Raw genomic sequence first — 112,339 nt, forward strand, 5'->3', positions numbered from 1 at the left:
CGCGTTGAAGACGCGCGCAACGTTCTGAAAGAAGGCCAGGAAGTAGAAGCCAAGATCATCAGCGTTGACCGCAAGAGCCGCGTGATCCAGCTCTCCATCAAGTCGAAAGACGATGCTGAAGAGAAAGAAGCTATCCAAAGCCTGAAGGCTGAAGAAGCTCCTACTGGCGACACCACCATGGCGGCACTGCTGCGCCAGGCAATGGCCAAACAGAACTAAGTTCTGCTTGATCATGAAAAAGGGCGACTTCGGTCGCCCTTTTTTGTGCCTGCGATTTAGGGTTCGCGGCTTGCATGAGGGTTTGGTGAAACCAATCTGGCTTCCGGGCGGTCCGATTCTTTAATCGGATCAATCGCCTATTCACGACTAAGCTTGGTCTTAAGCGTGTAGTCGTCGGGCAGTTGCCTGGCATAAGGAAGTGGATGAACAAGTTTATTGTCCTCATGGCTGTACTGGTTCTGACTGGCTGTACGACCAGTGCCAAGACTCATGCCGTGCGCGGTGTCAGTGGTATAGAGGTCGACTGCTCCGGGTTGGGCTCCGGCTGGGAGAAGTGCCAAAAGCGCGCAGCGAAGGAGTGCAAGGGGGCGGGGTACAAGGTGATCACCCGATCGGATGATGCCAAGGATGAAGATGAGTTTCCTTTTGGCTTCAACCCGGCAGGCTACGTGACGCGCACCATGCTGGTGATATGCCGTTAAGTATGCGGTGCCCTGTATGTTGCTGCGATGCCCTGAAAACGGGCGTTTCGACGCGATGGAAGATATGTCAATCCCTGGGCTGTTCAAAATCTTCCGGGCGTGCTAAAACCTTTCAAGCGCTGATCTAGCTGCTTGAAAAAGAAGGGAAAAATATGACGAAGTCGGAGTTGATCGAACGAATTGTCACCCATCAAGGGCTGCTCTCATCCAAGGATGTGGAGCTGGCCATCAAGACCATGCTTGAGCAAATGTCCCAATGCCTTGCCACCGGTGATCGCATCGAGATCCGTGGGTTTGGCAGCTTCTCCCTGCACTACCGTGCGCCGCGCGTCGGTCGTAATCCGAAGACCGGCCAATCCGTCAGTCTTGACGGTAAATTCGTTCCGCATTTCAAGCCGGGCAAAGAGCTGCGTGATCGGGTAAATGAGGAAGAGGAGGAGGGGGTTTGATCTTCGCTACTTATTATCAGGGAGGCGCAAATGCATAACCTCAAGCGCGTGCTTCTTGGCGTATTTCTTCTGCTGATGGTCCTGATTATTCTGGCGTTTGTGCTTGAGAATCAGCAGTCGGTTTCGCTTTTGTTTCTAGGTTTTTCCGGCCCGCAGTTGCCAGTGTCGCTAGTTGCAGTGTTAGCACTGTTGATCGGCATGTTGATCGGCCCTGTATTGGGCTGGTTTCTGGGGCGTTCGTCCAGAGCCGCACGCAAGCGACTGGTCTGAAAACGACAGGCGCAGGGCATCTGTCGAAATTGCGCCTCAGTCTGTCTTTATCCATTAGTAAAACCATCATTAAGCTGTAAAATGCTCCCCTTGTTCGATCGTGCCTTAATGCATGTCGATTCAGACTGACTCTGACGGATGCCAATTGCGACTGGCCTCTGCATTCATGGATTAGATGGCGCTCAGTGGCAGCGCTATCCGCAGCTCAAGGGTATCGTTTCGCGTGAAAATTCTAGTTACCGGCGGCGCCGGCTTTATTGGCTCGGCAGTCATCCGTCACATCATCTCCAATACGTCCGATGCTGTCGTTAACGTCGATAAGCTGACTTACGCCGGTAATCTGGAGTCACTGGCAGAAGTCAGCCAGAATTCGCGCTATGCATTTGAACGCGTCGATATCTGTGATCGTGATCAGATCGACCGTGTCCTGCGTGAACACCAACCAGATGCAATCATGCACCTGGCCGCAGAATCCCACGTTGATCGCTCGATCTCCGGTCCGTCCGAGTTCATCCAGACCAATATCATCGGCACGTACACGCTGCTTGAAGCTGCCCGCCACTACTGGGCCGCGCTGGATGATGCGCGTAAAGCCAGTTTCCGCTTTCACCATATTTCGACTGACGAAGTTTACGGAGACCTCGAAGGTCCGGAAGACCTCTTCACCGAAACCACGCCTTACCAGCCAAGTTCGCCTTACTCGGCCAGTAAGGCCAGCTCCGATCACCTGGTTCGTGCCTGGGCCCGTACTTACGGCCTGCCTACCTTAGTGACTAACTGCTCGAACAACTACGGCCCATGCCATTTCCCTGAGAAACTGATCCCGCTGATCATTCTCAATGCGCTGGAAGGCAAGCCTTTGCCGGTTTATGGCAAAGGCAACCAGGTTCGTGACTGGCTGTATGTCGAAGATCACGCGCGCGCGTTGTACAAAGTCGTCACCGAAGGCGTGATCGGTGAGACTTACAACATCGGCGGTCATAACGAAAAACAAAATATCGAAGTGGTGCACACCCTCTGTGCGTTGCTCGATGAATTGCGTCCTGATTCAGCTCACCGTCCGTATGCCAGCCTGATTACTTATGTACAGGATCGTCCTGGCCACGACGTTCGTTATGCAATCGACGCTAGCAAGATTCAGCGAGAACTGGGCTGGACACCGGAAGAGACTTTCGAGACTGGTATTCGCAAGACTGTTGAGTGGTATCTGAATAACACTGAGTGGGTTGAGCACGTGAAGAGCGGTAGCTACCAGCAGTGGATTGATCAGAACTACGCGGATCGTTCGAGCAAAGCATGAAGATCCTTCTTTTAGGAAAGAACGGTCAGGTGGGCTGGGAGCTGCAACGCTCACTGGCGCCGCTTGGAGAACTGGTCGCTCTTGATCGGCATTCCGTTGATGGTCTGAGCGGTGATCTATCTAATCTTGAAACCTTGGGCGCAACGATTCGTCAGGTAAAGCCCGACGTGATCGTTAATGCTGCTGCCTATACGGCGGTTGACAAAGCTGAGTCGGATACTGAGTTGGCAGATCGCGTAAACGGCCTTGCGAGTGGCATTATGGCCAAAGAAGCCGCAGCGTTGGGCGCCTGGCTGGTTCATTACTCAACGGATTACGTCTTCAGTGGCCAAGGCGTGACGCCATGGCAGGAGACGGATGCTGTTGCGCCGGTGAATCATTATGGCTTCAGCAAGTTAGCCGGCGAACAGGCAATTATCGCGTCGGGTTGCAAGTACCTGATCTTCCGCACTAGCTGGGTTTACGGTACGCGCGGCAACAACTTCGCAAAGACAATGCTACGGCTGGCGAAGGACCGCGAAACGTTGAGCGTGATTGCGGATCAGATCGGTGCTCCTACAGGTGCGGATCTGATCGCTGACGTTACGGCGTTGGCTATTCAGCAAATCATCAAGCGTCCAGAACTGGCTGGTCTCTATCATTTGGCCTCAGCTGGTGAAGTGTCCTGGCATGGATATGCCAGTCACGTAATTGACTTCGCAAAAGTCCAAGGCGAGGAGTTGGCTGTGACGACGGTCAACGCCATCGAAACAACTGCTTATCCGACACCTGCGCGCCGCCCTCTGAATTCCCGATTGAATACTCAGAAGCTGCGCGACAATTTTTCTCTGCACTTGCCGGATTGGCAAAGTGGTGTAACCCGAATGCTTATGGAAGTTCTGAACAGATGAACACGACAAATCGTAAAGGCATTATTCTCGCTGGTGGTTCGGGCACCCGTCTACACCCGCTGACGCTGGGTGTTTCCAAGCAAATGCTGCCGATCTATGACAAGCCGATGATTTTCTATCCCCTGTCGGTTTTGATGCTGGCGGGGATGCGCGAAATACTGATCATTTCCACCCCTGAAGACTTGCCGTTGTTTCGCAAGTTGCTGGGCGACGGCAGTCTGTATGGCATCCAATTGACCTATGCAGAGCAACCTACTCCGGATGGACTGGCTCAGGCTTTCATTATCGGTGAAGAGTTCATTGGTCAGGATCCTTGCTGCCTGATCCTCGGCGACAATATTTTCTATGGCCAACATTTCTCGGACAATTTGCGTTCGGCTACAGAACAGAAGAACGGTGCGACCGTCTTTGGCTATCATGTTTCTGATCCCGAGCGTTTCGGTGTTGTAGAGTTCGACGCCTCAGGCCGAGCGCTCAGCATTGAAGAGAAACCGCTGAAACCCAAATCCAACTACGCAGTAACAGGTCTTTATTTCTACGACAACGAAGTTGTGGAAATAGCCAAGAACATCAAGCCTTCCGAACGTGGTGAGCTGGAAATTACTGACGTGAACCGTGTTTATCTTGAGCGCAAGTCTCTCAGTGTCGAGATGCTTGGCCGTGGTTTCGCTTGGCTCGACACGGGCACTCACGATTCTTTGCTCGAGGCCAGTCACTTTGTACACACTATCGAACAGCGCCAAGGTCTGAAGGTTGCGTGCCTGGAAGAGATCGCTTTCCACAACGGTTGGATTTCCGCCGAGCAGTTGGGTGAACAAGCCGACGCGCTGAAGAAAACTGGCTACGGTCAGTATCTTCAGAAACTGCTGGACTCACCTTCCCACTGATTCGAACGCCAGATCCCGTCGAACATCAGCGTTTTTCAGTGCAAGCAGGAATGGCATGCCAGTAAAACATCCCAAGGTTGCAGTTTTGCTGGCTGCTTATAATGGCATGCAGTGGATCGAGGAGCAGTTGGCCTCGATTCTCCACCAGTCAGCTGTTGATGTAACCGTTTATATAAGTATCGACCCCTCCACCGACGGTACAGAAGCGTGGTGTGCGGTTTACGCTTCTAAGCACCCTCAAGTTCGGGTCTTGCCGCCAGCGGGCAGTTTTGGTGGGGCATCTCGTAATTTTTTCCGACTCATCCGCGATGTCGAGTTTGAAACCTTCGATTTCGTTGCCTTTGCCGATCAGGATGATATTTGGCACGTAGACAAGCTTCAGCGTGCGACTCATGCCATCCACAGTCGTCAAGTCGACGCCTATTCCAGTAATGTCACGGCTTTTTGGCCAGATGGAAAAACCCATTTGCTGAATAAAGCGCAGCTTCAGGTTGAGTGGGACTTTCTGTTTGAGGCGGCGGGGCCTGGTTGTACTTACGTAATGAGCAAAAAACTCGTGGATTCATTGAAGGTGTCAATGATCGATAATTGGCGTCTATTACAAGATGTCAGTCTGCACGATTGGTATTGCTATTCCTTCGCCCGTAGCCATGGTTTTCTCTGGTACATAGACCCTGAGCCTACCATGGACTATCGCCAGCATGAACGTAATCAGGTAGGCGCGAATAAGGGTTTGGCACCATTGCTTGCCCGTTACAAAACTATTCATGACGGCTGGTGGTTCAATCAGGTGCAATTGATTGTGCAACTGGTTGAGCAGGATAAAGACCCGTTTGTAATGACGTGGCTCAAACTGCGGCGCAGGCAGTTAATTAAACTTTCATTCAGTGCCTGGCGGTGTCGGCGTCGGGTAAGGGACAAGTTTTTTTTCTTTTGTATTTGCTGGGTTACTGCGTTGATTGGGAATAAGGTGCAATGAGTGCCCTGAAGGTATTGGTGACAGGGGCCAGCGGTTTTGTCGGAGAAGCTGTGGTTTTCAGACTGCTGGCGGACAAGAAATTTTGTCCGATCGCAGCATCGCGTGGAGCCACACGGTTAAATGGATTGTGCTCAGTCCAGCCCTTCGATATGAATATGGATGTTTTGCCTGCACTGGATGATGTTCACGTGGTCATTCATGCTGCGGCTCGAGTGCATGTCATGAATGAAACCGCAGAAGATGCTTTGACGGAATTCCGTAAGGTTAACGTTGACGGAACCTTGAGGCTCGCGCGGCGGGCTGCGGAATCGGGAGTCAAACGCTTTATTTTTGTCAGTTCAATCAAAGTCAACGGTGAAGGCTCATTTGCTCCCAGCGTCTATGAAGCAGACGACCAGCCGCATCCCGTGGATCCTTACGGTATCTCCAAGTACGAAGCCGAACAAGCGTTGAAGAAACTACACTCCGAAACCGGGATGGAAGTTGTCATTATTCGGCCTCCCCTGGTTTATGGCCCTGGCGTGAAGGCCAACTTTCAGAACATGATGATGTGGCTTGATAAGGGCATTCCTCTGCCACTTGGATTGATCCGAAATCAGCGAAGTTTTGTAGCAATTGGCAATCTCGTGAATTTGATCGACGTATGCATTGATCACCCCGCAGCGGCCAATCAGACATTTTTAGTAAGTGATGGCGAAGACTTGTCCACGACGCAATTGCTACGACGCCTTTCCCGCGCAATGGGTAGACCCGCGCGACTTGTGCCCGTGCCAGCGTGGCTATTGAAGCTGGCGGCAACGACATTAGGTAAGCAAGCTTTCGCCCAACGACTTTGCGGATCGCTGCAAATTGACATTGGTAAAAATCGAGAATTGCTGGGGTGGACGCCGCCCGTCAGTGTTGACGACGCAATGCGTCAGACCGCTGACCATTATCGGGAAAACGTAAAGAGATGAATGTTTGGTGGCTGTTACTTGCCGTATTCGTATTGTCCTGGGTTTTGACATTGGTGCTGCGCCGATATGCTTTGGCGAAAAGCTTGATGGACATACCCAATGAGCGCAGTTCCCATTCTGTGCCAACACCAAGAGGCGGGGGCGTTGCGATTGTTGCTGCCTTTCTACTTGCCGTACCAATCCTCGCCCATCTGAATTTGCTCAGCCCCACCGCACTCTGGGGTCTATCGGGTTCAGGCTTGCTGATCGCCATTCTCGGGTTCGTTGATGACCACGGGCACATTGCTGCCAGATGGCGATTGATTGGCCATTTTGTCGCTGCCGCCTGGGCCTTGTATTGGCTGAATGGACTGCCTGCGATTTTATTTTGGGGTATAAGCATTGAACCGGGATTGGGCGGGTGCTTTCTCGCGCTGTTTTATATGGTCTGGATGCTCAACCTCTATAATTTCATGGACGGCATAGATGGTTTGGCAAGTGCCGAAGCGATCAGCGCTTGCTTGGGGATGTGTCTGATTTATTACGTCCTTGGAAGCGTTGAGCTGATTTGGGGGCCTCTGATGCTGGCGGCAGCGGTTGCAGGTTTTTTATGGTGGAATTTCCCTCCGGCGAAGATTTTCATGGGCGATGCGGGGAGTGGCTTTCTCGGTATCGTTCTCGCCGTTTTATCTCTTCAAGCAGCCTGGAGCAAGCCTGAGCTGTTATTCAGCTGGATCATCCTGTTGGGCGTTTTCATTGTGGATGCAACATGGACACTGGTGCGGCGTCTGCTCAAAGGTGACAAGGTTTATCAGGCACACAGTTCGCACGCATACCAACATGCCGCCCGACGTGTAGGCCACAAGAACGTTACGCTCACAATTCTGATGATAAATGTGCTGTTTCTGCTGCCGGTATCGATGCTCGTTGCGTTGGGCACATTGAGCGTAATAAAGGCTCTGCTCATTGCATTTGCTCCGCTCATCTATCTCGCGTACCGCTTGGGTGCCGGCAAGGCCTGAATCGCAAGGTATCTGCATCAGGCCGGGGCGTTTTACAATCTCGAAGCAGGCTATCCTCTGGCCGGTCGGTACTGCATTCGAAAATGGTCAGACATCAAAATGACGAGAAATTATGCAGAATAATCTCACTTGCCAACCTATTTCGACGACCAGTCGGGTGCGTGGCGAGCAAAAAAATCAGCGTCCCGTAGTGATCTGGCTGACCGGTCTTAGTGGCTCGGGCAAGTCTTCGCTGGCGGATGCGCTTGAACAAAAACTCATAGCGAATGGCTTTCATACTTATTTGCTTGACGGCGATAACGTACGAATGGGGTTGTGCAAGGACCTTGGATTCGGAGATCAGGATAGAACGGAAAACATCAGGCGGGTGGCGGAAGTAGCCAACCTTTTCCTGGATGCCGGGCTTATTGTGATTACGTCCTTCATATCCCCGTTCCATCGAGATCGTGCACTTGCCCGCAGTGTGATTGGTGACGAGTCTTTTATCGAAGTCTATCTTGATACGCCGCTGAGCGAATGCGAGCGACGCGATCCAAAAGGCCTCTACAGTAGAGCTCGGCAGGGGCTGATCAAGAACTTCACTGGCATCGATTCGCCTTATGAAGTGCCGGATTCTCCTCAAGTTAAAATCGATACCCTGACTCATTCAATAGATGAGGGGGTGGATACCATCATGGCTTACTTGAAACAATGGAATGCCAAGTGAAGCGATTAGTCATCATCGGTGCGGGCTTTAGCGGGGCAGTAACAGCTATTGAGTTTCTCAAGCATGCGCCCAAGGGATCCCAACTCACCATTATCAATCGTTCAGGCAAAATGGCGCGTGGGTTAGCCTATGGAACCAGCAGCCCTGATCACTTGCTGAATGTTCCCGCAGGCAATATGTCTGCACTGGTTGATGATCCCGATTCGTTCCTCGAGTTTTTTCGAAAGTTTGATCCAGAGGCGCATTCCGGAAGTTTTGTTTCGCGAAAAATGTACGGGGCATATCTGAGTGATTTACTCGCTCAAGCCGAAAAAGAGTCTGACGTCCAGTGTTCGCGTTTGACAGGTGAGGTGCTATCGATTGAACCCTCGGGCACCGGAGCCGTTTTAGAACTTCAGACGGGGGAGCGGATTCCTGCGGATCATGTCGTCTTGTCCTTTGGGAATTTTTCACCCGCCAAGCCTCAGGGTTTGCAAAAACTTGATGGCTGCGCAGCCTATGTCGGAGATCCCTGGTCTGCAGTCGCTGCTGATGTTAACCACGAGGCGCCCCGGGTTCTGCTGATCGGAAGTGGTTTGACCGCAGTCGATACGTTGATTTCTTTACGCAGGACGCATCCGGCAGCCAAAATCACTATGGTTTCGCGTCGTGGGTTACTGCCGACCGCACATAGAGAGCGGTTACCTGCGCAAGGATTCGCGACAACGATTTGTGATGATTTGCTTGGCGCTGCTCCCGCTGTTTCTGAATACACTCGGCTGATTCGGCGGGAAGTTGCCCGCTCCCCCGAACACTGGCGCGAAGTTGTCGCCGCGCTGAGGCCGATCACTTCCACTTTGTGGGAACGCCTGCCGACTAACGAGCGAAAACGCTTTTTACGCCACTTGCAACCGCATTGGGATGTCTATCGCCACCGAGTCGCCCCGCAGACTTTCGGCATCTTTCAGGAAGCGCTTGCGGCGTCCACTGCAAGCTCGATCGCCGGACGAATTGTCGCGATTGACTTCGAGGGAGAGAGCGTCTTGGTACATATCAAGCTAAGAGGCACTAATCAGATTGTCGAGCGTCGGTTCGATCAGGTCATTAACTGTACAGGGCCGTGCACGGACATCGGTAAAATTACCGATCCTTTCATTTCTTACTTGTTGAATGAGTCCGTGATCTGCGCTGACGATTTGCACCTCGGCATTAAGGTCGCTAGCAACTACGCGGTGATTGATCGGTCCGGGGAAAGTCTGGAGTGGTTAAGTTATGTCGGTCCTATGCTAAAGGCTCGTTTGTGGGAAGCTACGGCAGTTCCAGAGCTTCGTCAGCATGCCCGGGCTCTGGCGAGTAAAATCGTCAAAAGCTTTTTGATCAATGGAACCGAGGCTTCTTAATAGACTTCCTCCTTACACGTCTAAAGCCCCAACCGTTACACGGTTGGGGCTTTTGCATTGTGTAGGCTCGTTTTCGAGTTTCCCAGATTAAAAAAAAGCCAACAGCATTGTAGGCCATTGGCTTTTTTCAACATTGGCGGAGGCAGCTGTGAGCGTGCGCCATCAACTCAATGATTCAAGCAGGGGAGGGCCGGCAACCGTTTCACCGTGGTGCCGTGCACCTCCTCTGTTCTCAGAAGGTCATTCCTGCACACCGAAACTTGGATTGCCGAGCGTAAAGCGAGTGCACTTATTAAGCGCCTCAACATCCACGCGAACACGTTTAATGTCATCGCCTACCGGCCATTTCGGAACGGTTTTAAGATTGATCAGCGACTGCCCGGTTCGCAACAGCAAACGAGTGCTATGCGCTTCATCATAGTAGGATTGTCCATTTTCCATCCAGAACAACTGTAGTGGAACGGTTGGAGATCCGTCACTACATGTCAGATCGATGTTGAGGTAATCTGCGCCGATCCGTGCATCCTTACTTGAAAATGAGAAGTCGACGTAGGCGTCGTCGCCATTGATTTCGTACTCGTTAACTGACGGGCCGGATTTCAATTGATTGGCTTTGGCCGTCGAAGCAAAACTCCCAACCTGGAAGTTTGCATTTTTAGGTATCACACTGATCACAGGCAAGCTGCTTGACCAAAGTGACGAAAAATCGCGCTCGACTACGGTGAAAAATACGTAGTCCGGCTTCCATTTTTCAACCAGTTCAGTGAAATTGCCATCAGGTCCCGTGGCCACATTCCAGTGAAGTTGGAGCACTTCGCTAAATGTCGCAGCCATCAAGGGAGACATGCTGCTGCCGAATGAATCCCTCAGCCAAAGTACTTTTTTGTTATTGAGTGCACCTTCAGACTTTACAATAAATGCTTTATTGGTAGATCCGATTTCCGTGTTACCACCTTCAAACAGTACTTTTTGGGTGGCGAAGTCAATTCGCTTCGTCTTGATCGGCAGGTTGCCAACGTTGAGGAGTGGCTCGCTATCGGAGAGGCTTGGTGCAAGCCTGAGGAAATTCGCCAAATCACCACCGTGTATCTTCTTGACCTGGGTAACCCCGTACGCCTCTGCTGAAGGCCATTTGATTTCGGGAGAAGCTTTACCAACTACATTGGCAAAAGCCTGAAATGCCAGCCCGGCGCCCAGCGCATTCCAGTGAGTATCTGTCCTGAAGTAAAGATCTTCAGAGTGTGTTTTCTTCGCCGCCAACAGGGTCGGTCGAAGATCAATAAAGCGTCCCGGTTCGGCTTCAGCCAAAAGAGCATCAGTCGGATTGAACGGGGCTGGAATGGCCCATGCTGGCAAATGTTCAGGGTAGATGCTGCTCTTGTCTGGTCCGATCATGATGCGGAAGGCTTTTACGCCTCTATCTGCCAGGTAAGAGTTCCAGCTCTTGGTGGCCGCCACAATTCTCTTCGCTATGACTATGTCCGAATCTGTTGGCGCACGTCGATTATTCGAGAGAGTTTCGTGGTACTTGTCGCCCAGATAAAGCCAGTCATCCTTACCGATAACGACCTGTTTGGAATCTATGCTGATACCGAATGGATAAAGTACTTTTGAAGTCCACTGGGCAACAAAGTCCATGTTGTAAAGAAAGGATTTCTGAGTAAGTTTTATCGCGCTTTTGTTCGGTGCGGTCAGAATGTTGATTGCCGGGATGCACAACAGCACGAGCAAAATTGATGATAGAAAAATAAGTACGCTACGTTTCATGTTGGCGCCATCAAAAGTTGAAGTAGAGGAATACTGAGCTGGTAGCCGCGAGCATGAAACACATCGCTACCGAGAATAGGACTGCACCGTAGGCCAGTCTCCACTTACCGATCACTCCCTTCGCCATTTCAAGCGAGTTCTTTTGGGCAACGATTATGAATGCAGCAATAATCGCGAGGAAAATTGGCAATTGGCCAACTAGCGTTGCGGGCATGATGCTCAATGCAACATCGGACAGCCGGCCTCCCCAGGCCAGATCGGATACCGGTACTGTTGCTGCGGTATGTCCAAATGCTGAACTCACATCAACCATGCCGCTCAGCACGCGCATTGCGTCGTCCATTGTCTTGGCGCGGAAAAATACCCATGTGACGTTCACGAACATAAAGGTCAGAAACCAGCCCAGGATCGGAGACATAGGGCGGCGCAATTGTGACCACAAACGATGAATAACCAACGCTGCGCCGTGCAGAGCTCCCCAGATCACAAACATCCACGTCGCACCGTGCCAGAGGCCGCCAAGCAAGAATGTCGCAAATAGATTGATGTAGGTACGAAACTCGCCAGAGCGATTACCGCCAAAGGGGATATAAAGATAATCTCGCAGAAAATGACTGAGTGTAATGTGCCAGCGCCGCCAGAAATCCTGAATGCTCAGGGCTTTATAAGGCGAGTTGAAGTTGATTGGCAGCCAGATGTTAAAGAGCAGCGATGCCCCGATGGCCATATCGCAATAGCCACTGAAGTCAAAATATAGCTGGAATGTATAAGCCAGGCTGGTTGCCCATGCTTCGAAAAATCCGAGGCTATGGCTGCCATCAAATCCAGCAGTGGCCCAGACGGCGAAACTGTCTGCAATGACTACCTTTTTGAATAGGCCGATTGCAAAGATAAACAAACCCTTGAGTATGTTCGGGTATCTGCGCACCAGGGTCCAGCGTGAAGCAAACTGCGGCATGATCTGGCGGTGGTGTACGATCGGACCGGCAATCAGGTGCGGAAAGAATGTTACGAATAGCGAGTAATTGAGCAGGTCGTACTCTGCTGTTTCACCTCGATAGCTATCCACCAGGTAAACGATCTGGGTAAAGGTAAAGAAGCTGATCGCCAAGGGCAGGAGGATATGCCGAATAGCGTAGTGAGTGCCCAATACGGCGTTAACGTTGTCAATTAGAAAGTCGGTGTACTTGAAGTATCCCAAGAGCACCAGGTTAGCCACGATTCCTGTTGTCAGAACAACCTTTCTGTTAACTGCGTGATGTGTCCTCTTGATGTCATCAAGGGAAGCCTTGTGTGCTTGGGCGAGGCCAGTACCTATCGCGAAGTTGAGGAAGATCGAACCCAAAATGAGAGGGAGGTAATGAACATCCCAGTAGGCATAGAAAAGCAGGCTGACGGCAACCAGCCAGACCTTTCCTGCCACGATTAAACGTCGGTCGTTTAACCAGAAATAGACAAAGAATGAAATGGGCAGAAAAAGCAGAATGAACTGCCACGAGCTGAAAATCATGTCGGTGTATGCCTAATGGAATGATAGGAAAGGCCTGGAAAAAGCTTTTTAGCCCCCGGACCTTTAAAAACAAGCCAATCGCGGTACCCGGATCTCTTTCATCGTAGTGAATAATGCCTCCACTGACGTCAGATGAAAGTCTGAACCAGGTACCGTGGTGCTTAAGCCCGCAAGATCTTGGAGATCTTCTCGATGACTTGCGGATTAAAAGAGTCTTCCCAGTCCCGAACCCAGTCGAACGATGCGCCTTTGATACGAGCTTCGCTATCATCAACACGCGCCACTGCGGTTTCCAAGGCCTCAGCAACGGAGAATGGATCCGCTTCACACGGTTCTATGTTGGAGGATATCGCTCGCAACACTTCCGCCGTACGAGATTCATAGGTGTTGGTCACAACCACCTGGGCAGCAGAGGCCATTTCGAACGGCAGAATACTTGGATGCGGTGCCAGCATCAGACTCAAGCCGATATCAAACTCACCCAACGCTTTACCATAATCGCTTTGTGGCAGCGTGCCGCTCAGCTTCATGACGCGGCCGTGACCCAAATCAACTTCGTAGTCCGGACCCAGCGTACCAACACCGTGAAACTCCCAATCGCTATCAAACGCGCCATTAGCAATGGCAGCCTTGAGACCGAGGATGCCAATCTCGAAGATGTTGCGACGAGCGTGCCCTTCTGGGCGTCCGTAGAATAACAGGCGCTTGGTTTCGCGATTGGCCAGTTGCTCGATCGATGGTGGCGTGGTCGGTGTCAGCGCGTGCTGGAAAGCGACATAACGATTTTCCAGTTCTTCACCTTGGTGGCGAGAGAATACCCCGAGTTGTTTGCTTCGGAAGTAGTCGGCCAGCAGATCAGTGTTGAAGATGACCTTGTGCGGCAAGCGGTACACATAGCTGCCAATCGCATACAAAGAGTCATGCGAGTGAAAAATCGGTTCAAACTCCTGCAGAAAGAAAATGAACTCCTTGTCGATGGCTTTTGCCAGGTGGTGCGCTTTGATACAGGTCCAGAACGAATAGCCCACGAAAGCGTCATTGGGCGAGATTACTGTCGGGTGTATCCCCTGAGTGATGTCTTCAACCTCTGCGTCAGCAACGGCCCGCTGCAATGCCGGGTTCGAGGCGAGCTTTGCGTTTACCCCTTCACGGTCGAAGCGATCGGATTCCGTAAGCAGAATTCTGACTTTGAAACCTTCAGCCTGGATTTTGCAGATGAACTGTAAGCAGGCAATGTAGCCGCCGAACATGATCAACGGATCCAGTTGAGGCAGCAACACGTTCACTCGGGCGGGGGCCAAGGGATCGATTTGATAAGGGGGCGCGGAAATCTTCTCTTCCAGCAGCGGGATGTTCCCCAGGCCAACAGGTGCCGTGATTCCCGGGTAGCATTTTTCCAGTGCTTGCGCTTTGAGCAGGCCGGGATGAGAGGTTTCATCTGCTTGCTGAACGCGCGCGAGCACTTTATCTTGCTCGATCTTTTCTTTCGCTACGTTGATGACGGTTTCCACGTTATGTCGTGGTACCGCCGCCAGCAGTCGACGGACGTTTGCCAAACTAAGGTTTTTGATTACAAATACCGGATTTGTAATGCTTAGTTTGATCAGTCTGTATAGCAGACTAAGTTTGGCATTTTGATTCATTTCTTCAGTCTTCCCGCTTTCGTGCTTTTTTCGTCTTATCAAAAGAGCGCTGAGTCCCCGTAACGGCTTGGTAACGGACCAGCTCGTCGAGGCATAGACAGCAGCTATCTGTGCGTCGCGATAGTTAATGATAGCGTCGCGATCGGCTATTTGTGTGTCACGTTCGGTGATCTGCGCATCACGTTCTGCGAGCTGTATGTTTTGCTCTACGACTTTCTCGTCACGCTCGACGATCTGCATGTCACGCTCAGCTATTTTTGCGTAGAGTTCGTTTGCTTGTGCGTAAAGCTTTGTTGTCTGAACATCGTAGTCGTGGATTTTTAGATCACGTTCATTTAACTGTGTGTCACGCTCGGCCAATTGTGCGTTGCGCTCTAACAGTTGTGTGTTGGTTTCCGCTGCCGCTTGATTTAGTTTATCGAAATAAACAACTTTCAATGGGTCAAGTTCGCTGGTCAGCTTTGCAAATTGGTTGGCGTCGAATTTTATGTGGTTTTTCTTGATCGGATCGTTGAGTATCTCGAATATCAGATTCAGTGCGAAGGGCACCACAAAGTCGAACTTTCTGGTCTCCAGCATTGCCCGCGCCAATGCATAATGTGCTGAATCGTCGCGCTCACTATAAAACGCCTGCGCCTCGGGGAATACCTTGATGAGGTCATCTTTGTCGTTGAGCTCAAGATAATTAGGCAGGAGCATGCTGAATTCAAATAGAACGCGCGCCCGTGTTTCTGGGCGACTTCCGCTGGAGTTAGCTTCGTTATCTCTAACGCGAAACCTTACGAGCTTCTCCGGCAAGACGTGAATTTCATGTTTGAGGCACAATCTGATCCACATATCGAAATCGGCAATTTGCGCCAAACCGAAACGGTACAGTCCGCAGTCACTGTAGCATTGACGACGAATGAGTACGCTCGGATGGCAAAGTACATTGCCAATCTCAAAAAACAAGCGAAGCCATTGATGGCGAGAGCGATTGTGTTGATCAAATATAGAGTAATAGTAATGTGACGTGTCCGGGTGAGGTGCGCCGCCCTCATCAACCGCCTGCGCATTGGTAAAAACTGCGCCGATGCTCTGGTGGGAGTCTAGAAAGTCCACTTGCTTTTGAAGCTTGTCCGAAGTCCATAGATCATCGGAGTGATGAATCGCAATATATCCACCCTGGGCGACTTCCGTAATGGCCTTGTTAATGCCATAGACGCCACGCCTGGATTCACTGTTTTGAAACGCTCTGATGCGCTCGTCAGTATAGCTGTTGATGATCTCCCACGAGTCATCCTGCGAGGCGTCGTCCCAAATGATGAGCTCGAAGTCTCTGAATGTTTGATTCAGCACGCTATCAATCGCTTCGCGTAAATATTTTGCGTGATTGAAGGAGGTTAATATGACTGAGACTTTCGGCGCTTGTAACATAAATTATTACCATCGTTGTCGGTGCGTTTGAGCGGCCCTTGATATGGTTTTGCCGGCTCTTAAAACACAACAGAGTTTTTATTGTGAATCTCTAACTCACCGTTTTCTTGTTACTTCGAATTTTGTATCGCCCGTGTATTGCGCGCCCGTGATTTTCAGTTTCGAAGTTAGCTCTTCAAAGTACTTTTCAGGATCATTGCAGAAGTCTTCGTACGGGACAACCATCTTCCTGGCATCTGCAACATTCGACAACCCGGCCTCAACCGCTTGATTGATTGCACGAACCTGGCCTATAGCTTGCTCGAATGGACTTAGGTGCATCAGCTGTTCTTTTTCTGGAATATCGAACGAGTACCACTCGTTTTCATCACCCAGTTGCCGCTTGCGTGCTTCCAGTACCGATTCGGCGTTGGATACCTCATTTCTGACGATATGAACAAACAGTACGTTCTTTAGTACTGAATCGAGGAAAGGGATGTTGTAGTTGAAAAGCATTCCCTTTGCTGCAAAGGGTTTCTGGAATACTTGCATCATCCCCGACAACTCTCCCTGCATGGTCTGCACATCCATGCTCTGCTGCAGTTCTTCATCACTCCAGACGTCGCGACCCGGATCTGCAAGAAAGCGCCGCCAGAAATACCAGAATTCGTTGGGGGCAAGCACGCCCTTGGTCTTGCCGTTTTCAGAGCGATATTCAGCTTGCTGAGCGAACTCGGACAGCTCACCGCGGAAATCAAAACGCGGGTCGGTCAGTAAAAGCTGAACTTTGGCACCGATAATAGGCGCTTGATAAAAACGCGACAGTATATTGGTTGGATAGGCAACCAGACCGGTATTCGCGAGCCATTGAGTGAAGAGCGTAGTCCCGCTACGCAGAGGGCCCATCACCAGTATCAAAGGGTAAGGATTGCGATCAGGCCTTTGTTGCTTTACCAGTTCCTTCTCGGATGGCTGCAGATCTGTATTCAATTCGCTGAGCAGTTTTTCCAATAACTCGTTACGGCGGAACTTGCTCGTTCTATTGTCAACCAAGGTCATACTCCTGGAGCAATTTTGCGCATTGCTCTTTGTCATTGAACATCATCACGTCAATGATGGACAAATTGGGCAAAAAGCCGTCGCCGAACTGCTGGTACCTGACCGCTCGCGGCTCGATGAAGGAAAGCTTCAAGCCTTGTGACGCGAAGGCTTGGGGGCCATAGAGTACCTTGCCTCCGGGCAGGTTGATATATTCTGTAGCTCCAAGCTCCTCGCAAATGGCGAGAACCTTGTCTTGCCCTCGTAGCTCACAGTTTTTCACGAGTGCCGAAGAGGTGTACCACGTCGGGCGCAGATCCAGTTGCGTACAGAGGCTCCGCAACTGGAAATCCAGAAAGTCGGCGAGATTGCGCGATTCGTACCTGAGGATGCTCTCCAACAAGGGGTAAATGCTCTCGAAGTAGGGCGCCTTGCGGTAGTTTTGTCGGATGCTCTGCAAAATCTTGTGCTGGCTGCTGATTTCAATCTGGTTGATCAGCTTGTTCGGGCTGGCCGCGAGCAATGGCAATGTAATGAGTTGCCTGTTGCCATTGCAAAAGACGTAGTTCCGGTTGATCCAGCCACCCTTGATGAAGTTGACGTCGTCGTAAACTACAAACGCATCTACCGCGCGCATGAGCTGGAAGTAGCCTAGATACGGGAATAGATAAGGCTGCATGATCGCCAGTTTCAAACGGTCCACCTCAAGGCTCGAGCGTATTCTTGATACAGGCGCAGATCCTGTCTATTTCCTGCTCGGTAAGCGTTGCATACAAGGGCAGGGACAGTACGCGTTGTGCTAGCGATTCGGACACAGGGCACGGCCGCTGCATGGACTCTTGCAGGAAGGGCAGTGTGTTGAGTGACGGATGGAAGTAGCGGCGCGGGAAGATTTCCTGGTTCTGCAGGGCATCTCGCACTGCCATTGCTTTTTCATGGGTATCGAACACTACCGGATAGTAGGCGTAGTTGTATTCAAGTTCCTCGACTACTTTAGGCCGTTTAAGGCTGACGCCTGCGAGGCGTTCGTCATACCAGGCCGAGCATTGCCGACGAGCCTCGATAATGCCATCGACGTGCCCAAGCATACTCAGGCCCATGGCGGCATGCAGTTCGGACATTTTTGTGTTGATGCCAAGACCGATGTAGTTATCTTCGCCCAGATGACCAAACTTGCTCATCAAAAACGCGCGCTGCTCCACGTCTGAATCACGAAACACGACAGCCCCACCTTCTCCCGTATGGAAAAGCTTGGTGGCGTGGAAGCTCAGGGTGCTGCAGTCACCGTGGTTCAACAGGGAGTCATTGTGCAGACGGACACCGTAGGCGTGCGCAGCGTCATAGATCACTTTCAGGTTGTGACGGTCTGCAATTTGTTGAATACGCACGACGTCGCAAGGGTAACCATAAACGTGGGTTGCCAGTATCGCTGTCGTGTTTTCCGTGATTGCCGCTTCGATCAAGTCGGGATCAATGCAAAACGAATCGGCGTCGACATCCACAAATACAGGCGTGCAGCCTTCCCAGAGGATCGCATTCGTTGTGGCTACATAGCTGTAAGGCGTGGTTATGACTTCGCCTTCCAGTCCGAGAGCCTTGATGGCAAGTTGCAACGCAAGCGTGCCGTTGGTGACAAGCTGGAGATGGGGGGTGCCCAATGTCTCGCAAAGTTTCTCGCGCAGTTGCTTGACCAATGGGCCATTGTTAGTAAGTTGTCCGGATTCCCAAATGCCTTGAAGGTATCCGGTATAGACATCCAGATCTGGAAGAAAAGTTCGGGTAACCGGGATCATGATTTTGATAAACCATATAAATTGCTGGAAGGTTTTAAGCCAAGCTTGGCAACGTAGCTGCAAGTGAAAAAATCGCACCTGGCTTTTGATAACTGAGTTGTGGAATCCGAGGCGTTGGAATTCCACAGCGAGCGATATCTGTTGGCGTTGAAATAGCTCAGGGCGCTGGTCGCAGTGAGGCTCATAGCTGTTGCACCTCAATAGTGTTGTCCACGTAGGCCTTCGCCCATATACGCCCTGCAGCCCGTCGCTGAACGTTGAAAACGACAGCATCATCGATTACGTCCAAAAACTCAGCACTTTGATCCAGGATCAAAGGTCTGGAGATTTGTATTTGGATGCTGTAATTGCCTTCCTGCAGCGGCAGGAGGGTGCCATAGGACACTGCGTATCTTTTGCCGGGTTCACAGTGCAGTAGAGGCTGGCCCACCGTCCTGAGTCCAGCGCCCAGGATCAGTATTTTCTTGTCATCCTGGATGTAGTAATTGACCGAGCAGTCTGTTTGCTCGTGCGCTTCAATGTAAATTTTCAGCCTGACTTTCTGATTGAATTCAGCTGTAACTACTGGCTGATCCTCTTCATCTACCAATTCAGCGAATGCGATTTTTACGCCACCCACGCCATAACGGAACTCAGCGGCGCGGCGATCGAATTCAAGCGATTCTTTAAAGCCCAGTGCTGCTGGTGAAGAAGATGAGTTTTCTGGTGCATCGAGCGCGGGAGGCTTGATCTCCGGCAGGTACTTGAGTACCTCGCTGTTGAGCTCTTCGCGGGTAACCCGGATGTACTCTTCTGTAAGTGTGCTGGCTTTACCAAATCCTTTCAGGATGCCTTTTTCAAGATACGCGGCTTGAGAGCAAAGACTCCTGATGCTGCCAATGTCATGACTGACAAAAAGGACTGTCGCCCCGTTGTCCTGGATACGGCGCAATGCAGTCATGCACTTTGCCTGAAAACTCATGTCACCAACGGCCAGTGCTTCATCTACGATCATGATGTCTGGCTGGGACACGATGTTCACGGCGAAAGCGAGTCGCACGAACATACCGCTCGAGTACGTTTTGACGGGCTGCTCAATAAAGCTGCCGATATCCGCGAAACTGGCGACATCGTCAAACCGTGCGTCGGTTTCCTCTTTGGTAAGTCCAAGGAGGGCGCAGCTCAAGTATACGTTTTCACGGCCAGTGAACTCGGGGTTGAAGCCAGAACCAAGTTCAAGTAGTGCGGCGATCCGCCCATTGGTCTGGATCGTTCCGCTGGTGGGGTTGAGCGTGCCGCAGATGAGTTGCAGCAGTGTTGACTTGCCGCCACCATTGCGACCGATAACGCCGACGGTTTCGCCTTTTTTGACTTCGAAGGAAATATCCCTCAAAGCCCAAAACTCACGGAAATACTGTTGAGTCTGCATGCCAACAGCTCGCTGGAAACCGGGCAGGATAAACTGCTTGAGGCGATCTCGTGGAGTGTTATAAATCTGATAACACTTGCTCAGATTCTCGATTTTAATTGCGATATCAGAGGACATCGGCAAACCCCTTTCTTGTCTTCTGAAACCAGGCAAATCCTACCCAGGCTATCGTTGCGGCTCCAAGCCAATAAAGTGCCAGAGAGGCCAGGTCGGGAGTCTTGCCCCAATAGAGTACATCCCGAATCATTTCGATGATTGGCACCAAAGGATTGAAGTATAGAACGTGCTGATATTCCTCTGGCAGTGCACTGGCTGGATAAAAAATCGGGCTCAAAAACATCAGGACCGATGTCAATACGGAGATAAGCTGGGAAACGTCACGCAGAAAAACACCCAGCGATGCCAGTGTCCAGCACAGTCCCATGATAAACAGGGAAAAAGGTATTAGGATCAACGGTACATAGAGGGTGGTGATCTGAGGCGTGCCAATCAAAAGGGTATAGGCAACCAGCCACACAATAAGACTTATAGCCGCGTGGTAGAACGCGGCCAGCAATCCTACGAAAGGTAATATCTCCAATGGAAAGATTACTTTTTTGACATAGTTGGCATTCGAAAGGATCAGCCCTGGCGCTCGGTTCACACACTCTGCAAACAAGTTGAAGACAATCAAGCCAGCAAATAAAACGAGGGCAAATTCTATTTTAGAGTCTCCACCTCCGGTGCCCCATCGAGCTTTAAACACCACACTAAATACGAATGTGTACACAACAAGCATAAACAGTGGGTTGAAGAATGACCAAAGCAAGCCCAGCATCGAGCCACGATAACGGCCCAATACTTCACGTTTGGCTGATGCGTGAATAAGTGCGCGATGGCGCCAGAGACTCGCGATCATTTCTAACGGCGTTGCGGGAAAAATACGCATTAAGCGGAGACCTCGACATCAGAACATGCTTCGCCCAAGGCATGTTTGCCAGAGTGGGCGTAAAGTTTCTTTTCTATACTGGTGTTGTACGTTAACGAAAGAAACATGGTCGCGAATTTAGAACCGGGATCAAGGCGAGCATCGAATATGGTTGATCCACCGGTGCCAGAAACGCGATTTTTGAATGGGTTCATCTATATACCTAATGCTTGAAAGCCCTACGCTGATGAGTAGTAGCCGACCGCCACCTACGGATTCCGGCTGGAGCTGATTTTATTGGGAAATATCCCTAGGGCATAGCTCTTCAAGGGTAACAGGACATGACGTTTCAGGGCTATCAATCATTGCGCTCGTTGGGGCCTTTACGACTTCTGGTCTTGAGAAACTCTTGAGTCCGGCGATGGGGGGCATCCGATGCGCTACCTCTCTACCTGCGTTCCGCTGCTGGCTAAAGCTGTCGTAGATACTTCGACTCAGACAATCCCCGGTGTCAGGCTGTGCACAAGCTGTCGCGCTATCCGCAGGTTTTATCTGAATCCAGACATGGACGAGCAGGGCTGCCGGGAAAATGAATCTGAAAACGCTACGCTGGTTCATCTCGAGAAATGAGATTCTGATGTGCTCAAAGTTATTGAGTTGTCAGTGAAGATCGTCTCGGCAGGCCGTTTTAGATTCTTTTAATGAGAACGGCCAGCGCCAGACCCAGATTGCCCATTATGGTTTGTCGGTAAAAACGGCCCGTGATCATCAACTTGATCCGCTTGGCAAGACGGGCTTCACGAGACTGTTCGAAGCGCTCAAGTTTTACCTGATTGCGCGGGGTCAAATATGTTGCGAGGAGTGTCAGTGCGGCGATATTCGTGGCGTTCCACTCTTGCAAAGATCCTTGAAACATACGTTTTAGACGATAAAGACGGCTTTTCGCTGAAGTGTTGGCGCCTATTACGTTGTGTGCGTGTTGTCTGTAGTCCAGAGTGGGTGTCGGATCGCAATATACGTTTCCGCCGCACCCGGTGATCAACAGATATGCCCACCAGTCATGACACACCAATGGCGTATTGGCAGGGGTCAGATCAAGTAAGGAGCAGGCACTCTGGTTTATCATCATGGTGTTGCCACCTGCCAGACTCTGCATCAGCGCATTTTCGAAACTTGGGCGTTTATTGAATAAAGGAGAAAGACCGGCAACATTGCCGGTTTCATCAACCAGTCGAGTGCGTGCGCAATACAGGGAGGGCGTTGTGGTAGGCTGAAGCTCCATCCAGTCAAGTGCTCTTTGCAGCTTTGTCGGATGCCAGTAGTCGTCTTGATCGCAGAAAGCGTAGTATCCGTGGTGGCTGCACGCTTGACCCAAAACGGACAGGAAATTATTCGAAAACCCGCGCCGCGGTCCTTGGCTGATCAGCAGGCGCTCATGGCCCCAGGATTCGCGATAATGTTGCAGGATTTCAAGCGTCTCATCCGTTGAGCCATCATCCGATGCGTAAACAACCCATTGCGCGTGGCTTTGAGCTGCAATCGAATCCAGTTGCTCTTTAAGAAAGCTCCCGCCGTTGTAAGTGCAAAGCAGAATGGCCACACACTTGGAACCTGGCGCTGGTTGGCCCAGGGGCACGGCGTGAAGAGGGGGGCAATTGGGCACAGGTTTTTTACGCTCTTCCATGGTGGCAAACGAAGCTTTGATATCACGTCTAAGCTGGGTAGTTTACCGGGTTTATCGGTGTTTTACACGGCGTAATAAGGCGGCGCATATTCCCGGCGCTGGGCAATGCGCTTGATTGAGGGCGCTGCTCGCTAGCAGTGTGATGATCCTTTTTTCAACGCACGCCCTGGATGCAGCGCTTGTCGCTGACGGTCGCTCGCGAGCGGCGCAGCTCGAACATTTCAGCGGGATATTCCACCCGTTTTATCGGTCTACCCGATGAGGCCACCTCGAATGGAAGAGGGTTATCTCCCGATGCCTGAGAAATCATGGCTGGATCTTTCAGGTTTTTCAGATCAATGCGTTATGCTTTTGGAGTTCACTACGGTGATGTGGCGGTCTGAGGGAGAAGCATGAGGTGAGTGAGGTATTTATGGATAAAGTCAGGACCTATCTGGTGGGGTTGCCGAGACGGCGAAAGCGCTTGATTCAGGTCGCCACGGATATTTTTCTGGTATGGGTCGCCTTGTGGCTTGCGTTCATCGTTCGTCTGGGCATAGACGACATGTATAACCCACTGAAGATTCATTTCTGGCTTTTTGCTTGCGCACCACTTATCGCCATTCCCCTGTTCATTCGCTTCGGCATGTATCGTGCCGTCATGCGCTATTTCGGTAATGACGCGCTTATTGCGATCATCAAAGCCGTCAGTCTTTCATCGCTGATTCTTGCCGTGGTTGTTTACTGGTACAGCAACCACGAAGCCGTTGTTCCGCGGTCCATTATCTTCAATTACTGGTGGCTTAGTCTTGTCATCATCGGTGGTCTGCGTCTTTGCATGCGTCAGTATTTCATGGGCGACTGGTTCACCGCCGCCCAGCATGTGCCCTTCACCAGTCGCGATGATGGTCTGACCAAGGTCGCCATTTATGGTGCAGGGGTCGCCGGTAACCAACTGGTTGCTGCGTTGCGGATGGGACGGGTCATGCGGCCTGTGGCGTTTATCGACGACGATGCGAGTATTGCTGATCGGTCTATTTCAGGATTGCAGGTTTATAAACCCAAACACATTCAACAGATGATCGATGCTACAGGCGCTCAGGAGATCCTCCTCGCACTGCCATCGTCGACCCGGGCGCGGCGCCGGGAAATCCTTAATTTTCTTGAGGGCTACCCGCTTCATATACGCAGTGTTCCCAACTTTACCGACTTGGCAAGCGGCAGGGTAAAGGTCGAAGACATTCAGGAAGTTGATATCGCCGATTTGCTGGGGCGCGATTCTGTTCCAGCTCAGCCGGATCTGCTTGAGCGCTGCATCAAGGGCAAGACAGTAATGGTTACTGGTGCCGGTGGTTCAATTGGCGCGGAATTATGTCGGCAGATTTTTTCGCTGGCGCCCAGTGCGCTTTTGTTGTTCGAGCACAGCGAGTTCAATCTATACAGCATTCTTTCTGAGCTGGAGCAGCGAGGTACACGGGAGTCGGTCCCTGTTCAGCTTCTTCCGATTCTCGGTTCAATCCGCCATCAGGAAAAACTGCTGGATGTCATGAAAACCTGGAAGGTTGACACTGTTTACCATGCAGCTGCTTATAAGCATGTACCCATGGTCGAACATAATATCGCCGAGGGTGTTTTAAATAACGCGATTGGAACGCTTAATACTGCCCAAGCTGCTTTGCAGTCTGGAGTTTCGAACTTTGTCTTGATTTCCACTGACAAGGCGGTTCGGCCAACCAATATCATGGGCAGTACCAAGCGTCTGGCCGAATTGATTCTCCAAGCTCTGAGTCGCGAAGTCGCCCCGGTGCTGTTTGGTGACAAGGCCAATGTTTCTCGGGTTAACAAGACCCGCTTCACCATGGTGCGCTTCGGTAACGTACTGGGCTCGTCGGGTTCGGTTATTCCGCTGTTCCACAGCCAGATCAAAACCGGCGGACCGTTAACGGTTACTCACCCGAAAATCACCCGCTACTTCATGACAATCCCTGAAGCGGCACAGTTGGTGATTCAAGCCGGCTCCATGGGTCAGGGCGGAGATGTCTTTGTGCTGGACATGGGAGAACCGGTCAGGATCGTCGAACTCGCAGAGAAAATGATTCACCTGTCGGGTTTGAGCATTCGCTCCGAGCGCAATCCTCAGGGTGACATCTCGATCGAATTCACCGGTTTGCGTCCTGGCGAGAAGCTTTACGAAGAATTGCTGATCGGCGATAACGTAGCGGCCACGTCGCATCCGATGATCATGACGGCAAATGAAGATCACCTGCCTTGGGATGTCCTGAAGGTGAGGTTGAATGACTTGCTCATAGCTGTTGAGAAAGACGACTATTCCCGTGTCCGCCAACTCCTGCGCAAAACCGTCTCCGGCTACACCCCCGACGGCGAAATCGTCGACTGGATCTATCAGCAGCGCCGCCTCGAACCCTGATTGTTTCACATTCTGTAACGCACGCATTTTTGACATAGCTCCACCATGACCTACGTTTGGAGAGCAGCTTCGGAAAAGCTGCTTTCTCAAATGATGATGGAGCGTCACTAATGCGTACCGGTTATTTTTACTCTCTGATTTTCGCTTTCCTCACCAGCGCCTCGATCGCCGCTATCGCCGCACCTATTGCGCCGGCGGAGTCGCCTAAAGCGCCTTTGGTCATGGATACAGCGACACCTTCCCAAAGTGCAAAAGTCGATCTCAACGATGCCGACGCAGCGACGCTGCAAAAGGAACTCGCTGGAGTCGGTGAGGCTAAGGCCAAAGCAATTGTTACGTATCGTGAAACAAACGGGCCTTTTGCATCGGTGGAAGAGTTGCTGGAAGTGAAGGGGATTGGCAAGGCGATTCTGGATCGCAACCGCGACAAGCTGGAAGTCAACTAAGCTGAATGTTCTATGCCAAGAGGCCGGTCATTGACCGGCCTTTTTGTTTTGCCCAGTGCATGGCAGCGGATAGCAGTGGAAAGGGCGCTCGTCGAACAATCTAAAATTACGTCTATCATATTGTGTTTGGATTATGGCTATAATAATTTGCCGGTGTGTTGGGCCAGCGCGCTTCAGCGGCGATTTCCTCCATCTGTATTCCAGGAGCACTCTCATGAATTCTGCACAATCCCAAGGTACTGCTCTGGTTACCGGCGCATCGTCCGGTATCGGCGCAATTTACGCTGACCGTTTGGCGGCACGTGGTTTTGATCTGCTACTGGTGGCCCGTGACAAGGATCGTCTGGAAAGTGCTGCGAGCCAGTTGCGTGATGCCCATGGCGTTCAGGTTGAAGTACTCAAGGCCGACCTGACGCAGAAGGATGACGTGCTCAAACTCGAACAACGCCTGCGCAGCGATTCCAGTATCAGCTTGCTGGTCAATAACGCCGGTGTGGCGGCGGACGGACTGCTGGCCAACGCCGATATGGACCAGTTGGAGCAACTGATTCAGTTGAACATCACCGCCGTCACCCGCCTGGCATCGGCCGCAGCCGCCAGTTTCGCCAAGGCCGGTCGTGGCACGATCATCAATATCGCCTCGGTGGTGGCGTTGTTTCCGGAGCGCTTCAACGCGACCTACAGCGCCAGCAAAGCTTATGTACTGAGCCTGACGCAGTCGCTGAACACTGAACTCGAAGGCACCGGCGTGCAGATCCAGGCCGTGCTGCCGGGTGTGACCCGCACCGAAATCTGGGAGCGCTCCGGCATCGATGCCAGTGGCATTCCGGCAGAAATGGTCATGGACGCAGGCGAGATGGTCGATGCGGCGCTGGCCGGGCTGGATCAGGGCGAGTTGATCACCATTCCTTCGCTGCCTGATGCAAGCGAATGGCACGCCTTTGTTGCGGCTCGCCATGTCATGGCACCGAACCTATCCCGCAGCTCGGCAGCCCAACGTTATAAGTCCGGCAATTGAATTGATCAGAGGTCATCACGGTATGGATTCGCGTCGAATAGTCGTCACGGGCATGGGCCTGGTTTCACCCTTGGGCAGCGATCTCGAAGTCGTATGGCAACGTTTGCTGGCCGGGCGTTCTGGTTTGCGTAACTTGCCTGAGGCAACGGTTGCTGATTTACCCACGCGAGTCGGCGGCGCGGTGCCGACGCTGGAGGAGGATGCTGAAGCAGGATTTGATCCGGATCGCGCCACTCCACCCAAGGAACAGAAGAAGATGGACCGCTTTATTCTGTTCGCCATGGAGGCTGCCCGGCAGGCGCTTGAGCAGGCTGATTGGCATCCGTCGGAGAGCAAAAGCCAGGAGCGTACCGCGACGATCATCGGTTCCGGTGTCGGTGGTTTCGGCGCGATTGCCGACGCTGTACGCACGACAGACAGTCGCGGCCCACGGCGCTTGTCACCGTTTACCATCCCGTCGTTTCTGGTCAACCTCGCAGCAGGGCACGTGTCCATTCAACACGGCCTCAAGGGGCCGCTGGGCGCACCGGTGACCGCGTGCGCTGCGGGTGTTCAAGCGATTGGCGATGCGGCGCGCTTGATCCGCGCCGGTGAAGCGGATATTGCCGTGTGTGGCGGCGCGGAAGCGTGTATCGACCGCGTCAGTTTGGCCGGTTTCGCGGCAGCGCGGGCACTCTCGAGCGGTTACAACGATACCCCGGAGCGCGCATCACGGCCGTTCGACAGCGGTCGCGACGGCTTCGTGATGGGCGAGGGCGCGGGGCTGTTGGTGATTGAATCCCTGGAACATGCGTTGGCTCGTGGCGCGAAACCGTTGGCGGAACTGGTCGGTTATGGCACCAGCGCCGACGCCTATCATCTGACGGCCGGGCCTGAAGATGGCAGCGGTGCCCGGCGGGCGATGACGCTGGCACTGGCCCAAGCGGGAATCGAGCCGGATCAGGTGCAGCACCTCAATGCTCACGCGACCTCGACGCCAGTGGGCGATCTCGGCGAGTTGGCGGCGATCAAAGCGTTGTTCGGCACGCAAAATAAAATCGCCGTGACCTCGACAAAATCCGCCACTGGGCATTTGCTCGGCGCTGCCGGCGGGCTTGAAGCGATCTTCACGCTGCTGGCAATTCGTGATCAGGTGGTACCGCCGACGCTGAACTTCGACAACCCCGATCCGGCGAGTGCAGGGGTGGACATCGTGCATGGCAAGGCGCGGCCGATGTCGATCGAATATGCACTGTCCAACGGTTTCGGGTTCGGCGGGGTCAATGCCAGCGTATTGTTCAAGCGCTGGCAGGTTTAGTCGCGATTCTTGAGGTGGTCGCGGGTGACATCGAGGATGCGTTGCGCAAACTCGGCATCCGCGACGCTGCGTGACAGCAGCAGCGCGCCGACCAGTGTCGACATGATGACGATGGCGCGGTCAGCGTTGCTCTCACCTTCGAGACTGTTCTCGATCTGCTCAAGCCGTGCCTTGAGTACCACGTCACTGGTGGGACTCGGTTGGCCGCGCAGGCCCAGCTCCGAAGAGATTGTCAGCAATGGGCAGCCTTCATGGGGCGAGGTTTGATGCCATTCGGACAGGTACGTCTCGATGAAGACATCGAGCGGATTATCCTGTGAAAAAATCTTGGCACATAACCCATCGACCTGGTTGCCGGCTTCCTGCAAAGCCTTCTCGACCAACTCGTCCTTGGACTTGAAATGTGAATAGAAACCGCCATGGGTCAAACCCAGCGCCTTCATCAGCGGTTGCAGGCCTGTAGCGCCGATTCCGTCCTTGCGAAAGCGTGCCGAAGCCTCCTTGATGATGCGCTGATGGGTCTGGGCTTTATGGTCCTGCGAGTAACGCATCTGGAACTCTCCGCAACAATGTCCCCATCTTAACCAAGGAAAATTAGATGGTGACTGTACTTCTACTTCTTAAAAGCGTGCAGATAGGTCCAATGGCTATAAAAAGCACAAACCCCGCCGATCAGGCGGGGTTGTGTTCAACGGTCTTGGGCATCTTTGGCATCTGCTTCGGCGTTGCGCTGGGCAACGCGTCGGCGTTCTTCATCGGTCAGATCGACCTTGTTGGCGGTGTCGCGCAACATCATTAATCCGCCGACGATCGAGCCGATTGCAACCACCAGAATCAACCAGGCATACCAGGGCATAACGGCTCTCCTTAATGGCAGGTCGACGGACGAGGATTTCGCCGTACAACACTGCATACCACTTTTGAGCGAAGTGAACTCGCAGTGGTTCCATTCTAGGCCGCTTGCACCGGGTTCACCCGAAATCCCTCAATTGCCCGTCAGCATCGCATCGGCCGGTGCGTTGGCACGCAGTTGCCCGGTGAGCAGAAAGTAGCCGAAACCGACCGCCATGAAGCCGAGGAAGATCAGCCCGATCAACGCGTTGAACCACGCCATCGCCACCAGACAAACCACCGCCAGCACCAATGCAATCATTGGAATCAACGGATAGCACGGCGCGCGGAAGGTACGCTCCAGATTCGGTTCAGATTTACGCAGTTTGAACAGGCTGAGCATGCTCATGATGTACATCACGATCGCGCCGAACACCGCCATGGTGATCATCGCGGCGGTGAGTGTCATGCCGCCGAGGTTGATCAGACCGTCGCTGTAAATCGCGGCAATGCCAATGATGCCGCCGACGATGATGGCGCGGTGTGGTGTCTGGAAGCGTGAGAGTTTCGCCAGCGAGGCTGGAAGATAGCCGGCGCGGGCCAGGGCGAAGAACTGCCGCGAGTAGCCGAGGATGATGCCGTGGAAACTGGCAACCAGGCCGAACAGGCCGATCCACACCAGCATGTGCAACCAGCCAGAGTTGTCGCCCACCACGGTTTTCATCGCCTGCGGCAACGGGTCGTTGATGTTGGCCAAGGTGCGCCAGTCGCCGACACCGCCAGCGAAGAACATCACACCCATCGCCAGTAACACCAGGGTCAGGATGCCGCTGATGTACGCCTTGGGAATCGTGCGTTTCGGATCCTTGGCTTCTTCGGCAGCCATCGCCGCGCCCTCGATGGCGAGGAAGAACCAGATTGCAAATGGAATGGCGGCAAACATCCCGGCTATCGCCGGCGCGCCAAACACGTCGGAGCCGGCCCAGCCATTCAAGGCAAAGTTGCTGAAGCTGAACGCTGGGGTGACCACGCCCATGAACACCAGCAATTCAGCCACTGCCAGCACGCAAACAATCAACTCAAAGGTCGCCGCCAGCTTCACGCCAAGAATATTCAGCCCCATGAACACGATGTACGCACCGACCGCCGCGTGTTTCGGATCGAGTGCCGGAAACTGCACATTGAGGTATGCGCCAATCGCCAGAGCAATGGCCGGTGGTGCGAAAACGAACTCGATCAGCGTGGCCAGGCCTGCAATCAATCCACCTTTTTCACCGAAGGCGCGTCGGCTGTAGGCAAACGGCCCACCCGCATGAGGAATCGCGGTGGTGAGTTCGGTGAAACTGAAAATAAAGCAGGTGTACATGGTCGCGACCATGAACGAGGTCACGAGGAAACCCAGTGTTCCGGCCACGCCCCAGCCGTAACTCCAGCCGAAGTATTCCCCGGAAATCACCAGCCCGACGGCGATACCCCACAGATGCAAGGTGCCCAGCGTGAGTTTGAGTTGTGTGTTCATGCGTTTGCTCCCTGAACGGTTTGGAAAGCTCGGGGACGGCGTTTGCAGTGGGCGTGCCATTGCTGTGAAACAAGTCGTAATGAGTTGAAAGCTGTCGTATCGGGGATGTTCGCGGTGGGATAGCTGCTTTTTGTGCGCCAGTTGGGTGCGATGTTGGCGGTTATGCCGTCTTCGCGAGCAGGCTCGCTCCCACAGGGGGGGAGCGAGCCTGCTCGCGAAGAGCCCCGGCCTGACGGCGAAAAAACCTGCTGTAACGCCGGCATAAACCCACTATTTACGCTTTCTTTATGCCCCGCAGCACCCCTCGCTCTCGTTCCTTTACAGCCTCTTTTCCGACAATGCCCCCACACGCGGCAATACGCCGTAATACGGAGATCTTCCATGAGCGTTCTGGACGGGGTGTCACTGCTGTTGGCAGTGGGGCTGTTCATTTATCTGTTGGTTGCGCTGTTGCGCGCGGATCGGAACTAGGAGCGGCTATGCACAGTTATGACTATTGGCTGATCCTCGCGTTCTTTGCGGTGGTCTTGCTGCCGGCGCCGCTGCTCGGGCGCTTCTACTACAAAGTGATGGAAGGTCAGCGTACCTGGCTGACGCCGGTTCTCGGCCCGGTCGAGCGCGGTTGCTACCGTATCGCCGGGGTCGATCCGCAGATTGAACAGAGCTGGCAGAAGTACACGCTGGCATTGCTCGCGTTCAACCTTGCCGGTTTCCTGCTGTTGTTCGCGATTCTGTTGTTTCAGGATCACTTGCCACTGAACCCGCAGAACCTGCCGGGTCAGGAATGGACGCAGGCGTTCAACACCGCGGTCAGTTTCATGACCAACACCAACTGGCAGTCCTACAGCGGCGAGGCGACCCTCAGCTATCTGAGCCAGATGGTCGGTCTCACCGTACAGAACTTCGTCAGCGCCGCCACCGGCCTCGCTGTGCTGGTCGCGCTGTGCCGTGGCATCGGGCGCAAGTCGACGAAAACCCTCGGCAACTTCTGGGTCGACATGACTCGCGCCACCCTCTACGGCCTGTTGCCGTTGTGCCTGCTGCTGGCGCTGTATCTGGTCTGGCAGGGCGTGCCGCAAACCTTCGCGCAGTACGTTAATGCCGTAACAATGCAGGGCGTTGATCAAGTGATTCCGCTCGGCCCGGCCGCCAGCCAGATTGCGGTCAAGCAACTGGGCACTAACGGTGGCGGCTTCTTCGGCGTCAACTCGGCGCATCCGTTCGAGAACCCGACCGCGTGGAGCAACCTGTTCGAAGTCGCTTCGATCATCCTGATCCCGGTGGCGCTGGTGTTCACCTTCGGCCACTACGTCAAGGACCTGCGCCAGAGCCGCGCGATCATCGCCTGCATGCTCGCGCTGTTCCTGATCGGCGGCGCGACGTCGCTGTGGGCTGAATACCAACCGAACCCGACCCTGAACAACGCTGCCGTCGAACAGACTGCGCCGCTGGAAGGCAAGGAATCGCGCTTCGGCACCACCGCTACGGTGCTGTGGTCGGTGACGACGACGGCGGCCTCGAACGGCTCGGTCAACGGCATGCACGACAGCCTCAATCCGCTCAGCGGCATGGTGGCGCTGGTCAACATGATGGTCGGTGAAGTGATCTTCGGCGGCGTCGGTGCCGGGCTCTACGGCATGTTGCTCAACGTGCTGATCGCGGTGTTTCTCGCCGGTCTGATGATCGGGCGAACCCCGGAATACCTCGGCAAGAAACTCCAGGCGCGTGAGGTGCAATTGCTGGTGGTGACCTTGCTGGTCATGCCGGTGGGCGTACTGGTCCTCGGTGCGATTGCCGCAACGGTTCCCAGTGCTGCGGCGACCATCAGCAACCCCGGCCCGCACGGTTTCAGCCAGTTGCTTTATGCCTACACCTCGGCGAGCGCCAATAACGGCTCGGCGTTCGGTGGTCTGAGCGCCAACACGCCTTTCCATAACCTGATGCTGGGCCTGGGCATGTTGATCGGTCGCTTCGGTTACATCCTTCCCGTGCTGGCGCTGGCTGGCAGTCTGGCGATGAAGAAAACCGCACCGATCGGCCAGAACAGTTTCCCGACTCATGGCCCGCTGTTCGTGACCCTGCTGACCGTGACCATTTTGCTGGTGGGCGGGCTGACCTTTCTGCCGACTCTGGCGCTCGGTCCAATCGCCGAACATTTAAGTATGGGCTTCTAAGGAATCCATCATGAATATGCACGTTCCTGCAAAACCTGCAGAGCCGATCAAGTCGGCAGAAGCACCGAAAACCGCGATCTCGGCCCTGTGGCGTCCGGCGCTGGTGCAAGCTTTCGTCAAGCTCGACCCTCGGCAATTGAAGCGTTCGCCGGTGATGCTGGTGGTCGAACTGACCGCGATTTTCACCACCGTGCTGTGCTTCATTCCCGACGCCGATGTGCCAACTTTTGTTGCTGCACAAATTGCCCTGTGGCTGTGGTTCACCGTGCTGTTCGCCAACTTCGCCGAAGCCTTGGCCGAAGGTCGCGGCAAGGCGCGCGCCGACAGCCTCAAGGCCGGCAGTGAAGGCCTCAGCGCGCGACGCAAACTGGCCAACGGCAGCTTTCAAGTGGTGCCGGCAGCGAGCCTGCGCAAGGGTGATGTGGTGCGCGTCGAAGCAGGGGAAATGATCCCTGGTGACGGTGAAGTCATCGAAGGCATCGCGGCGGTCAACGAAGCGGCGATCACTGGTGAATCGGCGCCGGTGATTCGTGAGTCCGGTGGCGACCGTTCGGCCGTTACCGGCAATACACGACTGGTGTCCGACTGGCTGCTGGTGCAGATCACCGCCAACCCCGGTGAGTCCACTCTCGATCGCATGATCGCGCTGGTCGAAGGTGCAAAACGCCAGAAGACGCCCAACGAAGTGGCGCTGGACATCCTGCTGATCGGCCTGACCCTGATCTTCCTGTTGGTAGTCGTGACCCTGCAACCGTTCGCCCATTTCGCCAACGGCAGCCTGCCGCTGGTGTTTCTGGTGGCGCTACTGGTCACGCTGATCCCGACCACCATTGGCGGTTTGCTGTCCGCCATCGGTATCGCCGGGATGGATCGTCTGGTGCGCCTCAACGTGATTGCCAAGTCTGGTCGCGCGGTGGAAGCGGCGGGTGACGTGCATGTGCTGTTGCTCGACAAGACCGGCACTATCACTTTCGGCAACCGTCGCTGCAGCGCGGTATATGCCGCACCGGGTGTGAATGGTCGCGAGCTGGCAGAAGGTGCGCTGTTCGCCTCGCTGGCCGACGAAACCGCTGAAGGCAAATCCATTGTTGAATACCTGCGCGGTCTGCATCCGCAACCTGAGCCGGCGCTGGAAACCCTGACCGCTGTGCCGTTCAGCGCTGAAACCCGTTTGTCCGGCGTCGACTATCAAGGTCGCATCTACCGCAAAGGTGCGGTGGACTCGCTGCTGAGTTTCCTCGGTCAAAAACGTTCGGACCTGGCCCCGGCCCTGTCGCGGGAAATCGACAAGATCGCGCAGAGCGGCGGTACGCCATTGTTGGTCTGCGCCGACGGTAAATTGCTCGGCGCGATCCATCTCAAAGACGTGGTCAAACCGGGCATCCGCGAGCGTTTCGCCGAACTGCGCAAACTCGGCATTCGTACCGTGATGGTCACCGGCGACAACCCGCTGACCGCCGCCGCCATCGCCGCTGAAGCGGGTGTCGATGACGTTCTCGCCGAGGCCACGCCGGAGAAAAAACTCGCGCGCATTCGTCATGAGCAAAACGACGGTCGTCTGGTTGCGATGTGCGGCGACGGCGCCAACGACGCGCCGGCGCTGGCCCAGGCTGACGTCGGCATGGCGATGAACGACGGCACCCAAGCAGCGCGCGAAGCGGCGAACATGGTCGACCTCGACAGCGACCCGACCAAGCTGCTCGACGTGGTGCAGATCGGCAAGGAATTGCTGGTCACTCGTGGTGCGCTGACGACCTTTTCCATCGCCAACGATGTGGCCAAATACTTCGCGATTCTCCCAGCGCTGTTTGCCTCGATCTACCCGCAACTGGGCGTGCTCAACATCATGCAGTTGACCAGTCCGCAAAGCGCGATTCTTTCGGCCATCGTCTTCAACGCCTTGATCATCGTCGTGCTGATTCCACTGGCGCTGCGCGGTGTGCGCGTGCAGGCGGCGAGTGCGGCGGCGTTGTTGCGGCGCAATCTGTTGATCTATGGGTTGGGCGGGATTGCGGTGCCGTTTGTGGGGATCAAGGCGATCGATATGTTGCTCACGGCTTTGCATCTGGTGTGAGACGGGAAAGAGCCCCTCACCCTAACCCTCTCCCGGAGGGAGAGGGGACTGACCGAGGTGGTTACGAGAGTTGCACCGACCTGAAATATCCAGCCGAACTCAGGTTTTGAAAAGCGCGCATATCGGCTCCCTTTCCCCTCGCCCCCTTGGGGGAGAGGGCTGGGGTGAGGGGGAAAAGATCTCCCTGACACCCCACCAAAGTTTGCCCAACGAATTCGAGGATTATGAAATGTCCACAATGATACGTCCCGCCCTGAGCCTGCTGGTGCTGATGACCCTGGTCACCGGTGTCGCCTATCCGCTGGTGGTAACCGGCGTTGCGCAAGTCGCGTTCCCCGCTCAAGCCAACGGCAGCCTGGTGCATGACGCCAGCGGCAAAGTCCGCGGTTCATCCTTGATCGCCCAGGATTTTGTCGGCGATGCATGGTTCCATCCACGGCCATCGGCCGGTGCGTTTGCGACGGTTTCCAGCAGCGCGAGCAACCTGGCGCCGAGTAATCCGGCACTCGCCACGCGGGTGATCGACGACGCCAACAAGCTGCAGGTTCCCGGCCAGGGTCCGGTGCCATTGGCCCTGCTGACTACCTCGGGCAGCGGCCTCGATCCACACTTGCCACCGGCAGCAATTGCCTATCAACTGACGCGTGTTGCGGCAGCGCGAAATCTGCCGGTATCGACGGTGCAGCAACTGGTCGAAGCGCACATCGAACAGCCGCTGGTGGGGCCGCCGGTGGTGAATGTGCTTGAGCTGAACATGGCGCTGGAAAAACTGTAGAAGATGATCGTTCCCACGCTCTGCGTGGGAATCCATCAATGGACGCTCTGCGTCTGCTTTGGTGGGACGCAGAGCGTCCCGGGCTGCATTCCCACGCAGAGCGTGGGAACGATCAATCAGCAAGAGAGAACATCAAGCATGAGCGACTCCGGCCGCGCCGACGCGCTGTTAGCAGACCTGCACCGTGACGGCCGTGGCCGCCTGAAGGTTTTTCTCGGCGCCGCCCCCGGTGTCGGCAAGACGTACGCCATGCTTCAGGCTGCGCACACGCAGCTGCGTCAGGGCGTGAAAGTTCTTGCCGGTGTGGTCGAAACCCACGGCCGCGCCGAAACCGAAGCGCTGCTCGGCGGCTTGCCGCAGCAACCGCTGGTGCGCTCGGAATACCGTGGCGTGATGCTCGAAGAAATGGACCTCGATGGCATCCTCGCGACCACGCCGAAGCTTGTGCTGGTGGATGAACTGGCCCACAGCAACGCCCCCGGCAGCCGCCACGCGAAGCGCTGGCAGGACATTCAGGAACTGCTCGCCGCCGGTATCGATGTGTTCACCACGGTCAACGTCCAGCACCTGGAAAGCCTCAACGATCAGGTACGCGGCATCACCGGTGTGCAAGTGCGCGAAACCCTGCCGGACTGGGTGCTGCAAGAAGCCTACGAACTGCTGCTGATCGACCTGCCGCCGCGCGAATTGCTTGAGCGCCTGCGCGAAGGCAAGGTCTACGTACCGGAGCAGGCGCGCGCGGCGATCGATGCGTTTTTCACCCAGACCAACCTCACCGCATTGCGCGAACTGGCGATGCAAACGGCCGCCGCGCAGGTCGACAACGATCTCGCCCAAGGCTATCGCCAGCTCGGTCAGGCCGCCCCGGCAGTGCGCGGGCGATTGCTGGTCGGCGTCGATGGCGACCAACAGGCCGAACGCCTTGTGCGCCACGCCAGTCGCGTCGCCCAGCGCCGGCATCTGCCGTGGAGTCTGGTGCACGTCGACAACGGCGCGGTGCGCGACGAGCAATCACGTCTGCGTCTGCAAAGTGCTCAGCAACTGGCTGAGCGCCTCGGGGGGGAAGTGGTTTTACTGCGCGCTGGTGAAGTCGCTAAAACCTTGGTCCAGCACGCCGCCGAGCGCCGTGCGAGTCTGGTGCTGGTCGGCCAGTCTCGGCCGAGTTGGCGGCGTCGACTGTTCGGCGGTGGCTTGGCCGCGCGTCTGTTGCGTCAGGCCCATGGCCTGGAAATCAACGTCCTCGACAATGATCATGAACGCCCGCAATCGCGGCCGCGAAACCCGCTGACACTGGTGTGGTTCGACTATGCGCTAGCGTTGGTCGCCACGGTCTTGGCCAGTGCCCTGGCGTGGGCGGTGTCGAGTGTGTTGCCGCTGCCGAACATCTCGCTGGTGTTCCTCGCGGCGGTGTTGCTGGTGGCGGTACGCAGCAGCCTCGGCCCGGCGCTGGCCTGTGCGGCGTTGTCGTTTCTGACTTACGACTTTTTGTTCATTCCGCCGAATTTTTCCTTCAGCATTCAGCGCGAAGAAGACGTGCTGACCTTGTTGTTTTTCCTGTTGATGGCGGCACTGACCGGCAATCTTGCGGCGCGTCAGCGTCGGCAGTTGCAGGCCTTGCGCGACACCCAGGAAGAGACTACCGAGTTGCTCGACCTGTCGCGCAAACTCACCGCCGCGACTGATCGCCAAGCGGTGGTCAGCGCCGCCGCGCAACATCTCAATGGCTGGAGCGATCTGCAGCTGTGTCTGCTCAACCGCGACGGCCAGGGCGGCTGGAAAGTCGAGACCGGCGGGCCGCTGCAATTCACCGAGGCCGAACGCGCGGCGGCCGATTGGGCCTGGCAACACGATCAACCGGCGGGCATGGGCACCGGCACGTTGCCCTTCGGACGTTGGTGGTGGTGGCCGCTGTCGGTCGAGGAGGGACCGCTGGCGTTGCTCGGCGTGTGTGCCAAGGAAGGCCAAACCTTGAGCGGCCAGCGTCGACGCTTGCTCACCGCGTTGAGTCAACCGCTCGCTCAAGCGCTGGCGCGCGCGCAGTTGGCCGATGACCTGGAAGCCGCGCGCTTGCACGGCGAAACTGAACAACTGCGCAGTGCGTTGCTGGCGTCGGTGTCCCACGACTTGCGCACGCCGCTGACCGCCATGCGCGGCAGCATCGACAGCCTGTTGGCCCTCGGCGAAGCGATCCCGCTGGAGGATCGTCGTGAACTGCTCGAAGGCACCCGTGATGAAGCCGAACGCCTCGACCGCTACATTCAGAATCTGCTCGACATGACGCGCCTCGGCCACGGCGCGCTGAAGCTGGCGCGGGACTGGGTGTCGCCCGCCGATATCGTCGGCAGCTCGCTCAATCGCTTGCGCGCGGTGCTGGCACCGTTGCAGGTCAGCACCGATGTGCCGGGTGAGTTGCCGTTGCTGTTCGTCCATGCCGCGCTGATTGAACAGGCATTGGTCAACGTGATGGAAAACGCAGCGCGGTTCTCACCCGTTCACGGTCGTTTGCAACTCAGCGCGGGAGCGAATGACGACGAGATTTTCTTCTCGGTCAGCGACGAGGGGCCGGGGATTCCCGAGGATGAACGGGCGAAGATTTTCGACATGTTCTACACCGCAGCCCGAGGTGATCGCGGCGGTCAGGGCACCGGCCTCGGGCTGGCGATCTGTCAGGGGATGGTCGGCGCGCACGGCGGTCGCATCAGTGTCACCGACGGCATCGACGGACGCGGCACCTGCATCACCTTGCACTTGCCGTTGCAAGCGCAACCGGGGATGGACAATGAAGCCTGATGCGGACTGCGCTACTCTCTTGCCACTCTTTTGTGTTGATGTGAATTCATGAGCCAGACCGCGACCATTTTGGTCATCGACGACGAACCGCAGATCCGCAAATTCCTGCGCATCAGCCTCGCTTCCCAGGGCTACAAAGTGCTTGAGGCCGGCACCGGTGCCGAAGGCCTGGCGCAGGCGGCGCTGAACAAACCGGACTTGCTCGTGCTCGACCTCGGTTTGCCGGACATGGATGGCCAGCAAGTGCTTCGCGAGTTTCGCGAGTGGGCCACGGCACCGGTGCTGGTGTTGTCGGTCCGCGCCAGCGAAGGACAGAAAGTCCAGGCGCTGGATGGCGGCGCCAATGACTACGTGACCAAGCCGTTCGGCATTCAGGAGTTCCTCGCTCGGGTCCGCGCCTTGTTGCGTCAGGCGCCGGCGGGAGAGGCGCAGCAGGCGGCGTTGAACTTCGGCCCGTTGACGGTGGATCTGGCTTATCGGCGAGTGCTGCTCGACGGTGTTGAAGTGGCGCTGACCCGCAAGGAATACGCGGTGCTGGCGCAACTGGCGCGGCATCCTGGGCGGGTGATCACCCAGCAGCAATTGCTCAAGGATATCTGGGGGCCGACGCACACCGAGGACAGCCATTATCTGCGGATTGTGGTGGGGCATTTGCGGCAGAAACTGGCGGATGATCCGACGCGACCGCGGTTTATTGTCACTGAAGCCGGGGTTGGCTATCGGCTGATTAGTGACAACACTCTTTAGCCATTTGTTGTCCCGGCAGACGCCATCGCTGGCAAGCCAGCTCCCACAGGTTTTTCAGTTGTGATGGAAATCTGTGTATCACACCGACCACTGTGGGAGCTGGCTTGCCAGCGATGAGGCCCTTACAGCCAGCGGAGAGCTTCATGGCTCTCTGCTCTGCTCACTGTCATACCGATCCAGCGTATCCCGCGCAATCTCGCGCCCCAATGCGATCAACTCCGGCGCCTTGTAGAACTCGAAAAACCGGCACACCCGCTTCGGTACGTTGATCAGGATATCCGGCGGATACCCGGCGATCTTGTACTGCGCCAGCGAGGTCTGCATTACCTCGAAACTCTGGTTGATCAAATCCAGCAACGATGCCGGCCCGACGTTATCGATGATGAACGAGCCGGTCGCCGATTTCGGCGCGCCTTCACGCTCGGGTGCGGCGGCGGGTTGCTGGCTCTCCGGCTCGGCGCCTTCAAGCCATGGATTGATGTCCGCCGCTTCGGCGCGCAGCGCTTCCCGCTCGAGCCGCAACAGTTGCTCGGCCTGTGTTCGGCGGAACGGCATCTTCGACCCCAGCGAACTGATCAGGCTGTCGAAGCGTGAGCGGAACGCGGCGGGGCGCTGGATCACCGGCAGTTTGTAGTGACGCTGGTTGGTCGAGTTCAGATTGACTGCGATGATCAGATCACAGTGGCTCGACACCACCGGCACGATCGGCAACGGGTTGAGAATGCCACCGTCGACCAGCATGCGATTGCCTTGCATCACCGGAGTGAACAGGCTGGGAATCGCCGCCGAGGCGCGCATGGCCTGATGCAGGCAGCCTTCCTGAAACCAGATTTCCTGTTGATTGGTGAGGTCGGCGGCGACGGCGGTGTAGGGGATGCGCAAGTCTTCGATGTTGACCTCGCCGACGATCTTGCGGATCTGGCCGAAGACCTTTTCCCCGCGAATCGCACCGAGGCGAAAACTCACGTCGACCAGGCGCAGCACATCCAGATAGTCGAGACTTTCGATCCAGTTCTTGTAAACGTCGAGTTTGCCGGCGGCATAGATCCCGCCAACTACCGCGCCCATCGAACACCCGGCAATGCAGGCGATTTCGTAACCGCGTTTCTCGATCTCTTCAATGACCCCGATATGGGCATAGCCCCGGGCTCCACCGGAGCCCAGTACCAGCGCGACACGTTTTTTCATCCAGCGTCCTCCCGACAAGGTTCCACAATGCACCCATCGCCGAGCCGGCTCAATCGCCGTGGTCGTTGAGTGCGCCGGTGACGTCGTTTTTTTGATACTGCATGACCCTTCGGCGCTATCCTTCTCAGTTGCGCGGTTTCACCCGTCGGCAAGGCACTTTTTCGCAGCCTTACCGTCTTACCTGCACGACTGTTGCCCTATTTTGAGGTGTGAGTGATGAAAGCCTGGATCTGTGTGCCGTTGATGGCTCTGGCATTGGCCGGTTGCGCCGGTAAAACCGCTTACCGCGACAGCTGCGGCAGCCAGCTCGACGCGGCGTGGCACGAGCTCGATCTGGCCAAGGCCGAAGGCTTTGCCGGCACCGTCAGCTACTCGAAAGCGTTGTCGCTGCTGACTGCAGCCAAGACCCAGCAGCAATTCGAAGGGTTTGAAGGCTGCAGCAAGAAGGCCGAGAAGGCGCGTTTCTACATTCGCGAATCCCGCGCCGGCCGCTAAGCTGCTGACGTGAAGCACGGAAGCTGCGTTCACTGGACGGCAGAATGTTCGTCAAAGCCATTTGAATCAGGAGCAAGTGATGTCTGCGTTGGTTGACCGGTTGGTGGCTCATGTCCTGAGTCTGGAAGTGCGGCTGCTGGCCTGTCAGGCACGACTGACGGCACGTACCGACCCCGAGGCGCTGCACGATCTGCGCACCACGGTGCGGCGCTTGCGCAGCCTGTTGCGTCCATTGCGCGGTTTGCCGGGTGTCGAGCAACTGGAAGATGCCGCCTCGGCGGTCGGCCAATTGACCACACCGTGGCGTGATCGCGAGGTGCTTGCTGCGTACCTGCTCAAGCATGATCAGCCTGAAGCCGCGCAACGCCGCATGGCGCAGATGGCCGAGGCTTATCCGGCGCTGGCGGCGAGTGCCGAGGTGGCTTCGCTGTTGATGATTCTCGACGCTTTCCCGCGTTTCCTGCGTGCCTCACAGCGTCAGGGTTTGCTCAAGGGCTTGGACAAACGCATCGAAAAACGCTTGGGCAAGCAATGGCAGAAACTTGATGAGGCGTTGCATGATCCCGCTCACGACCGTCATCGCTTGCGTTTGCTGATCAAACGCGTGCGCTATGGCATCGAAGCCTATCCTGAACTGGATCGTCTGCCCGAGGCGGCGCTGGCGCGATTGAAGTCGGCCCAAGGCGCGTTGGGCGACTGGCACGATTGCTGGCAGTGGCTGGCGAAAGCCGAGCTGGAGGCAGATCTGCAACCCTGCGTCGCCACTTGGCAGGCGACCATGATCAAGGCCGAAAGCAAGGCTGATCGCGTGCTGGAAAAACTCAGCGCTGCCTGCTTCAAATAACCTTAGCCCCGCGATATCCCCTGTAGGAGCTGCCGAAGGCTGCGATCTTTTGATCTTGTTGTTAAAAATCAAAAGATCGCAGCCTTCGGCAGCTCCTATTGGGATTTGTGTCTGTATTTGAAATGCGCTAAGGCCTTTCTGTCAGCCCATTTGACCGGAATAGACGCTGCGGCGCTGTGCAGGTCTGGTTAAGATCCCTGCATTCCTTTCTCGCTTTCTGAGGTTGCCATGCGCTTTAGCGATCTGCTCGATGCGGTCCGCCGCCAACCGGAACTGACGATTCCTGCCGAATGGGGTCAGGGCCGTGCCAGTTTTGGTGGTCTGGTGGCCGCGCTGCAATACGAAGCCATGCGTGCGAAAGTCCCGGCGGATCGTCCGGTGCGTTCGCTGGCGATCACCTTTGTCGGCCCGGTCGAGCCTGAAGTCCCGGTGAGCTTCGAAGTGGAGGTGCTGCGCGAAGGCAAAGCCGTCAGTCAGGTCATGGGCCGGGCGATGCAGAATGGCCAGGTGGTGACGATCGTTCAGGGCAGTTTTGGTGCCTCGCGGCCCTCGGAGGTCGCCGTAGAAGCGTATCCGGCGCCGGTAATGAAGCGCTGGGACGAATGCCAGGAGTTGCCCTACATCAAAGGCGTGACCCCGGAATTCATGCGCCATCTGGCGATGCGCTGGAGCGTCGGCGGCATGCCGTTCACCGGCAATCAATCGCGGCTGATGGGCGGCTGGGTGCGGTTGCGTGGGGATGTCAAAGAAGAACCGGTCAAAGAGGCGCACCTGCTGGCTCTGGTGGATGCATGGCCGCCCGCGCTGTTGCCGTATCTGAAGAAGCCGGCACCGGGCAGCACGTTGACCTGGACCATCGAATTCGTACAGCCGTTACGCGACTTGAGTACGCTGGACTGGTGCCAATACCTGGCCGATATCGAGTACGCCGCCGACGGCTACGGCCATGTCGCCGCCAAGTTGTGGAACGCTGAAGGTGAGTTGATTGCGATGAGTCGCCAGACGGTCACGATCTTCGCCTGACTCAATGCCGACGGTGGCGCTCACGCCAGGCGCGCCACCAGCCGCCACTGAGAAAAAACCGCGGAAAGGTCAGAAACTGCTCGACCAGTAAGCGCGACACCGCATCTTTACGATCACTGAACGGCTCGGAGGCTTGCGCCTCCAGGCTGTGGCCATGGCGCTGCAAACCCAGCGCCGCGACGATACCGATCACGCCGATGGCGACGCTGGCCAGACTCAGGCTGAACACCCCGGAGACGATCAGCAGAAATGCGACGATGAACAACGGCACGGCAATCAGGTGCAGCACCAGATTGGTCGGATGCTGATGATTTCCCGGGTAAGCGCGCCATTGCCACGCAGGAAGGTTGGGGTGACGTTTGCCCATGTTGGCTACTCCTCGATCCATGTTGAACTCATGGTTGAAGAATAGGCCCGGGCGTGGAGGGCGGCGAATCAAGGTTGGCTATTGGCATCATAGGGATGATGGACAAAAAAGATCGCAGCCTTCGGCAGCTCCTACATTTAAATGCGTACACCTGTAGGAGCTGCCGAAGGCTGCGATCTTTTGATCTTCAGAGCTTCAACTGACCTATTGCCTTGCTCAACTCCCCAGCCAACGTCGCCAGTTCATTACTGGTCGTCGCCGAATCCACCGTTTGCTGCACGGTGTTCTCGGTCACATCACGGATACTCACCACCGCCCGGTTCATCTCCTCGGCAACCTGGCTTTGCTGCTCCGCCGCCACGGCAATCTGCGTATTGCTTTCACGCATCTGCGCCACCGCCCCGGTGATTTCCGCGAGCGCTTCGCCAGCCTCTTGCGCCTGCTGCACGCAGTCGTCGGCCTTGTACGAACTCTCCTGCATGAAATCCACTGCGTCGCGAGTGCCGGCCTGCAACGCCGAGACCATCGTGGTGATCTCGTCGGTCGAGGTCTGCACGCGTTTGGCCAGATTACGTACTTCGTCGGCAACCACGGCAAATCCCCGGCCCATTTCACCGGCGCGGGCCGCTTCGATGGCGGCATTCAGCGCCAGCAGATTGGTCTGCTCGGCAATGCTGTGAATCACGCTGACCACGCCGTTGATCTTCTGACTGTCCTCGGCCAGCCGTTGAATCATCTCGGCCGTCTGCTGCACACCGCTGGAGAGCCCGGCAATCGAGTGCTGCACCCGGGCAACCACCTGCTGCCCGCTGCCGGCGAGGCCATCGGCGGTCTGCGACAAGTCGCGGGTGGCGCCGGCGTGCTGGGCGATGTGATAAACCGTGGCGGTCATTTCGTTGATCGCGGTGGCGGCCTGATCGGTTTCACTCTGCTGACCGAGCATGCCGTGGCGCACTTCGTTCATGCTCGATGCCAGTCGCGCCGCGCCGACATCCAGTTGCCGTGCGGTGTTGGCGACGGTCGTCACAACGCGCTGGTAACCGGCCTGCATCGCGTTAAACGCATTGGCCATCTGCCCGACTTCGTCTTTGCCGGCCAGCGGCACTCGGGCCGAGAGATCGCCGCTTTTCTCAACGTGAAGCATCACGTCTTTCAACGTGTTGAGCTGGCTGAGCAGGAAGCGGATCAGCAACTGCGAGGCGCATAGCATGGCGAACATCAGAATGAACACAGCCACCGCATAGTTGGCAAACCGTTCGCTGAACACCTGAGTCAGGCTCGGGCCAAAGGCAATCACTGCGACTTGCTGGCCATCGGTGCGGCTGAACACTTCGGCGCCCATCAACGGGTTGTCGCCGAACAGCGGCAGGTGATTGATTTCGTTCCAGCCGCTGCTGTCGGTGATTTCCAGCAGTGGTTGATCATTCAGGCGTGGTGCTTCGCCGCGTTTGAAGGTCAGCACCTGATCGGCTTTGGGCAGTGGCTGCCCGACCGGCCAGGCCTTGAGCAATTGCGCCTGGGCTTGCGCCGAGACCTGAGACGCGTGACTGCGTGCCTGTTGTTCGAGCTGCACGGCGTATAGCACCAGCAACAGGGTGGTGACGAAGGCGACCGCATTGACCGCCCAGAATTTGTATTTCAGCGAGATATTGCTAAGCCAGGCACCCATGGAGGTCTTCTCTGATAGCGGAAACAGTTTTGGCAAGGTGCCAGCATTGTGCCGCTATGCAGAAGGCTCGATTTGATGTGGGTCAAGAGATCAAAAGATCGCAGCCTTCGGCAGCTCCTACATTGGGATGGCGTACATCCTGTAGGAGCTGCCGAAGGCTGCGATCTTTTGCGGCTTATGCGAATGCCGGGAGGTTGTAGAACGCGCGGGCACACGCGGTGGTGTGCGCCGCCAGATCTTCCTCGGTTTCGCCGCGATGCGACGCCACTTCACGCAGCACTTCAGTCAGATACGCCGGCTCATTGCGCCCGTTCTTCGGTTTCGGCCGCAATGTGCGCGGTAACAAATAGGGCGCGTCACTTTCCAGCATCAAGCGTCCGCGCTTGATCTCTTTCACCAGCGGATGCAAATGCGTGCCGCGGCGCTCGTCGCAGATCCAGCCAGTGATACCGATGTGCAGATCCAGATCGAGGTAGCTGAACAACGCCTTTTGCTCGCCGGTGAAGCAGTGCACCACAGCGGCGGGCAGTTGATCGCGGAAGACTTTGAGGATTTCCAAGAGGCGCTGGCTGGCATCGCGCTCGTGCAGGAACACCGGTAATTGCAGTTCAACGGCCAACGCCAAATGCTCTTCGAGGACTTTTTCCTGCTGCGGGCGCGGCGAGAAATCACGGTTGAAATCCAGCCCGCATTCACCCACGGCGACTACGTTTTTTTCTTGCAACAGACTGCGCAAACGATGGGCGCTGTCAGCGTTCCAGTCACTGGCCGAATGCGGGTGAATACCAGCGGTGGCGAACAGCCGTTGAGCGCTCTCATCCAGCTGTTGGCACAACTCCAGAGCCTGTTCGCTGCCCTCGACGCTGGTGCCGGTCAGCACCAGTTGGCAGACCCCGGCCGCATAGGCACGGTCGAGCACGGCCTGGTGTTTGTCGGCGAAACTGGGGTTGGTCAGGTTGACGCCGATATCGATGAGTTGCATGGTTGCTACCTCGGGCCGAAGGCCGGAAAGCATACCAGAGCTGTAGATTCATAAGAAAAGCCAAGAACTACAACGAGTTATAGCTGTCTGTTGATGCCGCGACGCAGACCGGTTTGGTAGAAGTGCCATTACTGTGCCAGTCTCTCGCACGTTGCCAGCGCTCATGGCGCTCTGTTTTCGTCGGTGATTTCGACCTTTTAACGATGAAATCGCCCCGTATTCTTTCCGGAGAGTGGATGGTTCGTCCCTCGGTTTTGCTCCTGTTGTGTGGATCGCTGCTACTGCCGATGACGGCGGTCGCGCGCCTGCCCGGGCCTTTGCAAGCCGTGCCGGCCGCCAAGGTGCGGGACTTGTCCGAGATTCGCAGCAGCCGCGTGTTGCGTGTGCTGGTCAATCAGAGCCGCAACAGTTCCGGCGAAGTCCAGGGTCAGGCCATCGGCGTCGAATACCATCGTCTGCGCGCCTTCGAGCAATACCTCAACGGCCATGCCCGCGATGGTCAGGAGATCACTCTCAAAATCATTCCCAAAGCCAAGGATCAATTGCTCGGCGCCTTGCAGCGTGGCGAAGGTGATCTGGTCGCACCGGGTGAATTGCTCGATCTGCAATCTGGCTATGCCGTCGCCAGTAGCGAACCGATCGCCAGCAATGTGCCGCTGGTGTTGGTCGGGATCAAGGGCGAGCGACGCTACACCAAGGTCGAACAGCTCTCCGGCAAAACCCTGGCGTTGCCCACCGGCAGTGCGGCGGGGGAGGCGGTCAGTCAGCTCAATCAGAAACTGGCGTTGCACAAACTGGCGCCGATCAAGATCGAATGGGTCGATCCGACCCTGGCGGTTGAAGACGTGTTGGAGATGGTTCAGGGCGGGATTTTCCACCTGACCATCGTCGAGCAACCTATCGCCGAGCGATGGGGCAAGATCCTGCCGAAGCTGCGTTTTGACCGGCAACTGATGATCAGCGAGCCGGGCGAGGAATACTGGTTCGTGCGCCGTGATGCTTCGATGCTGCGCGCGAGCATTGACCGCTTCCTCGGCGGTTACAAGAAGCCGTCGAACGAAGATGCCGCGTTTCTGCGCATTTATCGCCGTCTCTATCAAGTCCACTATCCATTGGCCAAGGCCGACCGCCAGCGTCTGGAAAAACTGCGCCCGACCCTGCAGAAACATGCGCAGGCGCAGAACATGGATTGGTTGAACCTCGCCGCACTGGCGTTCAAGGAATCACGCCTGCAACCCAATGCCCGCAGCGGCAGCGGCCCGACCGGGCTGATGCAGATCACCCCGTCCGCCGCGCAGCGAGTCGGTGTGAACAACATTCAAAATCTCGATGCGAATGTGCAGGCCGGGGCCAAGTACCTGGCGATGATTCGCCGCAAGTTCTTCAACAGCCCCAAGCTCAACGAGCGCGAGCGCATGGCCTTCACGCTGGCGGCCTACAACATCGGCCCCGAGCGCGTGCAGGGCATGCGCGCTGAAGCTCGGCGGCGCGGGCTGAACCCCAATCAGTGGTTCTTCCAGGTCGAGCGCGTTGCCATGGAGCAGGTAGGAATGGGGCCGGTCAGCTATGTTAATAGCGTGAACAAGTATTACTTGGCGTTCGACCGGGAGCGGGAGTCGTTGGAGCCCGGGGCGCAAAAAGTCGTCTCACGGAAATGATCTAATAAACTGATTGTTATGGCGGAATATTTGCGCTTTTAACATGAAATTTACTGATTAATATAGCGGCCAACCAACACACACAACTTCTCGCAAAAACAAGGAATGCCCCATGAGCTCTCTGATCAATAAAGTACTGTTCACCCGCGCCGGTTACGGTCTGACCATTCTGCGCATTGCTGTCGGCGTGATCTTCGCCGCTCACGGCTCGCAAAAACTCTTCGGTCTGTTCGGTGGGTATGGTCTGGCAGGCACCGCGCAGTACATGGACAGCATCGGTCTGCACCCGGGCTACCTGATGGCGACGCTGGCGGGCGGTACTGAGTTCTTCGCTGGCCTGGCCTTGATCATCGGCCTGCTGGTGCGTCCGGCAGCATTGGGTCTGACCTTCCTGTCGCTGGTGGCGATCTTCACTGTACACATCAGCAACGGTCTGTTTATGGCCAACAACGGTTACGAGTTCGCCCTGGCCCTGCTCGGTGGCAGCCTCGCCGTCCTGGTCGAAGGCGCCGGCAAGCTCTCGGTGGACCGCGCCATCGCCGGTTAAACGCTCTGGCTCAAGGAAAAGGCCCGCATTGTGCGGGCCTTTTTTGTTGCGGCTGATTCTTGACACTGATCGGTCACGTTCTCTAGGATGTTGCCCATGCGCCGATTTAAACAGCTACTTGCGGGGCGCCAGGTGACTTCAACAGTTGCCGTCAGAAGCCGGAACAGGGCTTCGAAATACCGCTAAAGCGCTGGTTCGGTGTTGCCTCTCACCTGCCATGCAGACTTTTGAGGCAGAGACACGACACGATGAATGCACTACGCCCTCCAGCACGTCCCGCGCCGATCACCGCGCATATCACTCAACGCAACCCGAAAATTCTCCTTGGCGGCAAACATCAGCCGACGCTGTTGCGTTATCTCGATGGCTGGCCACGTCGCAGCGGCGGTCCTGCTGCGTTCCTGATCCAGTTTGTCGAAGACGGCGAGTCGCTGGCGCGTTTTGCCAGTGACAGTTTCGATCTCGCGGTGATTCAGGCACCGACTGCCGAAGATACGCCGGAGATGATCAAGCAACTGGTCCGCGTTGCGCGGCAGGGTTTGATCACTCGTCGCTGATGCGCTTTACGGATAGTCGATGGCGACGATGTAAACGAACTGCTCACCGGTGGGTGTCTGCACCCTGACTTCTGCATCCAGCGCCTTGCCGATCAAGGCGCGGGCCAGTGGTGAGTCGATGCTGATCAGGCCCAGTTTCAGATCCAGTTCATCCGGGCCGACGATGCGGTAGCGCGATTGCTTGCCGTCTTCGTCCTCGATGGTCACCCACGCGCCGAAGTAGACCTTGTTCGGATCGCTGGGTTTTTCACTGACGACTTTCAACGCTTCCAGGCGTTTGGTAAGAAAGCGCACGCGACTGTCGATCTCGCGCAGCATCTTCTTGCCGTAGGTGTACTCGGCGTTTTCCGAGCGATCGCCCTGAGCTGCCGCTTCGCTGACCGATTGCGTCACCTGCGGGCGGCGCACATGCCACAACTCATGGAATTCGGCGCGCATCCGCGCTTCACCCTCGGGGGTGATCAGCGCGGTGCCGGCGGGGCGTGGAGGGCGATAACGGCTCATGGCAACTTCTTGTGATTAAGACCGCCTGAGTCTATCAACCCTCGCGCAACACTGTCAGTGGACTTGCGTTGAGCGCCCGACGCGTACCGAACACGCCGGCCCCCCCAATCAGTGCCGCGCCGATCAATGGCAGTACCAACAGCCACGGATGAGGGTGCCACGGCAGATCGAACGCGTAGCGATACAACACCAGGCTCACCACTTCCGAACCGATGGCTGCGAGCAAACCGCTGACCGCACCCAGCAGGCCGAACTCGATGCGTCGTGCCTTGACCAGCAACTTGCGCTCGGCCCCCAAGGCACGCAGCAGCGCACCTTGGCGAATGCGTTCATCCAGTGTTGCCTGCAACCCGGAAAACAGCACGGCCATTCCCGCCGCCAAGACAAACAACAACACATACTCTACGGCCAAAGTGACTTGGGCGAGGATGCTGCGCAGTTGTTCCAGCAGCGCTTCGACCTGAAGAATGGTCACCGCCGGGAAGGTCCGTGACAGTTCGACGATCTGCTGATCATGACCGGGCGCCAGATAGAAGCTGGTCAGGTAAGTCGCGGGCAGATCCTTCAAGGTGCCGGGCTGGAAGATCATGAAGAAGTTCGGCTGGAAGTTGTCCCAGTTGATCTCGCGCAGGCTGGTGACTTTCGCTTCGCGGTTGACTCCGCCGACGCTGAACACCATGTGATCGCCGAGTTTGAGCTTGAGGCTTTCGGCGACTTTGCCTTCTACCGATACCCCGGGAACATCGTCGGTCGGCTGATCTTTCCACCATTCACCCGCCGTGAGCTTGTTGCCCGCAGGCAAGTCCGCTGCCCAGGTCAGGCTCAAGTCACGCTGCACAGCGCGGTCACCGGCCGAATCCTTGCTGACGATTTGCTGCACGGCTTCGCCGTTGATGCTGATAAGGCGTCCCGGCACTACCGGATACAGTGGCGCGGCTTGCGCGGACACTTTGACCAAGTGATCGGTGAAGGCCTGTTTGTCCGCCGGCAGAATATTCAGGGCAAAGTAGTTCGGCGCGTTTTTCGGTAGCTGGTTTTGCCACGTGTCGAGCAGTTCTCCACGCAGCAGCGCGATCAAGGCCATCGACAGCAGGATCAGGCCGAATGCCAACGACTGACCGGCCGCTGCCAAGGGATGGCGCAGCAACTGGCCCAGGCCCAACCGCCACGGCAACGAAGCACGGGCTAGCATCCGCCGCAGGCTTTGCAGCAGCAACAACAGCAGACCGCCCAACACCAGCGCGGCGACTACGCCGCCGCCGAGCAAAGCGAACGTCAGCAGTAGATCCAGACTCAAGCGCCACATGATCAGGCCGAGCGCGCCCAGGGCTGCGCCGTAAACCATCCAGGTGCTCGACGGAATCGGCAGCATGTCCCGGCGCAGCACACGCAGCGGCGGCACGCGACCCAATGCGGCCAGTGGCGGCAGGGCGAAACCGGCCAACGCCACCAGCCCGGTGCCGACCCCAGCGATGGCTGGAAACAGCCCGCCCGGTGGCACATCGCTTGGCAACAAATCATGCAGCAGCGCGAACAAACCCAGTTGTGCCAGCCAGCCGAGCAGGGCACCGCTAAGAGCGGCGAGTAAACCAAGCACGGTCAACTGCAAACTGAACAGCAGCATGGTTTCCCGGCGTGATAGACCAAGGCAGCGCAGCAAGGCACTGGCATCGAAACGGCGACTGGCAAAACGGTTAGCCGATAACGCCACCGCCACCCCGGCCAGCAGCACGGCCACCAGGCTGGCCATGTTCAGATAACGCTCGGCCTTGCCCAGCGCACCGCCAATCTGCCGGTTGCCATCGCGGGCATCCTGAATCCGCTGATTGGCGGCGAGACCGGGTTTGATCAATTGCCGATAGGTTTCCAGCGCCTGCGGTTCACCGCGCCACAGTTCGCGGTAACTCACGCGGCTGCCGGGTTGTACGACACCGGTGGCGGCGAGGTCGTCGAGGTTGATCATCACCCGCGGCGTCAGGCTATAGAAATTGCCGGCGCGATCCGGTTCGTAGGTCAGCACGCGGGTCAGTTTCAAGGTCTTCATGCCGACATCGATGCTGTCGCCGATCTTCAGATCCAATGCGGTCAGCAGGCGTGCCTCGACCCAGGCTTCGCCGGGTTGCGGTTCGCCACCGGTTTGTTCGGCGGCGAAAGGCGCTGGCGCACTCTTCAGTTCGCCGCGCAGCGGATAGGCGCGGTCGACGGCTTTGATGCTTGACAGCTGAATGCCGTTATCGGTGGCGATGACGCTGGAGAACTCCACCACTTGCGCATGATTCAGGCGCAGCTCGGTACCGCTTCGGATCTGCTCCTCGCGAGCCGGCGAACTGCCTTCCAGCACCAGATCGGCACCGAGAAATTCGGTCGCGCGCAGCATCATCGCGCCGTTCAGGCGGGCGCCGAAATAGCCGATGGCGGTGCTCGCCGCCACCGCCACGACCAACGCGAAGAACAACACCCGCAACTCCCCGGCGCGGGCATCGCGCATCAGTTGGCGAATGGCGAGACTGAACAGACGCAACAGCGGCAGACGTGCCATCAAGGCTCCAGAGGGGCGACCAACAGCCCGGCTTCAAGTCGGATCAGACGCCGGCAGCGGTGGGCCAGGCGTTCGTCGTGGGTCACCAGCACCAGGGTGGTGCCGCGTTCCTTGTTCAATTCGAAGAGCAAGTCGCTGATGCGCTCACCGGTGTGGCTGTCGAGGTTGCCGGTCGGTTCGTCGGCAAACAGCACATCGGGCTCGGCGGCAAAGGCTCGGGCAATCGCTACACGTTGTTGCTCGCCACCGGAGAGCTGGCGCGGCGAGTGCGTCAGGCGCTGGCCGAGGCCGACGCGCTGGAGCAATTCGGTCGCACGCTCACGCGCATCTTTGCGGCCATCGAGTTCCAGCGGCAGCATGACGTTTTCCAGCGCATTGAGGCTGTCGAGCAACTGGAACGACTGAAAGACGAACCCGACATGCTCGGCACGAATGCGTGCGCGCTGGTCTTCGTCGAGATTGCTCAAGCCTTGGCCGGCGAGGGTGACCTCGCCACTGCTCGGCAGGTCGAGGCCGGCGAGCAGGCCGAGGAGGGTGGATTTGCCGGAACCGGACGCGCCGACGATGGCAAGGCTGTCGCCCTTGTTCAGTTCCAGGCTGAGTTCGTGCAGGATAGTCAGTTCACCTTCCGCGCTGGGAACCACTTTGCTGAGGTTCTTCGCGGTGAGAATGCTTGCGCCCATGGAGAATCCGATGCGTGTGTGGTTTTTGAGTGCTGGCCTGGCCTTGATGTGCATGGCCCAGAACGCAGCGGCGGGTACTGTCCTGATCGTTGGCGATAGTATCAGCGCCGGTTTCGGACTGGATACCCGCTTGGGGTGGGTGTCGTTGCTCGAGCAACGGCTCAAACAGGAGGGTTTCGACGACAAAGTGGTCAATGCCTCGATCAGCGGCGACACCAGTGCCGGAGGCCAGGCGCGGCTGCCGGCGCTGCTTGCAGAGCATAAGCCGGAACTGGTAATCCTCGAACTGGGCGGCAACGATGGCTTGCGCGGAATGCCGCCAAATCAATTGCAACAAAATCTTGCCTCGATGATCGACAGCTCGCGTCAGAGCGGGGCCAAGGTGCTGTTGCTCGGCATGCAACTGCCGCCCAATTACGGCAAGCGCTACACCGATGCTTTTGCCGAGGTCTACGGCAAACTCGCCGACGATAAAAAGATCCCGCTGGTGCCGTTTTTCCTCGACGGCGTGGGCGGCCATCCGGACTTGATGCAAGCCGATGGTCTGCACCCGGCGGCCGGGGCTCAGGGCAAGTTGCTGGAAAATGTCTGGCCAACGCTAAAACCGCTGTTATGAGGCTTTTCTAAGGGCAGGCTTTCGGCTAATGTGGCGCCCCCTTATTTGGAGCCCCCGATGTCGCGTTCTGCCTGGTCCCTGTTTGCCTACCAACTGATCGAGCCTGACGAGCAGCTGGATCTGTTCGCCTGCCAGGAAGTGCGGGTGCATCTGGTGACGCGGCAACTCGAACTCGGTGGCTCGGCTGATCGCACCCTCTGCGGCAGCCTGCTGCCGGCGCAGCCACGCTGGTCGAGTGTGGATCGCCGGGTGTTTCAGGATCAGCGTCTGTGTTCGCTGTGCCGGGCGATTCTGGAGTCGCAGAAGCGGGGCACCTCGCCGATCTGGCCGGAGCTGCGTTTCGAGCTTTAAAAGCAAAGATCGCAGCCTGCGACAGCGCTTACATGAAGACTTCTGTCTGCCTATCGGGCCATCTCCCCGAATTCCCAAGGTGCGGTGTACAATCGCGCTCCTATACCCTTGTTGATCATGCGAAGGATTTTCCGGATGTTGCCGCGCTTTCCTGCCGTCACCCGCTGCCTGTCACTTGCCGCCCTGTGTGTGGCCGGTCCCGTTGCTGCATTGGAGTTTCCCCTGCCACCACCCGGTGAAGACATCATCGGTCAGGTGCAGGTGATCAAAGCCAAGTACGAAGACACCTTCGCCGATCTGGGCACGAAGTACGATCTGGGTTACTCGGAAATGGTCGCGGCCAACCCGGGCGTCGATGCCTGGTTGCCAGGCGCCGGCACCGAGATCGTCTTGCCGACCCGTTTCATTCTGCCGCCGGGTCCGCGTGAAGGCATCGTCATCAACCTTGCCGAATACCGCCTCTACTATTTCCCGAAAGGCCGCAACGTGGTGTACACGTTCCCGCTGGGTATCGGTCGTGAGGGCTGGGGTTCGCCGATCGCGCACACCTCGATCACCGCCAAGACGCCAAACCCGACCTGGACGCCTCCCGCGTCGATCAAGGCTGAACACGCCGCTGATGGTGATCCGCTGCCCAACGTAGTGCCGGCCGGCCCTGACAATCCGCTGGGCCCGTTCAAGTTCACCCTGGGCACGCCGGGCTACCTGATCCACGGTTCAAACAAGAAATTCGGTATCGGCATGCGCACCAGCCACGGCTGCTTCCGCATGTTCAACAACAACGTGCTGGAAATGGCCGGCATGGTCCCGGTCGGTACGTCGGTGCGCATCCTCAACGATGCCTACAAGTTCGGCAGCAGTGGCGGCAAAGTCTATCTGGAAGCGCACACACCGATCGACGACAAGGGCAACCCGTCGGTGGTCGACAAGCACACTGCCGTGATCAATGCGATGCTCAAGCGTGAAGACGTCACCAGCAACCTGCGCGTGAACTGGGATGTGGTGCGTGATGTGGTCGCAGCCGAAGATGGCCTGCCAACTGAAATCGGCACGCCGAACACTTCGGCGCCGATGGTCTCGAACACACCGATCGACTTGCAGCAGTAAGTCGAGGTTAAAAACCCGCCGATGCGCGTAGCGTCGGCGGGTTTTTATTGCCCGGAGAAAAGCACCGGGCACAAAAAAGCCGACCCGAAAAATCGGGTCGGCTTGATAACAATCCCGAGGGATTATTACTTGCGGCTAGCTTTGTCCAGCATGCGCAGAGCACGCTCGTTAGCTTCGTCAGCAGTCTGTTGTGCTTTTTGAGCAGCAGCCAGAGCTTCATCAGCTTTACGGTAAGCTTCGTCTGCACGAGCCTGGGAGCGAGCAGCTGCGTCTTCAGTAGCGGTCAGACGTGCTTCGGTTTCTTTCGATGCGCTGCTGCAACCGGTAGCCAGAACTGCGGCCAGAGCCAGAGCAGAGAATTTCAGAACGTTGTTCATCGTGTTCCCCTTCAAGGACTTTCAAATTAAGTGGCTGTCTCCTCACGATTGAGGAAATAGCCGGCGTACATACTACCCATTACTTGTAGTAAGTAAACTGACGTAAGGCAAGAAGCAAAAAAAATTGTAGGCGTTGATTCTTTTTCGAGCAACTTTTAACTGCGCTGTTTAAAAAATACCCAGCTGCAAGCCCCGAGCTGAGCGAGTTAATGAGAAAAAGTTCCCGTTGCTACGTGTTGTTTTTGCAGTCTTGGATAAAGTCTGTCTAGATGAATTCGTCCACACTTTTGTTCCGATTTTGCGCGCTGCTTCGCTTATCTTTGTCCATGTTGAGGTGACTTTAAAAAAGGCTGCACGTCTTAAATCTCAACATCCGGCAATGTTCAGGTGAGTGACCCGGGAAGATCTTCTCCCCAATCACCTCTACGTCCCTTGGAGCAACCCCCGTCAACCCGCTTGATGACGAGCGCACCTTGAGCATTTTTGCCAATGGTGCCTACTATTTATCAGGTGCCAGGTTGCGCGAGATCGGTGTGGCTCTTCTCGGTGTCCATCAGGCACGGGGTGGCGTAGATGTTCCTTCGCCGGAAAAACATCGGTAAGGTAGGGGTCAGAATTCAAGACCCGCGAGGAGTAGTGATGAGCGAGGCGTTGTCCATCCACCATGACCAGGCTGGTCATCAGTTCGAGACCAATGTGGACGGTCATCGTGCCTACCTGACCTATATGGATCTGGGGAAACAGACCCTGGATATCTATCGCACGTTCGTGCCCAATGCCTTGCGCGGCCGAGGCATAGCGGCCGCGCTGACAGAAAGCGCTTTGCAGTACGCCGAAGAAATGGGCTACACGGTGATCCCGTCATGCTCCTACGTCGAGCGCTACATGGAACGTCACCAGCGCCGCGCCGCGAAAATCTGAACCGCACACACAAAAACGCCGGGCACTGCCCGGCGTTTTTTTATGCCTGCAAAACGCCGATCAACTGCGCTGGCGTTTCGGCAACACGTCCTTGAGCTTGGCGTGCATGCTGCGCAGGGTGTTCTCGGTGGCAGACCAGTCGATGCAGGCATCGGTGATCGACACGCCGTATTGCAGGTCGGCGAGGTCTTTGGGAATCGCCTGGCAACCCCAGTTCAGGTGACTTTCGACCATCAGGCCGATGATCGACTGGTTGCCTTCGAGGATCTGGTTGGCGACGTTCTCCATCACCAGCGGTTGCAGGGCCGGATCCTTGTTGGAGTTGGCGTGGCTGCAATCGACCATGATGTTCGGCTTGATCTTCGCCTTGTCCAGCGCCTGCTCGCACAGCGCCACGCTGACCGAATCGTAGTTCGGCTTGCCGTTACCACCGCGCAGCACCACGTGACCGTAGGCGTTGCCTTTGGTGGTGACGATCGACACGCCACCTTCCTGGTTGATACCAAGGAAACGGTGCGGGCTGGACACTGACTGCAGGGCGTTGATCGCCACGGTCAGGCCGCCGTCGGTACCGTTCTTGAAGCCGACAGCCGAGGACAGACCGGAAGCCATTTCCCGGTGGGTCTGCGATTCGGTGGTACGCGCGCCGATGGCCGACCAGCTGATCAGGTCCTGCAAGTACTGCGGGGAGATCGGATCGAGGGCTTCGGTCGCGGTCGGCAGGCCTTTTTCGGCCAGATCCAGCAGCAACTGACGACCGATGTGCAGACCGTCCTGAATCTTGAACGAGTCGTCCAGATACGGATCATTGATCAGGCCTTTCCAGCCAACGGTGGTGCGTGGCTTCTCGAAATACACGCGCATGACCAGATACAGGGTGTCGGAGACTTCCTCCGCCAGCACCTTCAGGCGATCGGCGTATTCGTGGGCAGCCTTGATGTCGTGGATCGAGCACGGACCGATCACTACGAACAGACGGTGGTCGGTGCCATCAAGAATGTTGCGAATGACTTCGCGGCCCTTGGTGACGGTGCGCAGGGCAGCGTCGCTCAGAGGAATATCACGCTTGAGCTGATCGGGAGTGATCAGGGTCTCGTTAGAGGCGACGTTTAGGTCGTTGATCGGTAAATCAGCCATCGTTTACTCGTCAGGTCACGGGTGCCGGCCGCCAGCGATCCCCGCGCGGCGGAGCACAGCAGATTTAAGCGCGTCGGGGAGCGGAACCTTAGCGCGTAAAGCGCCTGCTCGACAATGGGCAAAAGGTGCTTTAGTCCAGCGCTGGCTGCGCAAAAGCCTTGCGCACGCTGTCGTGGGAGAACTCGTCGGCGTGTTGCTCGACCCATTGCAGGGCCACCGCCTGAATTTCTTGCAGGTCATCGTGGGTGTCGTGCATGCGGCAGTAGCGCTCGATCTGACACACCTGCTCACCCATTCGCGCGCTGAACAGCGTCTGCTCATCGGTGAACGCGATGCCCACCAGATAGCCTTTTTTGCGACGCAGACACCACGCCACGTAACCCGGATAACAGATGTCGGCGTTGAGTGTCGGCATGCGCACTTGCAGGGCGGTGCCATGACGCCAGGCACGATGGTAATTGCAAGCGATGCCGCCGAGGCTGATAGTGTGCAGCTGTCGCCTGGAAATGCACTCAGGCTTGAGCAAGGTTAATTCAACCGGCACCTCGTCCGGATGAGGAATGAAGCGTCCCATGAGCACAGACTCCCTGTGTCGGCCATTTGACATTGTTTCCCCCAGTATAGTGGTCGAATCCGAACTGACCGATTTCGACGCCGACCAACGGCTATTGGCGATGGGCGGCGTTTCGCTGGTGATTTTCACCAGCGTCGGCTGCGCCAGTTGCCGTTATGCCCGCGAAGTGCTGCCGGATCTGGCGCTGGGGATTGATCGCCTGTGCTGGATCGATGCCGGCGACAACGGCGGGTTGGTGGAGCGCTATCAGGTCTTTCATTTGCCGGCGCTGTTCGTGGTGCGCGACGGCGAATTCTTTGGGGCATTGCACACGCGTCTGACGGCCGATGCGCTGAACGCAGCGCTGGCGCAGGCACTGGGTCAAATTGCAGAGGAGTTGCCATGATGGGGGCAGTGAATAGACCGGTCGTAGGGATTATCGGCACCGGCGCAATTGGGGGTTTTTACGGTGTGATGCTGGCGCGCGCCGGTTTCGATGTGCACTTTCTGTTGCGCAGCGAGTTTTCGGCGGTCGCCGAGCGGGGTCTGCAGGTGAACAGCGCGGTGCATGGCCCACTGACACTGAATCCGGTGCAGGCCTATTCGGCCGCCGAAGACATGCCCAAATGCGACTGGCTGTTGGTCGGGGCGAAAACCACCAGCAATGCCGGCCTCGCGCCTTCTGTCATTCAAGCGGCCAAACCCGATGCGAAAGTGCTGGTCCTGCAAAACGGTCTCGACGTTGAAGACAACTTGCGTGAATTGCTCCCCGACTCTCTGCACCTGCTGGGCGGCTTGTGCCTGATCTGTGTGCACCGCGAAGGTCCCGGACAAGTCACCCATCAGGCACTCGGCGCGGTCAATGTTGGCTATCACAGCGGTCCGGCCATCGATGACGTTGCGCGTATGGCAATTGTCGAAGAGGGCTGCGGGTTGTTCCGCACCGCCGGAATCGATTCTCAGGCAATGCCCAATCTGCAGCAGGCGCGCTGGCAGAAACTGGTGTGGAATATTCCCTATAACGGACTCTCGGTGTTGCTCGGCGCCAGCACCACGCCGCTGATGGCCGATGCCGACAGCCGTGTGTTGATCCAGGCGTTGATGGCCGAAGTGGTGCAGGGGGCCAAAGCCTGCGGCCACGACGTGCCGCCGGGTTACGCCGACTATCTGTTTATGATGACCGAGAAAATGCCCGACTACTGGCCGAGCATGCACCATGACTTTTTACATAAGCGACCGCTGGAGCTGGAGGCGATCTACGCTCGGCCACTGGCAGCGGCGAAAGCGGCGGGCTGTGAATTGCCGCGCATCGAAGCGCTGTATCGCAATTTACGTTTTATCGACCGGCGCAACGTTTAAGCCGGTCGCTCTGGGGGAAGGCATGGCGAAGAACATCGATGACAAACTGGTGCTGGCGATTTCGTCACGCGCCCTGTTCGACCTGAGCGAAAGCCACAAGGTCTATCTGTCGAGCGGCGTCGAAGCCTATCGGCAATACCAGATCGAGCACGAAGACGAAATTCTTGCGCCCGGCGATGCCTTCCCGCTGGTGGAAAAACTCCTGAGCCTTAACAGTCGCCTCGGCCGTGCACGGGTCGAGGTGATTCTGGTCTCGCGCAACAGCGCCGACACCGGGCTGCGTGTGTTCAACTCTATTCATCATTATGGTCTGGCGATTTCCCGCGCGGCGTTTGTCGGCGGGCGCAGTCCGTATCCTTATCTGAAAGCGTTTGGTTGCGATCTGTTTCTGTCGACCCATGCCGAAGACGTGCGCGCGGCGCTGGATGCCGGATTTGCTGCCGCGACAATTCTGTCCGGCGGCGCCAGTCGCGCAGCCAGCGACGAATTGCGCATCGCCTTCGATGGCGACGCGGTGATCTTTTCCGACGAGTCGGAGCGCGTCTATCAGTCTGGCGGGCTGGAAGCGTTTCAGGCCAAGGAGCGCGAGTCGGCCCGCGAACCCTTGCGCGGTGGGCCGTTCAAGGGGTTTCTGGCGGCGCTCAATTTGCTCCAGCGGGAATTCCCCGACGATGATTGCCCGATCCGTACGGCGCTGGTCACAGCGCGTTCGGCGCCAGCCCATGAACGGGTGATCCGAACCTTGCGCGAATGGGACATTCGCCTCGACGAATCACTGTTCCTTGGCGGCCTGACCAAATCGGCATTTCTCGAAGCATTCGCCGCCGACGTGTTTTTCGACGATCAGGCCGGCCACTGCGAACTCGCCCGCGAAGTCGTTGCCACGGGCCATGTGCCGCATGGCATCAGTAACGAACCTGCGGTCTAAAGCCCTTTGGTTCAAGACGTTGCGTCGCACGTCGTACTCGCCAAGGCACTGCTAAGCTGAATCAAATCTCCGCCATGTTGGCACGCGAGGAGGTCATATGATTCGTTCGATGCTGTATGCCACTGACCTCGGTCTGTACGCACCGTTAGTGATGCAGCATGCCCTGGCGTTGGCGCGAACGTTCAATGCCGATTTGTACGTGGTGCACGCGGTGGAGCCGATGGGGCTGTTTGCCGAATCGGTGTTGCAGAGCTATCTGGACGAGCAGGCATTGAACGAATTTCACAGCCAGGGTCTGAAAACAGTCATCGCCAATATCGAGCAGCGGGTGCTGGAAAGTTTTCGCGAAGAACTGGGGGATGAAGGCGAGCAGGACCTGCAGCGCATTCGCGCGGTGCGCGTGCTGCAGGGCGATCCGTCGCAAGTGATTCTCGACCAGGTGCAGAAACTCTCTGTCGATCTGCTGATCGTCGGCAGTCACAGCCACGGGGTGGGCGCGGAAACGCCGTTGGGGCGCACGGCGGCGCGGGTCCTGCAATTGGCCAAGGTGCCGGTTTATCTGGTGCCGTTGGTGGAGCGACGGCGGCGGGAGGATCGCTAAGGCAGGAATAATGGCGCTTTGATAAAAAAGTTCTAGATTTATTATTCAAACCATTAATATAGTTATATACCGTCGCTGATGCCCGTGGCGTCTACCTGCTTTGAGGGATTCATATGAAGCTTCAACAATTGCGCTACATCTGGGAAGTGGCGCACCACGACCTCAACGTTTCCGCTACAGCCCAAAGCCTTTACACCTCGCAACCGGGCATCAGTAAACAAATCCGCCTGCTGGAAGACGAACTTGGCGTCGAAGTGTTTGCCCGCAGCGGCAAGCACCTGACCCGCGTGACCCCGGCCGGCGAGCGCATCATCACCACTGCCGGTGAGATTCTGCGCAAAGTCGAAAGCATCAAACAGATCGCTCAGGAATTTTCCAACGAGAAAAAAGGCACTCTGTCGATCGCCACCACGCACACCCAGGCACGTTACGCGCTGCCACCGGTGATCAGTAACTTCATCAAGCAATACCCGGACGTGGCGCTGCACATGCACCAGGGTTCGCCGATGCAGATCGCCGAGATGGCCGCTGACGGCACCGTCGATTTCGCCATTGCCACCGAGGCACTGGAGCTGTTCGGCGACCTGGTGATGATGCCGTGCTACCGCTGGAACCGTTGCGTGGTCGTGCCGCAGGGCCACCCGCTGACCAAGCTGCCGAAGCTGACGCTCGAAGCACTGGCCGAATACCCGATCGTGACTTACGTGTTCGGTTTCACCGGCCGTTCGAAACTCGACGAAGCTTTCAGCCATCGCGGCCTGACGCCGAAAGTGGTGTTCACCGCCGCTGACGCCGACGTGATCAAAACTTACGTGCGCCTGGGCCTGGGCGTGGGCATCGTCGCTAAAATGGCGGTCGACACCAAGCTCGATAATGATCTGGTGGTGCTGGATGCCAGCGAACTGTTCGAATCGAGCATCACCAAGATCGGTTTCCGTCGCGGCACCTTCCTGCGTGGTTTCATGTGCGACTTCATCGAGAAGTTTGCGCCGCACCTGACCCGCGAAGTGATGGCCAAAGCCATTCAGTGCCACAACAAGCAGGAACTGGAAGAACTGTTCGACGGCGTCGAACTGCCGGTTCACTGATCCGTTGAATCAGAGCACCTCGGTGACAGCAAACTGTTGCCGGGTGCCCGCCACCAGAATCTCCACCTCATCGCCTTCGCACTTGCCCAGCAGACCTTTGCCCAGCGGTGAGCGCGGGGTGATGACGGTAATCGGCTGACCGACTACGTCGATTTTCAGGCCTGCCGCATCCGGCGCGAGAAACAGCCATTGTTCGCGACCCTTTTCGTCTTCCAGACCGAGCAGGGCGCCGACCTCGATGCCACGATTTTCATCGTAGGCACGCAGCGTCAGGTTCTGACACAGCGCCAATGAATGGCGAATTTCCTCGACACGTTTCGCCTGTCCAGCCGCCAGATACGACGCCTCAAGACCCAGCGTGTCGTACTTGTTTTCGGCGATGTTTTCTTCGTGGGTCGCGGTTTCGTAAGCGGTTTGTGCGGCGCGTTCGGCGATGTCGAGGTCGATGCGCAGTTTGTCGAGAATCAGTTGGTGGACGATATGCTTGTTCATGATCAGTCGCAGAATTGCAAAACGTTGGCGCGGCTTTTCTCGCTCGGAGCCGTCTGATCCTGCTGCAGCCAGAACTGGCATTTCGGGTTCGACTGATTTCGCGAGCTGCTGCGCGCTTGATCGAGTCGAGCCTGTTGCTCGTTCTTGCGCAGGTTTTCTTCGTACTGTTCGAATAACGGGCTCTGCGGGGGAATATCCGGCTGTACCTGAACCGCCGCCGGCGGATTGGCCAATTGCTGCACAGCCTGGGCAACGGGTGCCAGTTGTTCTTTGAACAGGAAATGCGCCAGCAGCCAGCAGGTCAGCGCAATGGCGAGAAAGCCCAGCCACATGCCCAAGGCAATGCTGCCGGTCAAATGCAGCGCACTTAGCTGAACAGGCAACGGGCGACGCGGATTGGGACGATAGGGCATGGCTGCCTCCTGGCGGATGATTGCGGGCAAGTGGCGATTGTCGCACGAAGATTAATCGCCGTCGGCTCTTCTGCGCGAGGTCATTTATGCGGACAATCAATGCTTTTGCCAACGGGAGTCTTGAATGCCGGAATTGAAACCCCGCTGGGATATTTTCTGCACCGTGGTCGACAATTTTGGCGACATCGGCGTGACCTGGCGTCTGGCCCGGCAATTGGTGGCTGAGCATGGTTTGCCGGTGCGATTGTGGGTCGATGATCTGCGCGCATTCGAACGCATTTGTCCGGCGATCGATATCAGCGCCGCACAGCAATCGCAACAAGGCGTCGAAGTGCGGCACTGGCCGGCTGAGTGGGTGCACACAGATGCGGCGGATGTGGTGATCGCCGCGTTTGCCTGTCAGTTGCCCAGTGACTACATGGACGCTATGGCCGAGCGCGAAAAGCCGCCGTTGTGGATGAACCTCGACTACCTCAGTGCCGAGGACTGGGTTGTCGGTTGCCACGGTCTGCCGTCGGTGAAATACAAATCGGTGCAAAAAATCTTCTTTTTTCCCGGTTTCCAGCCCGATACTGGCGGTTTGCTGCGTGAGCGTGGATTGCTTGAGCAGCGTCGGCATTTTCAACAGGATCCCGAGGCGCAGCGACAATTCCTGCAAGGCCTGGGCATCGATCGCGCGCCTGAGGCGCAGCTGATTTCGTTGTTTGCCTACGAAAATGCCGGGCTGGCCAGTTGGCTGGACGTGTTGGCAGCGGACACCGCGCCGACCCATCTGCTAGTGCCGGAAGGGCGGGTTCTTGGCGATGTGGCGCGCTGGCTTGGTGTGGAAACGCTGACCGTTGGTGCGATCCATGTGCGTCAGTCCTTGACCGTGCAGGTGCTGCCGTTCGTCCGACAGGATCAATATGATCACTTGCTCTGGTGCTGCGATTTCAACGCGGTGCGTGGCGAGGATTCTTTCGTGCGGGCGCAGTGGGCGGGGCGGCCGATGCTCTGGCACATCTACCAGCAGGACGAAGACATCCATCTGGACAAGCTCGACGCCTTCCTCGCGCTTTACACAAAAGGCTTGTCGCCGGCCGCAGCGGAGGCGATGAACGGTCTGTGGCGGGCGTGGAGTGCCGGTCAACCTATCGGTGAGCACTGGCTGGCAACCCGCATACACTGGCCAGAACTGCAGAAAAATGCAGAAAAATGGTGTCTGGAACAAGGCTTGCAGGCCGATCTTGCCGCAGCGCTGGTACAGTTTTACCTAAATTGGATATGATACGCGGCCTAGATTTTTGTAAATCCCATCCAAATTCGGATATTCGCAATGAAAACTGGTAAAGAACTGAAACCCGGTACCGTGATCCGTCTCGAGAACGATCCTTGGCTGGTTCAGAAAGCTGAATTCACCAAGTCGGGCCGTAACAGCGCGATCATGAAGACCAAGCTGAAAAACCTGCTGACCGGTTACAAGACCGAGATCGTTTACAGCGCTGACGACAAACTGGACGACGTAATCCTCGACCGCAAAGAAGCGACTCTGTCCTTCATCAGCGGCGACACCTACACGTTCATGGACACCACTGACTACACCATGTACGAGCTGAACGCTGAAGACATCGAAGCCGTTCTGCCTTTCGTTGAAGAAGGCATGACCGATGTTTGCGAAGCGATCTTCTTCGAAGAGCGTCTGGTTTCCGTAGAGCTGCCGACCACCATCGTGCGCGTAGTTGACTACACCGAAGGTTCGGCTCGTGGCGACACTTCCGGCAAAGTCATGAAGCCAGCCAAGCTGGCTAACGGTACTGAGCTGCAGGTTGCTGACTTCATCGAAATCGGTGACAAGATCGAGATCGACACCCGTGAAGGCGGTTCCTACAAAGGCCGTGCCAAATAAGCACTGCTTTTTGCGGAAAGAAAAAGCCCGACCATTGAGTCGGGCTTTTTTGTGCCTGAGATTTGTGTCTGGCTTCAAACAGTGACGTGCAGGCGTACGTCAACATTGCCACGGGTGGCGTTGGAGTACGGGCAGACCTGGTGAGCGGCGTCGACCAGTGCTTGTGCGTCGGCTTGTTCCAGGCCCGGCAGGCTGATGTGCAGGTCGATGTCCAGACCGAAGCCGCCAGGAATCTGGCCGATACCGACGTGGGCGGTGATCGAGGCGTCGTCAGGGATTTTGCGTTTGGTCTGACTGGCGACGAATTTCAGTGCGCCGATGAAGCAGGCCGAGTAGCCGGCAGCGAACAGTTGCTCAGGGTTGGTCGCCGCGCCGCCGGCACCGCCGAGTTCTTTCGGGGTGGCCAGTTTGACGTCGAGGATGTTGTCGCTGGAGATCGAACGACCATCACGGCCGCCAGTGGAGGTTGCGATTGCGGTGTAGAGAGTTTGCATGGTGTGAGCCTCATTAAGTGTGTTTGTGTGCGCTAATTGTTTGTGCGCTAAGTAAGTGCGAGATAAATGTATCGCGCGAATATTTAGTGCGCAAGATAATTTTTTTGAGAAATGTACGCTTTGACGAGGGGTGGGGATGGGAGATGGCCTATAAGGCTTGATTTAGAGCGGTTTGTGCAGCAGATCAGTTGTTGAAAAATATTGTGCTGGCGATGAAACCAATATGGGAGCGAGCCTGCTCGCGAATGGAATCTCTCATTCACCAAACAAGTTGGCTGACAGACCGCATTCGCGAGCAGGCTCGCTCCCACAAGGGACAGTGTCGGGGTTAGATCAGGCTTTCTTGCAGATGGCTACGCAGCGCCTGCAACTCTGATTGCAGCTTTTGCAGGCGTTCCAGAGAAAAGCCGCTGGCGCCGAGGATGCATTGCGGGACCGTCTGGGCTTTTTCTTTCAACGCGCGGCCTTGCTCGGTCAACTCGACAATCACCACGCGCTCATCCTCACGGCTGCGCGTGCGACTCAGTAGGCCTTCAGCCTCCAGCCGTTTGAGCAGTGGAGTCAGTGAGCCCGGATCGGTCAGCAGCCGAGTGCTGATTTCTCCGACGGTCAAACCATCCTTCTCCCACAACACCATCATCGCCAGATATTGCGGATAGGTCAGGTTCAAGGCTTGCAGCAGCGGCTTGTAGACCTTGGTCATCATCAGCGAAGTGGAATGCAGGGCGAAGCACGCCTGGTTATCCAGCAGCAGGTCGTCGCAGGTGTCGCGTTCGGAAGTCATGTCAAAGCCTTGATCGGTGATGGACATGAATCTAGCGCTCGAATCTTTAATGCGCCAGATAATTCTGGGATCTAATGGCGTCCCAAATCCCGTTGCAAAGCCAGATCCCATGGCGGCACTGGGCTGAAACGAGTCTTGAGGTATTCAAGCAACAAGCGGCTGCGCGAGTGGGGCTGCTGTTCCATGCGCAGTGCGTAGATGCCGGTGGATTCCGGGGCCGGCAGGCCGTTTTCGCAGAACAACGGCAGCAGTTCGCCGCGCAACAGGTATTCGCTGGCCAGCCACGTCGGCAGGTGGGCGATGCCCAAACCAGCCAAAGCACCACACACCAGTGCCTCGGCGTTGTTGGCGCTCATGCGAATCCGCGCCGGACGGTGCAATTGCATCTGACCGTCCTGCTCGAACCGCCAGGCGAAGGGCGGGGCGAGGCCTTCCCAATCCAGACCGTCATGCTCGCTCAGTTGCGCTGGACCGCCGGGAATACCCCGGCGTTTGAGGTAGTCAGGACTGGCGCAGGCAATGCGCACCATGCTCGCCAAGGGTGTGGCCACCAGTCGCGTATCGGCCATTTGCCCGGCGCGCAGCACCAGATCGACTTTGCCCAGGTTCGAGCCGCCCATGTCGACGAAACTGTCGATCAGGTGCAACTGCACATCCAGTCCGGGGTAGAGGACGAGAAAGTCAGCGATCACTGGCGCCAGATGCCGTCGTCCGAACGCTGCCGGGGCATCGATGCGGATCAGACCTTCCGGCGCACTGCTCAGGGACACGGCTTCGGCTCGGGCCAGTTGTAACTCGGCGACGATCCGTCGCGCGCGTTCGGCAAACGCCAGACCCGCTGGCGTTGCACGCACAGCGTGAGTGCTGCGGACAAACAACTGGCTGCCAACGGCGCTTTCCAGGCTGTCGATCCGTCGGGCGACGGCCGAAGGTGTCAGTGGATGACGACGCGAAGCGGCGGAAAAACTGCCACTCTCCAGTACATCGAGAAACAGCCCGAGTTGGTCGGTCAATTGATTGGGATTCATGGTCAGCTTCACGCTTGTGCGAAATCGGCACAGCCATTGTGCGTTGCTGTGCGTTTCCCCGCCAGCCACGACTGCGTAGGATGAGTCGCCTGACGTAAGAGGAATTCAGCTGTGATGGAGTTTGTGTTGTACCTGTTGTTTGGCGCGGCCCTTGGCACGCTCGGCGGCATATTCGGTATCGGTGGCGGATTGATCGCCATCCCTTTGCTCGGTGTGTGGTTCGGTCTCGATCAGCAGATCGCCCAAGGCACGGCGCTGGTCATGGTCGTACCGAACGTGATGCTGGCGCTGTGGCGTTATCATCAACGCAATCGCATCGAACTGCGGCATGCGCTGCCCTTGGCGGTAATGGGCTTCTGCTTTGCGTGGATCGGTTCGATCTGGGCGGTGGGCATTGATGCGCAAACCATGCGCATCGGCTTTGTCGCATTTCTGGTGGTGCTCTCGATCTACAACCTGTTGAAGATGTTCGGCAAGCAACCCGCTGCGACTTCAGAGATGCGCTATTCCTGGCCATGGCTCGGCGTGCTCGGGGCGGCGTCCGGAACCATGGGCGGCTTGTTCGGTGTCGGCGGGGCAGTGGTGGCGACGCCGGTGTTGACCAGCCTGTTCGGCACCACGCAAGTCGTCGCTCAGGGCTTGTCGCTGGCGCTGGCCTTGCCGAGCACCGGCGTGACCCTGGTGACTTATGCGGTGCACCAGGAAGTGGACTGGATGATCGGCCTGCCGCTGGCGATCGGTGGTCTGGCGAGCATCAGTTGGGGCGTGAAAGTCGCCCACGCCATGCCGGAAAAAATCCTGCGCGGGCTGTTCTGCGGTTTTCTGGTGCTATGTGCGGTGATGCTCGCGTTTAAAGTTTGAAGCCTTCGACGATGTGCTCGGCCAGGCATTCGGTGATCGGCGACGGATTGTTCAGATTGCGCACCAGCATGATGCTGGCTTCCGGCAGCAACGGCAGGTCTTGATCGGCGCCGAGAATACGCATGTCCGGGGTGATCAGGCTTTCCAGCTGCGCGGTGATCGCCAGACCCGCGCTGACCACGGCCATCAGCGCCGACAGACTGGTGCTGTTGTAAGCGATGCGGTATTCGCGGCCCATCGCATCCAGCGCATTGCATGCCCACAAACGGCAGAAGCAATCACTGTTGAACATCGCCAGCGGCAGCGGCGTTTGCTCGTGGGCACTGAAGTTCTGCGCCTCGGCCCAGACGAAACGCTCCTTGCGCAGCAACTGGCCGATCTCGTTGCCCGGCTCGCGGGTAACGATCGACAGGTCCAGATCAGTGCGCTGCAACAGTTGTTTGGTCGACTCGCAGTGCACTTCGATCTGGATCAACGGATAGAACTGCGCAAACCGCGACAGAATCCCCGGCAGAAAACGCATCACATAGTCATCCGGCGTGCCGATACGCACGGTGCCGACCATGTGTGGTTCGCGCAGGGTATTGAACACTTCACTGTGCAACTTGAGGATGCGCCGCGCGTAACCGAGCAGCACCTGGCCTTCGGCGGTCAGGCGCACCTGGCGTCCGTCGCGCTCGAACAACTGCCGCTGCAACACGTCTTCTTCCAGACGCTTCATCTGCATGCTCACCGCCGACTGTGTGCGGTTGACCATTTCGCCGGCGCGGGTGAAACCGCCCTGATCAGCAATGGCGACAAAGGTGCGCAGGACATCGGTATCGATACTGGGATAAGCCGACAATTGATGAATCTCCGTGATGCATGCCATCAGAAACATTCGTTGGATTGATCTTAGCGTCGGCGCGAGACTTGAGCCATCCACAAAGGAGGCAACACGATGAAAGGTCAAAGAGAGTATGTAGACGACGCAAAATTTTCCGGACACGGCCATATCGTTTCCGACCTGCTGCACAAGTTTAGCCGCTGGTACGAACTGCACCGTGAGCGCGAGTTGCTCGCCAGTCTGAGCGACGAAGCGTTGAAGGACATCGGCGTCAGTCGTGCCGACGTTGAACACGAAGCCGTGCGGCCGTTCTGGGATGACCCGATGCATAAATGACCGCTGCATAAATGATGAGCAGAGCGCTACACAAACCAACTTCCAGTGAGGTAGGTTGCGAGCAGACAAGGAGATGCTCATGCCCGCAACAGTATCCTTTTCCCTCAAACAGGCGCGACGACTGGCGCTGGCGGCCCAAGGCTTCAACGGGCGCCAGCCGCCGGCTGTCAAAGCCGCTCACGTCAACCGGCTGATCGAACGGCTGGGCCTGCTGCAAATCGACTCCGTCAACGCCGTGGTGCGCTCGCACTACCTGCCGCTGTTTTCCCGTCTGGGTTCCTATTCTTCCGACTTGCTCGACCAGGCTGCCTGGAGTTCGGGGCGACGTCGTACGCTTTTTGAATACTGGGGACATGAAGCGTCGTTGCTGCCGCTGTCGATGTATCCGTTGATGGCGTGGCGCATGCAGCGCGCCAGGCGCGGCGAGGATATCTATCAGCAACTGGCGAAATTCGGTCGCGAGCAGCAGGACGTGGTTCGCCGGGTGTTGAGTTCGGTTGAAGAGCAGGGCGCGTTGGGTGCCGGCAGCCTGTCGACTCGCGAAGACAAGGCCGGACCGTGGTGGGACTGGAGCGCGGAAAAGCATGCGCTGGAGTGGTTATTTGCGGCTGGCGAGGTAACGGTGGCGGGGCGTCGTGGTTTTGAGCGTTTGTATGATTTGCCGGAGCGGGTGATTCCTTCGGCGATCCTGCAACAAGCGTTGCCTGATGAAGCCGAAGCGCAGCGCGGGCTGTTGTTGCATGCGGTACAGGCACTGGGCGTCGGCACTGAAAAAGACCTGCGTGATTACTTTCGCTTGAACCCGGCGGATGCGCGTCCGCGTCTGGCGGAACTGGTTGAGGCCGGGCAGTTGCAGATGTGCGAAGTCTCCGGTTGGCGGCAAATCGCCTATTGCCTGCGGGAGCCGAAAGTCCCGCGCAAGGTGGCGGCCAGTGCGTTGTTGTCGCCCTTCGATTCGTTGATCTGGGAACGCAGCCGCACTGAGCGTTTGTTCGATTTTCGCTATCGGCTGGAAATTTATACGCCGCAGGACAAGCGGGTCTACGGCTATTACGTGTTGCCGTTTCTGCACAACGAGCGGATTGCTGCGCGGGTTGATCTGCGTGCCGAGCGGGCGGCGGGGCAGTTGGCGGTGCATGCGGTGCACGAGGAAGAGCCGGGGCTGGATGAGGAGGGGATGTTGGCGCTGGCCGTGAATTTGCGGCGGATGGCGGATTGGCTGGGGCTGGCGCGAGTGCAGTTGAATTGTCAGCGCGAGAGTGCGGCGCGGTTGCGGGTGGCGTTGGCAGAGATTGACGGTGTCTGAGCCGGCCTCTTCGCGAGCAGGCTCGCTCCCACATGGGATATGCGAACGACACAAATCCAGTGTGGGAGCGAGCCTGCTCGCGAAGGAGGCGACGCGGTTTAACGGCGAACTTGTTTGAGGGTTTCGGCAATCAAAAATGCCAGCTCCAGCGACTGATCGGCATTCATCCGTGGATCACAATGCGTGTGATAGCGATCCGACAAGCCGTCTTCAGTAATCGGCCGCGCGCCACCGATGCACTCGGTGACGTTTTGCCCGGTCATCTCGATGTGAATGCCGCCGGCATAAGTGCCTTCAGCCTCATGCACCTGGAAGAATTGCTTAACCTCGCCAAGAATCTGCGCAAAGTCGCGGGTCTTGTAGCCGCTGCTGGCCTTGATGGTGTTGCCGTGCATCGGGTCGGAACTCCACAGCACCTGCTTGCCTTCACGCTGCACCGCGCGGATCAGCGCCGGCAGGTGATCGCCAACCTTGTTCGCACCCATCCGCGCGATCAGGTTGAGGCGCCCTGGATCGTTGTCCGGGTTGAGCACATCAATCAGGCGGATCAGATCATCCGGGTTCATGCTCGGGCCGACTTTCACGCCGATCGGGTTGTTCACGCCACGGAGGAATTCGACGTGGGCGCCGTCGAGCTGACGGGTGCGGTCGCCGATCCACAGCATGTGCGCCGAGCAATCGTAGTAGTCGTTGGTCAGACTGTCGCGGCGCACGAAGGCTTCTTCGTAGTTCAGCAGCAACGCTTCGTGGGCGGTGAAGAAACTGGTTTCGCGCAGTTGCGGCGAGCTGTCCATGCCGCAGGCGCGCATGAACGCCAGGGTCTCATCGATGCGGTCGGCCAAGTGGCTGTACTTCTCGGCCAGCGCCGAGTTGGCGATGAAGTCGAGGTTCCACTTGTGCACCTGATGCAGGTCGGCAAAACCGCCTTGAGCGAACGCGCGCAGCAGGTTCAGTGTCGCAGTGGACTGGTGATAGGACTGCAGCAGACGTTCCGGATCCGGTACGCGGCTTTTCTCGTCGAAACCGATGCCGTTGACGATGTCGCCGCGATAAGCCGGCAGGGTCACGCCGTCGATGGTCTCGTCGTTGGCCGAACGCGGTTTGGCGAACTGACCGGCCATGCGCCCGACCTTGACCACCGGGCAACCGGCGGCGAAGGTCATGACGATCGCCATTTGCAGCAACACTTTAAAGGTGTCGCGAATCTTCGCCGCGGAGAACTCGGCAAAGCTTTCCGCGCAATCGCCGCCCTGCAGCAGGAATGCCCGACCCTGCGTGACTTCGGCAAACTGCCGACGCAGTTCGCGCGCTTCACCGGCAAACACCAGTGGTGGATAACTGGCCAGGGTTTGCTCGACCTGGCGCAAGTGCGCGGCGTCGGGGTATTGGGGTTGTTGCTGGATCGGCAGGGCACGCCAGCTGTCAGGGCTCCACGGTTGGCTCATCACGGTCTCTAGGGGTCTACGCACGGAAGGCCATGTTAGCAGCAATTAGTGCGTGACCTGCTCCCGCCCCATCGCCGACAATCGCCGCTTTGCCACGGCACCACAGCGGTGCCATCGCGTCACCGCGCCCGGTGACCATCAGGAGACGAAATGACTGAGGAGCGCGTCGAGCATCTGCTCGCCGAAGTACAGGATGAGTTCGGCGTGATTCGCGTGCTGGAAGTGGCCGATTATCGCTTTCTCGAGTTCGGCGATGCGATCGAGCAAAGCTGCGTGTTCACGGCTGATCCTAGCTGGCTGGAATACGACTACACCCGCGCGATGCTGATCGGTGCGTTGTGCCATGAACAGCCGGAGAGTGCGCTGTTCCTCGGGCTCGGCGCCGGTACGCTGACGCAGGCCTGCCTCAAGTTTCTGCCATTGGAAGACGTCGAAGCCATTGAACTGCGCCCGGACGTGCCGCGCCTGGCCATCGAATACCTTGGGCTGGATGATGATCCGCGGCTGTACATTCGCGTCGGTGACGCCCTCGAACTGCTGCCGACGGCTGAGCCGGCGGATCTGATCTTCGTCGACCTGTATACCGATGTCGGCCCGGGTGTCGGGCATCTGGCGTGGGGGTTTCTCGGCGACTGCCAGAAGCGTTTGAATCCGGGTGGCTGGTTGGTGATCAATCAATGGGCCACGGATGATGGCCAGCCATTGGGCGCGGCTTTGTTGCGCGGGCTCTATCACCGGCATTACTGGGAGCTGCCGGTGAAGGAGGGCAATGTGATTCTGCTGGTGCCGGCGGATCTCGATCAGGAGCTGGACATGCAGGCACTGACGGCCCGGGCTGAAGCGCTGGCGCCGAAATTGGGGTATTCGTTGCAGTCGTTGATCAATGCGATTCGCCCGGCGACTTGAGCCGTCAGTGACGGCCTCTTCGCTGGCAAGCCAGCTCCCACAGGGTTCGCGCTGTACGCAAAATGTGTGAACGACTCAGTCATTGTGGGAGCTGGCTTGCCAGCGATGGCGTCATTACAGGCGCCAAACTTTTCAGATCCCTTTGAAAATGCCAGGTCGCCGCTCCACCATCGAGAGCACTCCTTCTTTGGCATCCTCACTCGCCAACAACTTCTTCACCAACGCCGGCAACCCCTGCGCCGCCGCCGTCTCACCCTCATATCGTGCCTGCCGCGCCGACATCAACGTCGCCTGCACGCCCAACGGCGCCTGCCGGGCAATGCGCTCAGCCAACTCAATCGCCCTCGGCATCAGATCCTCGCTGGCCATGACTTCCTGCACCAACCCCAGGTGCAACGCATCGTGCGCATCAAACTCATCGCCGGTCAGCAACCAGCGCATCGCGTTGCCCCATCCAGCGATCTGCTGAAAACGTAAAGTCGCACCACCAAAAGGAAAGATCCCACGCTGCACTTCCATTTGCGCGAAACGGGTATTGCTCGCGCACAGGTTAATGTCGGCGGCCAGCATCAACTCGATACCAATGGTCAGGCAATAACCTTGCGCGGCGACAATCACCGGTTTGCTCACCCGTGGTCCGACGAAAACACCCCATGGATCGCAACCGCCGGTCGGAACCTGCCAACCCTGGGCGAGTGCGCCGCTGGCATTCACCAGATCCAGACCCGCGGTAAAGTGTTCGCCATGCCCGAACACCACCGCTACCCGCGCCTCGCTGTCGGCCTCGAACTCGCCATAGGCCAGGCTCAGGTCATTCAGCAGGTCGAGGTCGAAAGCATTGCGCTTGGCCGCTCGATCAAGGCCGATCAGGTGGACGTGACCACGGCGTTCACGGCTGACGCGGCCGGGGCAGGGCTGATTCATGGCTGGATCCTCGGGCAGGAAGGGCGGGTGCAGCGGCGGAATGCCGCATGTCGATGAATCGTTTAAGCGTCATCGCCCGCAGGGCCGGGCCTTTGAAAAATAGACCTTGGCGCGATTATCCGCAAAACCCCGTTACACAGCGGTGACACAGGTATTTTGGCGATAAAAAAAGCTCCCTTTTTAGGCAAAATCCGGTATAGTGCGCGCCGGCCTTTAACCGGGCCGCGTTTAGGTAGCGCAATTTCCCGAAGTCAGCTTCGGCTGCACGTCCGCATTGCGGGCTCTTCCCGGACGATTCTTTTTTTCATTCATTCGTTTTCGCAAATCCCCGCCGACAAAGCTGCCAGGGCGACTCTTGAGTCTCAACACGGCATGCGCAGCTTTGGAGCATGGGTCTTTGCGGATGCACTTAGAGGCAGACCCATGACCCAGGAAACCGGCGGATTCGCCGCTTTTAATCTTAACCCGAATATTCTTGCAGCCGTCGCAGCGACCGGCTACGAAGAGCCTTCGGCGATTCAGCAGCAATCGATCCCGATCATCATGGCCGGCCAGGACATGATTGGCCAGGCGCAAACCGGTACCGGTAAAACCGCCGCGTTCGCACTGCCTATTCTGCACCGCATCGATCCTGCCAAGCGCGAACCGCAAGCCCTGATCCTGGCGCCAACTCGTGAGTTGGCGCTGCAAGTAGCAACCGCTTTCGAAACCTACGCCAAGCAAATGCCGGGCGTTACTGTTGTGGCCGTTTACGGCGGCGCGCCGATGGGCCCGCAACTGAAAGCAATCCGTAATGGCGCACAGATCGTTGTCGCCACTCCGGGTCGTCTGTGCGACCACCTGCGTCGTGACGAAAAAGTGCTGTCGACCGTGAACCACCTGGTTCTCGACGAAGCTGACGAAATGTTGAAACTGGGCTTCATGGATGACCTGGAAGTCATCTTCAAGGCTCTGCCAGCGACCCGTCAGACCGTTTTGTTCTCGGCTACCCTGCCGCAGTCGATCCGCGCCATTGCCGAACGCCATCTGCGCGATCCGCAACACGTGAAGATCCAGACCAAGACCCAGACCGTTACCGCGATCGAACAGGCTCACCTGTTGGTTCACGCTGACCAGAAGACTTCGGCCGTTCTCAGCTTGCTGGAAGTGGAAGATTTCGACGCCCTGATCATGTTCGTACGCACCAAGCAAGCGACCCTGGATCTGGCAAGTGCCCTCGACGCCAAAGGCTACAAAGCCGCGGCGCTGAACGGTGACATCGCCCAGAACCAGCGTGAGCGCGTCATCGACTCGCTGAAAGATGGCCGTCTGGACATCGTTGTTGCGACCGACGTTGCTGCTCGTGGTCTGGACGTTCCGCGCATCACTCACGTGTTCAACGTTGACATGCCGTACGATCCGGAATCCTACGTTCACCGTATCGGCCGTACCGGCCGTGCCGGTCGCGAAGGTCGTGCACTGCTGCTGGTGACTCCGCGTGAGCGCCGCATGCTGCAAGTGATCGAGCGTGTAACCGGTCAGAAAGTTGCCGAAGTACGCCTGCCGGACGCTCAAGCCGTTCTCGATGCACGCATCAAGAAACTGACCAACAGCCTGTCGCCGCTGGTCGCTGATGCCGAGTCGACTCACGGTGAGCTGCTCGATCGTCTGACTGCAGACATCGGCTGCACCCCGCGTGCTCTGGCTGCTGCGCTGCTGCGCAAAGCCACCAACGGTCAAGCGCTGAACCTGGCTGCCATCGAGAAGGAACGTCCACTGGTGCCGAACAACGCACCGCGTGGCGACCGTCCTGAGCGCACCGGTGATCGTCCTGATCGTGGTGACCGCGAGCGTCGCGCGCCAATGCCTTTGGGCGAAGGCCGTGCTCGTTGCCGTACCGCGCTGGGCGCGCGTGACGGTATCGCTGCGAAAAACCTGCTGGGCGCCATCCTCAACGAAGGCGGTCTGGCCCGTGAAGCAATCGGTCGCATCCAGGTGCGTGACAGCTTCAGCCTCGTCGAGCTGCCGGAAGATGGTCTGGACAAACTCCTGACCAAACTGAAGGACACTCGCGTTGCCGGTAAGCAGCTGAAACTGCGTCGCTACCGCGAAGATTGATCCGCCTCTGGGCTGATTGATCGCACATAAAAAATCCCCGACTGGTTCGGGGATTTTTTTTGCCTGCTGTTTGCCTTTGTGAGAGCGAGCCTGCTCGCGAGGGCGTCAACCGAAACGGTAGATATCCATGCCCAGCGCACCCATCGTGAAGCCCTTGTGCGCCACGCTGAACTCACCGCCCGCACCCCGGGCAAAATACAGCGGCAACAAATGCTCATCGCTTGGATGGCTGCGCACTGCATTCGGCGCCTGCTGGCGGTAATCATGCAGCGCGGCCTCATCATCAGCCGCCAACTTCTCGATCACCCAGTCACGGAAATCCCGCGCCCACGGCTCAACACTCTCCGGGCCGGCGTGCCAGTCCAGTTCGCGCAGGTTGTGGGTGATGCTGCCGGAGCCGATCAGCAAAATGTCCTGATCGCGCAGGCTCGCCAGTGCTCGGCCAACCCGGGTTTGCAACGCCGCGCCAGCGTGACTCGGCAGCGAAACCTGCACCACTGGAATATCCGCCTGCGGGTACATCAGCGACAACGGCACCCACACCCCATGATCGAAAGGGCGTTGCGGATCGAGGCGCGCAGGCAGGTTATTGGCAGTCAGCAAATCAGCCACTTGGGCAGCCAGTTGCGGATTGCCCGACGCCGGATACTGCACTTCAAACAACGCACGCGGAAAGCCGCCGAAGTCGTGCCAGGTTTCCGGTTGCGCATTACTGCTGACCAGCAACTCGTGGCTTTCCCAATGCGCAGAAACAATCACGATGGCTTTGGGCTTCGGTAATTCGGCGACCAGACGCGCCAGCGCCGGGCCACTGGCGCCGGGTTCCAGTGCCAGCATGGGTGACCCGTGGGAAATAAACAGGCTGGGAAACATGATGGGTTCCTGAGCGTTAAGATGACCTCATCTTCAGTCAGATCATTGATCTAAATCTAATATAAGTTTTAACGCTTTTTGATCGAATTATTGGGAGTGATGCATGCAGCCTGAGTTTTGGCACAAGAAGTGGGCTTCCGGCCAGATCGGTTTTCATCTGCCGGAGGTGAATCCGTACCTGCAACGGCACTGGGCGGCCCCCGAAACGGCGCGAGTGCTCGTGCCTTTGTGTGGGAAAAGTCTGGATTTGGCGTGGCTGGCCGGGCGCGGTCATCGGGTGCTCGGGATCGAACTGTCGGAAAAGGCCATTGAGGACTTTTTCAACGAGCATCAGATTGAGCCGCAGATCAGCGAGAAGGGCGCATTCAAGGTTTATCGTGGTGACGCCCTCGAGTTGTGGTGCGGCGATTTCTTTGCGCTGGCGGCGAGCGATGTGGCCGATTGCACGGCGTTGTACGACCGTGCCGCGCTGATTGCCTTGCCCGGGCCGATGCGTGAGCGTTATGCGGCGCATCTTCAGCACATTCTGCCGCAGGGTGTGCAGGGATTGTTGATTACGCTGGATTACGATCAGGCGCAGATGCCGGGGCCGCCGTTTGCGGTGGGGGATGATGAGGTAAAGAGTGTGTTGGGGGATCTCTGGCAGGTGCAGGAACTGGAGACGCAAGATGTGCTGGGTGAGAGCTGGAAGTTCCTGCAGGCGGGTGTGACGCGGTTGGAGGAACGGGTTTACCGGGTTTCCAGCCGATAGTTCTGTGCCGATAGCGCTGACCTCATCGCTGGCAAGCCAGCTCCCACAGGGTTGTGTCGTGTTGTGTTCTCTCGATTTTCAATACACCGCAGCCCTTTGTGGGAGCTGGCTTGCCAGCGATGGGGCCATCAGGAACACCCAATTAATCAAGGCAAAAAAAGGCCCGCATCACAGCGGGCCTTTTTCTTTGTTACACCGGTCGAATCAACCGCGACGACGCAGCGCGTCGATACGCTCTTCCAGCGGCGGGTGGCTCATGAACATGCGGGCGAAGCCCTGTTTGATGCCACCGTTGATGCCAAAGGCGTTCAGGGTGTCCGGCATGTGCACCGGCAGGCCCTGTTCGGCGCGCAGGCGTTGCAGTGCGCCGATCATTGCGCTGGTGCCGGCCAGGCGTGCGCCGGCTTCGTCGGCACGGAATTCGCGCTTGCGCGAGAACCACATGACGATTGCACTGGCGAGAATGCCCAGTACCAGTTCGGCGAAGATGGTCGCCACGTAGTAGGCGATGCCCTGGCCTTCTTCATTCTTGAAGATCACCTTGTCGACGAAATTGCCGATGATCCGCGCAAAGAACATCACAAAGGTGTTCACCACGCCTTGAATCAGCGCCAGCGTGACCATGTCGCCGTTGGCGACGTGGCCGATTTCATGGGCCAGCACGGCTTTCACTTCATCAGGCGAGAAACGCTCGAGCAGGCCCTGGCTGACCGCGACCAGCGCGTCGTTCTTGTTCCAGCCAGTGGCGAAGGCGTTTGCTTCGTAGGCCGGGAAAATACCGACTTCGGGCATCTTGATCCCGGCTTCGCGGGACAGTTGCTCGACGGTTTGCAGCAGCCATTGCTCATGCCGGGTACGTGGCTGGCTGATGATCTGGGTGCCGGTGCTCATCTTCGCCATCCACTTGGAGATGAACAGCGAGAACAGCGAGCCGGCGAAACCAAAGACTGCACAGAAAACCAGCAGCTGACTAAGGTCGAGATCAACCCCGTTGGCCGCCATGAACCCGTTGAAGCCGAACAGGCTCAGGGTGATGCTGGCTATCAGCACGACCGCCAGGTTAGTGGCCAAAAACAGCAGGATGCGCATCATGGTTGTAGAAATCTCCTCAAGCTAAAGATGTAGCGTACTGCGGGGTATATAAGGTGCTGCACCGGGCTATTCAACTGAGTGACTATTTCAAACTGTGTCCTACAGCGGATTCTTCGGTGCTCGGCACATTTCCCACGACAGAAACTGATAGGGATGACGGCCAGCCGCGACCCGTCGCCATTACGCTGGACGCAGGTGAACGGTACGAATCGCAAGTGTAGAAGGCGTGCGCGGACGTGAAACGTAGAAGTGTTGCTGAATCAGACAGTGCGCAACGTTTGGCCGTTGCGCACTGCTGGCCAGTTACTGGCGGTAGGACTTGAGGAAGTTGCCGATACGGCCGATGGCCATTTCCAGATCATCGACACGGGGCAGAGTGACCACGCGGAAGTGATCCGGCCACGGCCAGTTGAAGGCCGTACCCTGGACCACCAGCAGCTTCTCGGAGAGCAGCAGGTCGAGAACGAATTTCTCGTCGTTGTGGATCGGGCAGACTTTTGGGTCGATTTTCGGGAACGCATACAGCGCGCCCATCGGCTTCACGCAGCTCACGCCCGGGATGTCGTTGAGCAATTCCCAGGTGCGGTTGCGCTGTTCCAGCAGGCGACCCTGCGGCAGCACCAGATCATTGATGCTCTGGTAGCCGCCCAGTGCGGTCTGGATCGCGTGCTGGCTCGGCACGTTGGCACACAGACGCATGTTGGCCAGCATGTCGATGCCTTCGATGTAGCTCTGCGCATTGTGCTTCGGCCCGGAAATGGCGATCCAGCCGGAACGGAAACCCGCCACGCGGTACGACTTCGACAGACCGTTGAAGGTCAGGCAGAGGAGGTCCGGGGCCAACGACGCGGTGCAGATGTGCACGGCATCGTCGTACAGAATCTTGTCGTAGATCTCGTCGGAGAACACCACGAGATTGTGCGCACGGGCGATTTCGAGCATGCCCAGCAACACTTCCTTCGAATACACCGCGCCGGTCGGGTTGTTCGGGTTGATGATCACCATGGCTTTGGTGTTCGGGGTGATCTTGGCCTTGATGTCGGCCAGATCCGGGAACCAGTCGGCGCCTTCGTCGCACAGGTAATGCACGGCGTTACCGCCGGCGAGGCTGACGGCGGCAGTCCACAGCGGATAGTCCGGGGCTGGTACCAGCACTTCGTCGCCGTTATTGAGCAGCGCCTGCAGTGACATCACGATCAGTTCGGAAACGCCGTTGCCCAGGTAGATGTCTTCGATGCCGACACCTTCGACATTCTTCTGCTGGTAGTACTGCATCACCGCTTTACGCGCGCTGAACAGGCCTTTGGAGTCGCTGTAGCCTTGCGCGGTCGGCAGGTTGCGGATCACATCCTGCAGAATTTCGTCCGGCGCTTCGAAACCAAACGGCGCCGGGTTGCCGATGTTCAGCTTGAGGATGCGCTGGCCTTCCTCTTCCAGTCGTTTGGCGTGCTTGAGCACCGGGCCGCGAATGTCGTAGCAGACGTTGGCGAGCTTGTTCGATTTGCTGAACTGCATGGCGATGTGATCCCGAAAATGAACGATCCAGGCGGCGGATGGACAACCGTGCTGGGATTCCTGCGTCTTCACACAGGCGGACGTCTTGAGCCGTGGCTCCCATAATCCGTTTGAATGCGCCCGGTCTGGCTGCCAGACTGGTGCGTGACGAGGCGCAATCATACGTGCCGCCCGATCCGTGGAAAAGGTACAGATCGGGCTTTTTCAGCCGCTGAGGTGTGATGATGGAAAAGTTGGAAAAAACCCTGGAAGAATGGAAAGCCATGCTCGATCCGCAGCAGTACGAGGTTTGCCGCCTCAGTGCCACCGAGCGACCGTTCTCCGGCAAATACAACGCGACCGAAACCGACGGCGTTTATCACTGTGTCTGCTGCAATGAGCCGCTGTTCGATTCCACGACCAAATTCGATTCCGGCTGTGGCTGGCCGAGCTTCTACGCGCCGATCGGCGAAAGCGCCATGACCGAAATCCGTGATACCACGCACGGCATGATCCGCACGGAAGTGAAATGCGCGCGCTGTGATGCGCATCTGGGTCATGTGTTCCCCGATGGTCCGCCGCCGACCGGTCTGCGTTATTGCATCAATTCGGTGTGTCTGGAACTGGTACCACGCGAATAAGCGAATAAGGGCGACCTTCGGGTCGCCTTGTTTTTGAATTATTAAATTGCACACAATTTAATTGCTCGCTATGTTTGCCCTTTCCCGACAGTCCGCGGAGCCCGTCCCATGAGCGACAACCTGCTGAACATCCCCTGCACCACGATCAAAGGTGAACAAAAGACTCTGGCTGATTTCGCCGGCAAAGCGGTTCTGGTGGTCAACACCGCGAGCAAGTGCGGCTTCACCCCGCAATACAAGGGCCTCGAAGAGCTGTGGCAGACCTACAAGGATCAGGGCCTGGTGGTCTTGGGCTTTCCGTGCAATCAGTTCGGCAAGCAGGAACCGGGTAACGAAGGGGCGATCAGCGAATTCTGCGAGCTGAACTTCGGCGTCAGCTTTCCACTGTTCAAGAAGATCGAAGTCAACGGCGCCGGCGCTCATCCCCTGTTCGTGCAGTTGAAGAAACGCGCGCCGGGCGTACTCGGTTCGCAAGGCATCAAGTGGAACTTCACCAAATTCCTCATCGGCAAGGACGGCGAGTTGGTCAAGCGCTTCGCCCCGGCGACCAAGCCGCAGGACTTGAGCCGCGAGATCGAAGCCCTGCTCAAATGAACAGCCTGCCGGTCGACTCGTTGAAGCTCGACAACCAGTTGTGCTTCAAGCTGTACGCCGCCTCCCGGGCGGTGATTCGGGCCTACAAGCCGATGCTCGATCAGCTCGGTCTGACCTACCCGCAGTATCTGGCGATGCTGGTGTTGTGGGAATGGCAGGACGCTGCGCCGGAGCAACCGACCGTCAAGGCCTTGGGCGAACGCCTGGCACTTGATTCGGGCACGCTGACGCCGTTGCTCAAGCGTCTGGAGCAGTTGCAATGGGTGCAGCGTCAGCGTTCGACGCGTGACGAACGGGAAGTGCACCTGAGCCTGACACCGGCCGGCCAAGCCTTGCGCGAGCAGGTCGGGCCGCTCAAGTCCCGTCTGCTGTGCGACAGCGGGGTGGATCTGGACCGCCTCAATGACTTGCGTGATGGCCTCGATCACTTGTTGGGGCAGATCAAAGCGCTGTCGTAGTCGGGATCCATTGATCGAGCAATGCCGCCAGTTCCTCACGGCGGAATGGCTTGGCCAGATAGTCGCTCATGCCGGCGGCGCGACAGCGTTCGCGTTCCTCGGACATGGCGTTGGCAGTCAGGGCGACGATGGGCAGGTGTGGCCAGCGCCCGCTCTGACGAATCTGCCGGCTGGCTTCGTAGCCGTCCATGACGGGCATGTTGCAGTCCATCAGCACCAGATCGAATTCGTGATACTCCAGTTGATCCAGCGCTTCGGCACCATGGGCGGCGACGATGACTTCGCAGCCCAGTTTGCCAAGCATGCCTTTGGCCACCAGTTGATTGACCGGGTTGTCCTCGACCAGCAACACCCGGCCGCGTTTCAGGGTAGGGGATGTTTCAAGTTGCGCATCATTGATGGCGACGACGTCCGGTTGCAGGGTGCGCCGCAGGTTCTGATAGAGCGCGTTGCGCGCCAACGGCCGCGCCTGTTGTTGCAGAGGCGCCAGCGCGGCTGCTTCTTCGCTCGGCAGAAAACTGCCATAGGCGGTCACCAGCAAAATCGGCGCTCCGAGCGTTGGGCGCAGGCCGAACAGGCACTCGGGACAATCGGTAATCACCACGTCCGGTGTCAGGCCGATCAGTGAGTCATCGATGGTGCGCTGCTCATACGTCAGGCCCCAGACCGGTAACAGACTCTGCAACAGTTCCGCCAGACCGCTGCTGGCCGCAGTGATAGCGAGGACTTTGCCGTGCAGGGGCGCAGGGGCCAGTGCGCGGGTATGACAGGGCAGTGGCAGCTCGGCACAGAATTGACTGCCGAACCCGGTCTCGGAACTGATGGTCAGGCGGCCCTGCATGGCTTCGCAGAGGTTATACGTCAGCGCCAGTCCCAGGCCGGTGCCGCCGTACTGGCGAGTGATGCCGGCGCCCGCCTGCGTGAACGGCTGAAAGATTTTCAGCTGTGCGTCCTGGGCGATACCGATGCCGGTGTCGCAGACTTCGATGCGCACACCATCCTTGTCGGTCGACAAGCGCACATCCACCCGGCCGAAGCGGGTGAATTTCAGCGCGTTGGACAGCAGGTTGCTGACGATCTGCCGAACGCGAGTCGGATCGCCCAGCACCAGTGCCGGGAAGTGCGGATCGATCAGGCAGGTCAGCTCGACGCTCGGCGCGGCGTTCTGCGACAGCAGGTTGGCAGTGTCTTCGATCAAGGAGCCAAGGTCGAACGGGATGTGCTCGAGCTCCAGTTGTCCGGCATCGAACTTCGACAGGTCGAGAATATCGTTGAGCAACTCGACCAGCACCTTGCCCGAATCGTGGGCGATCGACAGCTGTTGCTGCTGTTCGGCATTCAACGGGCCGTCGAGTGACAGCGCGATCATCCCCAGCAGGCCGTTAAGTGGTGTGCGGATCTCATGGCTCATGTTGGCGAGGAACGCCGAGCGGGCCTCGGCCATTTCCAGAGCGGTGCTGCGGGCGACTTCGAGTTCCTGATTGGACTGACTGAGCCGTGCGTTGATTGCCTTGAGTTCGGCGGTGCGCGCCGAGACGATGTTTTCCAGTTGCCCGAGGTAGTCGGTCAGGCGGTTTTCGGCGTTGCGCCGTTGTTGAATCTCGGTGGCAATGTTCTCGAATTGCTGATTGGCGACTTTGACCAGTACGCCGATTTCATCGTTGCCGTGGCCGGACGGACATTCCAGCGTAGTCGGCTCGGCACTGCGCGGGTCGCGCCCACTGAGTTCGCGGATCACCCGCACCAGCGGTTTGGTCAGCATCACGTAGAACAGCGCCAAGAGGATACCGGTGAGAATCAGGCTGCGCGCGAACCCATTGAGCAGGGTGACCTCGGCCCGGCGCAGAAAACGGCTGCCGAAGGCATAGGTGTCGACCTCAAGGCTCAAGACCCCCAGCGATTCGTTGGGCAGATGATCCAGATACAGACGATCCTCGAATTGGCGCTTGGCGCCAAACAGGAAGTCGCTGATCACCCGATAGCCGCTTTGCAGTTCCGGGCGTTTGACGCTGGCCAGCACCGTATTGTTGTTGTCGATCAGTTGCGCAGAAATGATCGCCGGTGAGCGCAACAGGCCCAGGGTCAGTTCCTGCGCCAGTTCGGCGTCGATGTTGTAGGCAATCCGTGAGGCCGGGTTATGGCTGATTTCCAGCAAAGACAGGATTTCACGGTTGATGGAGGCGTCTTCACTGGCATAATCGATGCCGATTTGCAGCAGGCTGAGCAGCGTGCCCAGAATGAACCCGACCAGCACAGTAAGCCTGGCTTGCTTGTAAGACAGCCGGTGGGTGAATTTGATATCCATGGGGTGTTGAACCACTTCCGTTTCCCTTCGCTGCTCAAGCATAGTCGATCATGTATGGATACCGAGGTTCCCGAATCGCCTTGTAACAAGGCTTGGTAGGGTGATTTTTATCTGTACGTCGTCACAGCAATCGCCATCATCACTGTGAACGTGCCCGAGGAGAAGACGTGGATTCCCGATTGAATGCTTTTCTTGAACGCGCCGAGTCGGTTCTGGCGCGGATCGAACCGTTGTTGCCGGCACCACGGCCGGTGATCGACTGGGGCACTTGTCTGGCGGCGCGCTGGCAGCGTGACGGGCGCAGCGGCTACCTGTTGCCGCTGGAGGTCAGCCTCGACATGCGTCTGTCCGACCTGATCGGTGTTGACCGTCAGCTCGAACAACTGGGGCGCAACACCCAGCAATTTCTCGATGGCATGCCGGCCAACCATGCGCTGCTGTGGGGCTCGCGCGGCACCGGCAAGTCGTCGCTGGTGCGCGCGTTGCTGGCGGAACACGCTGCCGCAGGACTGCGCCTGATCGAGATCGAGCGTGACCACCTGGCGGATCTGCCGCGCGTGGTCGAGCAAATCGGCAAACTGGCGCAGCGTTTCGTGCTGTTTTGCGATGACTTGTCGTTCGAATCCGGTGAAGGCGATTATCGCGTTCTTAAAAGCGTGCTCGACGGCTCGCTTGAGCAGGCCCCGGACAACGTCTTGCTGTACGCCACTTCCAACCGTCGCCACTTGGTGCCGGAGAAGGAAAGCGACAACGAAAACTGGAAACGCGTCGACGGCGAACTGCATCCCAGCGAAGCCGTTGAAGACAAAATCGCGCTGTCGGACCGTTTTGGTCTGTGGCTGTCGTTCTACCCGTTTACCCAAGAACACTTCCTCAACGTCGTCGAACACTGGATCGGCCAGTTGGCGGCCAAGGCCGGCCTGAGCTGGCAGCGCGACGAAGAACTGGACATCCTTGCCGTGCGTTGGGCCACCGGCCGCGGTAATCGCAACGGACGTTGCGCGTACCAATTCGCCCGTTACTGGGTGGGACTGAAATTGTTGGAGCACAAGGCATGATTGATTTGCAACAAAGCGGCCAGGGCCTCGAAGGCTATGGCATGTTGGCCGCACAACTGGAATCGCTGCTGGCGGACGAACGCGATTTCATCGCCAACGCCGCGCAGTTTTCGGCGTTCCTGTTCAACCAGCTCGATGACCTGAACTGGGCGGGTTTTTACCTCAACCGCAACGAAGAGCTGGTGCTCGGTCCGTTCCAGGGGCAGATCGCCTGCGTGCGCATTGCGTTCGGCCGTGGCGTGTGTGGCGCGGCGGCGGCCACTCGGCAAACCCAGCGCGTTGAAGACGTGCACGCGTTCCCGGGGCATATCGCCTGTGACAGCGCTTCGAACAGCGAGCTGGTTGTGCCGTTGGTCAAGGAAGGGCGCCTGATCGGTGTACTGGACCTCGACAGCCCGAAACTGTCGCGTTTTACCGCGCAGGATCAGGCCGGTATCGAGCAACTGGCGGCGATTTTCCTGCGTCTGACCGACTGCTGATCACGCGGTGAGGCCAGCCTTGTGCAACAGGCTGGCCGAATCGACGCTGTCGATTTGCGCGGGATCGAGAAAGCGCATGGCGTACTGCATATACACGCCCTCGTTGATGAACAAACCAAACAGCTGTGCATCAATGTGCGCCTCGCGGCACATCGTCGCCATGATTGCCAACGCTTCATTCAAGGTTTTGGCTTTCTTGTACGGGCGGTCGGCTGCGGTCAGCGCCTCGAAGATATCGGCAATCGCCATCATCCGCGCCGGCAGGCTCATGTCTTCACGCTTCAGGCGTTTCGGGTAACCGGTGCCGTCCATTTTTTCATGATGACCGCCGGCGATCTCGGCAATGCTGTCGAGGTGGCCGGGGAAGGGCAGGTGGCTGAGCATCATGATCGTCTGCACCATGTGGTGATTGATCACGTAACGCTCTTCGCGGGTCAGGGTGCCGCGGCTGATACTCAGGTTGTACAGCTCGCCGCGATTGTATTTGTAGCGCGGCACATCCAGTTTGAAGCCCCATGGATTGTCTTCGGGGATCAATTCGTTCGGGTCCCGTTCGAGCAGGTGTTCGGGCTTGTCTGCCAGAAGCTTTTCACTGACCGGCAAGCCCGGTGCCGGCGTGCGCGACTGACGCCGATTTTCTTCCCACGACACACCCAGTCGATCATCAAGGGTGCGCAGCCAGGTGCGCCGGGCCAGATGATCGAGGCGTTGCAGATCTGCTGCGGCCATTGCTTCACTGCCCAGATTGCAGCGGGCGACAAACGCAAAATCATCGTCCAGCGCTGTCAGCGTGGCGTCGCGCAACTCGGCCAGTGCGCCCTCGTCGCCGCCCAAGGCCCGCGCCTGCCAGTAACTGATCCAGGCATCACGCTTGAGCACTTCGAAACGGGTGCGGATTTCATGAATACGGTCGTTGATGGTTTCCAGTTTGGTGGCCTTGTCGACCACATATTCCGGCGTCGTGACCTTGCCGCAGTCGTGCAGCCACGCGGCAATGTGCAGGGCTTCCCATTCATCCTCGCTCGGTTGATAGGCGCTGAAGGCGGGTGCCTGGCTGGCCGCCGCAGCCTGGGCGAGCATCAGCGTCAGTTCTGGCACGCGCTGACAATGCCCGCCGGTGTAAGGGCTTTTGGCGTCGATGGCGCCGGCGAGCAATTGAATGAAAGCGTCGAGCAGTTGTTTCTGGCGGGCTTGCAGGCGCTGGCTCTCGATGCTCACTGCCGCCGCGCCGGAGACAGCCTGCAGGAAAGCGATGCGATCAGGGCGCAACTTTTCCAGGTCGGCTGCCGTGCCACTATCGCTCACCAACAGAATCAGCAGACCGATGGTTTCGTCGTGGCGGTTGTGCAGGCGAATGCCAATCAGATGGACCCGTGGCGATTGCATTGCCAGCAGGACTTTCTGCAGATCCCCGGCCTGATCGACGCCGAAGTTGCTCACCACGTTGTTGGCGCCGACCAATTGTTCAAACCACGCCGGGCCTGTGTTCAGTTGCAGGTCGTGGCCCTGAATGTCGAACGCTTCCAGTGCCTGAGGCGTGCCATCGATCACCAGTCCGTAGGGCTCCATGCGGCTGCTGTCGCTTTCACGCAGATAGATCAACCCTGCCTGCGCCTGGGCGATCTGCACTGTTTCGAACAGCACCCGTTGCAGCAGCGGGGCGAAGCGGGTTTCGGCGCCGAGGGTGTCGGTGATCCGGAAAAAGCTCGCCAGGGTGTCCTTCATCCGCGCCATCGACACACTCAATTGGTCGACTTCAAGCACCGGCGAGCGGCGTGCCAACGGAAAATTGAAATCGAAACTGCGGATGGCGTCTGCTTCCCTGACCAGCGCGTGCAACGGCTTGACCAGAATTCGCGAAATCACCCAGCCCAGCGGCAGGCATAGCAGCAGGGTCGCCAGGGTGATCAGCGCGCCTTGCCAGCGCAAACGGTAGGCATCGACCAGTAACTCGTCTTCCGGCACCAGCAACGCCAATTGCAAACCTTTCGGGCCACCCTCTTGAATGCTGCTGCGGGCGACGATCCAGTGGCGACCCTCCGCTTCCACGCGATTGCCCGTGGCTGCGCCGGACAACAGTGTATGCAGGCCCGGACTCAGGTCCGCCGCTTTGGCCAGAGAGGCCGTGCTGCCGTCGACAATCAGGCGCTGGCTGTCGGGGTAGGCCACGGCGTTGCCCTCGGCGTCGAACAGGGCTATCTCGGTGGAGGGTGTGACGACATGTTTACTCAGCGCGGCGGACAGGGCGACCAGCGTCAGGTCCGCGCCGATGACGGCGTTCTCGCCGCTGCGCCGGGCCAGGGTCGTGCCGACGTTGTGCGTGGAAAAAAACACGTAGGGTTCGGTGGTGATTTGTTCGTCTTGTTGACGTGCATGAGTGAACCACGCTCGGCTGCGCGGATCGTAGCTGTCGCCTGGGTTGTCCTGACGGCTTATCGGTGTCAGTGCCAGATCGAAAAACAACGACTGCGAGTGCATCGCGCCCTGCGGGTCATGCTCGATGCTCCAGACCTGATACGCCGCCGCTTCAGGGGCCTTGAGCAGCGTTTTCAGTGCAGCGCTGCGCAGTGGACGCACCATGAAGAAGTCGCCATTGGCATAACCCAGATACAGCGACGCCAGGTTGGGATTGTCGGTGAGCGACTGGCTGAAGGGGCGGAGCAAGGGCAAGCGTTGTTCAAGGCGCGCGGCCTGAGTGGCGGGGTTGTCCGCCAGCAAACTCAGCAGGTGGCGGATCGGCTGATAGGTGGCCGCCATGTCCAGGCGCACATCCTGTTCGATCCGCTCGAACAGTTTTTCGCTGCTCGAGAGGATGATCTGCGTGGTCTGGTGGTAATTGAAAAGGCCCAGCACGACCCCGGTGAGCAGCAGCAAAAAGGTGAACATGACGCTGATGTGCACATGCAGCGGAAACCGGCGTTGCTCCGGGCGCAGTGGGCTGGGCATTTCTGGCTCTCCATGATGGTTAACTCACTGCTCAGCGCCAAGCATAGTTAAGGCACGCTCATTGTGCTTCGATCCGACAACGTCAATTGTTGCTGAAGAGCCTGCTCCAGTTCGAGCATCGCGCGGTTACTCGCCTCACAATGGCGGGCGATCTCAGCGGTCGTCAGCGCCTCGGCGCAGGCCTGCTCAAGGGCATCGCAACATTCGATCACGCGCGTGGCCTGAGCAATGCGCGCGGCACCCTTGATCTTGTGTGCGACCACTGCCAGCGCGCCGCGATCATGTTCGGGCGACAGCGCGAGCAATTCCTGGCGGTCGAGACGGCTGCTTTTGAGTAATTCGGCCAGCAGTCGGCGAGACTGTGCCGGGTTGCCACCGGTGAGCATATTCATGTTTTGCAGATTGAATGCCGGAGAAGTTGACGTCGGCGTGATGCCATCGACCCACTGGCTGAGCAGGCTCAGGCTCAAGGGTTTGAACAGGCAATCGTTCATGCCGGCCTGTTTGCAACGCTGGATTTCCTCCGGCTGTGCATTGGCCGTGAAGCCCAGCACGGTGCAGGGTGGGCAGCGTGCCTGGAGTTCATGCTGGCGAATGGCGCGGGTCAATTCGTAGCCATTCATCAACGGCATGTTGCAGTCGACGATCACCAGGTCGAAATGGCCAGCCCTCCACAGTGCCAGGCCACTGCAGCCGTTCTCCGCAATGCTGAAGTGATGACCGAGAAACTCCAGTTGCTGACACATCAACAATCGATTCGCCGGATGGTCATCCACCACGAGCACACGCAGGGGCGTCTGCGATGTCTTGATCGCCGGTTCGCTTGTCACCGTGCTCAGATGTATCGGCAGGGTTTCCAGCGCGAGGGAGATGCAGACCTGGGTGCCGATGCCCGGCTGACTGTTCAATTGCAGTTGCCCGCCCATCATTTCGCAGAGGTTGCGACTGATCACCAGTCCCAGGCCAGCACCCCTTCTGCCTTGTTGACTGCTGTTTTCTGCCTGGGCAAACGGTTCGAACAAGCGCTGCTGGTCCTCGGCACTGATACCGACGCCAGTGTCCTGTACGGTCAGTTGCATCAAGGCACGGGCGGGCACCTCGGTGTTCATGAGGTCCAGGGAAATCCGCACATGCCCCTGCTCGGTGAATTTGATGGCATTGCTCACCAGATTCGACAGCACCTGTTTGAAACGCAGGGGGTCCAGATGCACATCGACTGCCAGGTCCGGTGGATTGAAGATGACCTGCAGGGTGAGGTTTTTCTGCCGGGCGAGGCCATCGAAGATTCTTGCCACAGACGCCACGGTATCGACCAGATTGACCCGTTCCGGGCAAAGACTGAGGCGCCCGGATTCGATCCGTGCGATGTCGAGAATGTCGCCGATCAAACCCAGTAGATCGTTGGCCGAATGATAAGCCGTGTCGATTGATGAGCGATCCGGATGCTGTTGATCCATGCGTTTCAGCGTCAGTTCAAGCATGCCGATCACGGCATTCATTGGCGTGCGGATTTCGTGACTCATGGTCGCCAGAAACGTGCTTTTTGCCCGGTTGGCCTCATCTGCCTGTTCTTTGGCCGTACGCAATTCTTCGAACAACTGACGGCGTTCGCTGATGTCGATCCAACCGCCGATGATGCCTTTGACGTCGCCGCTGGAATCACGGTACGGCAGTATCCAGTGATAGATCGTCAGGCGTCGGTTACCGATGTGCAGAGGCCGGTCGACGACCATTGGTGTGCCTTCGGCGACGACGCGTTGGTAATCGGCCTGAAAAGCCTGAGCCTCGAAGGCGTTGCTCAAGGTGCCCTCAATGACGCTTTTGCCGATGACGTCTTCGCGTTTGGCATTGAACGCTTCGAGGTAGCTTTCGTTGCAGCTTTGCAGCAGGCCTTGGCGGTCGCGGACATAAATCGGATGCGGTGTGCCATCGACCAGTGAACGCATGAATTCGAACTGGTCGTTCAGCGCGCGCTCGGCGGCCTGGCGTTGTTTGATCTGGTGACGCATATAGGCGTTCCAGGCCAGAAGCAGCAGCAGTAGCAGGCAAGCGCCGACGATCACTTGGTAGAACAGCCGCTGGTAGTTATGCCAGATGTTCTGCGATGCCGTGGAGTAACCGCGCCAGCGGCCATTGATCACGCCCAGCTCATCGGGGGCGATGCTTAACAACGCTTTGTTGATGATCGACGCCAGTTCGGTGTTGTCCCTGGCGGTTGCCAGCGAAAACGCAGCCTGGCCGGTGCCGATGGTGGTGGTGATCTGTAATGCCTGATTAAAGATCCGCGAAGAAATGAAGTAGTTGGCAATCACCAGTGAGTTCACCGCGCCATCGACATGCCCTTCAGCGAGCAGCGACACCGCGCTGAAGGTATCCGCGGTTTCGATCAACTGGATGCGCGGATACTCTCGGCGCAGGTATTCGACCATCGGATTGCCTTGGGCAATCGCCAGTTGTTTGCCTTTGAGCTGGCCCAGGTTGGTCGGGCCGTCGGCACTCTTGCGGGTCAGCAGAACGTAGGAGTTTTCCAGATAGGGACGACTGAAGTTGAGGGTTTTTTCGCGCTCCGCCGTCGGCAACAGTGCTGCGATCAGATCGGCTTGATGGTGGTCTATTTGCTGGATCATTTCCGCGTCGTTGCGGCTGCGCCGGATCTCGAAACGCAGGCCGGTGCGCAGGCGGATCAGTTCGAGCAGGTCGGCACTGATGCCGCGAAAATTGCCGTCGTTGTCAAAGAATGTCAGGGGCGCGAACGCTTCATTCACGACCACGCTGACCACCGGATGCTGTTTGAGCCACACTTCTTCGCGCTGGGTGAGTTGCATTTTTCGGTCAGTGAGCAACAGATCGCTGCCGGCGCTCCAGCGCTTGGCAATATTGTCGCGTTCGCTGGCAGGCACTGCCTTGAGCACGGAGTCGACGATGTCGAGCAGTTGTGGGTTGTTGCGGCGCACGGCGAAGCTGAAACCCTGGGCTTCCTGCTTGCCGAAATTAGCCATGCGCACATTGTTCAGGTAACCCTTGTTGATCATGTAATGCGTCGACAGGGTGTCGCCGAGAAACACATCGGCCTGGTCAAACGCGACGGCGTTGATCGCGTTCTGGTAGGAGGGGTAGCAGGTAATGAGCGCCTTGGGGTACAGCGCCTTGACTTCGGGTAACGGCAAATAGTGATAGACCATGCTCAGGCGCAGCCCGGCCAGGCCTTCGGAGAGTGAGCGGGTTTCGTCTTCGCGCGTGACCAGCACCGGCAGGTCAATGGCATAGGGTGTCGACAGCGCCAGATTGGCATTGCTCGCTTCGAAGCCGTTCGCGGTACCCAGCAGGTCGACCTGGCCATCGACCAGTGCCCGAATCGCTGCATCCCGGGAGGGAAAGCGCTGCACCCGGACAGGCAGACCTGTGGCCTGGCCGAGGAGTCCGGCGTAGTCGGCTGTCAGCCCTTCGTAATCCTTGCCACTGACCGTCATGTCAAACGGCGGGTAGTCAGGCGCCGAAGTGCCCAGAACCAGTTCGCTACGTGCAAGCATCCATTGCCGCTGGGACTTATCGAACATGATCGATACCGGCTCGTTTGCCGACCTGCTGAGCAAGGCATAGTCCGGTGAACTGCCGGGCATGGCGAACACGTTGGCGCTCAAGTAAAGACCGGCACTCAACGCAATTAAATAGTCCTTCAAACGGCTGGGCATGCGGGCTCTCACACGAGTGCGTTTCGTTTGGCCATCTCGATAAGTTCTACAAGAGATTTGGCCTTGAGTTTCTGCATCAGGCGTTTTTTGTAAGTGCTGACGGTTTTATTACTTAGAAACATGCCCTTGGCGATCTCCTTGTTAGTTCGGCCCTGGGCGAACAATTGCAAAACCATCAACTCGCGATCATTGACGGATTTGAACAGTTCCAGTTCGGCAAAGCGGATATCGTCACTACGAACCGGATTCAATGCCTGGCTGGGGAAATAGTTGTAACCGGAAAGTACTGCCTTGATTGCACTGACCAGTTCGCTCAGGTCTTCCTGCTTGCAGACATAACCCGATGCGCCGGATTGCATGCAGCGAATGCCGAACAGTGTCGGACACTGCGCCGTCAGAATCAGGATTTTCAACGGCGAACCCATGGCATTGAAGCGTGCCAATACTTCCAGGCCATCCAGCTTGGGAATGCTCACATCGAGAATGACCAGATCGGGCATGCATTCGCGCACCATTTGCATGGCATCGACTCCGTTATCGGTTTCACCGACGACCTTGTAACCTTCATGCTCCAGCAACATTCGAACGGCGAGACGGATGACCGGGTGATCGTCGACAATAAAAACGGAGTTCATAATCAAATCCCATGCAAGCACGAATAAAGCGCGCACCTTAGCTCAGTTGAATGAGTACTCGCATGAAGTGACATGGCTCCAGTCACGTTATCGGATTAATCCTACAACTAACAAGGAAACGGACTACGTTCAAACTAGGTTCGACGTAAGGAGGAGCGGAATTTGAAGAGGCTTATAGTTTGACTTGATTGATTTGCAAGTACTGGCTGTAAATGGCTTTTTATAGATGTTTAAACTTGCTGAAATCGCCGCTGGGTCATTGTCGACTGTCAGCCCTGTCAGTCACTCCTTAAAAAATCCGTCGGTGACAATGAGGGGCTGCATGCGGGTAGCCAAAACCATGGGCGCCCGCATGCGATGGGGTCAGTGGCTGGAGCGGCCGGTCATTTCCAGCGCCATGTCGCTGGCGTAGCTGTCGGTCATGCCGGCAATGAAATCGATCATGCGCAGAAACGAGGTGTGTAGCGATCCCTGCGGATCCGGTGCGTTGCTGCCCAGCAGATCGAGAATGCGCCGGCTCTTGAACGACGGCGTACGCCCGTTGTGTTGTTCCAGCGCGGCGCCGCAGAACGAGTTGAGCAAGATCTCCAGCGTCGTATAGGCGCCGATTTCATGCAGGGTTTTGCGTTTGTCCTGAAAGATTTTCTTGCGGGCGATGTCCTTGGCATTCAACACGCAACGCTTGGCCGGGCCGTGCATGTGCTCCACCAGATCGCCGTGCAGCGTGCCGGCAAGGAGTGCGTCCTGTTGCTCGACAAAGGCCCGCGCCGCGGCGTTGGTCAAATGCTCGATGGCCTTGCCGCGCAGGATCGCCAGTTTGCGACGGCGCGAATCCTGCGGGCCGAGCTGACGATAGGTTTCCGGCAGATCATCGCCCACCAGCCCGAGCAGCAGCGATTCGACTTCGGCGTACTCCAGCAACTCCATCTCGAGTCCGTCTTCGAGATCGATCAGCGCGTAGCAGATGTCGTCGGCGGCTTCCATCAGGTACACCAGCGGGTGGCGCGCCCAGCGTTGATCCTCGATTTGCGGCAGGCCCAGTTTGTGGGCGATTTGCTCAAGCAGCGGCAGCTCACTCTGATAGCAGCCGAATTTGTGTTTCTTGTAGCCCAGAGAGTCGGCGTGGCGTGCTGTCCACGGGTATTTCAGGTAGGTACCGAGGGTGGCGTAGGTCAGACGTGTACCGCCGTCGAACTGGTGGTACTCCAACTGAGTTAGTACGCGAAAGCCCTGGGCGTTACCTTCGAAGTTGAGGAAATCACCGCGTTCGGCTTCACTCATGCCGTCGAGCCAGCCACGCCCGGCCGCCTGTTGAAACCAGTGGCGAATGGCATCTTCACCGGAATGGCCAAACGGCGGATTACCAATGTCGTGGGCCAGACACGCCGACTGCACGACCATGCCGAGGTCGGCCGGGTCGCACCATTCGGGCAAGGCACTGCGCAGGGTTTCGCCCACCCGCATGCCCAGTGAACGGCCGACGCAACTGACTTCCAGTGAATGGGTCAGGCGCGTGTGAATGTGATCGTTGCTGGTGACCGGGTGCACCTGGGTCTTGCGTCCGAGGCGGCGGAAGGCACCGGAGAAAATAATGCGGTCATGGTCTTTGTGGAAAGGGCTGCGGCCAAGTTCTTGCGGGCTGTGCAGCGGCTTGCCGAGGCGTTCGCGGTTGAGCAGGGTTTGCCAATCCAAGGCTGATTCTCTCCGTCAGGTGACTGGGGCGTTGTTCCCTAGCTTCCCGGTTCGCGCACGCCCCTGCAAGCGTAACTACAACCCTGCCGCGTCGATGTCGATCAACAGCAAACGCTCACCGTTGTCGAAAAACTGCCCGGCCGTCAGGCAATACTGATTGCTGGTGGCATCGCGGTAGGTATTGGAAAGCGTCAAACGCCGCTCCTCCCAGCCTTCGGCGAGCAAATGATAAAAATACGGGCGCCACGACCAGTTGTGCCCCAGATAACGATTGTCGGCGACCCAGCCATGCTGCCGCCATTCGAGGTTGGGCGTCAGTTGCGTGCCGTGGCGATCGCATTGATAAAAACGCAGCAACCAGGGGAAGGCGTCCAGTTGTGGCAACGCGCTCAAGGGGGCATGCGCCTGAGCCCAGGCTTGCAGGATCGACATCAGTTCAGCGAGTTGCTGGCGCATTTGCATCAGCCGCCCGCGCTCCGCGAGTTTCTGCCGAACATAGCGCTGGCGCAGTTGGGCGAAGTGCTGCACAAACGCGTCGGTGGGAAAGAACGCCTCCTGTGCCCGCGCGAACAGGAATCCCTGTACATAGCGCGATCCGCATTCCAGGGCGAAATTCAACTGCGCTTCGGTCTCGACGCCTTCGGCGATGATCCAGCAGCCGGTCTTTTCGGCCATCTGTGCGAGAGCCTTGACCACATCACTGCTCGGACCACCCAGTGCGGCGGCCTGGAACAGACGCATATCGAGTTTGAGAATGTCCGGTTGCAGCGCCAGCACCCGATCCAGTTGCGAGTAGCCGGCGCCAAAGTCGTCGATGGCGATTCTCGCTCCCGCCTCACGATAACGCGTGACGACTTCGGCCAGGCGTTGACCATTGCCACCCAGTTCGGTGATTTCGAAGACGATGCGTTGCGGATCAATACCGTAGCGCGCCAATTGCTTGAGACTCGGCAGCGCCTGATCGGCGCGCAAACGACTGATCCAGCGCGGCGACATGTTCAGGCTGAGAAACCAGTCTGTCGGTGCTTCATGCAAGCGGCTCAAGGCGTTGTCGCGGATTTGCCGGTCGAGGCGGCGCAGGGCAATGGCGGGTGTGCGCGGGTCGGCGAACAATGGCCCGACCGAACTCAGTTGACCGTCGTCCTGGCGCAGGCGGCCCAATGCTTCGACGCCGGCAATGCGTCCCGTCGCGGTATCGATGAAAGGTTGAAAGCAGGCGAGCGGTTGCCCGTCGATCACGGGGCCTCCTTAGTCGTTCTTGTTCTGGTGAACCCCGCCGACCGGGTAGGCGCGCGGGATTGAACCTCCGGATAAAGAGGTTCATCCCGCCGGTATTGCAAGAATGTAGCCAGATGTATCTGTTCAGCGTTTGGCCGAACTCTGCATGACCAGTTTGATCAGCGGCCCGAGGCTGGTGCCGAGCCGGATCAAACGGCTTAACCCACCGACGCCGCCGCTTTTCGTGCCTTTACCAGTGATAAAGCCCAATAGCGTAACCGCAGCCACGCCCCACAATGGCGCGTGTTTGATGCCGAAGCCACCTTGCAGGTTTTGCGTCATGCCGCGCACGCGCTGCAGCGGTTGCAGCACCTGCCCGGCTTCATGACGAATTTCCTGGCGATGCATTTCCATGCGCAGGCGGATCAACGCCTTGCGCATTTCCCGACGCGAGCTGTTGTGTGGCAGTTCAGGCAGACTCATGGCAGCAGGCGCTCCCGGTCGTTGGCCAGCTCTTCGAGCGTGCCGTGGAAAGGCGAGGATTCATCGAAGATCGCCGCCTTGAGGCGTAGCCCGCAGAAGATCGAGGCCAGGGTATAGAAAACGCACAGGCCAATGATCGCGGCCAGACGATAAGTGTCCCAGAACACGATCATCACCAATGTCGATAAACCCACCAGCAACAACAGTGCAAAGACCAAGGCCAGACCGGCGAACAGCAGGAGGCTGACGGTACGTGATTTCTGCTCCTGCAATTCAATGCCGAATAGTTCGACATGGCTGTGCAGCAGACCCAGAACGGCGGCGCCCAAGCGTCGCGTGGAAGAGGCGGTGCCCGCAGTCGGGCCGGATTCACCGATCGACATAATCAGCGCCGAGTAGCCAGCAGGCCGATCAGGAAGCCGACACCGGCTGCAATACCGACGGATTGCCATGGGTTGGCCGATACGTAATCTTCTGTGGCGGTGACCGCAGCCTGACCGCGATCGCGCAGGGTTTCTTCGGTCAGTTTAAGGGTTTCGCGAGCACGCAGCAGGCTGTCGTGGATCTGCCCGCGCAGCTCATCGGCCTGATCGCCGGCCAGGGTAGCGGTGTGCTCGAGCAACCGCTCGGTGTCGGCGACCAAAGTCTGGAAGTCGTTCATGAGGATTTCTTGAGCAGTCTTTGCCTTGATGCTGGCCATGGGTGGATCTCCGTAAGTGACGTCTGAAGCGTTCGAGTATGAGCCTTGCGCGAAGGTTCAGTACAAATGACTGGTACAACTTTTGCTGTGTCGTGGTGCGTTGCCCGGCGGTTGTGCGCTGTTGCCGAGCGTGCGCCATGAGAAACCTTATCCCAAACAAGCCCGGTTCGTGTCAGGACATCGACCTTGTGCGCCAAAGCAGTTCGCCGGATCGTCTGTTCCGTGACTGCGCGGTCGCAACTTGGTGCATGAAATGTGCGCATGAACCGCTTTGGTGCCTTTTTCGCCTTTAGGTCTGCCTGCTTATGGAAAATCTGCAAAGCGCTGTGGACACCCTGGTTCACAGCTCCAATACCTTGTTCATTCTGATCGGTGCGGTAATGGTGCTGGCGATGCACGCCGGTTTCGCCTTCCTGGAAGTCGGTACGGTCCGCCAGAAAAACCAGGTCAATGCGCTGTCGAAGATTCTTAGCGATTTCGCTGTCTCGACCCTGGCCTATTTCTTTATAGGCTATTGGATCTCTTATGGCGTGACCTTCATGCAGCCGGCGGCGGTACTGAGTGCCGATCACGGTTATGGACTGGTGAAGTTCTTCTTCCTGCTGACCTTTGCCGCTGCGATCCCGGCGATCATCTCCGGCGGCATCGCCGAACGCGCGCGTTTCGTGCCGCAGTTGTGTGCCACGGCGCTGATCGTCGCGTTCATCTATCCGTTTTTCGAAGGGATGATCTGGAACGGCAACTACGGTCTGCAAGCGTGGCTGACAGCGCAGTTCGGTTCCGCTTTCCATGATTTCGCCGGTTCCGTGGTGGTGCATGCCATGGGCGGCTGGCTGGCGTTGGCGGCGGTGCTGCTGGGGCCCCGCAATGGCCGTTATCGCGACGGCCGCCTGGTGGCGTTCGCACCGTCGAGCATTCCTTTCCTGGCGCTGGGTTCGTGGATTTTGATTGTCGGCTGGTTCGGCTTCAACGTGATGAGTGCGCAAACGCTGCAAGGTGTCAGCGGTCTGGTGGCGGTCAATTCGTTGATGGCGATGGTCGGCGGCACGATGGCGGCGCTGCTCGTCGGGCGCAATGACCCGGGCTTCCTGCACAACGGCCCATTGGCCGGGTTGGTGGCAATCTGTGCCGGGTCTGATCTGATGCATCCGGTCGGCGCGCTGGTGACCGGTGCGATTGCCGGTGCGCTGTTTGTCTGGTGCTTCACCGCTGCGCAGGTTAAATGGCGCATCGATGACGTATTGGGTGTTTGGCCACTGCACGGCCTGTGCGGCGTGTGGGGCGGGATTGCCTGCGGGATTTTCGGCCAGACTGTGCTCGGCGGTATTGGCGGCGTCAGCCTGATCAGCCAGTTGATCGGCACCGCACTCGGTGTCGCGGTGGCGTTGCTCGGTGGCTTCGCTGTGTACGGTGTGATCAAGGCGCTGCACGGGCTGCGCCTGAGTCAGGAACAAGAGTATTACGGCGCCGACCTGTCGTTGCACAAGATCGGCGCGGTGAGCCAGGACTAAGTCTCGGCATCGTCACTACCGGGATAAAAGCCGTGGAGCAGGCGATAGCGGTCAATGCGTACCTGATCGACTTTTTCCTGCACCTGATGCGCGGGCAAGCCGAGCATGATCAGGGCGTGGGAGGCGAGCATCAGGCTCGACTCCAACAGCTCCGGCACCACTTCGGTGGCGCCGGCGGCTTTCAATTCGGCCCATTGGCTGTCGTCGCGGGTGCGTACCAGTATCGGCACGTGGGCGTTGAGTCGACGCGCTTCCTTGAGGATGCGCAGGGCAATGTCGCTCTGATCCACGGCTACCACCAGCAGCCTGGCGCGCAGCAGGCCCACGGCGGTCAGCAGATCGCCGCGTGATGAGTCGCCGTAATGCACGTCGCTTTCTCCACTGGCGGCTTCCTGTACGCGAACCGGGTCACTGTCCAGCGCGATAAAAGGCTGTTTGGCATTGCGCAGAAAACGCCCGATGGATTGGCCGACGCGGCCGTAGCCACAAATCACCACGTGCTGATTGAGGTCGGCGTTGAGTGTGCTGATCTCTTCGATCTGCGCCTCCTGATTGGGTTTACGGTGCAGGGCTGCAGCGATACGTGGCGCGGCGCGTAGCAACAGTGGCGTCAGCAGCATCGAACAGAACGTTGCGGCGAGCAGAAGATCGCCCAGCGCTTCGGGCATCATGCTGTGTTGCTGCATCTGCGCCATCAATGCAAAGCAGAACTCGCCACCCTGAGCCAATGCCAGGCCGCTGCGCCACGCCGTTTCGCTGTCGCTGCCGCGCCACTTCACCAACAAAGCGACGACGACGCCCTTGATCACCATCAAACCGATGGTGAGCCCGAGGATCAGCAGGTTGTGACTGACGAACAGTTGCAGGTCGATGAGCATGCCGATGCTGACGAAAAACACCCCGAGCAGGATGTCGCGAAACGGTCGGATGTCCGCCTCGATCTGATGCCGATAGTGGCTTTCACCGAGCAACATGCCGGCCAGAAATGCACCGAGGGCAGGGGACAGGCCCAGCAGGTGAGTCAGCCACGCGGTCAACAGCACAATCACCAGCGCCAGCAGCACGAACAACTCTGCCGAGCGTGACGCGGCCACTTCATGGAACAGCCTCGGCAATAACCAGCGACTGGCCAGCAGCAGACCGACAAACAGCACCACGGTTTTTGCCAGCGTCAGTGGCAGCGCCCAGTACCAGGCTTGGTCGCTGCTCCCGGCAAACACTGGCACCAACGTCAGCAGCAATACTGCGACAACGTCCTGAAACAGCAAAACGCCAACGGCATTCTGCCCGTGACTGCTGAACACCTCGCCGAGGCTGCCTAACTCTTTGGTCACAATTGCCGTGGATGACAGCGAAAGCCCGGCGCCGAGCAGCAGCGCCGGGGTCATCGGCATGCCCAGCAGCATCAGCAGCAGACCGAGCAGCGCAGTGCTGATCAGCACCTGTTGGCTGCCGAGACGAAAAACCACCTGGCGCAAAGCGATCATCTTCGACAGGGAAAACTCCAGACCCAGTGAAAACAACAGAAACACCACGCCCAATTCGGCCACATCAGGCAGATGTTCGCTCTCGTTGACCCAGTCGAATGCACTCGGCCCCACCAGCAATCCCACGCAGAGATAGCCCAGCACCGGCGGCAATCGCAGGCGCCGAAACAGGGCAATCACCACGAGGGATGAGACGAGGATAATCAACAGATTGGCAAACACTGGACACTCCGATGTCAGATTCAGGCTTTTCAAGCGTAGAGGCAAAAAGGCCGGGAGGATCGCGTAATCGGCATTTGTACGGACTGATTTGCGTCAGGGTTTTGCGTGTACACCCTCGTCGGGGTACTGCAGCCTTTGGGCGGTGGCGGCTCGACGGGTTTTCAGGTGCGGCCTAGAATAGGCCGACTATTTTTTGGTTGAGCAATCATGCCTCCTGAATGTCAGCTGTTCGGCACCCTGGGATGTCATCTGTGCGAAGTCGCTGAGGCTGAGCTGATGCCTTTTGTCGAGCATGGCTTGCTGGTCGAACTGGTCGATATTGCGGAGGATGAATCGTGGTTCGAGGCTTATAGCCTGCGAATTCCGGTATTGCGCCGTGTCGACACAGGGGCTGAATTGGCCTGGCCATTCAACGCCGATCAAGTCGTGGCGTTTCTGGGTTAATCCGGATTTCCTTGTTCATCCCGCCGGTCGCTACTGCCATCCATGCCTTGGCATTTTGCGGCTTCATCGGTTACTGTATGTTCATACAGTAAATGCGTCAGAGGGATGAACCGTGGTCAATGTCGAACAGTTGAAGAACAGCGTAAACCGGATGTCGGTTGACGTAGTGCGCGAGGCCGTTCTCGAATTGCGCCTGGACGGGTTGGTCACGGAAGGCAAGACGCCGTTCAACAAGCTGCATTTCAATACTTGCTTTGCCGAAATCGAGGCCTTGTTTCAGCGTGCCGGTTACCACAAGCAACTTGATGTGGTCGGTTATCAGGGCTTGCTCTACGCGTTGTATGACCCGGGCCGCTGGGAGGCAGTCGATGTGCTGCGCTGGCTCAAGGAGTTCACAGAAGCTGCAGCGCTCAAGTCGATCCCGGCCTGAGCCATTCTGCGCTAGGTTCGTGTCCCTCACTGTTGGATAATGCCGAGCTGTATTGAGGGTCCGAATTTCCGTATGTCCACATCTACATTCTCTGCCGCTCAGAATCAGGCGAGCACGCTTTATCTGCCGCCCGGTGCCTGGCTGACCGTACTCGATTGCCTGTGCGAGCATTTCCGCGCCATCGATCGCGCGCAATGGCTGGACCGCATCGCCCGGGGGCGGGTGCTGGATGGCAATGGCCAGCCGATCTCGGTGGACTTGCCTTACAAGGAAGGTCTGCGGATTCATTATTTTCGCGAAGTGCCGGACGAGAAGCCGATCCCGGTGGTCGAGTCGATCCTGTATGCGGACGAACATTTGGTGGTGGCGGACAAACCGCATTTTCTGCCGGTGACGCCTGCCGGCGAATACGTTGAGCAAACCTTGTTGCGCAGGCTGATTCGTCGCCTGGACAATCCTCACCTGGTGCCACTGCACCGCATCGACCGGCACACAGCAGGACTGGTGATTTTTTCAGCCAACCCGCAGACCCGGTCGGCCTATCAGTCGCTGTTCCCCACGCGGCAGATCGACAAGCGCTATGAGGCTATCGCTCCGGCGCTGCCGGATCTGAACTTCCCCCTGGTGCACAAAAGTCGTCTGGTGGATGGCGAACCGTTTTTCCGCATGCAAGAAGGCGCCGGTGCCAGCAATACCGAAACGGCAGTGGAAGTCCGGGAAAAGCATGGCGATCTATGGCGCTATGGTTTGTTTCCGGTCACAGGCAAGAAACATCAGCTGCGTGTCCATATGACAGCGTTGGGCGCGAGCATCTGCAACGATCCGTTTTATCCGGATGTGTTGAAAGACGTTGAGGATGACTATGCCAATCCGCTGAAACTGCTGGCACAGGGGTTGCGGTTTATTGATCCGGTGACCGGTGAAGAGCGCGAGTTCGAGAGCCGGATCACACTACATTGGTAACACCGAAGCCACGTTTCCAGCGCCCATGAAAAAGCCCGCATTAATGCGGGCTTTTCTGTATCCGATGTCGACCCAGAGCTTACAGCTCTTTAACGGTACGAACCTGATCCTTGTTGATGCGAGTTTCTTTGCCGTCCAGCTGTTTGAACTCGTAGAAGCCCGAATCGTCATCGTATTTCGGGGTGTCGACGGCCTGGATTTCGCGACCGTCATTCAAGGTGATCACTGTAGGCGACGAGCAACCGGCGAGGGTGGCCAGGCCCAGTGCGAGCATGAAAGTGGCGAGGGTCCGTTGAGTCATGGGTGTGTCTCCGAATGGGAATTCTTTTGGTTACTGAGCTTGAGACGTATACAAGGCGTGAGAGTTCCTTGAGTGCTGTCAGTCTGACACAGTGTTGTGGGAATTTAACAGTTCGGGGGTATTGAGATTGGCCAGACGCGGGTCATTGTCCGGGCATTGCAGGGCAGTGGCACCAAGCTCGCGCATGACTCGGCCGGGGCTGCGTTCCCCGGCGTTCCAGGCCTTTTCGAAGTCGGAACGAAGGGCTACCGGAATCACGCACAGCAACGGTTCCCAATGCCCGTCATGGCGCAACATTAAAGGTTTTTCAGGATGCTGATTGGCCGTCTCGCGCATGCTTTGTAGCAAGGCTGCATCAATTCGAGGCACATCACAGGGCAAGACCAGCAGATGGGTATGGCGCGCAGCTTCCAGACCGGCTCGAATACCCGCCAACGGACCCGGAAAATCACCCTCGTCATCGACCACCAAATGATCGGCAAATGGCGCGTAACGCTCGCGATTACGGTTGCAGGAGATGATCAGGTCGTCGGTCAGTCCACGAACCTTGCGCTGCAAATGCGCAATCAACGGCTCGCCTAGCCACTCGACCAAGCCTTTGTCCTGACCGCCCATGCGTTGGCCGCGTCCGCCTGCCAGGAGCAGAATGGAGCAGCGGGGCAGTTGCGTATCGAGGGTCATGGCAGCTCTCCAGAGGGGCGGCGAAAAAATGAGGCGCTGTGATATAACACCGGGCTGTTTCTCCTACAACTGGACGAGCCTATGAAAGCCAAGGCTGATGTACCTTTCGTGCCGCTCAATATTGCGGTGCTGACTGTCAGTGATACCCGAACACTGGAAACCGACACCTCAGGTCAAGTCTTCGTCGACCGTTTGGCGGCGGCAGGCCACCATCTGGCGGAGCGGGTGTTGCTGAAAGATGACCTCTACAAAATTCGCGCGCAAGTGGCTACCTGGATTGCCGACGATGTTGTGCAGGTTGTGTTGATCACCGGCGGTACCGGTTTCACTGGCCGCGACAGCACACCTGAAGCCGTTGCCTGTCTGCTCGACAAGCAGGTCGACGGGTTTGGTGAGCTGTTCCGGCAGATATCGGTGGCTGATATCGGCACTTCAACTGTGCAGTCCCGTGCGCTGGCGGGTCTGGCCAATGGCACGCTGGTTTGCTGCTTGCCGGGTTCGACCAACGCTGTACGCACGGGTTGGGATGGCATCCTGGGCGAGCAGTTGGACGCACGTCACCGCCCGTGCAATTTCGTGACTCATTTGAAGCAGGCGGCGCCTTGTGAATCCCGTGGGTAAGCCGGGCAAGACCGGGGCATTGATGCCGGTTGAGGTGGCGCTGGCGCGTCTGCTCGAAATGGCGGAAGCCTCTCCCATTGTCGAGCATGAATATTTATCGCTGGCCCACGTGCAAGGGCGTGTGCTGAGCGACGATCTGATTTCGACGCTGGATCTGCCGCCTTGGCCGAACAGTGCCATGGACGGTTATGCATTGAACCTGGCGGATTGGAATGGCCAGGCGATGCCGGTCAGTCAGAAGGTGTTCGCCGGACAATCCCCCGAACCTCTGAAGCCGGGCACCTGTGCACGGATTTTTACTGGGGCTCCGGTGCCGGCGGGTGCTGATTGCGTTGAAATGCAGGAAAACACTGAGGTTCAAGCCGATGAAAAGGTGCGCTTCCTCGAGCCGATGAAGGCGGGGCAGAACATCCGTCCGCAAGGCCAGGAAACCACCGTCGGTGAGTTGATCCTGCCCGCCGGGACTCGGTTGGGCCCCATTGAGCAGGGATTGGCTGCTTCGCTGGGGTGTGCCGGGTTGAAGGTCGTGCGCAAGGTTCGCGTCGCGGTGATCTCCACGGGTGATGAATTGGTCGAGCCGGGCCAGGCATTGGGCCCGGGGCAGATTTACAACAGCAATCGGGTGTTGCTGTGCAGTTGGTTGCAACGTCTGGGCTGTGAGGTGATCGATGCCGGTATTCTTCCGGATAATCTGGCCACTACCCGTGCCCGTCTGGGGGAGTTGCAGGATGTTGATCTGATCCTTTCCACGGGTGGCGTGTCGGTAGGTGAGGCGGATTTTCTGGGTGTCGCGTTGCGAGAAGAGGGCGAGCTTGCCCTTTGGAAGCTGGCGATCAAACCTGGAAAACCGCTGACGTTTGGCCATTTCCGCAATGTGCCGGTCATTGGCTTGCCAGGAAATCCGGCATCGACGCTGGTGACCTTTGCGCTACTCACTCGGCCATATCTGTTACGCCGTCAGGGCGTGCGGGACGTCGAGCCGCTGAAGTTCACCGTGCCGGCGGGTTTTGACTGGCCGGTGGCAGGCAATCGGCGTGAGTACCTGAGAGGCCGTCTGGAGCAAGGGCGGGCCACTGTTTACCGCAACCAGAGCTCCGGCGTTCTGCGTAGCGCCGCGTGGGCAGATGGATTGGTCGAAGTGCTGGAGGGGCGCACACTGAGCGCCGGCGACGAAGTGATCTTCGTTCCGCTGAGTGATCTGCTGGACTGACCGCTGTGTCGCAAATGCAGGCGTCGGCTGGCGGCGCCTGCAATGACTCATTCAGTTAATTGCTGATCAGTGTCACAAGCTGGTCGAATCGGCTATTGGCCACCCAACCCAGCAGACCCAGCACTACCGCTGTCGCACCCGCCGAGTAGGCAAGCCGGTGTTTGATTGTTCTGACATCGCTGCGAACTTCGTCCATGTCCCGCCGAAGGTACTTGAGATGGGTTTCCAGCTCGGTAACACGAGGTTCCATTTCAACTTCTCCAGTGGTTCTGGCGCTGTTCTTGAATTCGGACTTTTGATCCGCGCGACTTTCGACGAGAGGGCCAACCGGGCTCAATGGCATTCTGGCTTCATGACTGGGCATGGAAGCATCCACCGGTTGTTTCAACCGTTCGCTTGCAAACTTTTTCAGCTCTCGAACTGGCAAGAGCCCTGGGGGGGTATCCACTCATTACATGCACGTCCTTGTGTGTTGGATTGATGATTGCTACCGCCAGCACAAGGTGACCCAATGCTGGAAGCGGGTCAATTAAGCCGATTCCGCATGTTTTGTAGGAAAAAATACCGCTGTGTAGGACGTCAAGGTCAGAAGACTGAATTAATTACGGGGCTTACGGCTTTTTTGCGGGCGGCGGTGGTCAAGATGTCTCGAACCGATTCGATTAGGGAGTGATGTGATGAGTGAACGCCGGGCGCTGTTGATTCTGCATGGCAAGCAGGCACTCAACGAGGCGGTACGCACCGCCGTCGAGGACAAGCGCAAACAAGGCTGGGAGCTGGCCGTGCGCTTGACTTGGGAGGCCGGGGACGCTCAACGGTGGGTGGAGCAAGCCTTGGCGGACGGCTACACAAAGATTATCGCCGGGGGGGGAGATGGCACGTTGCGCGACATCGCCGAAGCGCTCGCGGCACATCCAGGCAAAGCCAGTCTCGTCCTTTTGCCTTTGGGCACCGCCAATGATTTTTGCCGCGCAGCCGGCGTGCCGCTGGAGCCTGCCGAAGCCCTTGAGTTGCTCGATGTGCCGCCGCGCGACATCGATCTGGGCGAAGTGGGTGGGCAGATTTTCCTCAATATGGCCACCGGTGGTTTCGGCAGTCAAGTCACGGCCAATACGTCCGAGGATTTGAAAAAAGTACTCGGCGGTGCGGCCTATCTGTTCACCGGCCTGTCACGATTCAGCGAGCTGCATGCTGCTTATGGCGAACTTCAGGGGCCGGATTTTCATTGGCGTGGCGAATTGTTGGCACTGGGTATCGGCAATGGTCGTCAGGCCGGCGGCGGACATGAACTGTGCCCGCAGGCACTGGCTGATGACGGGTTGCTTGATATCAGCATCCTGCCGGCGCCACAGGAGCTGGTGGGCACGTTGAAGACGTTGCTCAGTGATGGTTTCGGGATCGATAACATGTTTGTTCGAACCCGTTTGCCATGGGTCGAAATCAAGGTGGCCGAAGGGCTTTGCATCAACCTTGATGGCGAGCCGCTGGAAGGCGACAACATGCGATTTGAAGCGCGTCCGGCGGCGTTGCGTGTGCACTTGCCGGAGCATTCTCCATTGTTGGGCGCCGCCCGTTCGGTCAGTCGTCCAGGCTGATGATCTGTTCGCGCACGGCGAAAAGCACCAGGCCCGCTACGTCGTAGATTTGCAGACGCTTCATGATCTGTGAGCGGTGGGTCTCGACCGTCTTGATGCTCAGCCCCAGGCCATTGGCGATTTCCCGTGTGGATTTCCCCCGCACGATCAAACGCAGGATTTCCAGCTGGCGCGCAGTCAGATTGTGCGAGTCGGCGGTCTCCGGCTGTTGCTTCTGATTGCGGGTCAGGGCCTGGTTGATCACGGTGTGTGCGATGGCGGGGCTCAGGTAACGCTCGTTGTTGCGCAAGGCTTCCAGTGCATGTTCCAGCTCGGTAGCCGTCGTATCCTTGAGCAGGTAGCCGTGGGCGCCGGATTCTAGCGCCTGCATGATCAGCGCCGGATCGGTGTGCATCGACAAGATCAGCACCTTGCTCTGCGGACGCACTCGCTTGAGCCGTTGCAGGGCTTCCAGGCCACCGGTTTCTTTCATGGAGATATCCAGCAACACGATATCCGGACTCAGTTGCTCGACCATTTCGAGCAACTGCGAACCGTCATTGGCCTCGCCAATCACCGCGTAACCGGGAATATCCAGCACCAGAGCGCGCACGCCGGCCCTGATCAGCGAGTGGTCATCCACCAGAAGTAAGTTGCAAGTCAACGCATAACCTTATTCGTACTGGCCCGCTCGAGTGCGCGAGGCGCCCAGGGCAAGAGTGCTTCGATTTGAGTGCCTTTGCCCGGTTCGCTGATGACGTTCAGGGTGCCACCCAGTTGCTCGATTCGTTCGGCCATCCCGGCCATGCCTCGTTGTCCTTCTCGACCCGGATTGGCCGACGGGGCGAATCCCAGACCGTCATCGCTGATCAGCAGCGTCAGCCCTTTGGGCAGACGTTGCACGCGTATCACCAGGTTTTTTGCCTGGGCGTGACGCAGGATATTGGTAACAGCCTCCTGGGTGATGCGGAACGCGGCGACCGCCATTTCTTCCGGAATACCGTTGAGGCGCTGCTGGCAATCGAGGCTCCAGTGCACGCTGGTGTTGGTCAATGTCTTGAGCAGATGTGCACGCAGGCTGGCTTCAAGCCCCAGGCTGGTCAACTGCCGTGGATTGAGAATGGCCGAAACGTCGCGCACTTTGTCGAGGGTTTCTTCCAGGGTGGCGCACAGCAGCGTGCATTGCTCCTGCAAGTCATCCGGCAGGCGTCGCTTGAGCCACTCGCTCTGCAGTTTGGCGGCCGTCAGCAACTGGCCGATATCGTCGTGCAATTCGCGGCTGAGGCGATGGCGCTCGTTTTCCTGGACTTCCAGCAAGCGGTCGGCGAGCTCCTGCGGCTGAAATTTGATCGATTTGCGTGACAGTCGATATTGCACCCAGACACACGCGGTAGCGGCGATGTCGAGCAGTAGCAGTCCGAGGCAAAGGGGGACCGAAAGACCATAGGTCAGCAGGCTGCCGAGGGTGGCCGCGACACACAGTATGAGTGTGAACCGGCGTGCATTTTCCCGGGAGGGTGGCCATGTAGTGATTGACTTGAGGCTGGCGTACATAACGGATGGAGCCAATGGATGTTCGCTGCGGGCAGACCGGCCTGAGGCTGGCGGGTCTCTGTCTGAAAATGCTGTCAATTATGTTATTGGTTTCAACGCGGTCCAGTGAATGTATTGACCGCCAACATCAGTGGATAGCTGTCGCTGAAATCACTGTGCCATTAATTTGAAAGCAACTAATGGGCGGCATAATACCACTTAAGATACCGTTGGTCGCGCTCGCTATATATGTCCATTGAGTCAGGAAATACGTGTTTTGGACGCAAGTTCCATAATGGAAAAAGTCGATTTATTGAGTTCGATAGATGTAGGTGTTACCTGAAGTTGTGCTTCTTAACACACAGGCAAACCCTGAGGTCGGCAGAAAACATGGGTGTCTGTCGTCGGTGATTATTTAATTCGATTTGTCGCTGGCAGGTATGAACTATTCAATTACGACATTCAACGTTTGCGTTCAAAGCGCCTGCGCGGATACAGCGTGTTGATCAGGCTTGTCCCGAGTAGGGCAATGGGGGCAAACGTTTGCCCGTCAGTGGTGGCTTAAGCTGGCTTTGGCCGACCTGGAAGGCGAAGGCTTCGATCAGTGAGGTCTGTTCACTTTCATCCAGACTCAGTTGCCCGGTCTGCTGATCGACCAGTTCAAGCTGCCAGGCCATCAACGTGAAGCAATCCTGCAACGCGACCAGGGCCTGTTCGTGAAGGTCGACGCGGTCCTGGGTCAGGTTGAGCAGGCTGTAAATATGCAGAGAGAATTCTGAAATTGCCTCCAGCGCCAGGGCTTCAGCCCTGCGTGCGAGTTTGAGGAGGGTATTGAGCATGCACTCGATAGCGTCTTTGTCATTGCTGATCAGTTGCAGATGGCTAAGGCATTCTTCGGACTTGGCCAGGAGTTGTTCGGCCTCGACCAGGAATTCGGGGAAGCGTTGTACCCACTCTTTGCGGTCCATTGGCATGCTTATCTCCACCACGTCATGTCTGATGAGGGAATGCCGTGTGTGACGACGATCATGAATCGTCGGGAGATCGCGCCCAGAGGTGCAGGTGCACAGGCTGAGGGGTTCCAGAGGGGTTGTTTCCACTGAACTGCGATCGCACACAATAGCCTGACTCCGTTCATGCAATGAGAATGGCGTCACATTAATGGCTATTGGATATTGCGAATATCAGGTTGGGCCTGATTGTTACTAGGGGAATCCCTTAGACACGGGAACCTACCGTGCAAACCGAGGTCGCGCCGTAGAGAATGTAGCAGATGAAAATCACCGGGCCAGTAAAGCATGATGTTAATGTGACATCAATGCCTGATCATGGCATTTTTGACGGGGTCGGGTATGGCAATCAAGAACCGCTATTTGCCGCCGATAACCTCACATAGTGAATTCATCAGAACAAGCCCAGGAGTCATTGATGGCCGGCATTCTCGACACGGTAGACCAACGCACGCAACTGGTGGGTGAGAATCGCCTGGAAATTCTCATGTTTCGACTGGCCGGACGTCAGTTGTTCGCGATCAACGTGTTCAAGGTCCAGGAAGTGCTGCAACTGCCGAAACTGACTTTGATGCCGCAGCGTCACCCGTTTGTCTGCGGGGTGGTCAATTTGCGCGGTCAGACCTTGCCGGTGATCGATCTGTCGCAGGCAATCGGCATGCGTCCATTGGTGCCGGGCCCGAACAGCACCATCATCGTCACCGAGTACAACCGTTCGGTGCAGGCATTCCTTGTGGGCGGTGTGGACCGCATCGTCAACATGAACTGGGAAGCCATTCTGCCGCCGCCGACCAGTGCCGGGCGTCAACACTATCTGACCGCGATCAGCAAGGTCGACGATCAACTGGTGGAAATCATCGACGTCGAGAAAGTCCTCGCCGAAATCGTCCCGTATAACGCCAAGGTCTCGCGCGAAAAACTTGATGATCCGGTGCTGGAGCGCGCCCGTGGCCGTGAAGTGTTGCTGGTGGACGACTCCAACGTGGCCCTCTCGCAATTGCGCGACACCCTCGGCCAGCTCGGCGTGAAGATGCACATTGCCAGCGATGGTTTGAAAGCCCTGAACATGCTCAAGGCCTGGGCCGATACTGGCGTGAACATGACCGACAAGCTGCTGATGATCTTCACCGATGCGGAAATGCCGGAAATGGACGGTTATCGCCTGACTACCGAAATTCGCAATGACCCGCGTCTGCGTGGCTTGTACGTGGTGTTGCATACGTCGCTTTCCGGCAGTTTCAACGACTCGATGGTGAAGAAGGTCGGCTGCGACAACTTCCTCTCCAAGTTCCAGCCGGACAAACTGGTCGACGTGGTTCGCCAGCGTCTGATGCTCGACGAAGTCCCGGCCTGATCCAAACGCCCACAGCCTCCTGTAGGAGCGAGCTTGCTCGCGAAGGCGGATTCCCTTTCGACACATGTGTTGAATGATTTCCGCTTTCGCGAGCATCGCTCCCACAAGGTTTGCAGCGCACAAACTCCTTTGATTCGCGGATAAAGCTCGTATAGGGTGGCGTTTTTATTCTCCAGGGAGCTGGCCATGCTGCGTCTGAGCGCGCTTTATCGTTACCCGTTGAAATCCGGCAAAGTCGATGTGCTGCAGCGCGTCGACCTCGACAAGCTGGGGCTCGATGGCGATCGACGCTGGATGCTCGTGGACGAAGCCAGCGGCCGCTTCCTGACCCAGCGCGCCGAAGCGAAGATGAGTCAATTGTCGGCGCTGTGGAATGCGCAGGGCGGGCTGACTTTGAGCGCACCGCAACGCTCTTCCATCGAAATCGCCTTGCCGGGCAACGACGCCGAACTGCGCGGTGTGACGATCTGGCGTGACACCCTGCGTGTGCCGGATGCCGGTGACGAGGCGGCGCGCTGGGTCAGTGATTTCATCGGTAAACCCACTCGTCTGGTGCAGGTCCCGCTGGATCGCGCTCGCACCACCCAGGCGGGCTATGGCAACGATGATGATCAGGTCGCGTTCGCCGATGGATTTCCGCTGCTGTTGATTGGCGAGGCATCCCTGCAGGATCTATCGCAAAAGGTCGGACGCCCGTTGGAAATGCTGCGTTTTCGGCCGAACCTGGTGATCGAAGGCAGCGAGGCGTATGCCGAAGATGGCTGGAAGCGCATTCGCATTGGCGACGTCGAGTTCCGCGTGGTCAAGCCGTGCTCGCGCTGCATTCTCACCACCATCGACCCGCAAACCGGTGAGCGCAGTGCCGATCGCGAGCCGCTGGCCACCTTGCAGAAGTATCGCGCCGAAGCCGATGGCGCGATGTTCGGGCAGAATCTGGTCAACGACAGCAATGGTCGACTCGAAGTCGGTATGCCGGTGGAAGTGCTCGAGTAATCAGTCGCTGAAACGAAAATGCCCGTGTCCTTGGACACGGGCATTTTTATGGGTGATGTACTGCTATGTTCGGTGCGAACCGTGGGTTCAGCCGCGGTATTCGCACAGGTAAGCAGTGTCGACCGCCACCTTCAGCTGGAACTTGCTGTTGGCCGGAACGTTGAACTGGCTGCCGGCGGCGAAGGTTTCCCAGTCGCTGCTGTCTGGCAGTTTGACCGTCAGTGCGCCAGACACGACGTGCATGATTTCACGCTGAGCGGTGCCGAATTCGTATTCGCCCGGGGCCATGACGCCGATGGTCGCCGGACCTTCAGCGGTGCCAAAGGCGATCGACTTGACGGTGCCGTCGAAGTACTCGTTGACTTTAAACATGGGCGATTCCTCGAAAAGGGTTAAAAAATGGAGGCGGCCAGTATGCACAAGGCTTTTCGCGCCGTCACCTGCCCGGCTTCTGTCTGGTGAGTTCTCGAATTGACCCTAGAGTGGCAAGACCAGTGGCAACAACCGCGCGGTGTTGCGCGCATCCTCCAGCGCCCGATGTTGCTGACCACTGAACTGCATGCCAGCCAGTTGTAGCGCACCGTTGAGGCCCAATGGCCGCTCCAGGCGGCGAGCCTTGGCGAAGCGTTGTTTGAGGTTCATATGCGGCACTTTGCTTAGCCCGCTGTCGATTTGCAGACGCTGCCATTCCTGCAGCAACTGCTTGCGGTCGTAATCGCCCCAGCTGGCCCAGCCTTCGAGGCGCGTCTGATGCTGCGCAAGCCAGCGTTCGAACGCTGGCCAGACTTCGGACAGCGGCTGGGCCGAGTCGATGTTGGCTTGAGTGATGTGCGTGAGTTCACGACAAAAAGGCGTCAGCAACGGCCGCCGCGTCGGTTTGACGAAGCGCTGGAAATGATCCTGCTCGCGCCCGGCGCGATCGACCAGTGTGGCGCCGATCTCGATAATTTCCATTTCGGTGACCGGCCAGCCACCTTCATCGGTGGTGGCTTCCAGATCTATGATCAGCCAGTGGGGCATCGCAGGGTTCCTGATTTCCGCGTTCTGATATCTCAGAGCGTAGTCAAAACCCGCATGCGTGTGTGGGCGACTACTCGACCTGCAACAGAACCTGACGATTTTTTACCTGATCGCCGACCTTGACCTGCACCCGCTTGAGCACGCCGTCGATGCCGGCCTTGAGCGGGTGCTCCATTTTCATTGCCTCCAGTACCACCAGCAGCTGACCTTTGCTGACCGGACTGCCTTCGCTGACCAATACGTCGACGATGGCGCCGTCCATCGGTGCTTTCAAGGTGCCGGAACTGACGCTGGTCTGACTGTCGATCACGGCGTGAGTTCGATCCTCCAGACGCAGACTGCCGGGATGGGTAAACAGCCAGAGTTGTGCGGCATCCAGGCGATAGGCATGGCGCTGGCGTAGACCGTCGGCTTCCAGTGTCACCGACTGCGTATCGTGGGCGATGAGTTTCAATTCAAGCGTGCGTTCGGCCACCTGCACGGTGAACGCGCCTTGCGCCTGCGGGAGAAGTTGCACCGTCCAGTTTTGATCGTCGAGGCCGAGGCGATAATGCAGCGGCACACTGGCGTTGTTGCGCCAGCCGGTGAGCGGGGCGCGGTGGGAGAGGGCGCTGGTTTGATAGAACAGCACCGTTGCGATCGCCAGTTGCTCGGCATCGGGAACGGAGCGGTGTAAGCAGGGGTGATCGCTGAAGTACTGCGCAATGAAGGCAGTACTGAATTCACCGCTGATGAACTGCGGATGTTGCAACAGGCTGGCGAGCAGGCGCTGATTGCTTTGCATCCCGAGCAGCACCGTGTCTTGCACCGCGCGCAGCAGTTTGCGCCGGGCCTCTTCGCGGGTGGCGCCGTGGGCGATCAGTTTGCCGAGCATCGGGTCATAGAACGGGCTCACCGATTGCCCTTCAAGCAAGCCGTGATCGATTCGCGAACCGTGTTGCAGTGCCGGCTCCCAGGCTTCTACCCGACCGGTTTGCGGGAGGAAGTCTTGCGCGGGATCTTCGGCGTAAAGCCGCACTTCCATGGCATGCCCGTTGAGCTGGACCTGGTCCTGAGTCAGCGGCAATGGCTGCCCCTCGGCGACCCGCAATTGCCACGCGACCAGATCCAGCCCTGTAATCAGTTCAGTCACCGGGTGCTCGACTTGCAGACGCGTGTTCATTTCCAGAAAGTAGAACTGCCCGCGTGCATCGAGCAGAAATTCCACGGTGCCGGCGCCGACGTAGTTGACTGCGCGCCCGG

The 112,339-nt window shown here is 57.7% G+C and carries 111 protein-coding genes (1 of these 111 cut by a window edge); 59 read left to right on the forward strand and 52 right to left on the reverse strand.

Translation table 11 applies throughout. From position 1 onward, the window contains the following. From ACIF4X_RS07080 to ACIF4X_RS07135, 12 genes are all read left to right on the forward strand, one after another. Positions 1-219 (forward strand): S1 RNA-binding domain-containing protein (locus ACIF4X_RS07080; protein WP_397481535.1); only part of this gene is annotated, 219 nt, incomplete at its 5' end. A 203-nt stretch (positions 220-422) separates the two neighbouring features. Then, positions 423-701: a hypothetical protein gene (locus tag ACIF4X_RS07085; RefSeq protein WP_397481537.1), complete on the forward strand. Its 279-nt coding sequence runs from the start codon at positions 423-425 to the stop codon at positions 699-701. A gap of 152 nt (positions 702-853) precedes the next feature. Next, complete coding sequence (gene ihfB, locus ACIF4X_RS07090; RefSeq protein ID WP_003189779.1) at positions 854-1,150, forward strand: integration host factor subunit beta; 297 nt, start codon at positions 854-856, stop codon at positions 1,148-1,150. Between the two features lie 30 nt (positions 1,151-1,180). Next, complete coding sequence (locus tag ACIF4X_RS07095) at positions 1,181-1,420, forward strand: lipopolysaccharide assembly protein LapA domain-containing protein (protein WP_397481538.1); 240 nt, start codon at positions 1,181-1,183, stop codon at positions 1,418-1,420. Positions 1,421-1,643: 223 nt separating this feature from the next. Then, on the forward strand, positions 1,644-2,720 hold the full coding sequence (gene rfbB / locus ACIF4X_RS07100; RefSeq protein WP_397481540.1) for a dTDP-glucose 4,6-dehydratase: 1,077 nt from the start codon (positions 1,644-1,646) through the stop codon (positions 2,718-2,720). After that, positions 2,717-3,610, forward strand: coding sequence for a dTDP-4-dehydrorhamnose reductase (gene rfbD / locus ACIF4X_RS07105; RefSeq protein WP_397481542.1), 894 nt, complete (start codon positions 2,717-2,719; stop codon positions 3,608-3,610). The genes rfbB and rfbD overlap by 4 nt, the downstream gene beginning before the upstream one ends. Then, a complete protein-coding gene (rfbA, locus tag ACIF4X_RS07110) occupies positions 3,607-4,497 on the forward strand; it encodes a glucose-1-phosphate thymidylyltransferase RfbA (protein ID WP_397481544.1) in 891 nt (296 codons plus the stop codon). Before rfbD ends, rfbA begins: the two co-directional genes overlap by 4 nt. 55 nt (positions 4,498-4,552) lie before the next feature. Next, entirely contained in the window at positions 4,553-5,476 is a 924-nt protein-coding gene (locus ACIF4X_RS07115) for a glycosyltransferase (RefSeq protein ID WP_397481545.1), read from the forward strand. Then, on the forward strand, positions 5,473-6,432 hold the full coding sequence (locus ACIF4X_RS07120) for a UDP-glucose 4-epimerase family protein (RefSeq protein WP_397481547.1): 960 nt from the start codon (positions 5,473-5,475) through the stop codon (positions 6,430-6,432). Before ACIF4X_RS07115 ends, ACIF4X_RS07120 begins: the two co-directional genes overlap by 4 nt. Further along, on the forward strand, positions 6,429-7,433 hold the full coding sequence (locus ACIF4X_RS07125) for a glycosyltransferase family 4 protein (RefSeq protein ID WP_397481549.1): 1,005 nt from the start codon (positions 6,429-6,431) through the stop codon (positions 7,431-7,433). The genes ACIF4X_RS07120 and ACIF4X_RS07125 overlap by 4 nt, the downstream gene beginning before the upstream one ends. Before the next feature lie 112 nt (positions 7,434-7,545). Next, positions 7,546-8,139, forward strand: a complete 594-nt coding sequence (gene cysC, locus ACIF4X_RS07130; RefSeq protein ID WP_397481551.1) for an adenylyl-sulfate kinase — start codon at positions 7,546-7,548, stop codon at positions 8,137-8,139. After that, the gene (locus ACIF4X_RS07135; protein WP_397481553.1) at positions 8,136-9,518 is read left to right on the forward strand and encodes an FAD/NAD(P)-binding protein; all 1,383 of its coding nucleotides are present in this window, start codon (positions 8,136-8,138) and stop codon (positions 9,516-9,518) included. The genes cysC and ACIF4X_RS07135 overlap by 4 nt, the downstream gene beginning before the upstream one ends. A 240-nt stretch (positions 9,519-9,758) precedes the next feature. On the opposite strand, the gene ACIF4X_RS07140 is transcribed toward ACIF4X_RS07135, so the two are convergent. The 9 genes from ACIF4X_RS07140 to ACIF4X_RS07180 all read right to left on the reverse strand — a co-directional run bounded on the left by ACIF4X_RS07140 (position 9,759) and on the right by ACIF4X_RS07180 (position 22,579). Continuing rightward, positions 9,759-11,285: a DHHW family protein gene (locus ACIF4X_RS07140; RefSeq protein WP_397481555.1), complete on the reverse strand. Its 1,527-nt coding sequence runs from the start codon at positions 11,283-11,285 to the stop codon at positions 9,759-9,761. 10 nt (positions 11,286-11,295) lie between these two features. After that, positions 11,296-12,795 (reverse strand): MBOAT family O-acyltransferase, encoded by a 1,500-nt coding sequence (locus ACIF4X_RS07145; RefSeq protein ID WP_397481556.1) that lies wholly within the window; start codon positions 12,793-12,795, stop codon positions 11,296-11,298. 161 nt (positions 12,796-12,956) lie between these two features. Further along, the gene (locus tag ACIF4X_RS07150) at positions 12,957-15,854 is read right to left on the reverse strand and encodes a glycosyltransferase (protein WP_397481557.1); all 2,898 of its coding nucleotides are present in this window, start codon (positions 15,852-15,854) and stop codon (positions 12,957-12,959) included. Positions 15,855-15,950: 96 nt separating this feature from the next. Then, entirely contained in the window at positions 15,951-16,886 is a 936-nt protein-coding gene (locus ACIF4X_RS07155) for a sulfotransferase (protein ID WP_397481558.1), read from the reverse strand. Next, positions 16,879-17,565, reverse strand: coding sequence for a WbqC family protein (locus ACIF4X_RS07160; protein ID WP_397481559.1), 687 nt, complete (start codon positions 17,563-17,565; stop codon positions 16,879-16,881). Before ACIF4X_RS07160 ends, ACIF4X_RS07155 begins: the two co-directional genes overlap by 8 nt. Positions 17,566-17,575: 10 nt before the next feature. Continuing rightward, positions 17,576-18,790: a DegT/DnrJ/EryC1/StrS family aminotransferase gene (locus ACIF4X_RS07165; protein WP_397481560.1), complete on the reverse strand. Its 1,215-nt coding sequence runs from the start codon at positions 18,788-18,790 to the stop codon at positions 17,576-17,578. Positions 18,791-18,845: 55 nt separating this feature from the next. After that, positions 18,846-20,189, reverse strand: coding sequence for an ABC transporter ATP-binding protein (locus tag ACIF4X_RS07170; RefSeq protein WP_397481561.1), 1,344 nt, complete (start codon positions 20,187-20,189; stop codon positions 18,846-18,848). Next, complete coding sequence (locus ACIF4X_RS07175; protein ID WP_397481562.1) at positions 20,179-21,000, reverse strand: ABC transporter permease; 822 nt, start codon at positions 20,998-21,000, stop codon at positions 20,179-20,181. Before ACIF4X_RS07175 ends, ACIF4X_RS07170 begins: the two co-directional genes overlap by 11 nt. A 667-nt stretch (positions 21,001-21,667) precedes the next feature. Further along, positions 21,668-22,579 (reverse strand): glycosyltransferase family 2 protein, encoded by a 912-nt coding sequence (locus ACIF4X_RS07180; RefSeq protein WP_397481563.1) that lies wholly within the window; start codon positions 22,577-22,579, stop codon positions 21,668-21,670. 496 nt (positions 22,580-23,075) lie between these two features. On the opposite strand from ACIF4X_RS07180, the gene ACIF4X_RS07185 reads away from it, so the two are divergent. The 4 genes from ACIF4X_RS07185 (at position 23,076) to fabF (ending at position 27,831) form a co-directional block, all read left to right on the forward strand. After that, positions 23,076-25,070: a polysaccharide biosynthesis protein gene (locus ACIF4X_RS07185; protein WP_397481666.1), complete on the forward strand. Its 1,995-nt coding sequence runs from the start codon at positions 23,076-23,078 to the stop codon at positions 25,068-25,070. 110 nt (positions 25,071-25,180) lie between these two features. Beyond that, positions 25,181-25,516, forward strand: a complete 336-nt coding sequence (locus tag ACIF4X_RS07190; RefSeq protein WP_397481564.1) for a ComEA family DNA-binding protein — start codon at positions 25,181-25,183, stop codon at positions 25,514-25,516. Between the two features lie 214 nt (positions 25,517-25,730). Continuing rightward, complete coding sequence (locus tag ACIF4X_RS07195) at positions 25,731-26,534, forward strand: SDR family NAD(P)-dependent oxidoreductase (protein WP_397481565.1); 804 nt, start codon at positions 25,731-25,733, stop codon at positions 26,532-26,534. 22 nt (positions 26,535-26,556) lie between these two features. Beyond that, positions 26,557-27,831 (forward strand): beta-ketoacyl-ACP synthase II, encoded by a 1,275-nt coding sequence (gene fabF, locus ACIF4X_RS07200; protein WP_397481566.1) that lies wholly within the window; start codon positions 26,557-26,559, stop codon positions 27,829-27,831. Here the strand turns inward: fabF and ACIF4X_RS07205 are convergent. From ACIF4X_RS07205 to eat, 3 genes are all read right to left on the reverse strand, one after another. Next, positions 27,828-28,382: a TetR/AcrR family transcriptional regulator gene (locus tag ACIF4X_RS07205; protein WP_397481567.1), complete on the reverse strand. Its 555-nt coding sequence runs from the start codon at positions 28,380-28,382 to the stop codon at positions 27,828-27,830. The genes fabF and ACIF4X_RS07205 overlap by 4 nt on opposite strands. 137 nt (positions 28,383-28,519) lie before the next feature. Continuing rightward, the gene (locus ACIF4X_RS07210; RefSeq protein WP_007908505.1) at positions 28,520-28,687 is read right to left on the reverse strand and encodes a DUF2897 family protein; all 168 of its coding nucleotides are present in this window, start codon (positions 28,685-28,687) and stop codon (positions 28,520-28,522) included. A gap of 129 nt (positions 28,688-28,816) precedes the next feature. Then, positions 28,817-30,181 (reverse strand): ethanolamine permease, encoded by a 1,365-nt coding sequence (gene eat, locus ACIF4X_RS07215; RefSeq protein ID WP_397481568.1) that lies wholly within the window; start codon positions 30,179-30,181, stop codon positions 28,817-28,819. Between the two features lie 381 nt (positions 30,182-30,562). Here eat and kdpF point away from each other — a divergent pair, with 381 nt between their 5' ends. The 6 genes from kdpF (at position 30,563) to ACIF4X_RS07245 (ending at position 38,741) form a co-directional block, all read left to right on the forward strand. Then, positions 30,563-30,652, forward strand: coding sequence for a K(+)-transporting ATPase subunit F (gene kdpF / locus ACIF4X_RS07220; RefSeq protein WP_007899818.1), 90 nt, complete (start codon positions 30,563-30,565; stop codon positions 30,650-30,652). 8 nt (positions 30,653-30,660) lie between these two features. Beyond that, a complete protein-coding gene (kdpA, locus tag ACIF4X_RS07225) occupies positions 30,661-32,355 on the forward strand; it encodes a potassium-transporting ATPase subunit KdpA (RefSeq protein WP_397481569.1) in 1,695 nt (564 codons plus the stop codon). 10 nt (positions 32,356-32,365) lie between these two features. Next, a complete protein-coding gene (gene kdpB / locus ACIF4X_RS07230; RefSeq protein WP_397481570.1) occupies positions 32,366-34,429 on the forward strand; it encodes a potassium-transporting ATPase subunit KdpB in 2,064 nt (687 codons plus the stop codon). Between the two features lie 229 nt (positions 34,430-34,658). Then, positions 34,659-35,204: a potassium-transporting ATPase subunit KdpC gene (gene kdpC, locus ACIF4X_RS07235; RefSeq protein WP_397481571.1), complete on the forward strand. Its 546-nt coding sequence runs from the start codon at positions 34,659-34,661 to the stop codon at positions 35,202-35,204. 138 nt (positions 35,205-35,342) lie between these two features. After that, positions 35,343-37,994: a DUF4118 domain-containing protein gene (locus ACIF4X_RS07240; protein ID WP_397481572.1), complete on the forward strand. Its 2,652-nt coding sequence runs from the start codon at positions 35,343-35,345 to the stop codon at positions 37,992-37,994. A 48-nt stretch (positions 37,995-38,042) separates the two neighbouring features. Further along, positions 38,043-38,741: a response regulator gene (locus ACIF4X_RS07245; protein WP_397481573.1), complete on the forward strand. Its 699-nt coding sequence runs from the start codon at positions 38,043-38,045 to the stop codon at positions 38,739-38,741. 141 nt (positions 38,742-38,882) lie between these two features. Here ACIF4X_RS07245 and ACIF4X_RS07250 read toward each other — a convergent pair whose 3' ends face one another. Next, positions 38,883-39,929: a patatin-like phospholipase family protein gene (locus ACIF4X_RS07250; protein ID WP_397481574.1), complete on the reverse strand. Its 1,047-nt coding sequence runs from the start codon at positions 39,927-39,929 to the stop codon at positions 38,883-38,885. 216 nt (positions 39,930-40,145) lie between these two features. On the opposite strand from ACIF4X_RS07250, the gene ACIF4X_RS07255 reads away from it, so the two are divergent. From ACIF4X_RS07255 to ACIF4X_RS07265, 3 genes are all read left to right on the forward strand, one after another. Continuing rightward, positions 40,146-40,424 (forward strand): hypothetical protein, encoded by a 279-nt coding sequence (locus ACIF4X_RS07255; protein WP_007908543.1) that lies wholly within the window; start codon positions 40,146-40,148, stop codon positions 40,422-40,424. Positions 40,425-40,503: 79 nt separating this feature from the next. Next, positions 40,504-41,268, forward strand: a complete 765-nt coding sequence (locus tag ACIF4X_RS07260) for a CHAD domain-containing protein (protein ID WP_397481575.1) — start codon at positions 40,504-40,506, stop codon at positions 41,266-41,268. 228 nt (positions 41,269-41,496) lie between these two features. Continuing rightward, a complete protein-coding gene (locus ACIF4X_RS07265) occupies positions 41,497-42,291 on the forward strand; it encodes an acyl-CoA thioesterase (protein WP_397481576.1) in 795 nt (264 codons plus the stop codon). Between the two features lies 1 nt (position 42,292). On the opposite strand, the gene ACIF4X_RS07270 is transcribed toward ACIF4X_RS07265, so the two are convergent. The 3 genes from ACIF4X_RS07270 to ACIF4X_RS07280 form a co-directional block, all read right to left on the reverse strand. Beyond that, positions 42,293-42,658, reverse strand: coding sequence for an Mpo1-like protein (locus ACIF4X_RS07270; protein ID WP_007908547.1), 366 nt, complete (start codon positions 42,656-42,658; stop codon positions 42,293-42,295). Positions 42,659-42,845: 187 nt separating this feature from the next. Then, positions 42,846-44,327: a methyl-accepting chemotaxis protein gene (locus tag ACIF4X_RS07275; protein ID WP_397481577.1), complete on the reverse strand. Its 1,482-nt coding sequence runs from the start codon at positions 44,325-44,327 to the stop codon at positions 42,846-42,848. Positions 44,328-44,502: 175 nt separating this feature from the next. Next, entirely contained in the window at positions 44,503-45,309 is an 807-nt protein-coding gene (locus tag ACIF4X_RS07280) for a TatD family hydrolase (protein ID WP_397481578.1), read from the reverse strand. A gap of 236 nt (positions 45,310-45,545) precedes the next feature. Between ACIF4X_RS07280 and ACIF4X_RS07285 the strand changes: the two genes are divergently transcribed. The 3 genes from ACIF4X_RS07285 to ACIF4X_RS07295 all read left to right on the forward strand — a co-directional run bounded on the left by ACIF4X_RS07285 (position 45,546) and on the right by ACIF4X_RS07295 (position 48,071). Beyond that, complete coding sequence (locus ACIF4X_RS07285; RefSeq protein WP_397481579.1) at positions 45,546-46,967, forward strand: transglycosylase SLT domain-containing protein; 1,422 nt, start codon at positions 45,546-45,548, stop codon at positions 46,965-46,967. Positions 46,968-47,079: 112 nt separating this feature from the next. Continuing rightward, positions 47,080-47,514, forward strand: a complete 435-nt coding sequence (locus tag ACIF4X_RS07290) for a DoxX family protein (protein ID WP_397481580.1) — start codon at positions 47,080-47,082, stop codon at positions 47,512-47,514. Positions 47,515-47,762: 248 nt separating this feature from the next. Continuing rightward, positions 47,763-48,071 carry a class I SAM-dependent methyltransferase gene (locus ACIF4X_RS07295; RefSeq protein WP_397481581.1) on the forward strand — a complete coding sequence of 103 codons (309 nt, stop codon included), beginning with the start codon at positions 47,763-47,765 and terminating at the stop codon, positions 48,069-48,071. 6 nt (positions 48,072-48,077) lie between these two features. On the opposite strand, the gene greB is transcribed toward ACIF4X_RS07295, so the two are convergent. From greB to ACIF4X_RS07310, 3 genes are read right to left on the reverse strand one after another with little or no spacing between them, the layout of a single operon-like run. Further along, the gene (gene greB, locus ACIF4X_RS07300; RefSeq protein WP_016985509.1) at positions 48,078-48,575 is read right to left on the reverse strand and encodes a transcription elongation factor GreB; all 498 of its coding nucleotides are present in this window, start codon (positions 48,573-48,575) and stop codon (positions 48,078-48,080) included. Between the two features lie 34 nt (positions 48,576-48,609). Continuing rightward, a complete protein-coding gene (locus ACIF4X_RS07305) occupies positions 48,610-51,114 on the reverse strand; it encodes an ABC transporter permease (protein WP_397481582.1) in 2,505 nt (834 codons plus the stop codon). Then, positions 51,114-51,797, reverse strand: coding sequence for an ABC transporter ATP-binding protein (locus tag ACIF4X_RS07310; protein ID WP_007939984.1), 684 nt, complete (start codon positions 51,795-51,797; stop codon positions 51,114-51,116). The genes ACIF4X_RS07305 and ACIF4X_RS07310 overlap by 1 nt, the downstream gene beginning before the upstream one ends. Positions 51,798-51,807: 10 nt before the next feature. Between ACIF4X_RS07310 and ACIF4X_RS07315 the strand changes: the two genes are divergently transcribed. The 3 genes from ACIF4X_RS07315 to ACIF4X_RS07325 all read left to right on the forward strand — a co-directional run bounded on the left by ACIF4X_RS07315 (position 51,808) and on the right by ACIF4X_RS07325 (position 53,871). Beyond that, a complete protein-coding gene (locus ACIF4X_RS07315; RefSeq protein ID WP_007908573.1) occupies positions 51,808-52,413 on the forward strand; it encodes an arylesterase in 606 nt (201 codons plus the stop codon). 57 nt (positions 52,414-52,470) lie between these two features. Beyond that, positions 52,471-52,764 (forward strand): hypothetical protein, encoded by a 294-nt coding sequence (locus tag ACIF4X_RS07320; RefSeq protein WP_007908575.1) that lies wholly within the window; start codon positions 52,471-52,473, stop codon positions 52,762-52,764. A gap of 135 nt (positions 52,765-52,899) precedes the next feature. Continuing rightward, entirely contained in the window at positions 52,900-53,871 is a 972-nt protein-coding gene (locus tag ACIF4X_RS07325; protein ID WP_397481583.1) for a L,D-transpeptidase family protein, read from the forward strand. A gap of 125 nt (positions 53,872-53,996) precedes the next feature. Here the strand turns inward: ACIF4X_RS07325 and oprI are convergent, their stop codons facing one another. Beyond that, on the reverse strand, positions 53,997-54,248 hold the full coding sequence (oprI, locus tag ACIF4X_RS07330; protein WP_003199355.1) for an outer membrane lipoprotei OprI: 252 nt from the start codon (positions 54,246-54,248) through the stop codon (positions 53,997-53,999). Positions 54,249-54,887: 639 nt separating this feature from the next. On the opposite strand from oprI, the gene ACIF4X_RS07335 reads away from it, so the two are divergent. Beyond that, the gene (locus ACIF4X_RS07335; RefSeq protein WP_003226804.1) at positions 54,888-55,169 is read left to right on the forward strand and encodes a GNAT family N-acetyltransferase; all 282 of its coding nucleotides are present in this window, start codon (positions 54,888-54,890) and stop codon (positions 55,167-55,169) included. 60 nt (positions 55,170-55,229) lie between these two features. Here the strand turns inward: ACIF4X_RS07335 and ACIF4X_RS07340 are convergent, their stop codons facing one another. Both ACIF4X_RS07340 and ACIF4X_RS07345 read right to left on the reverse strand, forming a co-directional pair. Beyond that, positions 55,230-56,306 (reverse strand): 3-deoxy-7-phosphoheptulonate synthase, encoded by a 1,077-nt coding sequence (locus ACIF4X_RS07340; protein ID WP_102900377.1) that lies wholly within the window; start codon positions 56,304-56,306, stop codon positions 55,230-55,232. A 130-nt stretch (positions 56,307-56,436) separates the two neighbouring features. Next, positions 56,437-56,880: a PilZ domain-containing protein gene (locus ACIF4X_RS07345; RefSeq protein WP_397481584.1), complete on the reverse strand. Its 444-nt coding sequence runs from the start codon at positions 56,878-56,880 to the stop codon at positions 56,437-56,439. Between ACIF4X_RS07345 and ACIF4X_RS07350 the strand changes: the two genes are divergently transcribed. From ACIF4X_RS07350 to cysB, 5 genes are all read left to right on the forward strand, one after another. Continuing rightward, complete coding sequence (locus tag ACIF4X_RS07350; RefSeq protein ID WP_397481585.1) at positions 56,879-57,265, forward strand: thioredoxin family protein; 387 nt, start codon at positions 56,879-56,881, stop codon at positions 57,263-57,265. The two genes, ACIF4X_RS07345 and ACIF4X_RS07350, sit on opposite strands and share 2 nt — an antisense overlap. Next, a complete protein-coding gene (locus ACIF4X_RS07355; RefSeq protein WP_397481586.1) occupies positions 57,262-58,218 on the forward strand; it encodes a putative 2-dehydropantoate 2-reductase in 957 nt (318 codons plus the stop codon). The genes ACIF4X_RS07350 and ACIF4X_RS07355 overlap by 4 nt, the downstream gene beginning before the upstream one ends. Positions 58,219-58,240: 22 nt before the next feature. Continuing rightward, entirely contained in the window at positions 58,241-59,146 is a 906-nt protein-coding gene (locus ACIF4X_RS07360; protein ID WP_397481587.1) for a 5'-nucleotidase, read from the forward strand. Positions 59,147-59,243: 97 nt separating this feature from the next. Continuing rightward, positions 59,244-59,747, forward strand: a complete 504-nt coding sequence (locus ACIF4X_RS07365; protein WP_007908589.1) for a universal stress protein — start codon at positions 59,244-59,246, stop codon at positions 59,745-59,747. Between the two features lie 113 nt (positions 59,748-59,860). After that, a complete protein-coding gene (gene cysB / locus ACIF4X_RS07370) occupies positions 59,861-60,835 on the forward strand; it encodes an HTH-type transcriptional regulator CysB (RefSeq protein WP_007908591.1) in 975 nt (324 codons plus the stop codon). Positions 60,836-60,844: 9 nt separating this feature from the next. Here the strand turns inward: cysB and ACIF4X_RS07375 are convergent, their stop codons facing one another. Further along, the gene (locus ACIF4X_RS07375) at positions 60,845-61,327 is read right to left on the reverse strand and encodes a transcription elongation factor GreAB (RefSeq protein ID WP_397481588.1); all 483 of its coding nucleotides are present in this window, start codon (positions 61,325-61,327) and stop codon (positions 60,845-60,847) included. Positions 61,328-61,329: 2 nt separating this feature from the next. Then, the gene (locus ACIF4X_RS07380; RefSeq protein WP_397481589.1) at positions 61,330-61,740 is read right to left on the reverse strand and encodes a hypothetical protein; all 411 of its coding nucleotides are present in this window, start codon (positions 61,738-61,740) and stop codon (positions 61,330-61,332) included. Positions 61,741-61,864: 124 nt separating this feature from the next. Here ACIF4X_RS07380 and earP point away from each other — a divergent pair, with 124 nt between their 5' ends. Beyond that, positions 61,865-63,007, forward strand: coding sequence for an elongation factor P maturation arginine rhamnosyltransferase EarP (gene earP, locus ACIF4X_RS07385; protein WP_397481590.1), 1,143 nt, complete (start codon positions 61,865-61,867; stop codon positions 63,005-63,007). A gap of 48 nt (positions 63,008-63,055) precedes the next feature. Further along, positions 63,056-63,625, forward strand: coding sequence for an elongation factor P (locus ACIF4X_RS07390; RefSeq protein ID WP_007908599.1), 570 nt, complete (start codon positions 63,056-63,058; stop codon positions 63,623-63,625). A 74-nt stretch (positions 63,626-63,699) separates the two neighbouring features. On the opposite strand, the gene ACIF4X_RS07395 is transcribed toward ACIF4X_RS07390, so the two are convergent. From ACIF4X_RS07395 to ACIF4X_RS07405, 3 genes are all read right to left on the reverse strand, one after another. Next, positions 63,700-64,119 carry an organic hydroperoxide resistance protein gene (locus ACIF4X_RS07395; protein WP_397481591.1) on the reverse strand — a complete coding sequence of 140 codons (420 nt, stop codon included), beginning with the start codon at positions 64,117-64,119 and terminating at the stop codon, positions 63,700-63,702. 328 nt (positions 64,120-64,447) lie between these two features. Continuing rightward, positions 64,448-64,903 (reverse strand): MarR family winged helix-turn-helix transcriptional regulator, encoded by a 456-nt coding sequence (locus ACIF4X_RS07400; protein ID WP_397481592.1) that lies wholly within the window; start codon positions 64,901-64,903, stop codon positions 64,448-64,450. A gap of 71 nt (positions 64,904-64,974) precedes the next feature. Next, a complete protein-coding gene (locus ACIF4X_RS07405) occupies positions 64,975-65,931 on the reverse strand; it encodes a LysR family transcriptional regulator (protein WP_397481593.1) in 957 nt (318 codons plus the stop codon). A 114-nt stretch (positions 65,932-66,045) separates the two neighbouring features. Here ACIF4X_RS07405 and ACIF4X_RS07410 point away from each other — a divergent pair, with 114 nt between their 5' ends. Beyond that, a complete protein-coding gene (locus ACIF4X_RS07410) occupies positions 66,046-66,792 on the forward strand; it encodes a sulfite exporter TauE/SafE family protein (protein WP_397481594.1) in 747 nt (248 codons plus the stop codon). On the opposite strand, the gene ACIF4X_RS07415 is transcribed toward ACIF4X_RS07410, so the two are convergent. Further along, on the reverse strand, positions 66,782-67,636 hold the full coding sequence (locus ACIF4X_RS07415) for a LysR substrate-binding domain-containing protein (protein WP_397481667.1): 855 nt from the start codon (positions 67,634-67,636) through the stop codon (positions 66,782-66,784). The two genes, ACIF4X_RS07410 and ACIF4X_RS07415, sit on opposite strands and share 11 nt — an antisense overlap. A gap of 96 nt (positions 67,637-67,732) precedes the next feature. On the opposite strand from ACIF4X_RS07415, the gene ACIF4X_RS07420 reads away from it, so the two are divergent. Further along, a complete protein-coding gene (locus ACIF4X_RS07420; protein ID WP_123453015.1) occupies positions 67,733-67,954 on the forward strand; it encodes a DUF1127 domain-containing protein in 222 nt (73 codons plus the stop codon). A gap of 79 nt (positions 67,955-68,033) precedes the next feature. Next, complete coding sequence (locus ACIF4X_RS07425) at positions 68,034-69,260, forward strand: winged helix-turn-helix domain-containing protein (protein ID WP_397481595.1); 1,227 nt, start codon at positions 68,034-68,036, stop codon at positions 69,258-69,260. Between the two features lie 98 nt (positions 69,261-69,358). On the opposite strand, the gene ACIF4X_RS07430 is transcribed toward ACIF4X_RS07425, so the two are convergent. After that, on the reverse strand, positions 69,359-70,705 hold the full coding sequence (locus ACIF4X_RS07430) for a class II 3-deoxy-7-phosphoheptulonate synthase (protein WP_007964815.1): 1,347 nt from the start codon (positions 70,703-70,705) through the stop codon (positions 69,359-69,361). 150 nt (positions 70,706-70,855) lie between these two features. Here ACIF4X_RS07430 and ACIF4X_RS07435 point away from each other — a divergent pair, with 150 nt between their 5' ends. Continuing rightward, positions 70,856-71,611, forward strand: a complete 756-nt coding sequence (locus ACIF4X_RS07435) for a spermidine synthase (RefSeq protein WP_397481596.1) — start codon at positions 70,856-70,858, stop codon at positions 71,609-71,611. A gap of 132 nt (positions 71,612-71,743) precedes the next feature. On the opposite strand, the gene ACIF4X_RS07440 is transcribed toward ACIF4X_RS07435, so the two are convergent. Next, positions 71,744-72,535: a crotonase/enoyl-CoA hydratase family protein gene (locus tag ACIF4X_RS07440; RefSeq protein ID WP_397481597.1), complete on the reverse strand. Its 792-nt coding sequence runs from the start codon at positions 72,533-72,535 to the stop codon at positions 71,744-71,746. Between the two features lie 423 nt (positions 72,536-72,958). Here ACIF4X_RS07440 and ACIF4X_RS07445 point away from each other — a divergent pair, with 423 nt between their 5' ends. Then, entirely contained in the window at positions 72,959-74,632 is a 1,674-nt protein-coding gene (locus ACIF4X_RS07445) for a DEAD/DEAH box helicase (protein ID WP_008088238.1), read from the forward strand. Between the two features lie 105 nt (positions 74,633-74,737). Here the strand turns inward: ACIF4X_RS07445 and ACIF4X_RS07450 are convergent, their stop codons facing one another. After that, positions 74,738-75,505 (reverse strand): DODA-type extradiol aromatic ring-opening family dioxygenase, encoded by a 768-nt coding sequence (locus ACIF4X_RS07450; protein WP_397481598.1) that lies wholly within the window; start codon positions 75,503-75,505, stop codon positions 74,738-74,740. Positions 75,506-75,608: 103 nt separating this feature from the next. On the opposite strand from ACIF4X_RS07450, the gene ACIF4X_RS07455 reads away from it, so the two are divergent. Next, entirely contained in the window at positions 75,609-76,256 is a 648-nt protein-coding gene (locus ACIF4X_RS07455) for a thiopurine S-methyltransferase (protein WP_397481599.1), read from the forward strand. Between the two features lie 204 nt (positions 76,257-76,460). Here ACIF4X_RS07455 and htpX read toward each other — a convergent pair whose 3' ends face one another. Together htpX and ACIF4X_RS07465 are read right to left on the reverse strand one after the other, a co-directional pair. Beyond that, entirely contained in the window at positions 76,461-77,348 is an 888-nt protein-coding gene (htpX, locus tag ACIF4X_RS07460; protein WP_007908619.1) for a protease HtpX, read from the reverse strand. A gap of 303 nt (positions 77,349-77,651) precedes the next feature. Further along, positions 77,652-78,863 (reverse strand): pyridoxal phosphate-dependent aminotransferase, encoded by a 1,212-nt coding sequence (locus ACIF4X_RS07465; protein WP_007908620.1) that lies wholly within the window; start codon positions 78,861-78,863, stop codon positions 77,652-77,654. Between the two features lie 224 nt (positions 78,864-79,087). Between ACIF4X_RS07465 and msrB the strand changes: the two genes are divergently transcribed. The 3 genes from msrB (at position 79,088) to ACIF4X_RS07480 (ending at position 80,535) form a co-directional block, all read left to right on the forward strand. Further along, positions 79,088-79,483, forward strand: coding sequence for a peptide-methionine (R)-S-oxide reductase MsrB (gene msrB / locus ACIF4X_RS07470; protein ID WP_397481600.1), 396 nt, complete (start codon positions 79,088-79,090; stop codon positions 79,481-79,483). A 108-nt stretch (positions 79,484-79,591) separates the two neighbouring features. Beyond that, positions 79,592-80,077 carry a glutathione peroxidase gene (locus tag ACIF4X_RS07475; RefSeq protein ID WP_397481601.1) on the forward strand — a complete coding sequence of 162 codons (486 nt, stop codon included), beginning with the start codon at positions 79,592-79,594 and terminating at the stop codon, positions 80,075-80,077. Continuing rightward, positions 80,074-80,535, forward strand: a complete 462-nt coding sequence (locus ACIF4X_RS07480) for a MarR family winged helix-turn-helix transcriptional regulator (protein WP_397481602.1) — start codon at positions 80,074-80,076, stop codon at positions 80,533-80,535. The genes ACIF4X_RS07475 and ACIF4X_RS07480 overlap by 4 nt, the downstream gene beginning before the upstream one ends. Here the strand turns inward: ACIF4X_RS07480 and ACIF4X_RS07485 are convergent. Next, entirely contained in the window at positions 80,519-82,840 is a 2,322-nt protein-coding gene (locus ACIF4X_RS07485; RefSeq protein ID WP_397481603.1) for a response regulator, read from the reverse strand. The genes ACIF4X_RS07480 and ACIF4X_RS07485 overlap by 17 nt on opposite strands. A 167-nt stretch (positions 82,841-83,007) precedes the next feature. On the opposite strand from ACIF4X_RS07485, the gene ACIF4X_RS07490 reads away from it, so the two are divergent. Both ACIF4X_RS07490 and ACIF4X_RS07495 read left to right on the forward strand, forming a co-directional pair. Next, positions 83,008-83,898 (forward strand): ATP-binding protein, encoded by an 891-nt coding sequence (locus ACIF4X_RS07490; protein WP_397481604.1) that lies wholly within the window; start codon positions 83,008-83,010, stop codon positions 83,896-83,898. Then, positions 83,895-84,377, forward strand: coding sequence for a GAF domain-containing protein (locus ACIF4X_RS07495; protein WP_397481605.1), 483 nt, complete (start codon positions 83,895-83,897; stop codon positions 84,375-84,377). The genes ACIF4X_RS07490 and ACIF4X_RS07495 overlap by 4 nt, the downstream gene beginning before the upstream one ends. On the opposite strand, the gene ACIF4X_RS07500 is transcribed toward ACIF4X_RS07495, so the two are convergent. The 8 genes from ACIF4X_RS07500 to ACIF4X_RS07535 form a co-directional block, all read right to left on the reverse strand. After that, positions 84,378-87,323, reverse strand: coding sequence for an HD domain-containing phosphohydrolase (locus tag ACIF4X_RS07500; protein ID WP_397481606.1), 2,946 nt, complete (start codon positions 87,321-87,323; stop codon positions 84,378-84,380). It abuts the gene before it with no gap. A gap of 47 nt (positions 87,324-87,370) precedes the next feature. Beyond that, positions 87,371-91,015: a transporter substrate-binding domain-containing protein gene (locus ACIF4X_RS07505; protein ID WP_397481607.1), complete on the reverse strand. Its 3,645-nt coding sequence runs from the start codon at positions 91,013-91,015 to the stop codon at positions 87,371-87,373. Positions 91,016-91,023: 8 nt separating this feature from the next. After that, a complete protein-coding gene (locus ACIF4X_RS07510; protein ID WP_007908640.1) occupies positions 91,024-91,650 on the reverse strand; it encodes a response regulator transcription factor in 627 nt (208 codons plus the stop codon). A 363-nt stretch (positions 91,651-92,013) separates the two neighbouring features. Further along, positions 92,014-93,342 (reverse strand): deoxyguanosinetriphosphate triphosphohydrolase, encoded by a 1,329-nt coding sequence (locus ACIF4X_RS07515; RefSeq protein ID WP_141127377.1) that lies wholly within the window; start codon positions 93,340-93,342, stop codon positions 92,014-92,016. Between the two features lie 75 nt (positions 93,343-93,417). Beyond that, positions 93,418-94,581, reverse strand: coding sequence for an EAL domain-containing protein (locus tag ACIF4X_RS07520; protein ID WP_397481608.1), 1,164 nt, complete (start codon positions 94,579-94,581; stop codon positions 93,418-93,420). A 123-nt stretch (positions 94,582-94,704) separates the two neighbouring features. Continuing rightward, positions 94,705-95,043 (reverse strand): hypothetical protein, encoded by a 339-nt coding sequence (locus ACIF4X_RS07525; RefSeq protein ID WP_141127379.1) that lies wholly within the window; start codon positions 95,041-95,043, stop codon positions 94,705-94,707. Further along, positions 95,040-95,426 carry a phage holin family protein gene (locus ACIF4X_RS07530; protein WP_016985474.1) on the reverse strand — a complete coding sequence of 129 codons (387 nt, stop codon included), beginning with the start codon at positions 95,424-95,426 and terminating at the stop codon, positions 95,040-95,042. The genes ACIF4X_RS07525 and ACIF4X_RS07530 overlap by 4 nt, the downstream gene beginning before the upstream one ends. 2 nt (positions 95,427-95,428) lie before the next feature. Beyond that, positions 95,429-95,743: a YqjD family protein gene (locus ACIF4X_RS07535; RefSeq protein ID WP_038364228.1), complete on the reverse strand. Its 315-nt coding sequence runs from the start codon at positions 95,741-95,743 to the stop codon at positions 95,429-95,431. 305 nt (positions 95,744-96,048) lie between these two features. Between ACIF4X_RS07535 and ACIF4X_RS07540 the strand changes: the two genes are divergently transcribed. Continuing rightward, positions 96,049-97,254, forward strand: coding sequence for an ammonium transporter (locus ACIF4X_RS07540; protein ID WP_397481609.1), 1,206 nt, complete (start codon positions 96,049-96,051; stop codon positions 97,252-97,254). On the opposite strand, the gene ACIF4X_RS07545 is transcribed toward ACIF4X_RS07540, so the two are convergent. Further along, positions 97,251-98,963, reverse strand: coding sequence for a cation:proton antiporter (locus ACIF4X_RS07545; protein WP_397481610.1), 1,713 nt, complete (start codon positions 98,961-98,963; stop codon positions 97,251-97,253). The two genes, ACIF4X_RS07540 and ACIF4X_RS07545, sit on opposite strands and share 4 nt — an antisense overlap. 207 nt (positions 98,964-99,170) lie before the next feature. Here ACIF4X_RS07545 and ACIF4X_RS07550 point away from each other — a divergent pair, with 207 nt between their 5' ends. The 3 genes from ACIF4X_RS07550 (at position 99,171) to ACIF4X_RS07560 (ending at position 100,800) form a co-directional block, all read left to right on the forward strand. Further along, positions 99,171-99,407 (forward strand): glutaredoxin family protein, encoded by a 237-nt coding sequence (locus ACIF4X_RS07550; protein WP_397481611.1) that lies wholly within the window; start codon positions 99,171-99,173, stop codon positions 99,405-99,407. A 112-nt stretch (positions 99,408-99,519) separates the two neighbouring features. Next, positions 99,520-99,837, forward strand: a complete 318-nt coding sequence (locus ACIF4X_RS07555; protein WP_003226726.1) for a transcriptional regulator — start codon at positions 99,520-99,522, stop codon at positions 99,835-99,837. A 72-nt stretch (positions 99,838-99,909) separates the two neighbouring features. Continuing rightward, complete coding sequence (locus ACIF4X_RS07560) at positions 99,910-100,800, forward strand: pseudouridine synthase (RefSeq protein ID WP_397481612.1); 891 nt, start codon at positions 99,910-99,912, stop codon at positions 100,798-100,800. A 79-nt stretch (positions 100,801-100,879) separates the two neighbouring features. On the opposite strand, the gene ACIF4X_RS07565 is transcribed toward ACIF4X_RS07560, so the two are convergent. Both ACIF4X_RS07565 and mobA read right to left on the reverse strand, forming a co-directional pair. Continuing rightward, on the reverse strand, positions 100,880-101,101 hold the full coding sequence (locus ACIF4X_RS07565) for a YgdI/YgdR family lipoprotein (RefSeq protein ID WP_007908660.1): 222 nt from the start codon (positions 101,099-101,101) through the stop codon (positions 100,880-100,882). Between the two features lie 78 nt (positions 101,102-101,179). Beyond that, positions 101,180-101,782, reverse strand: coding sequence for a molybdenum cofactor guanylyltransferase MobA (gene mobA / locus ACIF4X_RS07570; RefSeq protein ID WP_397481613.1), 603 nt, complete (start codon positions 101,780-101,782; stop codon positions 101,180-101,182). 81 nt (positions 101,783-101,863) lie between these two features. Here mobA and moaB point away from each other — a divergent pair, with 81 nt between their 5' ends. Together moaB and glp are read left to right on the forward strand one after the other, a co-directional pair. Then, the gene (gene moaB, locus ACIF4X_RS07575) at positions 101,864-102,403 is read left to right on the forward strand and encodes a molybdenum cofactor biosynthesis protein B (RefSeq protein ID WP_397481614.1); all 540 of its coding nucleotides are present in this window, start codon (positions 101,864-101,866) and stop codon (positions 102,401-102,403) included. Next, positions 102,387-103,613, forward strand: coding sequence for a gephyrin-like molybdotransferase Glp (gene glp / locus ACIF4X_RS07580; RefSeq protein ID WP_397481615.1), 1,227 nt, complete (start codon positions 102,387-102,389; stop codon positions 103,611-103,613). The genes moaB and glp overlap by 17 nt, the downstream gene beginning before the upstream one ends. 55 nt (positions 103,614-103,668) lie before the next feature. Here the strand turns inward: glp and ACIF4X_RS07585 are convergent, their stop codons facing one another. Beyond that, positions 103,669-103,977, reverse strand: a complete 309-nt coding sequence (locus ACIF4X_RS07585; RefSeq protein ID WP_397481616.1) for a hypothetical protein — start codon at positions 103,975-103,977, stop codon at positions 103,669-103,671. A gap of 313 nt (positions 103,978-104,290) precedes the next feature. Between ACIF4X_RS07585 and yegS the strand changes: the two genes are divergently transcribed. Next, the gene (gene yegS, locus ACIF4X_RS07590; protein WP_397481617.1) at positions 104,291-105,208 is read left to right on the forward strand and encodes a lipid kinase YegS; all 918 of its coding nucleotides are present in this window, start codon (positions 104,291-104,293) and stop codon (positions 105,206-105,208) included. On the opposite strand, the gene ACIF4X_RS07595 is transcribed toward yegS, so the two are convergent. From ACIF4X_RS07595 to ACIF4X_RS07605, 3 genes are all read right to left on the reverse strand, one after another. After that, positions 105,192-105,851, reverse strand: coding sequence for a response regulator transcription factor (locus ACIF4X_RS07595; RefSeq protein WP_160058885.1), 660 nt, complete (start codon positions 105,849-105,851; stop codon positions 105,192-105,194). The genes yegS and ACIF4X_RS07595 overlap by 17 nt on opposite strands. Further along, positions 105,848-106,741: a sensor histidine kinase gene (locus ACIF4X_RS07600; protein WP_397481668.1), complete on the reverse strand. Its 894-nt coding sequence runs from the start codon at positions 106,739-106,741 to the stop codon at positions 105,848-105,850. Before ACIF4X_RS07600 ends, ACIF4X_RS07595 begins: the two co-directional genes overlap by 4 nt. Positions 106,742-107,226: 485 nt before the next feature. Next, entirely contained in the window at positions 107,227-107,694 is a 468-nt protein-coding gene (locus ACIF4X_RS07605) for a hypothetical protein (protein ID WP_397481618.1), read from the reverse strand. Between the two features lie 454 nt (positions 107,695-108,148). On the opposite strand from ACIF4X_RS07605, the gene ACIF4X_RS07610 reads away from it, so the two are divergent. Beyond that, positions 108,149-109,084 carry a chemotaxis protein CheV gene (locus ACIF4X_RS07610; RefSeq protein ID WP_064391361.1) on the forward strand — a complete coding sequence of 312 codons (936 nt, stop codon included), beginning with the start codon at positions 108,149-108,151 and terminating at the stop codon, positions 109,082-109,084. A gap of 186 nt (positions 109,085-109,270) precedes the next feature. Beyond that, positions 109,271-110,077: an MOSC domain-containing protein gene (locus ACIF4X_RS07615; protein WP_397481619.1), complete on the forward strand. Its 807-nt coding sequence runs from the start codon at positions 109,271-109,273 to the stop codon at positions 110,075-110,077. A gap of 87 nt (positions 110,078-110,164) precedes the next feature. On the opposite strand, the gene ACIF4X_RS07620 is transcribed toward ACIF4X_RS07615, so the two are convergent. The 3 genes from ACIF4X_RS07620 to ACIF4X_RS07630 all read right to left on the reverse strand — a co-directional run. Continuing rightward, the gene (locus ACIF4X_RS07620; RefSeq protein WP_003226701.1) at positions 110,165-110,449 is read right to left on the reverse strand and encodes a pyrimidine/purine nucleoside phosphorylase; all 285 of its coding nucleotides are present in this window, start codon (positions 110,447-110,449) and stop codon (positions 110,165-110,167) included. 105 nt (positions 110,450-110,554) lie between these two features. After that, positions 110,555-111,097, reverse strand: coding sequence for an exonuclease domain-containing protein (locus tag ACIF4X_RS07625; RefSeq protein WP_397481620.1), 543 nt, complete (start codon positions 111,095-111,097; stop codon positions 110,555-110,557). 70 nt (positions 111,098-111,167) lie between these two features. After that, positions 111,168-112,339: the 3' portion of an acetyl/propionyl/methylcrotonyl-CoA carboxylase subunit alpha gene (locus tag ACIF4X_RS07630; RefSeq protein WP_397481621.1), read on the reverse strand. The gene runs 790 nt beyond the window's last position; only the last 1,172 of its 1,962 coding nucleotides appear in the window; its start codon lies off the right edge, out of view — the gene reads right to left on this strand; the stop codon is at positions 111,168-111,170.

Origin of the sequence: Pseudomonas sp. NPDC085632 (assembly GCF_044541255.1) — a bacterium.
Taxonomy (GTDB): domain Bacteria; phylum Pseudomonadota; class Gammaproteobacteria; order Pseudomonadales; family Pseudomonadaceae; genus Aquipseudomonas.

What these genes read in the sequence shown, in the direction of transcription:
- ACIF4X_RS07085 (WP_397481537.1), top strand. Translation starts at nt 423, where the DNA reads ATGAACAAGTTTATTGTCCTCATGGCTGTACTGGTTCTGACTGGCTGT.
- ihfB (WP_003189779.1), top strand. Translation starts at nt 854, where the DNA reads ATGACGAAGTCGGAGTTGATCGAACGAATTGTCACCCATCAAGGGCTG.
- ACIF4X_RS07095 (WP_397481538.1), top strand. Translation starts at nt 1,181, where the DNA reads ATGCATAACCTCAAGCGCGTGCTTCTTGGCGTATTTCTTCTGCTGATG.
- rfbD (WP_397481542.1), top strand. Translation starts at nt 2,717, where the DNA reads ATGAAGATCCTTCTTTTAGGAAAGAACGGTCAGGTGGGCTGGGAGCTG.
- rfbA (WP_397481544.1), top strand. Translation starts at nt 3,607, where the DNA reads ATGAACACGACAAATCGTAAAGGCATTATTCTCGCTGGTGGTTCGGGC.
- ACIF4X_RS07115 (WP_397481545.1), top strand. Translation starts at nt 4,553, where the DNA reads ATGCCAGTAAAACATCCCAAGGTTGCAGTTTTGCTGGCTGCTTATAAT.
- ACIF4X_RS07120 (WP_397481547.1), top strand. Translation starts at nt 5,473, where the DNA reads ATGAGTGCCCTGAAGGTATTGGTGACAGGGGCCAGCGGTTTTGTCGGA.
- ACIF4X_RS07125 (WP_397481549.1), top strand. Translation starts at nt 6,429, where the DNA reads ATGAATGTTTGGTGGCTGTTACTTGCCGTATTCGTATTGTCCTGGGTT.
- cysC (WP_397481551.1), top strand. Translation starts at nt 7,546, where the DNA reads ATGCAGAATAATCTCACTTGCCAACCTATTTCGACGACCAGTCGGGTG.
- ACIF4X_RS07140 (WP_397481555.1), bottom strand. Translation starts at nt 11,285, where the DNA reads ATGAAACGTAGCGTACTTATTTTTCTATCATCAATTTTGCTCGTGCTG.
- ACIF4X_RS07145 (WP_397481556.1), bottom strand. Translation starts at nt 12,795, where the DNA reads ATGATTTTCAGCTCGTGGCAGTTCATTCTGCTTTTTCTGCCCATTTCA.
- ACIF4X_RS07150 (WP_397481557.1), bottom strand. Translation starts at nt 15,854, where the DNA reads ATGTTACAAGCGCCGAAAGTCTCAGTCATATTAACCTCCTTCAATCAC.
- ACIF4X_RS07170 (WP_397481561.1), bottom strand. Translation starts at nt 20,189, where the DNA reads ATGTCCTCTGATATCGCAATTAAAATCGAGAATCTGAGCAAGTGTTAT.
- ACIF4X_RS07175 (WP_397481562.1), bottom strand. Translation starts at nt 21,000, where the DNA reads ATGCGTATTTTTCCCGCAACGCCGTTAGAAATGATCGCGAGTCTCTGG.
- ACIF4X_RS07185 (WP_397481666.1), top strand. Translation starts at nt 23,076, where the DNA reads ATGGATAAAGTCAGGACCTATCTGGTGGGGTTGCCGAGACGGCGAAAG.
- ACIF4X_RS07190 (WP_397481564.1), top strand. Translation starts at nt 25,181, where the DNA reads ATGCGTACCGGTTATTTTTACTCTCTGATTTTCGCTTTCCTCACCAGC.
- ACIF4X_RS07195 (WP_397481565.1), top strand. Translation starts at nt 25,731, where the DNA reads ATGAATTCTGCACAATCCCAAGGTACTGCTCTGGTTACCGGCGCATCG.
- fabF (WP_397481566.1), top strand. Translation starts at nt 26,557, where the DNA reads ATGGATTCGCGTCGAATAGTCGTCACGGGCATGGGCCTGGTTTCACCC.
- ACIF4X_RS07205 (WP_397481567.1), bottom strand. Translation starts at nt 28,382, where the DNA reads ATGCGTTACTCGCAGGACCATAAAGCCCAGACCCATCAGCGCATCATC.
- ACIF4X_RS07210 (WP_007908505.1), bottom strand. Translation starts at nt 28,687, where the DNA reads ATGCCCTGGTATGCCTGGTTGATTCTGGTGGTTGCAATCGGCTCGATC.
- eat (WP_397481568.1), bottom strand. Translation starts at nt 30,181, where the DNA reads ATGAACACACAACTCAAACTCACGCTGGGCACCTTGCATCTGTGGGGT.
- kdpF (WP_007899818.1), top strand. Translation starts at nt 30,563, where the DNA reads ATGAGCGTTCTGGACGGGGTGTCACTGCTGTTGGCAGTGGGGCTGTTC.
- kdpA (WP_397481569.1), top strand. Translation starts at nt 30,661, where the DNA reads ATGCACAGTTATGACTATTGGCTGATCCTCGCGTTCTTTGCGGTGGTC.
- kdpB (WP_397481570.1), top strand. Translation starts at nt 32,366, where the DNA reads ATGAATATGCACGTTCCTGCAAAACCTGCAGAGCCGATCAAGTCGGCA.
- kdpC (WP_397481571.1), top strand. Translation starts at nt 34,659, where the DNA reads ATGTCCACAATGATACGTCCCGCCCTGAGCCTGCTGGTGCTGATGACC.
- ACIF4X_RS07240 (WP_397481572.1), top strand. Translation starts at nt 35,343, where the DNA reads ATGAGCGACTCCGGCCGCGCCGACGCGCTGTTAGCAGACCTGCACCGT.
- ACIF4X_RS07245 (WP_397481573.1), top strand. Translation starts at nt 38,043, where the DNA reads ATGAGCCAGACCGCGACCATTTTGGTCATCGACGACGAACCGCAGATC.
- ACIF4X_RS07250 (WP_397481574.1), bottom strand. Translation starts at nt 39,929, where the DNA reads ATGAAAAAACGTGTCGCGCTGGTACTGGGCTCCGGTGGAGCCCGGGGC.
- ACIF4X_RS07255 (WP_007908543.1), top strand. Translation starts at nt 40,146, where the DNA reads ATGAAAGCCTGGATCTGTGTGCCGTTGATGGCTCTGGCATTGGCCGGT.
- ACIF4X_RS07260 (WP_397481575.1), top strand. Translation starts at nt 40,504, where the DNA reads ATGTCTGCGTTGGTTGACCGGTTGGTGGCTCATGTCCTGAGTCTGGAA.
- ACIF4X_RS07265 (WP_397481576.1), top strand. Translation starts at nt 41,497, where the DNA reads ATGCGCTTTAGCGATCTGCTCGATGCGGTCCGCCGCCAACCGGAACTG.
- ACIF4X_RS07270 (WP_007908547.1), bottom strand. Translation starts at nt 42,658, where the DNA reads ATGGGCAAACGTCACCCCAACCTTCCTGCGTGGCAATGGCGCGCTTAC.
- ACIF4X_RS07275 (WP_397481577.1), bottom strand. Translation starts at nt 44,327, where the DNA reads ATGGGTGCCTGGCTTAGCAATATCTCGCTGAAATACAAATTCTGGGCG.
- ACIF4X_RS07280 (WP_397481578.1), bottom strand. Translation starts at nt 45,309, where the DNA reads ATGCAACTCATCGATATCGGCGTCAACCTGACCAACCCCAGTTTCGCC.
- ACIF4X_RS07285 (WP_397481579.1), top strand. Translation starts at nt 45,546, where the DNA reads ATGGTTCGTCCCTCGGTTTTGCTCCTGTTGTGTGGATCGCTGCTACTG.
- ACIF4X_RS07290 (WP_397481580.1), top strand. Translation starts at nt 47,080, where the DNA reads ATGAGCTCTCTGATCAATAAAGTACTGTTCACCCGCGCCGGTTACGGT.
- ACIF4X_RS07295 (WP_397481581.1), top strand. Translation starts at nt 47,763, where the DNA reads ATGAATGCACTACGCCCTCCAGCACGTCCCGCGCCGATCACCGCGCAT.
- greB (WP_016985509.1), bottom strand. Translation starts at nt 48,575, where the DNA reads ATGAGCCGTTATCGCCCTCCACGCCCCGCCGGCACCGCGCTGATCACC.
- ACIF4X_RS07305 (WP_397481582.1), bottom strand. Translation starts at nt 51,114, where the DNA reads ATGGCACGTCTGCCGCTGTTGCGTCTGTTCAGTCTCGCCATTCGCCAA.
- ACIF4X_RS07310 (WP_007939984.1), bottom strand. Translation starts at nt 51,797, where the DNA reads ATGGGCGCAAGCATTCTCACCGCGAAGAACCTCAGCAAAGTGGTTCCC.
- ACIF4X_RS07315 (WP_007908573.1), top strand. Translation starts at nt 51,808, where the DNA reads ATGCGTGTGTGGTTTTTGAGTGCTGGCCTGGCCTTGATGTGCATGGCC.
- ACIF4X_RS07320 (WP_007908575.1), top strand. Translation starts at nt 52,471, where the DNA reads ATGTCGCGTTCTGCCTGGTCCCTGTTTGCCTACCAACTGATCGAGCCT.
- ACIF4X_RS07325 (WP_397481583.1), top strand. Translation starts at nt 52,900, where the DNA reads ATGTTGCCGCGCTTTCCTGCCGTCACCCGCTGCCTGTCACTTGCCGCC.
- oprI (WP_003199355.1), bottom strand. Translation starts at nt 54,248, where the DNA reads ATGAACAACGTTCTGAAATTCTCTGCTCTGGCTCTGGCCGCAGTTCTG.
- ACIF4X_RS07335 (WP_003226804.1), top strand. Translation starts at nt 54,888, where the DNA reads ATGAGCGAGGCGTTGTCCATCCACCATGACCAGGCTGGTCATCAGTTC.
- ACIF4X_RS07340 (WP_102900377.1), bottom strand. Translation starts at nt 56,306, where the DNA reads ATGGCTGATTTACCGATCAACGACCTAAACGTCGCCTCTAACGAGACC.
- ACIF4X_RS07350 (WP_397481585.1), top strand. Translation starts at nt 56,879, where the DNA reads ATGAGCACAGACTCCCTGTGTCGGCCATTTGACATTGTTTCCCCCAGT.
- ACIF4X_RS07345 (WP_397481584.1), bottom strand. Translation starts at nt 56,880, where the DNA reads ATGGGACGCTTCATTCCTCATCCGGACGAGGTGCCGGTTGAATTAACC.
- ACIF4X_RS07355 (WP_397481586.1), top strand. Translation starts at nt 57,262, where the DNA reads ATGATGGGGGCAGTGAATAGACCGGTCGTAGGGATTATCGGCACCGGC.
- ACIF4X_RS07360 (WP_397481587.1), top strand. Translation starts at nt 58,241, where the DNA reads ATGGCGAAGAACATCGATGACAAACTGGTGCTGGCGATTTCGTCACGC.
- ACIF4X_RS07365 (WP_007908589.1), top strand. Translation starts at nt 59,244, where the DNA reads ATGATTCGTTCGATGCTGTATGCCACTGACCTCGGTCTGTACGCACCG.
- cysB (WP_007908591.1), top strand. Translation starts at nt 59,861, where the DNA reads ATGAAGCTTCAACAATTGCGCTACATCTGGGAAGTGGCGCACCACGAC.
- ACIF4X_RS07375 (WP_397481588.1), bottom strand. Translation starts at nt 61,327, where the DNA reads ATGAACAAGCATATCGTCCACCAACTGATTCTCGACAAACTGCGCATC.
- ACIF4X_RS07380 (WP_397481589.1), bottom strand. Translation starts at nt 61,740, where the DNA reads ATGCCCTATCGTCCCAATCCGCGTCGCCCGTTGCCTGTTCAGCTAAGT.
- earP (WP_397481590.1), top strand. Translation starts at nt 61,865, where the DNA reads ATGCCGGAATTGAAACCCCGCTGGGATATTTTCTGCACCGTGGTCGAC.
- ACIF4X_RS07390 (WP_007908599.1), top strand. Translation starts at nt 63,056, where the DNA reads ATGAAAACTGGTAAAGAACTGAAACCCGGTACCGTGATCCGTCTCGAG.
- ACIF4X_RS07395 (WP_397481591.1), bottom strand. Translation starts at nt 64,119, where the DNA reads ATGCAAACTCTCTACACCGCAATCGCAACCTCCACTGGCGGCCGTGAT.
- ACIF4X_RS07400 (WP_397481592.1), bottom strand. Translation starts at nt 64,903, where the DNA reads ATGACTTCCGAACGCGACACCTGCGACGACCTGCTGCTGGATAACCAG.
- ACIF4X_RS07405 (WP_397481593.1), bottom strand. Translation starts at nt 65,931, where the DNA reads ATGAATCCCAATCAATTGACCGACCAACTCGGGCTGTTTCTCGATGTA.
- ACIF4X_RS07410 (WP_397481594.1), top strand. Translation starts at nt 66,046, where the DNA reads ATGGAGTTTGTGTTGTACCTGTTGTTTGGCGCGGCCCTTGGCACGCTC.
- ACIF4X_RS07420 (WP_123453015.1), top strand. Translation starts at nt 67,733, where the DNA reads ATGAAAGGTCAAAGAGAGTATGTAGACGACGCAAAATTTTCCGGACAC.
- ACIF4X_RS07425 (WP_397481595.1), top strand. Translation starts at nt 68,034, where the DNA reads ATGCCCGCAACAGTATCCTTTTCCCTCAAACAGGCGCGACGACTGGCG.
- ACIF4X_RS07430 (WP_007964815.1), bottom strand. Translation starts at nt 70,705, where the DNA reads ATGAGCCAACCGTGGAGCCCTGACAGCTGGCGTGCCCTGCCGATCCAG.
- ACIF4X_RS07435 (WP_397481596.1), top strand. Translation starts at nt 70,856, where the DNA reads ATGACTGAGGAGCGCGTCGAGCATCTGCTCGCCGAAGTACAGGATGAG.
- ACIF4X_RS07440 (WP_397481597.1), bottom strand. Translation starts at nt 72,535, where the DNA reads ATGAATCAGCCCTGCCCCGGCCGCGTCAGCCGTGAACGCCGTGGTCAC.
- ACIF4X_RS07445 (WP_008088238.1), top strand. Translation starts at nt 72,959, where the DNA reads ATGACCCAGGAAACCGGCGGATTCGCCGCTTTTAATCTTAACCCGAAT.
- ACIF4X_RS07450 (WP_397481598.1), bottom strand. Translation starts at nt 75,505, where the DNA reads ATGTTTCCCAGCCTGTTTATTTCCCACGGGTCACCCATGCTGGCACTG.
- ACIF4X_RS07455 (WP_397481599.1), top strand. Translation starts at nt 75,609, where the DNA reads ATGCAGCCTGAGTTTTGGCACAAGAAGTGGGCTTCCGGCCAGATCGGT.
- htpX (WP_007908619.1), bottom strand. Translation starts at nt 77,348, where the DNA reads ATGATGCGCATCCTGCTGTTTTTGGCCACTAACCTGGCGGTCGTGCTG.
- ACIF4X_RS07465 (WP_007908620.1), bottom strand. Translation starts at nt 78,863, where the DNA reads ATGCAGTTCAGCAAATCGAACAAGCTCGCCAACGTCTGCTACGACATT.
- msrB (WP_397481600.1), top strand. Translation starts at nt 79,088, where the DNA reads ATGGAAAAGTTGGAAAAAACCCTGGAAGAATGGAAAGCCATGCTCGAT.
- ACIF4X_RS07475 (WP_397481601.1), top strand. Translation starts at nt 79,592, where the DNA reads ATGAGCGACAACCTGCTGAACATCCCCTGCACCACGATCAAAGGTGAA.
- ACIF4X_RS07480 (WP_397481602.1), top strand. Translation starts at nt 80,074, where the DNA reads ATGAACAGCCTGCCGGTCGACTCGTTGAAGCTCGACAACCAGTTGTGC.
- ACIF4X_RS07485 (WP_397481603.1), bottom strand. Translation starts at nt 82,840, where the DNA reads ATGGATATCAAATTCACCCACCGGCTGTCTTACAAGCAAGCCAGGCTT.
- ACIF4X_RS07495 (WP_397481605.1), top strand. Translation starts at nt 83,895, where the DNA reads ATGATTGATTTGCAACAAAGCGGCCAGGGCCTCGAAGGCTATGGCATG.
- ACIF4X_RS07500 (WP_397481606.1), bottom strand. Translation starts at nt 87,323, where the DNA reads ATGCCCAGCCCACTGCGCCCGGAGCAACGCCGGTTTCCGCTGCATGTG.
- ACIF4X_RS07505 (WP_397481607.1), bottom strand. Translation starts at nt 91,015, where the DNA reads ATGCCCAGCCGTTTGAAGGACTATTTAATTGCGTTGAGTGCCGGTCTT.
- ACIF4X_RS07510 (WP_007908640.1), bottom strand. Translation starts at nt 91,650, where the DNA reads ATGAACTCCGTTTTTATTGTCGACGATCACCCGGTCATCCGTCTCGCC.
- ACIF4X_RS07525 (WP_141127379.1), bottom strand. Translation starts at nt 95,043, where the DNA reads ATGAGTCTGCCTGAACTGCCACACAACAGCTCGCGTCGGGAAATGCGC.
- ACIF4X_RS07530 (WP_016985474.1), bottom strand. Translation starts at nt 95,426, where the DNA reads ATGTCGATCGGTGAATCCGGCCCGACTGCGGGCACCGCCTCTTCCACG.
- ACIF4X_RS07535 (WP_038364228.1), bottom strand. Translation starts at nt 95,743, where the DNA reads ATGGCCAGCATCAAGGCAAAGACTGCTCAAGAAATCCTCATGAACGAC.
- ACIF4X_RS07540 (WP_397481609.1), top strand. Translation starts at nt 96,049, where the DNA reads ATGGAAAATCTGCAAAGCGCTGTGGACACCCTGGTTCACAGCTCCAAT.
- ACIF4X_RS07550 (WP_397481611.1), top strand. Translation starts at nt 99,171, where the DNA reads ATGCCTCCTGAATGTCAGCTGTTCGGCACCCTGGGATGTCATCTGTGC.
- ACIF4X_RS07560 (WP_397481612.1), top strand. Translation starts at nt 99,910, where the DNA reads ATGTCCACATCTACATTCTCTGCCGCTCAGAATCAGGCGAGCACGCTT.
- ACIF4X_RS07565 (WP_007908660.1), bottom strand. Translation starts at nt 101,101, where the DNA reads ATGACTCAACGGACCCTCGCCACTTTCATGCTCGCACTGGGCCTGGCC.
- mobA (WP_397481613.1), bottom strand. Translation starts at nt 101,782, where the DNA reads ATGACCCTCGATACGCAACTGCCCCGCTGCTCCATTCTGCTCCTGGCA.
- moaB (WP_397481614.1), top strand. Translation starts at nt 101,864, where the DNA reads ATGAAAGCCAAGGCTGATGTACCTTTCGTGCCGCTCAATATTGCGGTG.
- ACIF4X_RS07585 (WP_397481616.1), bottom strand. Translation starts at nt 103,977, where the DNA reads ATGCCCAGTCATGAAGCCAGAATGCCATTGAGCCCGGTTGGCCCTCTC.
- yegS (WP_397481617.1), top strand. Translation starts at nt 104,291, where the DNA reads ATGAGTGAACGCCGGGCGCTGTTGATTCTGCATGGCAAGCAGGCACTC.
- ACIF4X_RS07600 (WP_397481668.1), bottom strand. Translation starts at nt 106,741, where the DNA reads ATGTACGCCAGCCTCAAGTCAATCACTACATGGCCACCCTCCCGGGAA.
- ACIF4X_RS07605 (WP_397481618.1), bottom strand. Translation starts at nt 107,694, where the DNA reads ATGCCAATGGACCGCAAAGAGTGGGTACAACGCTTCCCCGAATTCCTG.
- ACIF4X_RS07610 (WP_064391361.1), top strand. Translation starts at nt 108,149, where the DNA reads ATGGCCGGCATTCTCGACACGGTAGACCAACGCACGCAACTGGTGGGT.
- ACIF4X_RS07615 (WP_397481619.1), top strand. Translation starts at nt 109,271, where the DNA reads ATGCTGCGTCTGAGCGCGCTTTATCGTTACCCGTTGAAATCCGGCAAA.
- ACIF4X_RS07620 (WP_003226701.1), bottom strand. Translation starts at nt 110,449, where the DNA reads ATGTTTAAAGTCAACGAGTACTTCGACGGCACCGTCAAGTCGATCGCC.
- ACIF4X_RS07625 (WP_397481620.1), bottom strand. Translation starts at nt 111,097, where the DNA reads ATGCCCCACTGGCTGATCATAGATCTGGAAGCCACCACCGATGAAGGT.